Here is a 114600-nt window from a genome sequence, read left to right as displayed (position 1 = left end):
ATATATTGGTGACCTAAGCGTCGATTGGCAGTCCATGAGCATGTTTCACTTGACCAAGGGCAAAACTCGACTCGATTGATGCCACGCCATCGAGTCTAGTGAGCTTCTGCTTCAGGAATGCTTCATAAGCCTCCAAGTCTTTGACGACGACGCGCAGCAGGAAGTCCATCTTGCCAGTCATCAGATAGCACTCCACGACTTCCGGCCAGCGCAGGACAGCATTTGAAAATCGATCCAGCTCTTCTTCCCGTTGTCGTTCCAGCTTGACGGACGCAAACGCGCTGACGGGTAATCCAACCTTCACCTGGTCGACGATTGCTACATACGCTTTGATCACGCCAGATTTCTCCAGCATCCGCACCCGACGCGCGCAAGGGGATGGAGACAGACCGGCGATCTCGCCGAGGTCTTCTGTTGTCGCGTGAGCATCCGACTGAAGCGCCGCCAACAACTTGCGATCGATACCGTCAATGACGCTTTTTGGCATGACCTTCTGTTCCTTGCATCGAAATTGGCTTGAACTCACCGATATGGCCTTACCTGATAGCAATTTTAGCTGCAATCGCCCTGCCGATTTTCCTATCCTCATCATATCAAATGATGGAGCACGACATGGACGATCCTAAACTTGCGTGCCTTGAGGCTCTCGAGCGGAAGGTGCTGTGGTTGTCCACATGGATGATCCACAATGCCAACAATCTTCGACCCAATGACGACGGGCTCAAAGTTGGAGGCCACCAAGCATCGTCGGCATCGCTCGCCACCATAATGACGGCGCTCTACTTCGCGGTCTTGCGTCCTGAAGACAGGGTCGCGGTGAAGCCGCACGCAAGTCCGGTCTTCCATGCCATTCAGTATCTCTTCGGCAAGCAGACACGCTCGAAATTGGAATCGTTCCGCGGCTACGGAGGGGCGCAATCTTATCCATCACGCACGAAGGATACCGACGACGTGGACTTCTCGACGGGCTCCGTCGGCCTGGGGGTCGCACAGACGCTGTTTTCCTCATTGGTGCAGGATTATCTTCGAGCCAAAGGCATGGCCTGCACTCTCGCCGAGGGCCGCATGGTCGCGCTCATCGGCGATGCCGAGATGGATGAGGGTAACATCTTTGAAGCTCTGCTTGAGGGCTGGAAACACGGACTCCGCAACACCTGGTGGATCGTCGACTACAATCGACAAAGCTTGGACGCGGTGGTGCGGGAAGGGTTATGGGAGCGCTTCGTCTCGCTGTTTCGCGATTTCGGTTGGGAGGTGGTGATCCTCAAATACGGTTCCCTCCTCGAGGAAGCCTTCCAGGAACCCGGGGGCGAGGCTTTGCGAAGCTGGATCGACAACTGTCCCAACCAGCTCTACTCGGCTTTGGCCTACCAAGGCGGGGCGGCATGGCGAAAGCGCTTGATCGATGATCTTGGCGACCAAGGCCAGGCTTCCAAGCTGATTGAAAGCCGCTCGGATCAAGACCTAGCGCGTTTGATGACCAACCTCGGTGGGCACGACTTGCGCTCATTGTTGCAGGCCTTCCAGGACGCGCGCGAGCACGATCGCCCGGTTTGCTTTGTCGCCTACACGATCAAGGGATTCGGCCTGCCGCTGGCGGGCCACAAGGATAACCATGCGGGGCTGATGACCTCAAAGCAGGTCGAGGACCTGCGCGCTAGCCTTGGCGTTCGGCCCGGTTACGAATGGGATCCATATGAAGGTCTCCTGCTGCCCGCCGAAGAACTGGCCGTTTTTGTACAGGCGGCCCCATTCAACGCCCGGCGCCGAGCGCCCCATCAGGCCGGGAAAATCGCTGTTCCTGCTGCCTTCACCATTGAAGTGCAATCGCCAGTTTCGACGCAGCATGGCTTTGGAACTCTCATGCACGAGATCGCCAAGGCCGACACTGATCTCGCGAGAAGGATCGTCACGGTGTCGCCGGACGTGACCATCTCTACCAACCTTGGCGCATGGGTAAATCGCCGAGGTCTGTTTGCCCGGGAAGAGAAGGCCGACCTGTTCAGAAAAGAGCGGATTCCTTCGACCTTCAACTGGGAATTCTCGCCAAAGGGCCAACACATCGAACTCGGCATTGCCGAGATGAACCTGTTTCTAACTCTCTCCGCTCTCGGGCTCTCCCATTCGATATTTGGCGAACGGCTGTTACCGGTAGGAACCCTCTATGATCCGTTTATCGAGCGCGGCCTCGATGCTCTGAACTATGCCTGCTACCAAGATGCCCGCTTCATTGTCGTGGCCACTCCCTCTGGGATCAGTTTGGCGCCTGAAGGCGGCGCACACCAATCGATAGCAACACCACTGATCGGCATGGCGCAGGACGGGCTTGCCAGCTTCGAGCCAGCCTTCGTTGACGAGCTCGCAACAATCCTGCGGTTTTCATTCGACTACATGCAGCGCGATGGAGATGGTCATGCCGATGCCGTGAGCTGGCTCAGGGACGCAACGGGTGGCTCCGTGTATCTCAGACTTTCGACGCGGCCGATTGAGCAGCCCAAACGCGTTGTTGATCAGGCGTTGGCTGAAGACATCCTCAGTGGAGGCTATTGGATGCGCAAGCCAGGACCAAATGCCCAGATCGTGGTCGCCTATACGGGAGCGATTGCACCCGAAGCGATAAATGCGATCGGGTTGATCGGGGAGGACCGCCGCGACGTAGGCCTCTTGGCCGTAACGTCTGCAGACCGCCTGAATGCCGGATGGACTGCTGCGCAGCGCGCAAGGGAGCACGGCCTGGCACACGCACGAAGCCACATCGAACGATTGCTCGCCGGCGTCCCCTCCAATTGCGGGCTCATCACCGTGATCGATGGCCACCCTGCGACCCTTGCCTGGCTCGGGTCCGTCCAGGGCCATAAGACCCGGTCCCTCGGCGTAGAAGATTTCGGCCAGACGGGCACCATCGCAGATCTGTATCGGCATTATGGAATTGACGCGCAAAGCATTGCACAAGCCGCGCAGTCGCTGTCGCCCGGAAGGCCAATCCGGCATTTGCGAGCCGCACTCTAAAATCTCGGCTCAACGAGGCACATGGCCAGCGGACGCTTGTGCGGTTCCTCCCTACTGCTCGCGCTCGTCGCGATCACGCATGTGGCGCTGTTCCAATTCCTGCTCCAATTCGCGCAGGTGCTCTGGCGATCGTTGCGATGCATCAGTTTGCGAGGCACACCGCTCCGGGATTCCACTCGGTCTTTCAGCCGCCGGCTGCCCGGCTTCATTCATCCTTTCGGCGGCAATCCAACCGGGAGGGTCACGGGCCTGACGAGCGCTCCCCAACCGTTCGTCTCGCGGAAGCTCATGGCTTCGGTCCAATGCCGCGTTGCCAGAAACCGGCTCGTGCGTCGACTTCGGTGGCGTTCGAGCATCCTGCGGATCGGCCTCGGCCGACGTCGAAACCTCGCGGGAGGCGCTTGGCTTGCCGCGACCCACCTCGCCTGCGACAGGCTGTTGTTCGGAGAACCGGAGATTTTCCCGGCGGATGCTCATCACCTCGCGCGCGGCTTCTGTGATCTCGTGGAATCGGGCCCGCTCGCCCGGCCCGACGGAACGCTCAATGTCGGCCAGAATGGCCTCGACCCGTTTCTCGTATGCCTGCAATTCAGCACGTGTCATCGCATGCATGGCAGCCTCGTCGCCTCCAAAAAGTTCTCGTGACAGATGTCCCTTAGCCTCATTCGTGTCCGGCCTTCGCCGATAGACCGCAGTCGCGTGGATTTGGCTAACCCGCAATGCGGCCCGGATTCGTTCGAGATGATCTTCGGCGAACTCGGCGACCTTCCTGACCGAGCTATCACGCGCAATTTCGCGCCATACCTGGGCAGCCGCTGCCGCGTATTGGGCACTCCGGCTCGACAGTGCTGCGTCAGGGATATTGGAACGCTTGGCTAGATAGCGTTCCCGTGCCGACTGGCTGGTGCCCTCATGCTCGGTTCTCCCCGCATAGCTGACAGGCCGCACCTGGGTTCGAGTATAGGCGGGCGCACTTGCAAATTCGCGACGGTCGGTCAGCTCCATATTGATTCCGCGCTGTCGGGCTTTCTCGGCCATCAATGAGCGCCACGCCCGGAAGACCTGGGGGCTGGTCTCGATACGTTCTCCTGACTCCGAACGCATGGTGACGATCGCGTGAGCGTGGATATGCGGCCGCTTGCCACCCTGCGCCATTCCCTTTGGATCCTCAGCCGGATCGTGCATGGCGTAAGCGTAGCGATGCCCTGCGAATTGATCGCCCAGGAAGTCCCGCACCGCATCTCGAAAGGCGGTTGGATCGGTGCCAGCGCGCGCGGACAAGATTAGATGCATGACGTCACGTCCCTTGCGGCTTTGCATTTGCCTGCGCCAATGCCTCTGGACGAGACCGCCGGCCCGCTCGAAAGTAGCGATGCAGGTGCCCCTATTATCGCGCACCTGCCCATCAAAGCGTTCGACCATTTCACGAACCCGGCTCAGCGCGAAGGCAACGCCATTGCCGTGACCGCGAAATAGAATTCGCGCCTGCACGACGCTGCCGATCTTGCTCCTGTCGAACCGCTCCTGTGCGATTGCAGCAGCCTTTGCGTCGCCGCTCAGGCGCTCGCCGTCAGGCCCGCGCAATAGCAGGACCCCGTGCACTCGAAGATGAGCGCCGTCCACGTCTTCGATTGCATAGACAAAGCGGCGCTCTCCGAATGCGGCGCGCAGGACATGGCGAAAGATCTGGTCGCGATCGTTTTCCTGTGTCTTTTTGTTTACCGCTACCTGGAACAGACCAATGTCCCGGCTCGAGGCACGATTGTCGAAAAGATGCTCCCATTGCGTGCGCAGCTGCGAGAGGGCCGCCTTTCCGGTGATCTGCTCGCCCTTCTCGGTTTCGACCGCCAGTTCGCCATTCCGGGAAGTATAGCCGAGCATCGCGGCGACGCGCACGCCTCCACCATAGGAAGCGAGCTTGACCACCGCCGGCTGGCTTCCATGCGCCACGGCTATGATCCGTTGTCGAATCGACCGATGGAGCTCGACGTCCCTGCGACGAAACGAAAGCCTGCCGCCGCCTTGTGTGTCGTCTGGGCTGAACGCCGCCCCGCCCTTTCGACACCACTCCCATTCATGGCGCTCGCCTCGTCCCAGCTGCAGTTCGTGAAGCAGCGCTGCGCGACGGCGTTCCCAGTCCCGTTCGAAAGCACCCAGGAAGAATTCCATTAGCGCGCACCAAGGCGGCGAGCCGAGCTGGCGCGCTTCGTCATCTGAGAGAGCTCGGCCGCGACCGTCAATGCAATGGCGCGGGCATCGTCCGCGGCTGCGGCTACATCCGAAGCCGCAGCCATGCGCCCAGTGTTGAGTTCGCGTATGGCCTGATTGAGAGCGTTGCCAACAGCACGCAAATCCTTGGCGAGGAGTTGCAGGATCGCCTGATCCTCCTCATTCAAAAACGGCCGGAGGCCCGCCCCCTCGCAAGCAAGCGAGCGGACGAAGGCCGAAACCGACAGGCCGGCGGTCTCCGCAGCCGACGCGAGCGCGGCAAGTTCCTCTGGCGCGAACCGAATATGCGCGACCTTCTCCCTCCTCGCCGGCCGACCTGAAACCGTTGCGTTGGCTGGAGTCATGGACCGTCTGCCTCGCTCGCGGCCAAGCCGCGGATCGGGGGCTTGTCCCCCGATCGTCAGGAAAAATGTATCACATTTTTCCGTATCCTGCCAACCAATATGACATCGGAAAGCAGGAATTTTCCCAAAAAAAACACTTTATCATTGTCATTCAGACATCGTTTTTCTACATTCATAGAAATTCATGTGCCCACGGACCCATACTTGAGCAATCCTGGATTCGTGTGCGAGTAGAAACACACGCTCAGAGGAGAATTCGCGCATGCCTATCGTGATCTCCGCCATCAATGGCAAAGGCGGCGCCGGCAAGACCACCACTTTGATGAACATTGCCGGCGAGTATGCATTGCGCGGTACGACGGTCGCGATGGTTGACATGGATGGTAGAAGCAATCTGACCAAATGGTGGAGCGACTGCCACGACAAGGCCGCGCAACCAGAAGGCATCAGCGTCTTCGGCCATAAGACGGCCAAGTCGCTGGATGCGTTCATTGAGCGCCATGCCCATCGTTTTGACTACCTCCTCATCGACACGCCTGGAGAGGATATTTCCACCATTGACCCTGTGATTGGACGGTCCGATCTGGTGATCTCTCCAATTCAGCCGTCCAAGCGCGAGGTCTTGGGCGCGATTGACTGCTTCCAGTCCGTCGTGAGGGTCAACGAGCTCCGCGGCGGGTCATATCGCCACGGCGTCTTGCGCACCCGGATTTCGATGACTGTTCGGCAGACGGAACTTTATCGCAAGATTCGTCCCATCATCGAGGACAAGGTCGGGACCTATCTCTTTAGGGCCGAGGTAATGGAACGCAACATCTATAAGGATATCCAGAACGGCACTGGCACTCTCCAGATGCAGGCGTTGTCCGAGGCTGTAGGCAAAGCGCGTCGCGAGACGCAAGAAGTGGTGGGCGAGATCGATGCCCTGTTGAGTCCCCTTCCAAAAGCCGAGCACGCCTGATGGGCCGCAAGGAAAGCCTGTCCCTGGACGAGTTCGCACTCGCTGCGCGAAAGCAATCGTCGGGAGGTGACGAAGATCGCCCGTCCAATGACATCAGCACAGACCGCGAGCCCGACGGCACATCGCAGACGGGCAGCGACTTGAGGCAGGAGGCCAGGAAGGCCTTGCGCAGGATGAAGCGAGAGCGGGTGAAGGGGGAAAGTTGCTTTGTGAACGTGAACCTCGACCGAGCGACCAAGCGGCGGCTGAAACTGGCCTCCTTCACCGCCGAAACATCGATGCAGGCGATCATGGAACAGGCGATCGCAAAGTATCTGGACGACCTTGGCCTTTGATTACAGCCGATCGACAGATCTCCCTTCATGGTCCTGGATATGGAATTTGATCGCAGGCCCACTCACCTGCTAGGCTTGAGGTCACGTTGGCTCTGTTTTTTCATGTATCGGGCAATTTGGGGCGAAGAGTCGCGTCTTGTGGGCGCGCTTCGCGGCACACACAGGAGCGGGTAAACCCGTCGCAATGGCAATCAAGGACGTCCAGAAATACATAGACGAGCATGGACTCATCGAAACGGCAGACGCTGAGTCCGAGAAGCCGGTCTACAGGAAACCAGGTTTCGAAGGCATCCGGAGCTTCGGCGACATGGAGCAGGCTTTCAGTCGGTTCGTACGGGAGCGTCGCGACGCCAGGCGGCTCAATCGGGCGCAGATGGGGATCATGGTCGGCTTGCACGAGACGATCTTTGCACGTTACGAGCGCGCCTTTTCAAAGCTGCATGCGACCAGACTACTTCACATCTGCGAGATTCTGGACTGCTCACCGATCGAAATGATCCATTTCGCAGCCCCGCATTTTTTCGGTGAGAGTCGTCAGGAAGCCGACGACAAGCTGAAGCTGATCTTGCGTGTGCTTGATATGCCTGCTTCCACCGCCTCAAGCCTGTTGAACCTTGTCGAGGGCCTCGTCGGTGAACAGGCCGGCGACCATCCGCGCGACCGGTGATTAGCCCGGGAGGATTAGCCCTCCGGGAAAGCTGTCCCCGTTTGCAGACGTGTCGTCATGCTGCCCCCTCGCCTTTGTCCGATAAGGCGACATTCGATCAAGTTTTTGAATCGATGCCGAGCCACGGATTCGAAAGATGCATTGGACGGATCCCATGGCGAGGATCGATAGTCGGATGCATGAACAACGCGCCCGACCCGTATTCCTGCGCCGTATTGATGGCGCTCGTAACATGGCACGATTTTATGTCCTGTCATTGCAACCCACCCTGTTCGGCGAAATGTCGCTGGTCCGGCTATGGGGACGGATTGGCACCCGAGGCCGCCAGAAAGTCCACTTTTTCGAAGATTGCAGGCAGGCAGCCTCGGAGCAGTCGCGGTTGGCGGGACGAAAGATCAAGCGGGGTTACATGAGCTAGGATCGATGAAACCACGATCGTTTCTAGCGCGCAGAACCTGCTTTCGACTAACGCCTTTCTGCGGACCGCTTCGCTCTTGCTCAAGGTTGCTCTCACGACCTGAGAGGCCAGATGCCCCGGCCGAACAGGCCGGGGCACTTGCGGACCTCAGTCGCCACGCCGGCTATTAGGACGGGACCAGATCAGCGAGAAGCCTTGGCCTTCCTCGTCTTCGAAAAGGTTGGCGTAGATCGGGGCGTTGAAGCTTGGATCATCGAGCTTGAGGCCCATATAGTCGCGGCCATCGCTGGAGCGCTTGGACCAGGCAGCGCCGATCTCAGCGCGGCCGACCAGCACGCGGTGTGTGGGGGCGTTTTCGTTCGTGGGGCGCTGGTCGGGGACGATGCGCACAGCCTTGACTTGGACGCTGAGCGTAACGATTTCGCCGGTGAACTCGTTGGAGCCGGTCTTCTTGAAAATACCGATGGTCGCCATTGTAGGTCTCCTTGTCCGTTTTCCGAGCCCGCACCATTGCGGCCTCACATGAGGGACCGCTCGTCAAGCTGTGGCTCTGAGCTGCTGAGTGGCCGGTTTCTGGAGGACGCCCCGCTGGGTGCGAGGCGTCCTGGCAGGGTGCTCAGTCGCCGTTGCGGCGGTTCGGACGTGACCAGATGAGGCTGTAGCCCTGGCCGTCCTCACCCTCGACGAGGTTGGCGTAGATCGGAGCGGTGAAGCTCGGGTCGTCGAGCTTGAGACCCAGGTAGCTGCGACCCTCGTTGGACTGCTTGGACCAGGCGGCCCCGATTTCGATCCGACCGACGAAGACCCGGTGGCTGGGAGCGTTTTCGCCGCTGGAGCGCGTATCGGGAACGATACGGACCTTCTTGGCCTGGAGGGAGAGGGTGACGATCTCGCCGCTGAACTCGTTGTTGTCCGATTGCTGGAAGTTGCCGATGGTAGCCATTGTCGTTCTCCTGACTGGTTGCCGAAGCCGCCCTGTGCGGCCTCGATAGCGGTCGTGAGGCGACGATCGGGCCGACTGCATCCTGTGGACCGCAGCGTCAGCGGAGGACGGCGGCAGCCGAGCTTGTTGTCCCGCGAGGAATGCGGCAAAGCCGCAGGGGAAGAAGGTCGGCGAAGCCGTTGCAGGCAGAGGCCCGACCGGCGCCAGACCAGCCAGTAGAGAGGCCGCACAGGGAGGATTCCAGCATCAGTCCCACGAGAACGATGCTGGCCATTGTCCCTTCAGCCATGCATCGGCACAAGCAGCGCGATCCCTACCGCCACATGAACCTGAGGTCTGAGCCCGTTTCCTGATCCGCGCGTTTGCACGTATCAACCTCACATCCGGTCGCCGCTCGAGCGGCTGCACCATAATCCCGCCTGCGGCGGCAAGGGCTCAGGAGGACGAGACCAGTCTCGATGACGGCGTCAAAGCCATGCCGCAATGCGGTCGTCCACCCGGTTCCGGCGGGCTGATCAGGCCCAGGCCGAACTGGAATGCGATCAGATCGTCATGGTCTGACAAACGCTCCTTCGATCACCACGCCGGCGCTGACGTATTTCCATAGAGCCACGACCAGCTTGCGGGCCAATGCGGTGATCATCACCTTCTTGAAGCGTCCGCCATTCTGGGCGACTCGTTCGTTGAACCAGCGGCTGAGCGCTGAGGCGGGCTGGTGCCGCAACCAGAGCCACGCCATTTCCAGCAGCGTCGATCGCAGGCGCGGATTTCCGGATTTTCCGATCCCCTGTTCCCGGTCGATCGACCCGCTTTGCCATGGCGTCGGCGCAAGGCCGGCATAGGCCGCCACCTGCCGGCGATTGTCGAAGCACCGGAACAAGCCCTCTCCCCACAGCACGGCCGCAAACTCCGGTCCGATACCGACGACTTTCGACAGCACAACCACTTCACGCGCCGATCGGCGTTCTTCGGCGAGCATGGCGTCCCGTTCCGCCTCGACTGCCTTGATCTGATCGAGCAGCATTTCCATTCGGTCGACCTCACGCAGAACCTGGCGCTTCATATGTTCGGGCAGATCCCGTCCATCGCCTGTGCGAAGTGTCTCCAGCTGATCGCGACGATCACGTCGCAGAGGATCGTAGCCGGTGATGCCCTGTGACAAGAGAAGACCCTTGATCCGGTTGCCGGATACGTTCTTCCATCAACACCTTGCGCTCCCGGACGATGCGGCGGCGATCCTCCTCATCGGGGGTCGGCACGCGTAGCATGGAGCAGACCCGCGGTTCGCCACGCTTGAACGCCAGCAGCGCCCGGATAAGGGTCTCGCCATCAAGCCGATCCGTCTTGACCCGCCGCTTGCGCCGAGACGTTGCTATGGATGCTGCGTCAACGACATGAGTGTCGTGGCCTTCTGCTTTCAGAACCCGGTGGACCCAGAAGCCGTCGAGCCCAGCTTCTTGGATGATGACGAACGGATAGTCTCGGCCGGTTCGGTCACGAGCCTTTTGCTTTAAAAGAGCGAGGCGACCAAGAAGCCCAGCAATATCCCCGCCGGGGATGGAATGGCGCGATAGCTTCTCGCCAGCTCCCGGTGAGATGGAGGTGATCAACCAGGTCTTCTTGCTCAACTCCACCGACACGAAGATCGCATCAAGCTCCCTGTGCGCCGCATTTTCTTGAATACCGTCCTGCGTCATCTCCTGCTCCTTTCCGCAACGGCCAACAATGCCTGCTGCATCAGAGCAGGTCGTAGCCATTACTCATAGGATCTCGATGGCGATCAGCAGGCCGCAGGCGATCGACGACGCACCCCGCAGGGGCCTGACAGCCAAGAAGGTCTTTCTTGTCTCGCGAGGAATGGCGGAGACCCGGGGGCTCCCGCGCGGCCTGTGGCGTGGGTGAGTCCCGCAAGGGGAAGAAAGTCCGACGCCGCTGTTGCGTCAAAAGCGATTGAGGCGTCAGCCGGTCTTCGGCCAGATCAGGCCATCGAAGAGGCCGCGTGGAGCGGTAGAAGGTACGGCCAAACCGACCAATGGCGACCGTCGGGCAAGCAAGGTGACATCGCATCCAGAGGCACCGGCTTCGTCCCCTCGGTTCAGGCCATTTTGCTGTGTTCCACCCGGTTCTGCCAACGGGGAGGTCTCCCAAGTCCATGCGCATCAGCGGTTCGGTCAAACTTAACGATGCCGCATCTTGCGCTCCGAGTAAGGCACCAGCTGGATCAAATGGTGGTCCCGCGGCGATGCCGACCTGAGCCGCGCGACGTGGCGGCTGATGGCCGCCGCCATGTCAGCGACCGGCAGGAATGTCGATACGCGGCAAGAGCTGTGCCCACGATCGAAAGATCTTCCATCGTTCGAGGGCATGATCTGCTTCACGGCGCCGTGCGTCGGCGCGACGCGGCGATCGCGGTCGAGCGGCGAGCGGCGAGCGGCGAGCGGCGAGCGGCGAGCGGCGAGCGGCGAGCGGCGAGCGGCGAGCGGCGAGCGGCGAGGCCGTTGGCATCAAGCGGTCAGCCGGGTCAAGGATCAGCGCACATGAGAGGCGGCGGCGCGTCATGCGACCGTCTGGGAACAGATGCGTGCGCGCGTCATTATCCTCCGAATCTGAGGCGTAGGGATGTGGGGCCCGCCGCGCCTCGAAAGCGATTTGCAGACGGTATTATCGAAGAGCTGATGTTCGCGGGCTTCAAGCTGGAAACAATCGCACTGCCAGAAGCAATCCTCCGGGTGCGCGTGGGCGGGGACGGGCCGCCGATTTTGCTGCTGCACGGACATCCGCGCACGCATGCGACCTGGCACCGTGTGGCTCCGCTCCTGGCGGCGCATCATACTGTGATCTGCCCCGACCTTCGCGGCTTTGGCCAATCATCCAAGCCCAAGGACACGCCCGACCATGAAGGCTCTTCCAAGCGCGCCAAGGCTCGAGACTGTATTGCGCTCATGAAGCATCTCGGATTTGCTCATTTCGGGCTTGTTGGTCACGATAGGGGCGCTTACACGGCGTTTCGGACCGCCATGGACCATCCGGAGTCGGTGAGCCGCTTGGCGATCCTGGAGGGCATTCCCATCGCGGAAGCACTTTCCCGTTGTGACGCGCGGTTTGCAACAGCCTGGTGGCACTGGTTCTTCTTCGCACAGGCCGAAATACCCGAACGTGCGATTTTGGCCGACCCCGACGCTTGGTACGGAGGGAGTCCCGAGGATATGGGTCGGGAAGCCTACGCAGACTTCCGTACCGCCATCCACGACCCGGCAACGGTTCACGGCATGATCGAGGACTACCGGGCAGGGCTGGGGATCGATCGTCAGCACGATGAGGAGGATCGGGCCGCGCGCCGCATGCTCGAATGTCCGCTTCTCGTTCTTTGGTCCGCTCGTGACGATCTAGAGGATCTATACGGCGACATTCCAGCGATCTGGCGTTCCTGGGCCCCTGACGTGAGGGGTCATAGCCTGGACTGCGGTCACCACATGGCGGAAGAGGCGCCTGAGATACTGGCGCGTGAACTGCGTAGGTTCTTCCGGTCCGCCAGGCAGTGATGCCTTTCGACCAGTCGTGTCCCCAGACCGGCCCCTTCCCACCTCCGATCTAGTCGATCAGGCGGCTTAAGCGCCGCCGAACCTCCACACCGGGATGCCGAGCCTCTTGGCCTTGTCGGCGAGATTGTCGTTGATGCCCGTTCCGGGGAAGTGCATCACGCCCTTCGGCACGATCTCCAGCATTGTGTCATTGCGCTTGAAGGGCGCGGCGCGGCCGTGCTTCGTCCAGTCCGGCGCAAAGCCGATCTGTGGCACGTTGCGGTTCTTCGCCCAAAGCGAGGCAATCTTCTCGGCGCCCTTCGGCGACTTGCCATGAACCAGCACCATGTCGGGGTGCTTCTCGTGAACTTGGTCGAGCTTGGCCCAGATCAGCCGGTGGTTGTCGAAGTCGAGCCCACCGGTGACGACGATCTTCGGACCCGGCGGCAGGAGCACCTCCTGATCGGCGCGCTTCTTCGCCATCAGAAAATCGCGGCTGTCGATCATCGCCGAGGTCAGATCGCGATGGTTGACCCTCGATCCGCTGCGCGGGAGCCAAGTCTTGCCAACGTGGCGTTCGTAGTGTTCGGCGGCCTGGTCGCGCATCAGCTCGAAAGCGTTCTGGCGTTCGATGAGCGTCATGCCCTCAGCGATCAGGCGCTCCAGTTCGACCGACTTCACCTCGCTGCCGTCCTGTTCTCGCTGCGACCGCTTCTGCGCCTGCTCGTTGTCGTCTAGCTCGCGCGCGATCCGCTCGGCGGCGCGGTGGAATACGTTGGTGGTCGACCAGAGGAGATCGTCGAGGTCGGGTTCGAGTCGCGTGTCCTCCAGGGTGCCGATCAGGGCGTCGAAGATGTTGGCGACAGCGCCCGCGACCTGGTTGCCGTCGGGCAAAAGCCGCTGGTCAGGCTCATCGGCAAAGGGGCGATAGCCATGGAGCTGGAGTTCGTTGAGGGCATGGTCGGTGGGTGAGGATTCGTGGTGCGGTTCGTAGTCGTCGTGCTCGCGCATGGGGATGCTCCGTCGGTTGGACCGCGACCGTCGCGGCCTTTATGGCGACGAAGCCCACGGGCCCGACGGCCGGGCACGCGGAGCGCAAGCGCAGGGCTCGATGGCTAAGGCCGGCTATTTTGCCTCGCGATGGAAAGCGGCCTTGAGGCCGCGCCGGAAAATAGTCGGCCTTAGCCATTGCCCGGCTGGCCGGCTTGTGGGCCGATCGCTCTCTCGAAGGCCGAGGCACGGTCCTCTGCGAAGGATTGACGTCCGCCGAGCACGGCGGCGATCCCCACGCCTGTCCTCCAGCCGGCTATGTCGTCAACGCCATGAAGCGGGCCATGTCCTGCGGCGCGACCTGCAACCGGGCTTCCATGCGCAGTGCGTCCAGGCCGAGGGTGCACAGATCCTCGTTGAAGTCGCCGAGCTGGGGCGAGATCACGATCGACTCGATCCCGGCCGCGTTCGCCCGTTCGACCAGCCTGTCCCGCGCGCGATCGCCGGCGGAATCATCGTCGCGCAGAATATAGAGCCGCCGCAGCGTGTCGGGGAAATGGATCGCCGCGAGATGGGCTGCCGAGAGTGCCGCGAGCATCGGCATGTCGGGCAGGACCTGCCGGATCGACAGAACGGTCTCGATGCCTTCGCCTGCCGCTAACACCTCGCCACCAATGCCGAAACGGACCGCATTGCCAAGAAGGTCGCCCAGCGCCCGTCTCGGCGTGTCGATAGGCGCCTTGTCGCGGCGTGTCGGGTCGAGCCAGGTGCGATGCACCCCGCTGATCCGGCCGTCGAGGTCGGTTACGGCCGCGATCATGGCCGGCCATGTCTCGATCGGCGAATGCTCGTCCGGACGATAATAGCAGCGCGGGTGGAAGCGCAGGTTTCCGGTTCCGCGTAGATCGGTAATGCCGCGTTCGCGCAAATACAACTGTACGAGCGTGCCCGCGATCGGCCGCGACATACCGAACAGGCGGCGGGCGGCTACGGGTGAACGATGCGGCGGTGCGGGCTGACGGATTGCGGCCGGCGTCGGCCCGGGCAATGGCATGCTGAGGAAGGCCCGCGCCTCGTCGGCAATTTCCTTGAACCTGAGCAGACCGCAGCTTTCCCGGATCACGTCGAGGAGATCGCCGTGCTCGCCGGTGGCGGCATCTACCCATTTGCCGGCCGGGCCCTTCGGCGAGTCCTCGAGCCGAACAAACATGGAGCGGCCGGGCGTGTTGCGCACATCGCCTACGACCCAGTAGTGCCCCTCGCGGTGACCGACGGACAGATAATGACGGCACACTGCCTCGGCCTGCCGGCCAAGACGGTGTGCGAGGTTGGAAGCGTCGTGAAGGGTAATCATGCTACCCCCGCCTGCCCGCCTCTACGCCGCCGATGTTGAACTGCGCGAGCACGAGCTGGGTGAAGGGAATATTGCGCGAGGAGGGCAGCGTGATCTTCTGGACAAAAGTAGGCATCGAGATTGCTCCGCGACGGGCGGCCGAGAGCCTCTCTCTCGACCTCCGACCCGTCACAAAATCCCGTTCCTCCTCTCGCTGTCTGGCGCCGCTTAGGTGCGCGGGCAGGATCATGTATGGGTCGCGGTCAGCGGTGAAAGCGCATCACGTGGCCGCCTGGCTCCCTCGGGGATGCTGCCGCTCCCATAGCCGGCTCGCCGCCACACACAGACGAGAAGCAGGATCCTCGAACAGGACGTCAGGTTCCATGCCGAGACCGGCAGGGAGGCGGACGGCCGTTATGTCGACGATGACGACCGAGCCGAGTTCGGGCTTGCCGAGATTAGCCAAGGCCGAACAGGGGTCGCGATCTTCATCGGGCTCGGCGGCGAGCCTGTCGATGGATGAAGATGTCCATTGACGTGGAGAGGCCGTCGCCATCGCGGTGGCTGGCGAGCAGGCGCTCGCATCAGGCGTAGGAGGATCAGGCCATTGTCTGGCCGGTCGAAAGCTGGGCCTCGTCTGCATCACCGGCGGGGACAAAGCCAAGTAGCCAGCAAGCTGCCTTGCCGGCATAGGACGCGGCGCGCACGATGGCGCGATTGTCCTCCCGCAGCACCTCGAGCCAGGCCCCGATGTAATCCGCGTGCCGGACGGTCGGCACGATGCCAAGCGATGCGCAGCAGAAGGCTGCGGTCATCTCGGCGACCAACTCCTCGAAGGCGTAATCCTTCGTGCCGAAGCGACCGGTCATATCGCGGCCCAGACGAGATGGATGCCCGGTGGCGTGTCCCAACTCGCGCAACGCCGTTCGGTGCCAGTTGATAGGCTCGAAATACGCCTGGGGCGGCGGGATCTGCACATAGTCGAGCGCCGGAACGTAGAAGGCGCGGTTGCCGCCGATGCGGAAGTCGATTGCCGTCGCGCGGATCAACGCCTCGACTGTTGGCTCGATCAGGGCCGGCGGCGGAGACGGCGCGACCATCCCCACACTCTCCGGCAGATTCTCGCACTGTGCGACATTGAAGACAGTGAAGCGCTTCAGGAACGGGATCGCCTGGGCTTCCTCGCCCGCCTCGCGTGCGCGCCGCTTCTCATCTTCGGGCACAAAGCGATCGGCATAGACTACGGTCGTGCCTCGTTCGCCCGTGCGCACATTGCCGCCAAGCGCGAGCGCCTGGCGAAAGGTGAGCCAGCTTTGGCCGGAAAATCCGTGCTCGATCACCGCGCCCCAGAGGATCAGAACGTTGATCCCGGAATAATGCCGGCCGGTGGCGGCGTTCCTCGGCAGTGCGAGGCTCGCCTTCGCCGCCGCCGTCCCCCAGGGCTGGACCCAGGGCACGCGCCCCGCCTCCAGTTCGGCGATGATCTTGCCGGTAATTTCGTCAAAAAGGCTCGTCCGGTCCTGGCCGGCACGAGCGGATGCGTTCTTTCTGGACATCGCGGGTCTCCGCGACGGGCGCCGGGAGCCTCTCTCCCAGCCCTCAACCCGTCGCGGCCCACCCGTTTGCACTCTCACTCTGACCGCCCTCACTCAACGCCATGGGTTGACGCCGACACGAGAGGCGCGCCGTGGGGAAAGTGTTCGACCGCCATCCATGGAGCGGTTGGCTGTGTCGTACCGCTCTCACAGACGCGCGCACAGGCAAGGTACTCGCAGCCGTCCCAGCGATGTCTACGCTTGTCCCAGCTGGCCGCGAGAGACTTTCGAGGTACGACTGGTGAGCTGCGGAGGAGCAACAATGTCGTGGAATGCTGGCGGGTTTTGTGACCAGCCGCCCGTTTCGGCTCTGGAGCGGTGGGCACACGAACGACCACGCCGCCAAGGACCGCACAAGCTGTTGCGAGATGTCGGGTTTTCGGTACCTAGGCAGAAACGCGCCGGGATCTTCCCTCTAGGAGATTCTGGAGCTCCTCTTTCGGCACCGGCTTGGATAACAAATAGCCCTGCAACTGGTCGCAGCCGAGCTTGCGCAGAAAATCGCATTGGCTCTGCGTCTCAACGCCTTCCGCCGTGGTGTTGAGTCCACTGACGCGCGCCATGTCGATGATCGCCTGAACGATGGCCTCGTCACCATTGGAGCGGCCAAAGCCCTGCACAAAGCTTCGATCGATCTTGATCCTGTCCACGTCCAGGGTCTGGAGGCGTCCCAGTGAGGAAAATCCCGTGCCGAAATCATCAAGAGCAAAGCGCACCCCGATGCTGCGCAGCGCCTCGATGTTGCGCTGGCATTCGGTCGGGCGCTCCGACAGCGTGCTTTCCGTAACCTCCAGTTCGAGGCGCCGGGGATCCATCTGCGCCTCCAATAAGATGCTCGTCACCTTCAGGGCGAAGCTCGGATTATTCAGCTGCAAGGCTGATACATTGACCGCCAAGGTGTCGATGGGCAAGGACACGGCATCAAGGCATGCCTGCCGCAGAACCAGTTCGCCCAGTTGGTCGATCAGCCCCGTTTTCTCGGCCAGTGGTACAAACAAATCCGGGGCTACCCAACCACGCTCCGCGTGAGACCAGCGGGCCAGGGCTTCTACGCCCGCCATTCTGTTGGTGTCGGCGGTGTAGAGCGGCTGATAATGGACCTGGATCTGGCCAGGCACTTGCAGCGCCTTGCGTAGCTCCTGTTCGAGGTCCTTGCGCATGGCCAGCGTCTGGTCCATCTCGGCTTTGAAGAAGACATAGCCGCTGCGGCCCGCCGCTTTGGCGTGATAGAGCGCAACGTCGGCTTTGCGCACCAATTCGTCCCGGTCACATCCGTCCCTCGGAGCAAGCGCTGCGCCGACACTCACGCCGACGAAGACCTGAACCCCGGCCACTTCGAAGGGTCGGCGAGCGGTTTCAATCAACCGCTCACACAGGGTTTTGACCTCATGCTCTCCTGCGACCTGGCGGTGGATGATGATGAACTCGTCGCCGCCCAGGCGCGCGACCGTATCTGCTTCCGTGGTGAGCCGTCTTAGCCTGTCCGAGAATTCCCTAAGCAGCTCATCGCCGGCGGGATGACCGAAGCTGTCGTTGACCTGCTTGAAGCGGTCGAGGTCGAGGTAGAGAATTGCGAGCTGGTCGCCTGTCGAGGGCAGCCGTGTCAGCGCATCGGCCAAGCGGTCATTGAACTGGCTGCGATTGGGCAGGGCGGTCAGTAGATCATTGTGGGCGAGGTGATAGATTCGGTCTTCGGATTCGATCAGCTTCAAGGTCCGCCTGCGAAGGCTCATCAGGACGACGATGACGCCGCCCAGTAGCAGCCCGAACGTAGCGACGAGCATTGGCCCCAGTTGAGAAAATACCGACGCCCCAGGCCGATATGGTTGCCAGACAAAGAAGCCGATAGTCGAACCGGATCGGTCAATCAGCGGATAAGACGCCTCTCCCCGAGCAAGCATGTTGACCCAGGAGAAGCGCGCGCCGTCGAGCAGGTAGTCCTGCCGCAAGGAGGTGATGAGACTGCCATCGAGATATCGAACCGCGATATGTAGAAATTCCTGACCGGGTTCTTGTGCGATGTGGCCAGTGTCGGAGACGACAGGCTTGATGCTCACGATGGCAGGATGGCCGGAGATGACCGCCATATCGGAAGCGCCTATCGTGAGGACCTGCTTCGTAACGCCTTCGGTGTCCCCTCGCTTCAGTCTTGCCCTGAGGTCGTCGACAAGACGCGCGGTATTCGAATGTATGGATCGGTAGCTGCCGGGCTCGACAGTTGAGCCGCCCAGCGATGCGTAGACTGGCTCATTATCGGGATCGAGAATGTAGAGTTCGTCATGGCCGAAATACGTGTGCATCCAGCTGCCGAGATTGACATCGAGCCATTTCGTATCATGGCTTCGCAGTGCGGTGACCGCGTCGTCCCAAACCGTGACGCTCTCCTGGTCGTGTGCAACTCCGCTCTCGAGCTTGGATATGATCAGTGCAACCAGACTTTGCTGCCGTGACACGGCAACGCCGTCGGTCTGAACCGTGGACCACAGCAAAAGGCCTGTGGTGGCCATCGCAACAAACAGTGACAGCCCAATGATGGGCAAAGCCGTTCTCAACAGAAAGAGACGACGGGTTGGCTCGCCGAAATGTCGTAGCAGCTTCATGGGTTTGCCATACGTCATGAAAACTTCTGGACCGTTAAAAGGAATTACTCGGCCAATGAGGGCATGCGACGCTGGTGAGCGAGCGAGGGGCCTGCCGGCTTCGATCGCTTCGGAGGAAAACGGGAACTCGCGAAGCGGTCCCCGGCAGCAGACCGGCAGATGGGGGACGCGGTGTCCGCGAAGGAGGCCCCGCGGATGCTGCCGACACCGTGATGGTGGGGCCTTCGATAGTGCGTGAGCGAACGTTCGCATTTGCCAATCTTGCTAAGGTCGAGACACCGACCGCAATCCCTTCAGATTTTGACCAAAATTGGCGCGCCTGTTTGAGACAGCAGGCAATGGGGACATTGGCTCCCTGCGGAGATGAGCAAGCGGTGGGCAAGCTGTGAAGCGCGTTTTTCGGTTGATTGCCGCGGTGATCGTGGCGTCCGGGGTGACCGGTTGCACCAGTATTTCCTATTACGCGCAGTCATTGGAGGGTCATGCACAGATCATGGCGGCTCGCGAAAATGTCGCAAAACTGATCCAGGATCATTCGACGCCCGCGGCATTGCGCACCAAGTTGACGTCGGCCAGCGCCATACGACGGTTCGCGACAGATGAACTGGCACTGCCTGAAAACAACAGCTACCACAGCTACGTTGATATTGGTCGGGACGCTGTGACCTGGGCCGTTTTTGCTGCGCCCCGGTTCTCGCTGACGCCACGAATATGGTGCTTTCCGGTTTTCGGCTGCGTTCCGTACCGGGGTTATTTTGCTCGGAAAGCTGCGACTGAAAGCGCTGGCGAACTTCATAGACAGGGGCTGGACGTCTACGTCACAGGCGTCACGGCCTATTCCACGCTGGGATGGTCCAGTGACCCACTGCTCAGCACCATGCTGCGCCAGGACGACACGTATCTTGCAAGCGTCATCTTTCACGAACTGGCGCATCAGCGCATCTATGTAGATGATGACTCCGCATTCAATGAAGCCTTCGCGGCTGCCGTCGAAACCACCGGCGTAAGGAAATGGCTCCGCACAATCGGCGATTACGCCCGATTGCGCCGCTACGAAGCCGATCGCAAGCGCAGCGCCGATTTTGTCGGGCTGGTGTCGAAAACTCGGGACGAGTTGAGGCACATCTTTGAAAGTTCCCGTACTTCGCAGCAGATGGCGGCTGCCAAAGCAGCCGCCATCGACAAGCTGCGGATGGGCTACCGGCAAATGCGCCAAAAGCGCTGGGCCGGATACCGGGGATACGACGCCTGGTTCGATGCGCCGATCAACAACGCAAAGCTGGGCGCGACTGCCCTCTACAGCGAACAGGTTCCGGCGTTTCTTCGTTTGTTCGACCGGTGCTCAGGCGATTATCCAAGGTTCTACGCTTCTGTTCGACGGATCGCGCATTTGCCCAAACCTTCCCGTACCCAAGCGTTGAAGGCTGCAGAGACTTGTGATTGACGTGAACAAGCACGGGAGCGGGGCAGTGCTACAATGTGAGATGAGGACCGTTGGCGAATCGGCGGATTCGGACCTCAAACAGCTGAGAAGTGTTCGTCTCGCACGCCATCCAGCACTTCGTCGACTTCGTTGCGGTGGAAGACGTGCGGCCTAAGATGCTGACGAACTACGGAACCGCGCCCGTGTTGCATTTCGCTCGACGGGAGGCAGGAGCAAACATCAGAGGCTCAAAGCGATTGATCTTCTTGCGGCAAGTGGCCAAGCGTCGTCGGCCTCCGCCATTTGCGGCAGATTGCCCGACGTCGGCGACACGTTTCAAGCATTCGGCGCGCCGATCAGAAAGGCATGGCCGTCCAGATCGCGGGTCGACCGCGTTGTTACGGCGTCGTCCGCCTCGCCAGGAACTGGCAAACGCTCGTAAACAAGACGCGTGTCGAATTTGAACTGCCGCAAAGGGCCGGAGGGTCTCGGTGGCGGTGAGCGCCCGCCCTCAGCGTAACTCGACTTCCCGTTTCGTGCTTTTCCACGAATGAGTACCCGCCTTGCCACGTGGGGCATGGCGGGTACTCAACCCACCCGAATGAAGGGACCGATGAATTCGGGATGCCCTTCCAATGAGCAAGAGGGTGAGTTTGTTTCACACTAGGACCTATGGCTTGCGGCATAGGACTTCAGTCGTAGTTGCGACTTAGGTTTGATGGCTAAGGTGGCGCCCTACCCTTGCGTTCCTCGAGCATGCCTTGAAGCGTGGCCGTGAGCACGGCAACGGCGTTTGACAGACCCACGATGCTGTCCTGCACCCTGTCGAACCGGGTCAACGTCGCGCTCTGGAACTTCTCGCTCGAGGCGGCATCCTGGACCTGCTTGGTTTCGACGGCGATCAGCCGGTCGGAAACCTTCGTCGCCTTCGAGGATGCTTCCGAGGCTGATTGCTGGGCCTCTATGATCTGCCCCTGCATGGTGTCGAGACGGGTGTCCTGCCATTGCGAATAGAGCCAGAACAGCATCGCGATGGTCGGCAGCGCCAGCGCCATCGAAACCCTTGCAAACGCCAGCAGCACGACGTTCTCGGCGATTTTCTGCGATGCATTTGGCATGGCGCTATCCTCGTTCACAGCCCCCGCCCTCATTGTCTTGCTGTTATCTCAGTTCGGCGCTGCGTTCCACGCTCGCCTTGGTGTGCCTGTCGCATTCAGCCGCGGTGTAGAGCTTGACGGCGCAGCCTGGCGCCATGGTGCCGTCGATCTTGTTCTGATCCTCGACCGTAGGACAGCGGCGAGAGCTGGTTCTGAAGATCCGTCAGGGTGCCGGCGACTCCACCGCCACCGATGCCGGCGCCGATCGCCGCGTCTGCCGGCGCGGTCGACGGTGCAGGCTTGGCGTCCTCGACCACTGCTTTTGCCTGTCCGCCGTCAACGAAGTTCGCGGCCTGCGGTGTTTCGCCGGACGCCCAAGCCTTTCCAATCGCGCGAACCTCGGCAACTGTAGATGCCCAGCCTTTGCCGAAGGTCCGGAAAGTGCCGAGATGGCGAAGGAAGTTCATGCGCGCATCGCAGATGCGATCGATAAGTGCGTCGTTGTTGGTGGTCGCCTTCAGCGCCGCCAACGTGCCCACTCCGATGACGCCGTCGATCGGGCCGGTGTAGAGCGGGCGAAGTGCCTGCTGAAGCCACATGATCGAGCGGGCCGGCCCGGAGTTCACGCCGCCATCGAACACGGCGTAGTCGACCCCGTCGGGTAGTAGATCGCCCTTCACGGCGTCCCAGTACTGGCGGTCATAGATCTCGTTCAGTTCGGCGGTCGTGATGCTTTTAACCGAGCGGGTGGAAAGCCCCTTGCCTCGGCGATAGCCATCATAAACCCGCTGGGTGACGCCCTTCATCGTCGGGCCGCCGGGGTCCGCTTTGTTGTTCGAATAGCCGCCTTCGTGCGCGAGCAATTTGGCAAGCGATTCCTTTTCACGGGAGACAGCCATGACAGTTCCTTTCGATGTCGGATGGGACTAGAGATCGGCATGGGGAGATCGGGCCGATGGCAAGTTTCAAAGTTGAGGCGATGAATGGCACGAAGGTGATCAGCACCACTTCAGTGGAAGCCCACAGCCACGTTCATGCCGTCGTGAAAGCGATCCAGCGACCACTCAAGCCGGGGCGAACATCCGGTAAACCGTGGGTGCGCGTCACCGATATTGGCACGCGTAAGATCAGCGAATTCGAATTTGCGAGTTACCGGAACCTCAAGTCGCCAGGATAATTTCCAGCTCTAGAGGACGAGCATTCGGATCCAGCAGCCGCGGGGTACGGCTGATGCGCTGGGCGGGCTTTCAGGAGGCATAGATGGCCGAGTATGTCGTGGAGGAGTTGAACGGTAACGCCGTCTTCAGGCGCAACAAAGTTGAGGCGCCAAGCGCCATTCAGGCGGCTTCCTCATTAACGGGACGGACTGTGACAACCGGACGCGAGCCCGGAATGATGTGGATACGGGTCAAAGACGAACAGGGCCACGTCAGCGAGTTCCACTAATGACCGAGTACGACAAACAGCACGGCAACCGGGGCGGCCAATGGCTGTTCTGGATTATCTTTGTGTTGCTGTTGATCGCTGGCGCGATCTGGTGGTTGGAATAGCCGGTAGGATCGAATGTCGTCAGCAACGGATGCTTTGATGCTGGCGCTGCGGGACAGCGGCAACCGGCACAAGCCCGAGTGTCGTGAGCAACCGCGCCGCCCTCGCGGCAGGTTGTGGCTTTACGGATTTGGGTTATGGTCGGCGCCCCGAAGGTGTTCACAGTCGAGTTGATGCGGGACGGCAAGGCCGTGCAGCGTGCCGAGGTCCAGGCCGACAACGCTGTCGAGGCCGCGAAGACTTGGGGGGCGGTAACGATCCCGTTCGCCGAAGAGCCCCAATTCGGTGAATGGATCAGGGTAACGCATCCTGACGGAATCACGACGACTTGGTTTGAGGTGGACCGTTAACAGTCGAGGGGGCTAGGCCGGCCACAGCTCGTTCGCCGTCACTCTACCGGCCGCGGGTCCGTGGCTCTCTCGCCCAACTGCGCGGCGACAGCATCCGCCACCATCTTCTCGAAGCGCTCCTGTTCCGCTTTCGCCGCGGCGATGTCGGCTTGTTCCTGTTCGGCCGCAGCGGCTTGCCGGGCGGCTTCCTCGCGTTGCCAAGCGGCGAAGCTAGAGCGCCAATTTTAATATAGCGCCCGGAGCGTGTGGGGGCCACCATGCCGACGTTGGTCCCGCCGAACGCAGGGGTGGGTGTATATGTGCCTTTTTCATAATCGTCCAAGGTGTTCGCGTCGGCCGAAGGTATCTGCACAGACGGGAATTTGATGCCGCCGCCAGTTAAGGACGGGTTTGCGGAAAATGTTTGCACGGCGCTGAAAGTGTTTGCCGCGTTGAGGACGGGAACGTTTGCGCCGGAAGTGCCGATGTTTGAAAGCGCCGCCGTGCCGAGCCCTAACAATGTTCTTGCTTGTGCTCCGGTCAGGTCTTCTGGGGCTCCTGCTCCGGCAGTGAGGCGCCCTTTGATCGTCGCGGTAGCCATGTCCGAGAGCCCGACCACTAGGTTCTCCGGATCCGTATCGTCAACCGAAATGCCAGACCCGGCGGCGACGGTGGCAACAAACCCGTCACCCAGACCCTCGATCAGCTTGGTCGCCGCTGCCGTGTAGCGCGAACCGTCCGGCTGGAAGCGGATACGCATGGGCTGGGCCGCGCCGGCCGCGCCTGCTGGGCAATTCTCTACCAGCGTGCCGGCGTTCTCTCCAGTGATCGAGGCGATGACCAGCAGCATGCCCTTGGCGGGCAGCAGGGCAGCAGGATCTCGTCACCAGCGCGGATCGCCGCTGACTGAAGGGCCGCACCTGTCGATGTGAAGGTATTCAATTCCGACGTCAGCGTGATCGTGCCGGTGACGTAGTCCTGTACGATCGCCATGCCAGTTCGCCTTTTGCTTCCCGGTCGGCGCGTCACGCGATCGGAAGTGGGCGACAGCACGAGCGCGGCTACGCGGGCGAACAGCGCCGCTTCGGTCGAACTTTCGATTGTCGGCATCTACAGCCCCAGCCGCGATTTCACTTCCGCAGCCTTCTCGGCCACGATCATTTCCCAGCGCTGGGCAATCATTGTCACCCATGGCCGCGGCGCCCTGCCCTGCGCGCCATAATGGACGAAGGCGGGCATAGTTGGCGGTGTAGCCTAGGTAGAGCGTTTCGCCGAGGTCGGGCCCGGCGATGGCCAGAACGATGTCACCGACGTCGGAATGCACCGGCACGCCCGGGTTGGCGCGGGTCAGTTGAGGCATGGCCGAGGTGGACGCCATAAGCGAGGCGCGAAGAAATCCGGTGTCGACTGGCACGAGCTCGTTAAGCTGGCTGACCAGTTCTTGAGCCGCTTCCTTGAAAACCGCCTCCAGCGCGTTCGGCACCTTGGCCGCCCACGCGCCGACCGTTGCTGCGAAGGATTGGGCCGTCACCGCACCAACTGAGCAACCAAGTCGATTTTGTACTCAGCGAAGCACTTGCAACCGAGCGTGTGTCTCGCCGGCACGCCGGGAGCATGCGGGTACGGGATTGCGGTTCCGTCCGGCGCCATGAACGGCTGATCAAACCGCACCGACTGCGGTAAGATGCCGGCACATGGCCAGCAGCGCCCACCCGAACTTCAGCTCGCGCTTCGGCTCGAGGGTGGACCAGAACTCTTCAATGAAGCCGTCGAGGGTCTGGCACCTTGCCTTGATCCTCTCGGCATCGTTCGCGATGCGCTGGCGTTCGAGTTCAGCCTCCCGCCTCGCCTTCTCCGCCCTGATCAGGCGCATCATCGTCGCCGGGTCCGGCAAGCGGACCGAAGATGTCTTCGAGACGTGCAAGGTCATCGCCACTCAGCTTTGAGAGATCAACGGTTTGGATCGGCCCGCCGTCGCGACCGGTGTGCTGCATGGAGGCAAGCTTCGGATGAACATAAGGAGCCGCAGCTTTCGCCATATCATCCCGTCGTGAAGCATCAGCCTTGGGGTTCCGCATGACCTTCAGCATGTATTCCAGAGGCGTGTCGCCCCCCTTAGGATGCCGAGCTCAAAAGCTTTTCTGGCGACAAAGTCGGCTGTCGAAAGAATGGCGGGCTGGTCAGAGGTGAGCAGCACTGGCAGCCGTTCAGGTCTCCAGGGTGGCAACACGTATACTCCATCTCTTTGCCCCGAGGGTTATTACGTGACCGGCCTGGCAACTTGGGGCTCGCCCGACACGGTGAAATTCAGCGTTGGATGCCTGCTTGCTGCGCAAGTCATATGCCGCCCACTGCCGATAAAGTGATCTACACCGCCACGACCATGGTGCTGAGCCGACCAGCCGCTCCATGAATACTCATCGACGAAGCGGCGCTGCTTGTCGCTGAACGCCATGTGTGCTTCCTTCAACCGAGGGGAGACCAATGCTGATAAAAACCGCACTGCTCAAACTTGACCCTGAAGCGAGAGCCTTCACTCTCGTTGGCGTCTTCATGTGCTATTTCGCGCTTCTCGAGCAAGGCATCGAAACCGCTCTCGGAGATGTTTGTCGGTGTCAACGCAGTGCGTAGAGCTATCATTGGCCGAAACATGGGTTTTGACGACAAGATCAAAACCTTGCGCACGTTGGTAGACCTGTTTGTCACTGACAAGAAGGACGCAAAGCGCTTTGACGATTTGACCAAGCGAGCCAGAAAGTGCGGCGAACTCCGTAACATTGTAGCACATACACCATTTCGTCAGAGTGCAACTTCGGACGGTGTAGAATTCTTCCCGATATCCGCGAGCAGCAAACTCGAATTCATAGACATGGATTGGTCAATCGATGACTTCCTACGCGAGATCAAGATCATCAATCAAATTGATAATGACCTGAGGTCAATTGAGAAGCGGATGTCAATCCAGCGCATGGCGCAAGCCTTGATGGATGTGCCGGAAAACAAAGGGACGGCCACTCCCCTAGGCGGTCTTTTTGGGCTAGGGGCTGCCGCAATGGATGAACAAACTCCTTGAGCCGGATCACCCATCCCGCCCTGCGGTCTTTCGCTCGGGGTTATGCTGGTTGCGCAGCCGCTGACAATCTTCGCATCCCGCCTGCCCCGATCAGCGCGGCTATCTGGTCCATTGTCCCCAAGTCGTTCAGCGGCGTCTAACAGTCACTATGCTGTTCCAAGGAGGCGGGCCATGGTGCAGGGCGAACCGAATGGCGTTTGTGTCAAGTTTGTCGGTGGGCGATGGGCAGTGCGCGTAACCGAAGACGGGAACGTGAGGCAGGAGTTCTTCAAGGACAAATCCACCGCCGAGCGATACGCTGAATACCAACGCGATCGGCTGAAACTGCCGGGGAAGCCTCCGGTTGCCGACACTCAGTTCTAACGCTGCCATCTCCTAAGCCGCCTTCCTTATGGCGCTTTCGCCTCATCCCCTTCGCGTGATTGGAACTCGATCTGCATCCGAGAGTTTACGTGCGTTCAACTCACTGAGGAAACCATGAAAAAGCTATTTCTCGCGTCCATGATCGCCGTTGCATCAATCTCGTTCGCCGGCATCCCTGCCGAGGCGAAGACCGTGATCAAGACCGACCACGGACGCGTTGTCATCAAGGATCACCATCGACGCCATTGCCGTACCAAGGTGGTCAAGCATTGGAAGCATCACCGCATGATTGTTGAAAAGATTCGCGTCTGCGGATGATCTCATTGGAACCCGCCTGATTACTGGGGCGGGTTCCCCTCCAAGCAGCTTTTGCTTCTGTGCTCGCTGAGGGCTGTCAACCAGGAGACGCCGCCATGAACTTGTTCCGCACTGCGCCGACCATCATTCTTGCCTGCGCGATCGCTCTTTCGGCCTGCGCCAATACCGTCCGCGGCGTCGGCAGGGATGTCAAATCGACAGCCAACGCAGTTGACGACACTGTTAACAAGCCCTGATCGATGCAGCGGACCGTCACAGTCATCGAGAAGACTACGGGCAGGGTGATCGGCGCGTTACCGATCGACCTTTCCAACCAGGATCACCAGGTCTCGGATGATCAGTATTTTGATAAGGCGTTCGAGGCCGCAGTCGACAGCGGCCTCATTACCAAGGCTGAAGCGCACGGGGTTGAATTCCGTCTCGAGTAACGCTCACGCCTGAGCATCGGTGTATCTATCCCATCTGTTCCCTCGTTTCGTTGAGGGTAGAGCACCAAAATGTGAATTTTGGGGGACGGGTTGTGATGAGCCAAATGGCAGAATTTTTGTAAGGTGTTCGCGGTCCACAACCCCCCGTGGAAACAAGAGGATATGGTCCCACCCCTGTTCCTCCTCCAAGGCCCGCTCCGGTTATCCGTGGCGGGCTTTTGCATTGGAAGCACCTCGCCGAACCGGCCCGCTCGGATGCTCGGCGGATGAGTGTTGTGCAGCCGACGCATTGCGGCACGGCTGGCGCCATGATTTGCTTAGGGCCAATTGCTTGTCCGGAGGCACCTATGACTGAGGTCAGGTACTACGTGTCGAAAGACGCGGATCGATGGAAGGTCCGCTAAGACGACAAGGACTATCCCTTTGACTCGCAGGGTTCCGCCGTCCTGGCCGCCGTCAAGGCAGCAAACAGCGCAGCTTCTCTGGGACATGAGGTAGAGGTACTGGTCCAAGGAGTAGATGGGAAATGGCGCACCGAATGGCCTTCAGAGTGAAGTCCTACTTGTTTCGCTCATAGGGGAACGTGGCGTCGCCGTCCTCCTCGCCGGATATCACGCGAGGATTGGCGCTAGACACGCCGTCGCTCTTTCCACCTTTGTGGTTTTTCTCTGATTGGCCCTTGGCGTCCGCTTCGGGTCCGGGCTTGGCGGACGACTTTTTAAGGTCGTGATCGACTACCGAACGGCTGCCTTCGGCCTGGTCTTCGTCAAGGCGGGTTCTTTTGGACATGGCTCACTCTCCATCGAGAAATCGCCAACTCCGCATGACGGGCAAAGTTCCCTCGATTATGCGGCTTTCCGCCTCTGCGCTTCTCTCTGTTGACGCAATTCTGAATTCGGCAGTGGTGCAGAAAAAAAGCCGGAACCTTGATGCAGTAGCGAAGTTCGAGGAGCTGAAAGCTTCGAAACAGGCGCGCAGATGAACGGGGTCGTAAACGATATTCTAGCCGAGGTGGCAGAGATGCTGCCTACTCATCGATCGTACGAAAAGGATTCGTTGCCGAGATTACCGGTCGACGACCCGAACTTCCCGAATGATTTAGAGCCGGTCATCCGCGCCAACCCATATGACATTGCTGCGTCGACGAGGACGCGCAAGAGGAAGCACGCTCCGTCGCGCAAATCCTGGAAGGAATTTCGATGAAAGAGGTCCTCTCTCGTAAACAAGAACAACAAGGTACTGGCAGGATCCTTATGTGGGGCGCCGCAGTAATCGCGGTCATCTTCCTATGCCTGCTAGCCTTATTTGTATTTACACCCTTAAAGAATGGTTCGTGGCAAACGGCGCCATTCAAGCGCGCTCCTGAGCAGAACTAAGGTGGAAATGCACCAGCGGAGACGTCACCTTCTCCCGGCGTGAATAAAAACCCCAAGGAAAATACCGAAATGCCTGGGTAGCAATAGGCGGTGCTTCCAAATTGCGCAATTACTGATCCGAGCCACACGAGGAGGAACAAAGTCCGCTGGCGGGAAGTTAACATTAGCGGAGTCTCATATTCTTGCATCGGTCTCCGCAGCGTCGAGCACATGCGGGTGCTTTGCTGGTCTCGTCAATTTGGGAGGGCACTATGTGGCTCGCACTCACAGAGAAAGATCTGAACACACCTATCGCGATCAACTTTGATCAAGCCATTTCGATGAACCCGCACCATAGCGGACGCGGCACTGAAATCTTTTGCGGGCCAGGAGTTGGATATCTTGTGGCCGAGCGAATGACGGACATCGTTAGTCGCCTTGGTCAACTTCGAGACCCATCAAAGGAGCGCCAGGAATCGGATTACGGTGCAGGGCTTACCGCCGGGATGAACATGCCGAACGCAGAATACGAATAAACTTCGTCCGCGGGCGGGGCGGCCATTGTCCCCTCATCGCCCCGGCTGGTGACTGTGGAGCCCCGCGCAGACAGGCGAAGCCGCCTTCCGGCTCTGCGCTTCCCGCCGCCGACGGCGATGTTCGGCGCCAGATGGACCGGGATCGGCCTGTCATTTCAGGGCGCGCAAATCCATGTCGGTGACGTCGTCGCGACCACGCGCTCGTTGCGGAAGGGCAACAGGGCCTTCTGGGTATCGAGTAGAGCGGACGCTGCGGCGATCGGAAAGCGCGATTACAGGCTTTGAAGCTCTCGACGGTAAAGCGCGAGGTTCGGCTCCTTCTCCTTGATGAGGGCCATGAGAGTGCAGGCTCGTTCCTTTGTTGAAGAAAGCCGTGACCTCCCCAAGATTGCGCCGGCCGCGGTAAAACACGCCTTCGTTGATGTAGCTGATTGCGCCGGCCATCACCTGCTGGTCGGTCGGCTGCAGATCGAATTTTCCGGGTCGACGCTTTCCGGAACCAGAATGGTGGCGATATTCTGGATATCGGTCGTGCGGTCACCGCGGTCGGGGCGGATGTAATCCAGCGGATTGTAGCGGTGGGTTGGGTCCGACCCCGGCCACTTTGATTTACACCGCCAGCGAGCCACCTGATGGACTTCTTCCGGGCGCAGCCTGCGCGACCGCATAGCCCGCGTGCTGCCGAAATGGTCGGAGGACATCCCTGGTCATTCGATCCTGCTCGGCATGCATGCGTTCGGCCTTGAGGAGACTGGCGACTACGGCCGCGCTGAGGAAGTTGGCCGCCTCGCCGTCGCCCTTCAGCCGCTCGATTGCTGGGCTCACCACGCCGTCGCCCACGTCATGGAGATGCAAGGACGCGCTGAGGACGGAATCGGCTGGATGATCGCCCGCGAGCCGCACTGGTCCGCCGACGACAATTTCTTCAGGGTCCACAACTGGTGGCACCGTTCGCTCTGCCATCTCGATCTCGGCCAGGCCGACGAGGCCTTGCACCAGAGGCAGGGCGGTCCTCCGGCCCCATTCGGCGGCCTCGAAGACCTCGGCGCTGCTGCGGTAGGCGTCGATGATGTGGTCGACTTCTTTGTGCCTGCCGGCACCCCGACAGGCCATCACCGCATGCCAGTCGTTGCCAGCTTCTTGTGTGCCTCCGGCATGGCTTTTGCGGGCAGCGACCACTACGGCTCGGACTTCAACCATGGCTCCGGCTATCAGAACAGAGGTTACCATGCGATGGTGTCCGACCACGGCTACGCGGTCGACCTGATCGGCACAGCGAGTGTCAACACTGCCGACAGCGCCCCGACCTTAAAAGGAAATTCGATCTTCGATATTCCCGGGCCCGGTTATGGACAGCATTCGGCCGGCAACGGTCGAGAATAGACATCCAAGCGGTGGGCTCGCCCGCCGCTTGGAATCACCTCACGGCCACCGGCGGAAGTCCTTGCCGATCTCTAACTTGTGGCTGGAGCGATCTGGGGGCCCGTAAACGTCTTTCGCTGCCAAGCCCATCTGACGATCATGGGATCGTCCCCAGCGTTTCTGGCGCAAATGCGACTTCCAGGGTGGCCGGCGCCTAATCCGCTTCAGGCGGTGGCAAAGCTGACCGTAACGACCGAAACGAAGGCGCATTTCGGACAGTCGATATTTCGTTCGGCATGTAATCGTGACGTGTCGATGACAACGCCATTAGTGGCAATGTCTCGATTGAAGCAGGGTTGATCGACATGACGTTTCGGCCAGACATTCCCTTCAACGACCTGCCGCCGTCGTCCGAGCATGGCCACCTCCGACGCGCCCAAAATACCGGCGTCCCTTGCCTATTGTTGAATTGGCATGATGTTTCTCTCGGGGCCGAACAGTGGAACATGCAGTAAGATTCCCGGTTGCGCCAGGCTTCACCGGGTCGTGACCGCTGCCGCCATCAAAACGGGCGACGCTGTTTTTTCAGGAATCGGGCTTCGCGCAGTAAAGAACTCCAGTTGGTGCCGATGAGCTTGATCAGGCCGCGCGCCTCTGCTTCGGGGATGCCGACCTCTTTAGCCAGCCGCCGGGCAAGGAACTGAATGCCCGGATCATCTTCGCGTCCGTCGCCGGTAGTCATCGGAGCCTCCTTTGGGCTCTGAACTTGCCTGAGATGGTTTCGTTTCGTGGGCAAATAAAAAAAGCCCCGCTGGCCGAGCCAGCGGGGCAGATGACGGGAGCAGGAAGGCGCATCAGGAAATGCGGCCCGGCGTCAGAACATTGACGCTGTACGCAAGTTTAACGGCCAGGGAACAAGGCTAGAAGGCGCAAGTTCGGGCTGGCGTTATGCCACGCTTTTTCTTTGACACGATCGAGGATGGTCAGATCACCCCGGATGATCAGGGCCTCGAAATGTCCGTGTCCGACATGCGCGAGGCAGCGAAGCACCTTCTCCCAGAACTCGCGATAAACCATCCCCTTCCTGCAAACCGTCACGAATTCGTCGTGCGGGTTCGGGACGAGAATGGGCAGCATATCTACGAGGTGAAACTGACGCTGGCCGCGAGGTCGCGGTTGGTATCGATTTAACCGGGCAGGATCACAGAGGCAGTCTCGTAGCTGCCCCAACGCGCACCACTGGACCGCTGGCCCGCCGCTCCATTCACGGCAGCGGCGGGCGGTCCCCCAGGGTTAGAGGGGACACAAATCGGGAGAGTTGGGTCGACCCGAGTTGCGCGGCGAAACCTGTGAGATCGATGGAAGTTCCGCCACGCGCAAAAAAACCCTGGTCGGCCGGAGCCGAGACCCGCCTTGACCCGACGTCGCTTAGCCTCTTAGCCGTCGCCTCGTTCAAGATGTTCCTTGACAGCCAGATCAAGGAGGATCGCGAGAAGCAGTATACGAGCCGTGACAGGTGGTGGGCGGTCAGGCATCGCCGGTATAACAAATGTTAAGCCGGAATGTTCCGTCACTGGCGTCAGGCTGATTGAATTACGAGCTCGGCCGTGAGCAAAAGCCGGCCGCCATAAACACCAAGATCACCGTCACGAAGATAGATATGCGCATGTCCGCCCCCAGTTAACGGTCCGGCCTTAGCACATAACAAAAAGCCCGCCACCGTGAGGAAGCGGGCGAGTTCTGGAGTAGCTGGTAGAACCAGCACAGGTCAACGACGGGCGGCGCGGTAGGTTCCCGAAGCGCGGTCGGGCGCCGCCTCATCGACTTTGGGGCGGCGCCCGGTTCGTTTGTCACTGCGGCTGCACCTGCTTGCGCCGCAACTCGTCTATCTCCCGCTTCATGTCCTGGATGGCGTCGCGGGTACCATAGACCGCACCGAAGTTGTTGACTCCAGCTCTATGGAAAGCGTACGTCGCGGCTTGCTCCCCGCGTCCAGGGCGCGCTTTCCACCCGATAGAGGTCAAAAATGGACGACAAATACACCAATGCTCGTGAGCACTTCTTCGCCGCGATCCGAGCGCTAGCGGCTTCCGAACATAGCATTCAGGCGAGGCTGATCGAGGCGAATGGAAACATTCTGAATGTGACGATCGACGAATTCAACGGCGACCGCGAACTCAAAATCAAATTTGCAAAATTGCTGGACCTTCTGGCCATCGATCAGGATGATTTGGAAACCGTTGCTGTAGAGAACGCGGCGCACATGACTGACTTCGAGGCAGTGAAAGTCGCCGATCTGATCTGCGATTTCTATTACGAGATAACCTAGCTTGGGTGCATGCCTAGCCACCCCGCAGCACGCGCCAGATGTCCGAGCAGTAGGCGACCTCGTCATCAAGTAACTGTGACATGTAACGCAGGGTAACATTTCTAGTACGCTTGCACCTGCTATGCAGAGAGTAGGACGCGGTGTGGTTCGGACGGGAGATGGGGGCATCACTCGGACGACCCGGGCTCAGGCGGCTACCGCGTCCGGCTCCTTTCTTCCGCCGAGGTTCGGCGGCAACAAATGCGGCGGACCTGCCTTTCCTCCCAAGGAAACGGCCCGCAACAAACGACGTCCGGTCCCCCGCCGGGCGTCGTTTTTTGCATTCGGAAAGGCTCTCGACATTCATGCCGGCCGGCGATCACCCTCCCCGCAACACGCGCCAGATATCGGCCCAGTAGGCGGTGACCAGCGACGCCAGCGCCGCGGCGGCCATGCCTGTCACGCCCGAGGCACCAAGCCCCATCAGCTTCCAGCGCGTCACCTGAGCTGTGACTTCCGTGACGCTGGTCATGTCGGCATTGAGCTTGCTGACCGCGGTCTCGGTGGCGGTGACGCGCTCCACCAGCTCGTCGGTCTTCTGATACATTTTCGCCCGGCTGGACGCGGCGCGCTGTTCCGACTGCTCGTAGCTCAGGGCTGCTCGAGCATCGCTGTCCTTGATGTCGCGTCTGATCTCGGTGAGGACGCGCTGCATGTCCAGAGTGGCTTGCAGCAGGCCGCCGATCATCATTTCCAAGCTTTTCGTTTCCGATGTCGGCATGCCCCTGCCCACGATGCGCTATTTCAGTTCGGCGCGGCGTTCCACGCTCGCCTTGGTGTGCCTGTCGCATTCAGCCGCGGTGTAGAGCTTGACGGCGCAGCCTGGCGCCATGGTGCCGTCGATCTTGTACTGATCCTCGACTGTCTTGCCCTTGGCGCCGGCGAGGCTGCTACCGATCGCCGCCCGCAGGGCTGGAACACTGTTGACGCCGGAAGTCCCACAGCCCGCCAGCAGCAGTGCAGTCGTCAAAAGACGGCTGGCCTCAATGCCCTTGCGTATCGCATCCGCGTTCTCCTTCTCGATCTGGTCGCGCACTTCCTGCGCACCCCAATGCTTGATGATCTCGTAGCCGCCCCAGACGGCTCCCGAGACGGCCACGGCGATGGTCGCCCATGCGATGATGCCCGGCAGCGGGCGCGGCACGCCCACCAGGCCGGCAACGATGGTGATGAGCCCGGTCACGCCGGCACCGTGCCGAGCGCTTCAGCCAGACGCTTCGCCTTGCGGTTCGTGTACCAGCGATAGGCGGCGGCGCCGAAGACCAGGACCGCGCTTCCGATGGCGAGAACGACAACGACCTTCGTGATCCACTCGCTTGCGTAGGACAGCGGCGAGAGCTGGTTCTGAAGGTCTGTCAGCGTGCCGGCGATGCCACCGCCGCCAATGCCCGCGCCGATCGCCGCGTCTGCCGGCGCGGTCGACGGTGCTGTCTTTGCATCCTCGACCATCGCCTTTGCCCCTGGCAGGCTGAACTGATCGGCTGGTTCGCCTGGCCTGCCTGGGCACTCATCCATGTCTACCTGCTCGTCGGTTTTCAGCACCGCGTTCAGGTCTCGATCCAGTGGCTCTGGCGCTACCTAACCTATGAGCGCGGCGCCCTGATCGCCGAGCAACGGATCGAGCCTGGTTCACCGTCGTTTCCTCCAGCGGAACTCTCAGCCCCAAGCGAAGCATCGCCGCCGCAGACGTGGTCCTCCCCTGCATAGCCCGCGCGCGCTGAGTAGATTGCGGGGTGCTCATTCGGTGACAATGGCGATCCGGGCGCTAAGCTTTGGATTCCGCGACGGCAGGGGGGTCTCGTCGTCCTCGACTGCGGCCATGAGCGAACTGCGTTTCATCATTCACATTCGGCGAGACGCCAAGCGACACCTTGCCTGTCGTCCTACGTTAGCCCGCCCGAACCTTGATGGACGCGGGTGGTTCCCAGGTTTGTCCGGTGCCGACCTGATGGATCCAGATGGCACCAGCGACGTTGGGTCCCTATATGGAGGGAGGCTCTTCGAACGGGAGCCGTCCAGCCCTCCGCTTCAGAGCCAGCTTGTCATGACGTCACCTGCAACCGCTGAACAATCCCGATCCATTCAGATGCAGCTCCCCGCCCTGCGCAACAGCTATGCGCAATTGCCGGAGCGCTTCTTTGCGCCAACAGATCCGAAGCCGGTGTCCGAACCCCGGCTGATCCGGTTCAACCAGCCACTCGCCGAGGAACTCAGGCTTGACGCCGATCAGCTTACCAGCCGGGAGGGAGTGGAGATGCTTGCCGGCAACAGATTTCCGGAAGGCTTGCAAGCAATCGCCTTGGCCTATGCGGGCCACCAGTTCGGAAATTTCGTGCCTCAGCTCGGCGACGGACGCGCGCTGCTGCTTGGCGAAGTGGTGGACGTCAACGGCACTCGCCGCGACATCCAGCTGAAGGGATCGGGACCGACGCGGTTCTCGCGCAACGGCGACGGCCGCGCTGCCCTCGGTCCTGTACTGCGCGAATATGTCGTCAGCGAAGCGATGGCCGCCCTGGGCATTCCGACGACGCGAAGCCTGGCGGCGGTGCTCACCGGCGACCCGGTCTATCGCGAGGTCCGGCTGCCCGGCGCCGTCCTGACCCGAGTTGCGGCAAGCCATATCCGGATCGGCACCTTCCAATATTTCGCCGCGCGCCACGACGTCGACGGGCTCAAGATCCTCGCCGACTATGCCATCGACCGTCACTTCCCGCAGTTGGCGGGGCAAGCACGCCCGTACCGCGCCTTACTGGAGGCCGTTGTCACCGCACAGGCCGGTCTGGTGGCGCGCTGGATGCTGGTCGGCTTCATCCATGGCGTCATGAACACCGACAACACGGCGATCTCGGGCGAGACCATCGACTATGGCCCATGCGCCTTCATGGACGCCTATGACCCCAGCGCGGTGTTCAGTTCGATCGACCGCGCCGGACGCTATGCCTATGCCAACCAGCCTCGTGTCGCCACATGGAACCTTACGCGCTTTGCCGAGACGCTCCTGCCGCTCATGAGCACGGATGAGAATGATGCCGTGGCCGAAGCCGAGGATGTGCTGAGGTCGTTTCAGTCTTCCTATGAGGCTGTGTTGCAGCGCGGTTTTCGCAGGAAACTCGGATTGCTGACCGAGGCGGAAGGCGACCTGCAGCTCGCGGCTGATTTTCTGGATGTGCTGGCTCGCGGCGAAGCCGACTTCACGCTCGGCTTCCGGCGGCTGGGCGACGACCTCGACGCAGCGGAAGGTCAAGGCACGGCGCGGCCGTTGTTTCAGGATCCCGACGCATTCGATGCCTGGTCGGCGCGGTGGCGCGAGCGCGTCGCAAGCGAGGCAGCCGACACAGCCACGCGGCGGGCCGCTATGCATGCCGTCAATCCCAAATTCATTCCCCGCAACCATCGCATTGAGGAGATGATCCAGGTGGTATTGGGCGGGGACTTCACACCTTTCGAGGAGATACTGGGGGTCGTCAGCCGTCCCTTCGATGAGCAGCCGGAAATGGAACATTATGCTGACCCGCCACGATCGGACGAGCGCGTCCTGCAGACATTCTGCGGTACATGAGACGTTCATGACGGTCGCTTAACATGTGCGAATGCGGACGACCCATTTGCAAGCTATCGTCGCGAGTACTCTCGTAAGGGGCTGAGCTATGACGATTATAGAATTAGCATTCGAATTGCTGGCACGGAAGCTGGTAGACCATACCGGAATATCCGACGAGGATGCTCGAGACCTTGTCGCAGCCATGGGCGCTGACTGGTCATCGCTCGTGCGAGCAGCGAGGGTGATCAAAGAGAATTAGTAGGTCTTTCGACATTCAGCTGCAGGCTGCTGCCGCGAGCGGCCTTTATCGCAGGTTCGACTGCGCGTCCTGTCGCAAACCTGCACGTCCTGCGCGGTGAAATGAACTGCGTCGCTCGGAACGACTTCGATGGCGTAAAGTACGGTATATCGGTGATTGCCTCCACGCGCTGATCGCCGAGGGCGACGGGCGCAACACGGATGAGCGTGGCACGGTGCGTTCTGCGGTATTGGCGGCGGCTGCAATCCGGTCATCGTTCGATCTGTGCCGAACGATCCTGCCCAATATCAGCGAACTAGGCATTACCATCGGTATTGAACTCGGCCCGACTCCAATTTCCCGGTCGGGGCTGGTGGGTGATGCCAGTGTCGGCTGCGCCTCAAGCCGCGCCACATGCAGGCGTGCCGATGGATCGCCATTCTGTCCCCGGGTGGCCTCGAAAGCTTTTCCCCGCGGTTGCCGAACTGGGATTGGAGATTCCACGCGACCTCACGCAAATCAAAGCGATTGCCGCCCGGTTCGATAAGGAGGTCACCGGGCCACCCTTAGCCGTCGCTGGACGATAGGCGCCGCGCTAAAGCGGCGGTCGCCGTCCTGGCCTTACCGGCCTTTCGGCTTGTCCTGTTTTAGCGGGAAGGTAGCGTCGCCGTCCTTTTTCTCCGAAATGACCCTGGGATCTGCGCTTGAGATGCCGTCGTTCGACCCACCTTTGTGCTTCTTTTCCGTTTGGCCCTTGGCATCGGCTTCGGGGCCTACCGAGGCGCGTTCTGTTTCCTTGGGCATGGTGTTCTCCTTCGAGAACAATTCAACACGCGACGCTTGCCGAAGTTCCTGATGGTGCAAGGGTCGCAACTGTCCTTCACGGCTACGTTCTCGAACTGGAGAGCCCGCAAGTGCGGTGACACCATCCACCTTACAACCCGGCTAGCACCGGTTCCCTGGCAAGAGCAGGTTCCATCGCAGCCCAATCCATGCGCATGCCAACGCTCATCGTCGCTCCATTTTCCAGCGGCGCCAGCCCCTCGCCCGCGCCATTGTGCGCGTCGACGCTGTGCGAGACCGGCTCGAAGCAAAAGAAGCCCGATCCAGGCGACGGCGAATAGAGCAGGAAGACGTCCAAACCCGGCGTGGCGGTGAGCGAGATGGAAATCCCCTCCTGAGGCTGGACGATCATGGCGCGCCGGTCCCACCCGTCGAAGCCGTTGTTCACCCAGCCTGTTGGCAGCGGCGCGCCCATCGAGAAATCCCATGCAGGGCGATCGCTTACTGGTACCGCGCCAACGGGAAGATGGCGTTCATCCTCCAGCCAAACGCGCTCGGCCTTTGCCTGAAGCGTGGTCGCCGCATCGCGCGGGAACCACGGGTGAAAGCCGAGGCCGTAAGGCAAGCGCATACCGGCACGGTTCTCCACTGTCAGACGGGCCTCGAGGGCGCCGTCGCGCAGCGAATAGGAGACAGAGGCCAAATAGCGGTAAGGCCCGATCGCGCCATCGTCGAGCACCAGCTCCACCTCGCCGGCGGTACGGGCGCCAAGCCGCCACGGCCTCTGGAAGCCGTCGCCATGGATCGGAAAAGCCTCGCCTGGCACGTTAGGCTCAACGGCATGAAAGCGGCCGTCGAACGCGAAGCCGCCACCCGAGATGCGGTTCGACCATGGCACCAGCAACTGACAGCCGGAGGTGCCGCCTCCATCGCCAGGTCGAAGCAACGGAACCGAGGCGCCATTGGCGACAAGCGCGTCGAAGCGGGCGATCGCAGCCCCTTTTCCTGGTGCCAGGATGAGCCTCGACCGACCGTCGTTCAGTTCCACGAAGTCGGCCATGGCCTCACCAGCCGCCGTCGACGGCGATGTTCTGGCCGGTGATCATGTCGGATGCCGGCGACACCAGGAACAGCACGAGTTCGGCGACCTGATGCGGCTCGATGCGCGCCTTGATGCTCTGGTTCTCGAGGATCCAGTCATTGTATTGCTTGAGCCGGTCGCCGAAGACGCGCTCCTCCGCTTCCGAGACGACCGCGCCGGGAGAGACCGCATTGACCCTGATGCCATGCGGGCCGAGTTCGCGCGCCAGCGATTTGGTGAGGCCCAGCATCGCGCCCTTCGACGCGACATAGGGGACATAGCCGTCCCAGCGGCCGTTGAGCGTGATCGAGCAGAAATTGACGATCTTGCCATAGGCCTTGGCCTTCATGCCCGGCGCGCAGGCCCGCGCCAGCGCAAAGGCGGCCGACGAGTTGACGCGGATCTGATCTTCGTACTCGGTCAGCGAGAATTCCTCGAACGGCCGGTTGATGATCAGCGCGGCATTGTTGATCAGGATGTCGATGCAGCCTTCGCTCGCCGCCAGCGCGGTCACGGCTGCTTCCGCCGCGGCGAGACTGTTGAGATCGCAGCCGACGAAGGCGATGTCGCCGCCCGCCTCCGCGGCGAGCGCCGCAACGGTCGCCGGTGCGCTCTCGATGTCGGGACGGTCGAGCACCAGCACGCGCGCGCCGGCCCGCGCCAGCGTCACCGCCTGGGCCCGGCCGAGCGAGCCGAGCCCACCCGTCAACAGCGCGATACGACCTGCAAGCACCGTCATTGCCGCCCTTTCCTAGATCCTTCGTTTGTACGCAATTCCAGACGGAAGACCGCTACGCGCTGTTCCTGGAACTGCTTTAGAGCACGCCATGCACTTCATCGATCGAGGTGTCCTCGATGCGCTTGTCCAGCACCACCTCGCCGCGCGCCATCGCTACGATGCGGTCACAGCATTCGAAGACGTGGTGCATGTTGTGGCTGATGAAGACGCCGGTGACACCCTGCTCCTTCAGGCCGCGCACGAAGCCGATCACCTTCTTGGTCTCCTTGACCGAGAGATGGTTGGTCGGCTCGTCGAGGATCATAACCTTCGACCTGAAATGCATGGCGCGCGCGATTGCCACGCCCTGCCGCTGACCGCCGGAGAGCTCACCGACAAGCGCCTCGGGCGAGCGCAGATGCAGGTCGACATTGGCGATGGCGCGAACGCTCTCCTCAGCCATCTTCTTCTGGTCGAGGATGCCGACGCCGAAGGCCGCGAAGCGGGTCGGCTCGCGGCCGATGAACAGATTCCTGGCGATCGACATGGTCGGAACCATGGAGTTGTACTGATAGATGGTCTCGATCCCCAGATTCATCGCATCGCGCGGCCGCGCAATCCTCACTGGCTTTCCCTCGACCCGGATCTCGCCGCGATCCGCCGTATGAACACCGGAGAGGATATTGATGAGGGTGGATTTTCCCGCGCCGTTGTCGCCGACCAGTCCGAGCGCCTCACCGCGCTTGAAGTCCAGCGTGATGCCCTTCAGCGCATGGACGCCGGAATACCATTTGTGAAGATCGCGCACTGAGATGATGGCGTCGGTCACCGCTTTAGCCCTCCATCTTGATGGCCTTGGCGCGCTTACGCATCCAGGCATTGGCCACGACGGCGAAGATGGTCAGGAAGCCGATGGCGAACTTGAACCAGTTGGCATCGACATGGCTGAGCACGAGGCCATTGTCGATGACGCGGATGAGCGTCGTGCCGATGAGGCCGCCCATGACGGTGCCGATGCCGCCGGCGAGCGACGCCCCGCCGATGACGGCTGCCGCCACCGCCTGAAGCTCCATCCCCTCGCCGATCGACGGCAAGGGCGATCCCAGCCGCAGCACCTGCAGCATGCCGGCGAAGCCGGCGAGCATCGAACACAGGATGAAGCAGGCGAGCTTGACCCTGGCGGTCGGGATGCCCATCGAGGCGGCGGCAGGCAGGAAGCCGCCGGTGGCCTTGATCCAGTTGCCGAAATTGGTGCGCGAGAGCATCAGCGAGGTCAGCACGGCGATGGCGACGAACCATAGGAACGACATGCGGAACATGTTGCCCGGCCCGACGAAGGAGGTGAACAGCCAGTTCGGCAGGTCGGCGGGCAGCAGCGGCGGGAAGCCGCCCGAGACGACGACGGTAAGCGAACGCGCCATGAACAGCATGCCAAGCGTGGTGATGAAGCTCGGTATGGCGAAGCGGATGGTGACGTAGCCGTTGATGAAGCCGATCGCCGCGCAGACCAACAACCCGGCAAGCAGCGCAAGCGGGAACGGCCAGCCGTGCACCATCAGCACCGCCATCGTCATCGGCATCAGCGCGAAGACCGAGCCGACCGACAGGTCGAACTCACCACTGATCATCAGGATGGTGACGCCGATCGCGACAAGGCCGGCCTCCGGCAGGATGCCGAGAATGCCGCGCAGATTGTCGGCATTCAGGAACACGCCGTGCGAGCGGACCTGGAACAGGATGATGAGCAGCACCAACAGGATCAGCCCGGCCAGCTCCGGTTTTTCGAGATAGGTCTTGAACAGGCGCTTCAACGAAAGGCTCCGGCGTTCGAGATCGTCCATCACATCGGCGGCACCGGCCGCCGCCGATGCAAGGGTTCAGTGGCTGATGCTCAGCGCAGCCCTTGAGCGGAGAGCGCCATGATGCTGTCGGCCTCCTTCGGCCGCACAATGCCCTGGCCGGTGTCGATGTCCGATGGAGCAAGACCGATCTTCTTGTTGAGATAGGCCTCCATCACCGGCATGAAGCCCTGCATGTAGGGCTGCTGGTCGACCAAGGCCTGGACATAGCCCTTCTGCATCTGCTGCAGCACCTCGGGCACCAGGTCGAAACCGCCGAGCAGGACCTTGCCTGGCGCTACGCCGCGATCGGCCAGGACGCGCGCCACGCCGGCGCACCAGAAGCCGGTATCGAAATAGGCTGTCGTGTCCGGATGGGCGTTGAGATAGGCGCCGACGCGGTCGGAGGTGATGGCGAGGTCGGTGCCGCTGTCGATGCGCTCCCACGACACGTCGCGGTCGGCATGAGCGGCCTTGTATTCCTGGAGGAACTGCATGATGCCGGCGCCCCGGCTTTCCGACCAGTTCTGGCCGGGAGCGGAAATGCCGACCAGCACCTTGATCGGGCCGTCCTTCGGGAAGTTTTCGGAAATCGCCTTGGCCAGCGAATAGCCGGCCGGCTTAAAGCCCTGGCCGACAAAGGCCTGCCGGGCATTGCCCTTGGCGCCCTCGGTGTCGTCGACATTGACGGCGATCACCAGCACGCCGGCGTCGCGGGCCTCCTTGATGACGTCGTCGAAAGCATGGTCGTCGACGATGGAGGTCAGCAGCGCGTCGGGTTTGGCGGCAAGGGCGGCGCGCATGTTGGCGACCTGCTGCTCGACCGAGCCCTCGGTCTGGGTGAAGACCATGTTGCAGTTCGCCTCGACCTTGGCGCAGGCATCGTCAAAGCCCTTCTTCACAGCTTGCCAGAAAGTGTTCGAGGCCGACGAATGATGCGTGAAGACGATGTTGAGACCGTCGGCGCGGGCGGTCGCCTGCCCGCCAAGAAGAGCCGCGCTAAGCAGAAGCATTGCAGTGAGTTTTCTCATGTCTATTCCTCCCTTTGGATCTTTCAGATATCCGCCTTGTCGCTGACGCGGCGCTGGACGGTGTAGGCGCGATCAAGCTCCGGATGGAGCGCCAGACCAAGACCCGGCCCCGGCGGCACGGTGATCATGCCGTTTGTCACTTCCGGCAGCGCCGTCACCAGGTCGCGGTACCAGGTGCGGTAGAAGGCGCGCACACTTTCCTGGACGAGCGCATTGGGCGCATTGAGCGACAGATGCGTGGAAGCGGCGAGCACGACCGGCCCCGTGCAGTCATGCGGCGCCACCGGCAGCCGCCAGGCTTCCGCCATCGAGGCGATCTTGCGCGCCTCCGACAGGCCGCCGCACCAGGAGATGTCGAGCATGACGACGCCGGCCGCTCCGGTCTCCAGCAGGTCGCGGAAGGCCCAGCGGCTGCCCAGCGTCTCCGATGCCGAGATCGGTGCGGGGCTAGCGGCTGCGTAGCGCTTCAAGTCGCCGAGGCTGTCCATGCGGATCGGGTCTTCGTGCCAATAGGTGGCGAAGGGTTCCAGCGCGGCTGCGATCTTCATGGCCGGCAGGAGCTGCCACATCGAGTGGAACTCGACCATGATGTCGATCCTGTCGCCGACGGCTTCGCGTATCTTTGCAAAAGGCTCAAGCGCGGCCTTCAGGTCGGCCGGCGAGATGTCATTGCCGCGCGTCTTTTCGGCCGCGTGATCGAACGGCCAGATCTTCATGGCGGTGATGCCGTCCTCGAGCAGTTCCTGAGCCAATTCACCGGCGCGGGTGAGGAAGCCGTTGAGGTCGTCATAGTCCCGCCTGGAGCCGATGCCGTAATTGGCCGTCGTCTGGCCCTTGGCGTCCTTGATGTATTCGGTGCCGGCGCAGGTGTTGTAGGTGCGGATTGAGCTGCGGCTGAAGCCGCCGAGCAATTGGGCGATCGGCTGGCCGGTGGCCTTGCCGAAGATATCCCACAGCGCGATGTCGAAGGCGGAATTGCCGCGCACCTCGGCGCCGCTGGAGCGGAAGCCAAGATAGCCGATGAGATCGGCGGCCAATAGATCGATCTGCAGCGGATCGCGGCCGATCACGCGCGGCGCGACATATTCATGAAGGTATTCCTCGACGGTGCGCGACAGAAAGAAGGTCTCGCCGAGCCCGGTGAGGCCCTCGTCCGTATGGACCTCCACCCATAGCAGGTTGGGCCGTTCCTCGATGCGGATGGTCTCGATGGCGCGGATCTTCATGTCAGGCAATCCCCATCTCAGGCGATACCGGCGTCGAGGAGCGCCTTGACGCTCTTGTCGAAGTGCTGCGCCATATGCTCGGCCGCAAGCCGCGGATCACCCTTGAGGATCGCGTCGGCTATGTCCTCGTGCCCCTTGATCATCTTGAGCTGGTCCTCGGGGGTCGAGCGGGTTCGCCAGCCGATCACCCAAGTGCGGCGCGTGACGCCGCTGAAGGCAGTGACGATCAGCGAGAAGACCGGGTTGTGCGATGCGGAGGCGATCGCCTCGTGAAAGGCGATGTCGTGCTCCATGACGATCTCGGGGTTCTTGAAGCTCTCGCGCATCAGCTTGGCCGCGTTGGCAATGGCGGCCGCTTCCGCATCGGTGCGGCGCAGGGCGGCGAGCGCCACGGTGCGCATCTCGATCGTGCGCCGCACGTCATAGACCTGATGCACGCTGATCTGCTGCGTGGTGATGCCGTGTTCGATGACCATCGACATCGCGCCCGTGTCGAGCTTGGCGACCGTGGCGCGACGCCCGGCGCTCATGTCGATCAGGCGCATAGCAGAAAGCGAACGGAAGGCCTCGCGTACCACCGTGCGGGAGACATTGAGTTGGCGGGTCATGGCCGCCTCGCTGGGCAGCGGATCGCCTGGCGCCAGCCCCTCGGAGCGGATGTGCTGGGTGATCGCCCGGATCGCCGTGTTCACCAAGCCAGGGCTCGGCTCATCCGCTGCCTCTGTCGGATTCTGCATGTCGCTTCGCCAACCTGTATGACAGGTTATAATCTAATTGCTCATATTATGACTAGAAGATATATGCAAGCGGATTTCTGGACGCCGAACTGGAGGAGCCCCGTGCAAGAAACGCATGCAGCCCTGATCTTTGACGCGCGCGATGTGGTCGGCGAGAGCCTGGTCTGGGACGACCGCCGTGGCAGGCTGGTCTGGGTCGACATCATCGGCCGCCGGATCCATCGGCTGGATACGATCACCGGAGCTCATGAAAGCTGGGCTACGCCTGACCTCGTCACCTCAATTGGCCTGCGCAGGGACGGTGGCGCCATCGTCGGCCTTAGAAAGGAAGTCGCCTTGTGGGAATTCGGCGGGCCGTTCAAAACGATCGCCGAGATCGAGCCGGACAGGCCCGAGATGCGGCTGAATGAGGGCGTCGTGGCGCCAGACGGTTCGTTCTGGGTCGGCACGATGGCCAATAATATCGCCCCAGACGATACGCCTCTCGCCATCACCCAGGATGCCGGACAGCTGTTCCGGATCGGGACCGGCCGGCGACGTGACGAAACTAAGCGAAGACCGCTTCGGCATTACCAATACGATGGCGTGGACCCAGGATGGGCGTTTCATCACCGCCGATACGATGAAGAATGAACTCTACAGCTATACTTGGAACCAGAGCTCTTCGAGGATCGCCGAGCGGCGGCGGTTCTTCGGCGGTTTCGAGCGAGGACTGCCCGACGGCTCCTGCATGGACGCCCACGGCCATGTCTGGAACTGTCGGGTCGCCGGCGGAAGCTGCCTCGCGCGCATCTCGCCCGACGGCCGGCTGGATCGAACCATCGAACTGGCTTGCACCTGGCCGACGAGTTGCGCCTTCGGGGGCGTCAACCTCGATACGCTCTTCGTCACTTCCGCGCGCTTCACGATGACGGCGGATCACTTGCTGGCAAACCCGAATGAAGGCGGCGTTTTCGCGTTGCGGCCGGGGATGCGAGGTTTGCGGGGCAACCGCTTCGGGTAGGCTGTCCAATTCCCTCGCGGTGCGAAATTGTCGGTGGGCTCAAATGACAACGGTCGCAAGCAACGGCCGCTGGCAGCTGACCTCCGACAGGTCGAGCGTTCGAAACCCGCCGTAGACAAGACATCACCAGTCGGCACCGAGATCCGGACGATTGCGGCGCTCAGGAGCCGGAGCGATTCGGATTGCTTCCGGCATGCGTCATGCAATTAATGCAGATCGCCGGCTGACACGGGGAGGTTCTGCCTGACCGGGCGGTCGCGGTGCGCGCCGTCGGCGATGGTCAAGAGGTCGATCGATGCTATCCCAATCAGCGCCTTCATCTGCCGGTAGGCATCATCGGCCCGTCGCATGCGGATGGCTTCCAGGACGTCGCCATGCGCGCTGAGCGTGGCCTGGAAATTGGCCGTGGCCGAGGTCGTCAGCCGAAAGGAGAAATTGAGGGCCGCAGCCAGCATATTGCCGAGGTTTGCGAACACCGGGTTGCGGCTGGCACGCAAGATTCCAGTGTGAAATCGCACATCGGCGTCGAGGCAGGCAGACAGGTCGTCTTCAGGCGCGTCGCACATCGCCTCATAGGCGGCCTCGATTATCGCCAGATCGCCGGAGCTCGCCATCTTGGCCGCCAATTGGGCGGCTGCCGGTTCAATCACCAGGCGCGCTTCGATAAGCCCTCGCACGAAGCCGAGGTCGGGCTCGATCCCGCTCATCCAGTCGAGCACTTGGGCATCGAGCCTGTTCCAATCGCTTGGCAGGCGGACATGCGTCCCCGCGCGCTTTCGCGCTTCGATCAGTCCTTTGGCCGCGAGCGTCAGAAGCGCATCGCGCAGTGCGGTGCGGCTTGCGTCATAGGCGGCGCAAAGTTCGGCTTCGCTGGGCAGGATGGAAAGAGGGGGATAGCGGCCGGAGAGGATGCGCTGGCCGATATCCCTCGCGATCCTGTCCTTCAGCGACGCCGGGCCGATAGTGGTCGCGTCCGGCACGTCTTCGGTCTTCGGAAGGGGCTTAACTGCCATTGCTAGGTCCTGTTGAGGTGATACTCGGCGACAACCACAGCAAGGATCAGGAGCGATCCCTTTGCAAGCAGTTGATAGAAAGTCGGCACCGAAGTCAGGATCATGCCGTTGTTTAGGATGCCGATGATCGCAACCCCCAGCAGCGCCCCGACAATCGTTCCTTTGCCGCCCTGCAGGGCGCATCCGCCGAGAACGGCGGCGGTGATGGCCTCGAGTTCCAGCCCTTGCGATCCCGAAACCGGCTGCCCCGAACCCGTGCGCGCGGCAAGCAGGATGCCGGCAAGCCCCGCCGCCACGCCGCTCATGATATAGATGCCGACGCGGTAGCGCTTGACGTTGATGCCGGAAAAGCGCGCCACGACCGGATTGCCGCCGAGCGCATAGATGTTGCGGCCGACTATCGACCGGGAAAGAAAGACCTGGAACAGGATCGCCGTCGCGATCAGGATCCACAAAAGCAGCGGCAGGCCGAGGATTTTGCCGATACCGATGAACCGAAACGTGTCGCTGAAGATGGCGATCGACTGGCCATCCGACATGATGAAGGCGATGCCGCGGAAAATGGCCATCGTGCCGAGCGTGGCGATGACGGCATTGACGCGCCCGTAGGTGATGATGATGCCGTTGACCAGGCCGGCCAGCCCGCCGACGACCAGACCGGCGACGATGCCGAGCCCCGGCGAGCCCGTCGCCTGGATGGCCATGGCGGTCGATACCGTGGTGAGGCCGACGACGGCGCCGACCGCGATGTCGAGCCCACCGGCCACGATGACGATGGTCTGACTCATCGCCAGCACGCCAAGGATGGTGATGCCTAGGCCGATATTGAGCATGTTGCGCGCCGAAAAGAACACGTCGCCACGCAGCGTGCCGAAGATCACAATGAGGATCGCGAGCGCGAGGAGCAGGCTGATGTTGTGGACACCCAGGCGTTCGGCCAAGGCGGCCATGGAGCGCCTTTCCATGGCGTCGCGGGGATTCGTGAGCTGATCGGCGGTGTTCACGGGGCAAGTCCTTCGCGCTGGAGGGCGGACCTCGGCATGGCGTGCCTGAGGATCGATGTCTCATCGATATCCGGGCGGTTCAGTTCGGCGGTGATGCGGCCTTCGGCCATGACGAGCACGCGGTCGGCCAGACCGATCAGTTCGGGCATTTCGGATGAAATCAGGATGAGCCCGATCCCACCCGCCGCGAGTTCCTCGATCAGGCGATAGATTTCAGCCTTGGCACCGATGTCGATGCCGCGCGTCGGCTCGTCAAGGATCAAAAGCATGGGCTGTCGCGCCAGCCATCGCGCCAACACCACCTTCTGCTGGTTGCCACCTGAAAGTTTTGCCACCGGCACGTCCAGATCCGGTGCCTTGATCGCCATCTTGGCGGCAAGTGGCGACACCACGTCGAGCGCCTTGCGCCTGCTGAATAGACCGAAGGACGATGTCCGGTCCGCAACGCAAAGGGCGGCATTGTCGAGAATGCTGCGAAACATCAGCAAGGCCTCGTGCTTGCGGTCCTCGGGCGCAAATCCGATACCGGCGACGATGGCCGCATGCGGGCTGTCGGGGGTGACGGGGATGCCGTTCATCGACACGGTGCCGCCGAGACGGCGGTCATAGCCGACGATCGCTTTTGCCAATTCGGAGCGTCCCGCGCCCATCAGGCCGGCGATACCGAGGACTTCGCCCTTGCGCACCGAGAGATCGATTGCGGTGATGCGCTCCGTCGTCAGCCCCTTGATCTCGAGCAGGTTCTCGCCCGAAGGCCGGCTCTCGCGTTTGAACAGGTCCGCGATGTCGCGACCCACCATGAGCCGGGCAATGCCCTGCTCGGTGGCGCCGGCCGCAGCCGATTCATCGACGAGACGGCCGTCACGCAGGACGACGATACGGTCGGCGAGCTCGATGATTTCGTTCAGCCTGTGGGAGATGTAGACGATCGACGTTCCCTCGGCGCGCAACCTGCGGATGACCGCGAAAAGCCGCCGCGCTTCGTCATCGGTCAGCGACGATGTCGGTTCGTCGAAGGCGATGAGGCGGCCGCCGGCGCGCACCGCACGCATGATTTCGATCATCTGCCGTTGCGCGGGGCCGAGCGTCTCGCAAGGCTGGCGCGGCCGCATGTCGGCTTGCACGCCGAAGGCAGCAAGCACGCGAGCGGCTTGCGCCTCCAGTGTCTTCCAGTCGAGGAACACGCCGGCTGTTCTTGGCATTTCGCCCACGAAGATGTTTTCCGCGATGGTCAGGCTCGGAACGATCTCCGGCTCCTGGTGGATGACCCGGATGCCGGCGTTGTGGCTGTCTCTCGGTTCGGAAAAGACCACAGGTTCATTGGCGAACCGGACCGAGCCGCTATCCGGTTTGAAGACCCCTTCCAGAATACGCATCATCGTCGATTTGCCGGCGCCGTTTTCGCCGACCAGCGCCAAAAGTTCGCCAGGCCGGAATTTCAGCGACACGTCGTCGAGTGCCTGGACGACGCCGAAACGCTTCGAGACATGCTCGAGCGCGAAGAAACCGTTTTCCGTCACATCAGGCTCCCGATCATTGCTGGGACATGCGACGGGACCCATGGGGGTCCCGTTGCATCGGACTGGTCAGTGGCAGAGTTTGGCCTTGTAGTCGGACGCGAAATTGGCAGGCGTGATGTATTCGGGGTCGGTGAAGGATTGCACCGGAAGCGGTGTCTTGTCCTTGATCGCGGCCAGCAGCAGCTTGACGGCCAGCGCGCCATGATTGGCCGAGTTCAGCCACATCGTGCCCCTGAACGCCGAGGGCTCGGCCGAGCCGAACGCATCGCAGGCCCGGCTGCCGTCAATGCCGATGCCCATGCCCTGATCGGCCTTGTAGCCGGCGTTTTGCAGGGCGCGCGCGGCGCCCAGAACGCCATCGTCATTGCAGGAGTAGAAGATCCAGTTGGTCACGTTCGGATTGGCCGTCAGCGTCGTGGTCATCACGTCGATGGCGTTGACCATGGTGTTGTCATAGGCAACGCGGATGATGTTGTTCGGCTTGAAATCAGGGACCGCCTTGAGGAAGGCCTCCTCGGCGCCCTTGTTGCGCTGCATGCAGGTGTCCGCCTTGCGGTCCTCGATGGACGCGATGCGCACTTCCTTGCCGGCCCATCCATCGGCTTTGTAGAGCTTCGCCAGTTCTTCACCGACGCGCGCACCGATGTTGTGGGCGTTCATGCCGACATATGGAACCTGCGACCCGTCCTGATAGTAGATGTCGTCGTCCACGGCGACGAGCGGAATACCGGCGGTCTTCGCCTTCTGGGCGATCACCGGGCCGAGCGCCTTGTCGGGAACGACGATGGCGATGCCCTTGACGCCATCTCCAACCATGGTGTCGAAGGTGGTGACTGCCAGATTGGCATCGAACTGGACGTCCTGCGAAACGAAGGCGGCGCCGGCAGCTTCGGCAGCCTTCTTGGCGCCGCCGACTTCAGCGACGAACCATGGGTGTTCGCCCATCTTGTTGATGTAGCCGATCTTGATATCGTCGGCACGTGTGGCACCGGTCAAGGCAAGTCCGGTGGCGAGTGCGGCGCAGGCCACGATTGCTGTCAGTCTCGAATTCATGTCTTCCTCCCTTGTGCAGTCCTGGTTGAACGTCAGTCGTGGTAGAGAACCGAGCGTCCGCCATCGATGGTGATCGTCTCGGCATTGATGAACGGCGCTTCGTCCGAAGCCAGAAAAACCGCCGTCATTGCGACCTCCTCCGGTCGGCCGATCCTTTTGGGCGGATGCAGGTCGTAGGCGCGCCTCTTTTCCGCTGCCGGATCGGCAAATGTGTTCCAGTAGGCCTCCGCTATCGGCGTCTCGATGTAGCCCGGCGCGATGGCGTTCACGCGGATGCCGCGCGCCGCGTATTCGATGCCGAGCGCTCTCGTCAGCCCCAGCAGCGCGTGCTTGGCGACGGGATAGGGGAAAGTGTGTGGAATGATGCGGAAGGCGTGGCAGCTGGCGATGTTGACGATCGAACCATATTCTCGCTCCAGCATCGAGGGCAGCACCGCCCTGGCGCAGATCCAGGCTGCCTCGAGATCGAGCTTGAGACAGCGCTCCCACTCGCTGTCGGGCATCTCCAACGGCTCATGGAAGACGTTGGCCCCGGCATTGTTGACCAGTATATCGACGCTCCCAAAGGAGCCAAGCGTGCGCGCCACCAGGTCGGTGACGGACTGTTTGTCGGTCACATCGGTTTCGCAGAACACCGCCTCGCCGCCGGCCTGCGCGATTGCCCGCGCGACCGCGGCGCCGGTCATCGTGTTCTTCTCGGCAATGACGACGCGGGCTCCCTGGGCCGCAAACGCGGTGGCGGTGGCGGCGCCAATGCCTTGGCCGGCCCCGGTGACGATCGCGATCCTGCCCTGCAGACGACCCGTCATGGCGATCACCAATCCACGATGGTGCCGTCCGGCATGACCGCATTGCGGGCATGCAGCACCTCCTGCTTGAACGGGTGGCGGGCGATCACGTCTTCGTTCACGGTAACACCGAGGCCGGGCAGTTCGGGGGCGTCCCAACGTCCCGGCTGGCGCCTGATCGGCCAGCTCACCACATCGTCGTACCATGGAACTGCGCCCGACATTTCCTCCTGGATGATGACGTTGGGCGTCGAAATGCCGAAGTGCAGCGCGGCGACCCCGGCCAGCGGTCCGAGTGGATTGTGCGGCGCCAGTCCGATGCCGGCGGTTTCGGCGAAGGCGGCAATCTTCTTGGTCTCGAGCAGACCGCCGGTGTGGCAGATGTCGGGCTGCGCGATGTGGAAGGCGCGGCCAGCGATGGCGTGCGAAAACTCGCGACGGCCGATGAGACGCTCGCCGGACGCGATCGGTACCGGCGAGCGGGCCGTGATATGGGCGAGGCCAGCCATGTCTTCCGGCGGCAGCGGCTCTTCCGCGAACATGATACGGGCGGGCTCTATGACTTTCAGATAGTCCATCGCTGCATTGACGGAGGCCGGCCGGCCGTGGAAATCGATCATGATGTCGACCGCGGGGCCTACGGCTTCGCGCAGCGCGCCGACCATCTCCGCGACGGCATCGACGTCGCGCGCCGGCGACACATAGTGCGTATAGGGGATGCAGACGATCTTGACCGCGTCATAGCCCGCCTGCGTGACGATCCGGCCCCGTTCGACGATGCTGTCCGCCGAATTGCTTTCGTAGACGGCCTTCATGTCCCCGAGACCGAGATGGGTATAGGTGCGCAGATGCGTGCGCACCTGGCCGCCGAGCAGGCGCCAGACCGGGACGCCGAGCGATTTTCCCAGAATGTCCCACAGAGCAATCTCGATGCCGCTGACGGCCGACATGCCCTCGACGCCGAGACGCCAAAAGCCGTGGCGCGTCATGATCTGGTGGCACTGTTCGATGTTGCGAGGGTCCTGCCCCAGCAGCAGAGCCTCGAGATCCTCCAGGGCGCCCACGACGGCGCGCGTTTTCCATTCCAGTGTCGCCTCGCCCCAGCCGAAGAGACCGGGTTCGTCGGTCTCGACCCGGACAAACACCCAATTGCGCATCTCTGCGTTGCACACGCGCGCGCTGATCGACGTGATCCTCATTCCAGCCCTCAGCTTGTCGTTTATATCGACATTAAATATGATTTATTTATCAATACATGTGCGGAGTCAAGAGCAGACACCGCACGTCTCGATTACCGCCACGCTCCAGAACTTGACCGCTGGAATATCCTGGCTCGTCATACAGTTAGGGCGAACGAAACATAAACTGTGCTGGAGCTCGGATGGTCAGCCTCCGATCTCTTTGGATTGGCAGCGTGCATCGAGGGCACATTTCAGCGTTTGCATGCGCGGGAGCACCATTCGACGGCGACGTAGAACGGTTGGCCATCGTGCAACTTTGCACGGCGACAGGAACGTGCTGGTCGATACGGGCCTCATTCAGCATGACGACAGTTTTTCACAGAAATGCGGCATTCCTTATTGGATCTCCCTGGTCCGAATGCTGCCGGAGGCAGGCGTCTCCGCCGATTCAGTGACCGACATCGTCCGATGTGGATCATGTCGCCCGACTCGTCATGCTCATAGCGGCGCACCGGCTCTGCTGGCTCAACGTCCTTCAGCCGCGACGGTCCGGCCCGCGCCAGCACCCGGCTCACCTTCGCGGCGAGACAGCGACCCCACTTGCAATGTGCTTGCCCGTGAGGCGCTGGCGCCGCAGCGTAACGATCCGATCGGCCACAGCCCGTTCGCTCGCATTCGGACTGCGCCTGGGCCGCGACGAGCGGTCGGCCATGCCGGCACGGCCTTCGGCCTTGTAGCGCTCGACCCATCGGTTCACGACCTTCGCCGGCGCCGCGAATTTCAACGCTGCTTGGGATTGGGAAAGGCCGCCTTCCATGACCGCAAGCGCCATCTCCTCTCGATTCATTCGGGTCCTCCGACGAATCTGAAGCGTGGTAACTCCAGTCTCGTCGGTCGGGCCCGAATGGACAACCTGCCAAAACCTCACATCTGGCCGAATGCCGGAAGGCACAAGTCCTCCATGATCGGCTGAAGTTTGTTTGCGGTGCGCCGTGGCTACCAGCTCCAAGCCGCCAATATCCGCCTTCGAGTAGCGGTGCACTGGCCGCGATTGAACAGCTATTGGGCGCGAACCGCGGCGGCTGGAACCGTCCTGACACCGCAAGGCCGTTAAGATCATCCGGTCCAAGAGAACCGATATCGAGCCAACCAACCTGGCTAATTTCGCAAGATCTTCGTCATCGTCCGCCCCATGGCGAGCTCGTCGATCAGTTTGTCGAGGTAACGAATTTCCTGCATGAGGGGTTCTTGGATGTCTTCCACGCGGATACCGCAAATTACTCCCGTAATGAGCGACCGCGATGGATTCATCCGAGGCGCCTGCACAAAGAAAGTCTCAAAAGATGCGTTCTTCGCCAACTGATCCTCGAGCATTTCCTGGCTGTACCCCGTCAGCCAACCGATGATTTCATCGACCTCCGCTTTCGTGCGTCCCTTTTTCTCAGCTTTCGCGACATAGTGGGAATAGACGCTCGCGACGCTGACTGAATAGATTCGATGCTTCGTCATCTGTCCCCCTGTGTCCAAGGCATTTCGCCTGGGAATATCGTACAGCAGCCTCTAGGGGCGACAGCAAGCCGGTGAATACTCCATCCGTGTCTGTGTTGGCCCACGAAGGCATGCTGGTTGAGATCCACGCGATCGCTGGGTTCCACAGCAAGCCCCGTGACCAGCATAGGAAGACGCCTTCGGATCCGCTCGTCATCGCGTTCGCAAACGATCTCATTCATGGCGGCATTATAGCAATTTTCCCCAAGCCCGGAGCACCGCGACGCTGCAAGTTGTGGCGGCAATGCTCCGGTACCGCCACGAGCTTCCGTCGCAAAATTCCACATGGCGGCGCTTGCAGCAGGCGGGCGCAACAATGGCGGGTGGGCCTGCGCTGGCAGTTTAGTTCGTCTCCTTGGAAACGAGAGGCAGTGTGGCAATGACGATTTCTCCCTTTCTGACCGCTCTCGGATCCGAAGAGCCCCCAGCCGGCCGAGCGAAAGACATGGACCTCTACGGGTGGCTAATCGGAAGTTGGGAGATGGACACGGTCCACTATCTCGACGGCGGCACGATGCAGAAATGGAATGGAGAATGCCATTTTGGCTGGGTGCTCGGAGGCCGCGCGATTCAGGACGTTTGGATCAGGCCCAAGCGCCCTGCCCCGTCCACGATGTATGGTACGACTTTGCGCATCTACGATCCCGGGATCGATGGCTGGCACATCATCTGGAACGACCCGCTCAACCAAGATTACTCGCGCCAGATCGGGCGGGCCGAGGGTAAGGACATTGTCCAGCTCGGCGAGGACTCGCGCGGTTTGAAAACCCGATGGCGTTTCACTGAGATCACCGCCAACGGCTTCCATTGGATCGGCGAGGAACGATCGTCCGAGAGCGACCCTTGGCAGACCACGTATGAACATTTAGCTCGCCGAACAAACCCTGAAGCCAGATCAAGAGCCAAATAATTTTTCGTCTTTTTGCCAGGTGAACCAGGTGTTCATCGCGTCTTGAAGACCGGGTGCAGTTCAATCGCAGCCCCTTCACGGCAGGCAAAAGCCAATGGGGGGCAATGAACATTCTGAATACGCTTGCCTCAGTCATCAGGTCCGTTGCGCCGTGAATTGATAAGGCTTGCCGGGTTTGATCACCAGCGGTAATGCACATAGGGCTTGAGGTCCTGGTCGTAGATATCGCGGATCTTGCCCATGATGTCGGCCGACAGCGGCGGAAGCTCCGCGGCCTCGGCATTGGAACGGGCCTGCGCCGGATTGCGCGCACCGGGAATGACCACGGTGACCGCATCGAACATCAGGATCCAGCGTAGCGCGAATTTGGCCATTGTCATGTCGTCTGAGACAAGCGGCCGGACGCGTTCGACCGCCGCCAGTCCGACTTCATAGGGCACGCCCGAGAAAGTCTCGCCGACGTCGAAGGCTTCACCGTTGCGGTTGAACAGGCGATGGTCCGTCGCCTCGAATTCGGTGTCGGGTTTGAACTTGCCCGACAGCAAACCGCTTGCCAGCGGGACGCGGGCGATGATCGCCACATTGTTCTTTCTCGCCAGGTCGAAGAACAATTCCGCTGGCCGTTGGCGGAAGGCGTTGAAGATGATCTGCACGCTGACGACGCCAGGGTACTGCATCGCCTTCAGCGCCTCTTCGACGCGCTCAACGCTGACGCCGTAGTTACGGATTTTGCCTTGCTCGACGAGCCGGTCAAGCCGCTCGAACACTTCCGGATGATAATAGAGATCGGTCAGCGGGCAATGCAGCTGCACGAGATCCAGCGTGTCGGCCTCCAGATATCTGAGGCTACGATCAATCCAGTCGGCAAGGTTTTGCTGGCTGAAACCCTCGACCGTCTGCGTCGGCAGTCGCTTTCCGGCCTTGGTGGCAATGAATGGCCGCTCACCGCCGCGCTCCTTCATCACCCTGGCGATGAGCTTTTCGGAACGGCCGTCGCCATAGACATCGGCGGTGTCGATGAAGGTGACGCCGGCGTCGAGGGCGGCATGGAGGGCGGCAAGAGCATCGTCGTCATTGACCTCGCCCCAGGCGGCCCCGATCGCCCATGAACCGAAACCGATCTCGCTGACGTCGATGCCGGTGCGGCCGAATTTCCGTGACTGCATACCCTGTTTCCTAACTGCGGCTCGGTGGTGAGTCCTGATTGACGGGCCGCCTTATCGCATGGCAGCGCGATTGACATTCCCGCTCGTAGGATTTACCAGATAACAGGGTTGTATGACAACCCGGTAAGACTGCAATTATTTGGAATCGGGAGGATCTCAAATTGAAAACCGTTCTGAAAATGGGCGCGTCGGCCGCCTTGTGCCTTGGCGCGCTTGCTCATCCAGCATTCGCCGAAGACAATATCGTCAAGATCGGAGTCGTCGCGGCGGAGTCAGGCTCGTTCGTTTCCGCCGGCCATACGTTGCCGGCGGGCGTCGGCCTTGCCGTCAAGCAGATCAACGACGCCGGCGGCATCAAGGTCGACGGCAAGACCTACAAGCTGGAAATGGTCAAGCGTGACGACCGCACCGACATCGCGACCGCCATCGCTGCCACCCAGGAGCTGGTGCGCGATGTGAAGGTGCAGGCAATCTTCGGGTCGGAAACCCATGACTTCACGCTGGCCATGGCCAAGATCACGCAGCCGGCCAAGATCATCCATTTCGCCGGCAATTCGACGCTGGCGAAAATACTGACGCCGGACTCGGTCAAGCCGGGCGGCGAGGACCACTACCTCTTCCAGTCCGAGCCGCAGGAATTCCAGCGGTCCGGATCGACCGCGCGAGGCGTCCTCACGCTTCTCGAGCCCTTGCTTGGCTATCGTCCGAAGAAGTCCGTCATGATCGTCGGCAACGACGCGACCGGTCAGTTCCTGTCGTCCTACTACTACAAGGCGCTCAAGGCCGAGGGGCAGGATGTTCCCGACATCATCTTCTACCCGCCTGACACAACTGACTTCTCGCCGTTCCTGACCCGTGCCAAGAGCCTCAACCCGGATATCATCCACTTCTGGTACAATGGCGATTCAACGCTGACGGCACTGCCGCAAGCGCTTGAACTGGGTGCCGCCAAGAGCTACTTCCTGTTCGGCGTCGACCCCGGCATCTGGAAGGAAAAGGCACTGACAGCCGACGTGCCGGTGGCGATGAGCTGCGTTCCGGTCTGCTGGGGTGAGTCATCCAACCCGAAAGCCAAGGCCTATTTCGATGCCTATTTCGCGGCCGGCGCTCCTCATGGCGTGACCTCGTCGGTGTCGCTGCTCTACCACGACTATGTCCATTTCCTCGCCGAAGCCTGGGAGAAGGCCGACAGCTTCGACCCGGACAAGACGGTCGAGGCGCTGCTGGCGCTCCACCACCAGGGGGTCGTCTCGGACGACCTGACGTTCAATCCGACTCACCAGGTCACCCATGCCACCGAGGTCTGCGCGGCGGCACCTGGTGGCGCCATCTCCTGTTCCATGCAGCAGCCGCCGGCTGAAGCGCCCAAGAGCTGACTTCCCAACCGTTGGCGGCGCGCAAGCGCCGTCGACCGCCCAGTTCGTTGAACGCCAGCTTCTAGTCAAGGCAGGACCTGATCACCGGCCTCACATCGACAGTGGACGCCAGCCGTGGACATTTTCATACAGCAGATCCTCAACGGTCTCTCGATCGCCAGCGTGATCACGCTCATCGCCATCGGCGTGACGCTGATCTTCGGCCTGACCGGCATCATCAACTTCGCCCATGGCGAATTCCTGATGATCGGCGGCATCGTCACCTGGCTCGCCGTCAGCGCTGGCCTCGGCTTTCCGGTGGCGGTCGTGCTGGCGATCCTGGCGGTTGGAGCGATGGGCTACATCCTCGAGCGTGGCCTGTTCCGCTTCACTCTGGAGCGGCCGACCAACGGCTTCATCGTCTCGCTTGGCCTCATCGTCGTGCTGCAGCATGTCGTCGTGCTGCTGTGGAACCCCAATCAGAAGAGCATTCCGCGCCCGCTGACCACTGTGTGGGATGTTGGCGGCGTGCGCATTGCCTCCGTTCGCGTCATGGTGATCCTGATCGCTATTGCCGTGGTGGCCCTGAGCTTCAGGATGGTTACGGCAAGCCGTTACGGCCGGGCGCTGCGTGCCAGCGTCGAGGACCGCGATACCGCGGCCTTGATGGGCATTCCGGTGCGTCGCTACATTACCGGCGTGTTCGTGCTGGGCAGCGCGCTTGCCGGACTTGGCGGCGCGCTGCTGATCGCGCTGTTTCCGATCACGCCTTTCACCGGCGGCACGATGGTCATGAAGGGCTTCGCCGTCGCGTTGATCGGCGGTCTCGGCAACATTTATGGCGCCGTAGCCGCTGGTCTCATCCTCGGCGTCGTCGAAGGCTTCAGTGCCGGCTACGGCTTCTCGCAATGGACCGATGCCTATTCCTTTGCCCTGATGATCCTGGTCCTGATCGTTCGCCCACATGGTCTGTTCGGCGGCACCAGCGGACCCAGGATCGCATCATGACCGCAGAGCAGGAGCTTCACGCTGATCGCACGAATTCCACCTTCAAGTCCTTGCGCTCGCTGCTACCGGTTGTGGTTGTCCTCGCGCTGATCGCGCTCGTGCCCTTGTTCTCGCCCAGCAACCGCTTCCTGTCGCTGGCAATCTCTGCCGGGATCAACGTGATCGCGCTCTACGGGCTGTCCGTGCTGTTCGGTCAGACCGGCATCCTGTCGATGGGGCACGCAGCACTGGTCGGCGTTGGCGCCTATGCGGCGGCGATCCTGGCGCGCGATTTCGGCATCGGCTTCTGGCTGGCGCTGCCGGTGGCAGCGCTTGCCAGCGCAGTGTTTGCAGCGATCGTCGGCATTCCCTCGCTTCGGGTTGGCGGCCACCACTTCGTCATCATGACCTTCGCCTTCGGCCAGTTGCTTACAATCGTGCTCACCAATGGCGGCGACTACACAGGCGCTGCCACCGGGCTTGATCTGGTCGGGCATGTCACCCTGTTCGGGGCCGACATGGGTGACCTGACGCGCTACTATCTGATGGTGGTGGCGTTCGTCGCTGCCGCGGCAGTGGCGAGCTGGGCGATTATCAACTCGTCCTATGGCCGTACGTTGCGCGCGATCAGAGAGAACGAGAAACTTGCCGCCTCGCTCGGCATCAATGTCGGCCGGCACAAGATCGGCGCCTTCGTGGTCAGCGGCATCTTTGCCGGCATCTCCGGCGTGCTGCTCGCCTATTTTCTCGGCCACATCTCGCCTACGCAGTTCTCTTCCTTTCCGAGCATCTATCTGGCGCTCATGGTCATGATCGGCGGCGCCCGCCTGATCGAGGGACCGCTTGCCGGCGGCGTGCTGGTCGCCTTCCTGCCGGAAGTGCTCAATCTCGACCCGGTCCAATCGCGCATCGTCTATGGCGTCTGCCTGATTGCAGTCATCATGCTGCTGCCCGATGGCCTGATCGGCGGCATCGTGCGTGCGCTTCGCGGGGTCTTCGCGGCCAAGCCGGGACAGGAAACCCAAGAGCGCCATGCACGGCCATCGGAGGCGCGCCGATGAGCCCTGTGCTGGCGATCAGCGGCCTCAGCAAGCAGTTCGGCGGCGTCACCGCGCTGGCGGGCGTCGATCTGACCATTGAAGAAAGCGAAATCCTCGGCGTCGTCGGTCCGAACGGCTCCGGCAAGACGACACTGTTCAACGTGGTGACCGGCGTCCACAGGCCGAGCGGCGGCAAGGTGCTGTTCCACGGACAGGACATCACCGGCCTGGCGCCGCACGCCGTGTCGCGGGCCGGCATTGGCTATACCTTCCAGCAGGCAATGGCGTTTGCCGGCCTTGGCGTGCTGGAGAACGTCCAGATCGCCGGCGAGCATGCGAGGGCGGCTGGCACAACCAGTCCGTGGCCGGCACCGCAGGCACTGCTCGACTTCGTCGGATTGAGCGCGCTAGCAGATGAAAAGGCCGGCGTGTTGCCGTTCGGGAGCTTGCGCCTTCTTGGCCTCGCGCTCGCACTCGCCACGCGGCCATCGCTGCTGCTGCTCGACGAGCCGGCTGCCGGCCTGAACGATCGCGAAACCACGGCGCTGGTGGGGCTTGTCCGCCAGCTGCCCGGCCATGGCATCACTGTCTGCGTCATCGACCATGACATGAAGCTGATGAAGATGTTGTGCCGACGGCTTGCCGTGCTCGATTTCGGCTCCAAGATCGCCGACGGACCGACCGAGGCGGTGCTTGCCGATCCCAAGGTGCTGGAAGTTTACCTGGGGGGCGATCTGTGAGCCTGCTCGCTGTTTCCGAAGTCGTCACCGGCTACGGGCCGACGGTCGTCAACCGCAGCGTCTCACTGACGTTGACCGAGGGCGAGATCGTCACCATCCTCGGGCCCAACGGTGCAGGCAAGTCGACGCTGCTCAAGGCGATCGCCGGGCTGGTCCGGCCGCGCGCCGGCACCATCTCCTTCGATGGCGCGGAGGTGACCGGGCTAGCCGCAGATGTCATGGCCCGACGCGGTGTCGTCCTGGTGCCGGAAGGGCGAAAGATCTTCGTCGACATGACGGTCGAGGAGAACCTTCGGCTCGGCGCCTATTCGCGCCGTGACGGTGCCGCCGTCGAAGCCGATTTCGAAACCATGCTGGGCTTCTTCCCGATCCTCGCTACCAAGCGGCGCGACAAGGGCGGTTCGCTCAGTGGTGGCCAGCAACAGATGCTGGCGATTGCGCGCGGGCTGATGACGAGGCCGCGCGTGCTGTTGCTCGATGAGCCGTCGCTTGGCCTGTCACCGTTGCTGGTCAAGGAGATCAAGGCGATTATTCTCAGCATCGGCGAGCGATTCGGGGCTTCGGTGCTGCTGGTCGAGCAGAATGCCGGCCTCGCCCTCGCCGTCGCCTCGCGCGGCTATCTCATGCAGAACGGCCGCATCGTCGTCTCGGGGCCTATCTCGGAATTGCGTGACATGTCGCTGATGCGGGAACTCTATCTCGGTGGCATGGCGGAAGCGGTGGTATGAGCGAGCACTCAGTCATGGCTCGCGCCGTCACGCAGCTTTTCAAAGCGGGCGTAGCTCTTGGTCAGGTGGCTGCGCATGGCGCGGCGGGCGGCGTTGACGTCCTTGGCCTCGATGGCGGCGAGGATGGCGCGATGCTCATGCTGCATCCTGGCCAGATACGTCTCCCGTTCGGAAATGGTCATCTGGTCGAGGCGGGTCCACTGGCGCGGAATCATGGCGCTGCCGAAGGCGTCGAACAGCCGGGTGAAATTGGCGTTCTGCGTCGCCGCGAGAATGGCGCGGTGAAACGCGAAATCCTCTTCCGACCCAGACCCTCCGGCACGCACCGCCACCTCCAGCGCGTCAAGCCCCGAGCTCATTTGCTCGAGCGCACTGTCGCTTCGCCGTTTCGCCGCGAGGCCGGTCGCCTCGACTTCGATACCCATGCGCAATTCCAGCACGCGCAGCACCTCGTCGATCGATTCGAGATCGTCAGGCAGAATGGAAAAGGTCCGCGGCGGCGGGTCCTTGGCAACGAAAGCGCCGAGGCCCTGACGCGTGGTGATAAGGCCCCGGGCGCGCAACGCGGCAAGCGCTTCGCGTACCACGGTGCGGCTCACACCCGTGGCGGCGACGATCTCCTGTTCGGTTGGCAGTTGCTGGCCCGGCGCAAGATCACCGGATTCAATCTGCGCGATCAGCGTGTTTACCAGTCCGGTCCGCAGGTTCGGCGCCTGCGGTATGGCGTCGAAAAGCATGCTCTCATTATCGGCCATCGCGGCAAACAGCCCCTGTTCGATTCTTCGGTGAAGGATTGCATCGACGGGTGTTCGCCGCAAGGTGAGGAAATACGGCCCACAGGCGCGGGCCGTGGTTGGAGGATTGCATGAAAGAACGCATTGGTTTCATCGGACTGGGGAGCATGGGCTCGGGCATGGCCGCGAATTTGTTGCAAAAGGGCTGGCCCCTGACGGTCTGCGTCCATCGCAGCCGCGATGCCGCCGACCGGTTGATTGCTTCGGGTGCCGTCGAAGCGGCAAGTCCGCGCGATCTCGCCGCCGCCTGCGACATCGTCATTCTGTGCGTCACCGGCTCGCGAGAGGTCGAAATGCTGGTGAAAAAGCCGGATGGCTTGGCCGCTGCCGGCAAGCCGCTGCTGGTCATCGACTGCTCGACGTCCAACCCGTCGTCGACGACAGCACTTGCCGGCGAACTCGCCGCGCAAGGTGTGATGCTGATCGACGCGCCATTGGCGCGCACACCCAAGGAGGCGGCCGAAGGCAAGCTCGACGTCATGGTCGGAGGGTCGGCCGAGGCCGTTGCCCGGGCTCGGCCGGTGCTCGAGGCCTTTGCCGCGCGCATCGTGCACACCGGCCCGATCGGCAGCGGCCACACAATGAAGCTGCTCAACAATTTCGTCTCGATGGGTTACTCCGCCATCTATTCGGAAGCGCTGACGCTTGGCGTCAAGGCCGGACTGACGCCGCAGGTCTTCAACAGCGTCATCTCGGGCAGCCGCATGGATTGCGGCTTCTACCAGGCCTTCTTCGATTTCGTGCTGAACCGCAACGAGAACGCGCAGCGTTTTGCCATCGTCAATGCGCTCAAGGACATGACCTATCTGGCCTCTTTCGCCCAGGCGGCGGGCGTTGCCAACCCGATCGGCGCCTCAGTGCGCAATGGCTTCGCCACCGCTGTTGCAACCGGCCATGGCGAGAAATTCGTGCCGGCTTTGTCCGATATCATCGCCGGCCTGAACGGCGTCTCGCTGGTCGAACCGCCGGAGGCGTGAACCGGCCAGAGCGGTTCAGCGTTTGACGGAATCGCCGACCCGCTCTAACTGTTTGTGCTACGCACTCCGGACGGAAAACTGCACTTTCCTGGAATTGCTCAAGGCGCGGGCGGTGCGCAGCGTTATCCGGCGGCTTGCTTGCGGATAGCCTTCCTCAGTCTCTTGTGCCGCAAGGAAGGTGCTGGCTCTGCAACTGCTTCATCATGCAGTCCAACACGCAGGGCCGCACCTGCAAGATGATCGCGCATCGCCGTTTCTGCCGCCTGAACATCCCCGGCGCGGATAGCGGCCAGGATTCGCTCGTGCTCGCCGAGTGTGATGCGTGCCATGTCGTCGGATTTCTGCCGGTTGCCGGCGGCAAGAATGCTTTCGCGGACACGCTCGGAAACGAAAACCAGGAACTGGCCCATATAGGCGTTGCGCGTCGCCTCCGCGACGGTGCGGTGGAACTCGAGATCGCTGCGCAGCCAGGCGACACTGCCATAGGGCGCCGCGCGCATACCGGCGAGCGCATCGCCCATGGCGGTGAGATCGGCTTCGCTGCGGCGCTTCGCGGCAAGGGCGGCCGCCTGCACCTCGAGTATGCCGCGCAGTTCGAACAGGTTGCGGAACGAGTCGGCCCGCTGCAGGGCTTCGTAGTCGATGGTCAGCACCGTCGGGTTGTTGCTTTCCACCACGAAGGCGCCGCGCCCCTGTTGCGACCAGATGCGGCCTTCCGAGCGCAGCCGCGCGATCGCCTCACGCACGACGTTGCGGCTGACACCGAACGTGGTCGCCAGCGCCTGCTCGGTCGGCAGTTGATCGCCGGGCTTGAGGCGCCCCTGCGCGATCTCGCGCGAGATCGAACTCGCAACCAGGGTGGAGAGATGCGGACCGCGATTGACCTTGTCGAGTTTCAGCGTCATCGCTCACCTATAGACCATGATCGGCGTTGGCTGCCAGGATGCGGCCGTTGCTGAGAATGTGACGCGGATCAAACGCCTCCTTGATGCCCGCCGCCAGGTCGAGGGTCACCGGATCGATCCGCTCGAGGAACGCCTTTTGCTTGACCCTGCCGATGCCATGCTCGGCGCTGATCGAGCCGCCATAGCGGTCGACAACGGCAAAGATCACCGCCTCCGCCTCTTCGAACAAATGCTCCACCGCTTCGGGGGCCATGCCTTCCGGCGGCACGACATTGAGATGGATGTTGCCGTCGCCGACATGGCCGTAGGTCACGGCAAGCGCGTCCGGGCGCACTTCCTCCAGGGCTGCCAGTGCATCGGTGACGAAATCGGCGAGTTCCGAGATCGGCACCGAAACGTCGGTGCGCAGATAGCGGCCGCCGCGGCCCTGGCGCTCGACCATGATCTCGCGATAAAGCCACAACCGCTCTGCCTGCGCCCGCGTCGATGCCACGATGCCGTCTTCGACAATATCGGCAACGCCACCGAGAAAGCCCGTAAGCATGTCGGACAGGTCGATCAGCCCGCCGGAAGAAACCTCGATCAGCACATAGGCCGGGTACGCCTTGCTCAGCGGATCGGGAAAGTCCACGCCCTCGCGCATCGTGATTTCGATACCGCCGCGCAGGATCAGTTCGAAGGCAGTCAGAAGGTCGCTGCAGTCGCGCCGCGCCCGCGCATAGAGTGCCATCGCATCCTCGACCGATCGCAGTCCGACCAGCGCGGTTTCGATCTGCGTCGGCTTGGGGAAGAGTTTCAGCGCGGCTGCGGTGACGATGCCGAGCGTGCCTTCCGAGCCAATGAAGATCTGCTTGAGATCGTAACCGCGATTATCCTTGCGCAGCACCTTCAGCCCGTTCCAGATCCGGCCGTCGGCCAGAACCACTTCCAGGCCAAGCACCAGGTCGCGCGTCATGCCGTAGCGCAGCACGTTGAAGCCGCCGGCATTGGTGGCGACATTGCCGCCGATGCGGCAGCTTCCTTGTGCCCCGAAGGTGATCGGCAGCAAGCAATCGCTCTGCTCGGCGGCGCGCTTGGCGACCTCGAGAATGCAGCCGGCTTCGACCACCATGGCGAAGTCGATCGGGCTGATCGAGCGGATCCTGTTCATGCGCTCCAGTGAGATGACGATTTCACCGCCATCCGCTGCCACTGCCGCGCCGACAAGACCGGTCAAGCCGCCTTGCGGCACGACTGGAATGCGCTGCGCGTGGCAATGGCGCATGAGAGCCGACATCTCCTCGACCGAGGCCGGTCGTGCGACCGCCAGCGGGCGGCCGAAATGGTCACCCGACCAGTCGCGGCTGTAGCGCGCCAGATCCTGGCTTGCGGTCACCAGCCCGCCATTCGGCAGCACGCCGGCAAGTGCCGCGATCAGCGATTTGGAGATGGGTGGCACGACATTCATGAATTGACTCTGACCCTTCCGGGAAAACGACTGGACAATCACCATTCTTGTCGTGTTATCATACAACCCTGATTTAGAACATCAAGCGAGGCCGTGGTCCCGCCGACCGTTCGATGTGGATGATCAGGCCAGCGAACCACTGAATTCGGAGGACTTTTCCAATGAGCGACGCCCCGGGCTTTCGCTATATGCACACCATGATCAGGGTTCTCGACCTCGACAAGTCGATTGCCTTCTACACCGAGGTTCTCGGCATGACCTTGCTGCGCCGGGACGACTATCCCGGCGGCAAGTTCACCAACGCCTTTGTTGGCTATGGGCCGGAAGAGACCGAGGCCGTCGTCGAGCTGACGCTGAACTGGGGTCGCGAGGAGCCTTACGAAATCGGCACTGGCTTCGGCCATTTGGCGCTTGGCGTCAATGACATCTATGCCGTCTGCGCCGAGATCGAGAAGCGCGGTGCCAAGATCGCGCGCAAGCCCGGGCCGATGCAGCATGGCACCACCCATATCGCTTTCGTCGAGGACCCGGATGGCTACAAGATCGAACTGATCGGCCTCGATACCATGTAGTGACCTGATCGGGCGGGGTCGCATCGGGCTTGTGATGCGACCCCGTCCGGTCCGCGCTTGCTTGGGAGGCGGTGCGGATCGAGCTGTCACTTGATGACCGCGATCTTGCTGCGGTCGATGGTGATGGCGACGGCGGCGATGAGCACCGATCCGAACACCATGTTTTCCAGAAAGATGTTGACACCGATGAAAGTCATGCCGATGCGCACGATCGAGATGATCAGCGCGCCGACCGCCGTGCGGGCAACGCCGCCCAGCCCGCCGGTGATGGCGCTGCCGCCGACGATGACGGCGGCAATGGCCGGCAGCAGCAACTGGTTGGCCAGAACCGGCGAGCCGCTCGACAGTCTCGCTGCCAGCACCACGCCGGCGACCGCGGCCAGCATACCGGAGGCGGCGAAGGCGATGATCTTGGTGCGGTCGACATTGATGCCCGCCGCCCAGGCGGCCGGCTCGCCAGCACCGACGGCAATCGCCTGGCGGCCAAAGCGCGTGTAGCGCAGCGCGAGAAAGCTGGCGATGCCGATGACCGCCGAAATCAGAACGACCACCGGCAGTCCCCCGACCGTGGCGTTGATCCAGGCGGTGTTTTCGCGACCGCCTTCCTCGATGGTGATGGCACGGCCGTCGGAAACCCATAGCGCGATGCCGGTGACCACGCCACCGGTGGCCAGCGTCGCCACGAAAGACGGCACGCGCAGCTTGACATGGACGATGCCGCTCAGCGCTCCGAAGGCGAGACCGGACAGGATTGCCAACGGAAAGGCGGCGAGGCCGAGCGAGGGCAGCAACTGCGCCAGGATCACACTCGCCAGCGAAGCGACCGCCTGGATCGACAGGTCGATGCCACCGAGCAGGATGGCGAAGGTGACGCCCGTCGCCAGGATGAACAGCACGGCGGTGTTGGCGAACAGCAGGGACACGGTCTCGCCGGTGAGAAAGCCGGGCGCTGCGACCTCTATGATCAGCAGCAGGCCGACAAGCAGGACCAGCGGAATAGCACCTTGCGTCCACTTGCCGTCCAACAGCCTCTTGGGGGAAAAAGCTCTATTCATCGGCCTGCCTCACACCATCGCCCGCAAAAGTTCGACCTGGTTCGGCTTGTGTCCCGGGCTGGCGTCGAAACGTGCGGTGATCTCACCGTCGCGCATCACCAGCACCTGGTGCGACAGGCCGATGGTTTCCTCCAGCGTGTCGGAAATCAGCAGGATCGCCACGCCCTGCGCGGAGAGATCGCGGACCAGTTCGTAGACCTCCTCCTTGGCGCCGACGTCGAGGCCACGCGTTGGGTGGTCGAGCACGAGGATGCGCGAGCCCGCCGTCATCCAGCGCGCCAGCACCACTTTCTGCTGGTTGCCGCCGCTGAGCTTGCGGCAGGCGGCATCGGGACTAGGCGCCTTGATGCGCAGTCGCCTGATCCAGTCGGCGGCAAGCCGGCGCTCCTTGGCATAGTCGATGGCGCCATGGCGCATGACACTTGAGAGATCGGCGAGTGAAATATTTTCGGCGATCGACAGGAACATCACCAGCCCCTCAAGCCGCCGCTCGCGCGGCACATAGCCGATGCCCTTTCGCACGGCCGGTTCCGGCGAGCCGAAGCGCACGGAATCGCCGGCGATTTTCATTTCGCCGGCATCATGCTGGAGGAAACCCCCGATGGTGCGCGTGACTTCCTCGCGGCCGGAGCCGAAGACGCCGGCAATGCCGACGATCTCGCCGGCCCTGATCTTGAGATCGACGCCATGATAGGCGCCGCCCGCCCCCAACCCTTTTGCCTCGACCATGACCGTCTCGCGCGGCGCCTGCTGGCGGGCCTCGCGGTAATATTCGGCCTGCAGCCCGCGCCCGACCATGATCTCGTGCAGCTCCGGCACGGTGACGTCAGCCGCGCGATGCTCGGCGACGACCGCACCGTCCTTCATGGTGTACACGCGGTCGGAGATCGCCAGCACCTCGTCGAGGCGATGCGAGACGAAGACGAAGCTGGCGCGGGACTTGAGCGAACGCACGCGTGCGAACAGCACCTCGATGTCGGCGGCGTTGAGCACGGAGGTCGGCTCGTCGAGCAGGATGAGCAACGGTCGTTCGACCATCTCTTCCAGGGTCAACGCCTTGGCGAGTTCCACCATCTGGCGCGCGGCAAAGGTGAGCTCGGAGATGCGTTGGGTAACATCGATATCGATGCCGATCTTGCCGAGCTGGCGGCGCGCCGCCGCGTTCATGGCGCGCCATTTGACGATGCCAAGACGGGTGAAGCGGTCTTCCTCGCCGAGATAGATGTTTTCGGCTACCGTCAAATTGAGCACCAGCGATTGTTCCTGGAACACCATGCCGATGCCATGCCGTGCCGCCTCGCGCGGATTGCGCATGCGAAGCTGCTCGCCGTCGAGGGTGAGACTGCCGCCATCCGGCCGATAGCTGCCGGCGAGCACCCGCATCAGCGTCGACTTGCCGGCGCCGTTCTCGCCGATCAGCCCGACCACTTCGTTCGGCCGGACCTCGATGCTGACGTCACGCAACGCCTGGACGCCGGGAAAGTTCTTGATGATGCCCGATGCGCTCAGCATGGCGTTCACTTGACGATCTTGAGGCGGACGCGGTCGAGCGACAGCGCAACCGCGGCGATGATCATCAGGCCCTGCACAGTCTGCTGAATGTAGGGCGAAATGCCGAGCAGGATCATGCCATTGGCAAGCACGGTGACGATCAGAACGCCAATCAGCGTGTTGACGACGCCACCCTCGCCGCCGGTTAACGCCGTGCCGCCGACAACCACGGCGGTGACCGCGGCAAACAGCCTTCCATCGCCAATGACCGCATGCGACTGGCCGAGCTGGGCCGCGGCAAGGACGCCGGCGATGCCGAAGAAAAAACCGGCCAGCGCGAAGGCGGTGATGCGCACCCGTACCACGTTGACACCGGAGAGCTTGACGACGTCCTCGTCGCCGCCGATGGCCAGGATGTGGCGCCCGAGCTTGGTGTGATACTGGATGACAGCGGCAAGCAGGAACGCTCCGGTCGCGACCCACACCGCCAGCGGCAGGCCGAGGAAGCGGGTGAGTGCCAGGTCGCGGATCGAGGCGTCGTTGAGCCGGATCGCCGAGCCGCCGAGCATGTAAACCGACAGGCCAAGGCCGATGAACCACATGCCCAGTGTCGCCATGAACGAGGGGATGCGCAACATGGTCTGGACGAGACCGCTGATGAAACCCATGGCGGTACCGGCGGCGACCGCGGCCAGCACCGCCCACCAGCCATAGTCGTTGCCATTGCTGTCATTGGCGGCAAGCAGCACGACCACCATCGCCGCCACCGACAGCGTGCCTTCGACCGAAAGGTCGATGCTGCCCATGAGGATGATGAAGGTAAGCCCCATCGCCAGCGTCAGCGGCACGGCGGCCGAGTTGGCGAGACGCACCAGATTGCGCAATTCGATGAAATTGGGATTGGCAATGGCGATCAGCACGCACAGCACAATCAGCACCGCCAGCGGCGCCAGGCTGCGCCAGCGCCTGCCACCGAACACAGTGGCGATGCGGCCGGAGAGGAATGTCATAAGCGTCGTCCGCTCGATGTCCGAAACGGACTTCAGGGGTTCTGTATGGATTGTCAAGAAACCGCTTACCCTCTGCTTGTAACAGTCGCCGACCCACATAGGACGCACGACGCCTGTAAAAGGAAGCGGGCCGCCAGGGAGCAGCGGCCCGCAATCGCGGTCAGGTCCGGATGGCTCCAGTCACCCGACCCCACAGATCGTTCCAATCGATGTCCGGCTTGGCGTCGATATTGGTCTTGTAGTATTCCTCGACATTGTCGTGCGAGATCAGCACCGCCTTGCCGTAGAATTCGCGATGCTCCGGCGGTTCCTTGACCGGGTCGAACTTGCCGATCTTGGCATTGTAGCCGATGGCGAGTCCCATGCCGCCCTGCCAGAACGGATCCGAGGTGACGGTGCAGGCGAACTCGCCGGTGCGCACCGCGTCAACCGCCGTCTTGATGCCGTCCACGCCGACGATCGGCACCTTGCCGGCGAGGTTCTCGGCGCGCAACGCCTCGAGTGCGCCGGAGCCCATGTCGTCATTGGCGGCCCAGATGCCCTTGATGTCGTCGCCGAAGCGGGTGAGCAGATTTCCCATCAGGTCGAAGGCCTCGGTCGATTTCCAGTTGGCGACCTGGAAGTCGAGCAGCTTGATGTCCGGATTGGCGGCGAGTGCGGCGTCGAGTCCCTTCTTGCGCTCGATCGCCGCCGTAGTCGAGATCAGGCCGCCAAGTGCGACGATGCCGCCCTTGCCGCCGATGGTCTTGAATAGGATCTCGGCGATGGTCTTGCCGCTTTCGATGCCGTCAAACTCGATGTGGGAAACATAGTTCGGGTTGAAGTCCTTGGGATGCAGGTCCGCCGGCTTATTCCATTGCGTCACGACATAGGCGCCGGCCTTGGCGCAGGCTTCGACGATCGGGCGCGCATCGGGCGTATCGTTGGGGTCGGAATTGAGCACCATGTTGCCGCCGGTCTTGGCCAGCATCGCCTTGATGTCGGCTATCCCTTTCTCGCTGTTGCCTTCCGAAACCAGCGTGACGTGTTCAAGCCCGGCCCATTTGGCGTAAGCCTCGGCGCCGGTCTTCCATACGGCATGGTAAGGATTGGACAACGAACGGATCGACGTTACCAGCGTCGGCTTTGCCTCGGCCCGCAAGACCCTCGGCATGGCCAGCGCGGCCACTCCAGTTGCGGCGCCCATCATCAGCATCCGGCGGCTGACCGGGCCGGAAAGCGTAAAACTCTTCCTCATTATCGAACCTCCCGATTGAAATCTGCTTCCCGCCCGGCGGCTTGCGCGGGGAGCGCGACCTCCGATCGGGGGATTGCCAAGTTCCTCCACTTGTACGACAACCCTTCAACACGATAACCATACCCTTTCTCTTGACGCGGCACAAGCGACTTGCGATCGTGGTCCGCAGGAGAGCAGGGCAATGACGTCGCCCATGCAAGGGAGCGGGAATGCCGGATTACATCATTGTCGGCGGCGGCTCGGCCGGTTGCATTCTCGCCGCCAGGCTGAGCGAGGATCAGGACCTGTCCGTTGTCCTGCTGGAGGCCGGCCCGCCCGACACCGACCGCTACATCCATCTGCCCGTCGGCTTCTTCAAGATGACGGCAGGGCCGCTGATCTGGGGTTATGACACTGCCCCCGGCCAAGCGATCGATGGCCGCGTCATGATCTATCCGCAGGCGCGCGTTCTCGGTGGCGGCTCCTCGATCAACGCCCAGGTGTTCACCCGGGGTTGCCCGCAGGACTATGATGGATGGTCCACCGACGAAGGTTGCGTGGGCTGGAGCTACGCCGACGTGCTGCCGTATTTCCGCCGCTCCGAGGGCAACGACACCTTCGCCGATCCGCAACACGGCACCGAAGGTCCGCTCGGCGTCTCCAGCGGCACGCCGCATCCGCTGTCCCGCGTCTTCGTCAAGGCGGCGCAGCAGGCGGGTCTTCCCTTCAGGGCCGACTTCAATGCAGGCCAGCAGGAAGGCGTCGGCTTTTATCAGACGACGACGCGCAACGGGAAGCGCAGCAGCACGGCGGTCGCCTATCTTAAGCCCGCGCTGAGCCGCAAGAACCTGACGCTGCGCACCGACGCAACCGCCAGCCGCATCGTTGTCGAGAATGGCTGCGCCATCGGCGTCGAGATCATCACCAACGGCCGCACCGAATTGCTGCGCGCCGAGCGTGAGGTTATCGTCACCGCCGGTGCCATCGGCTCACCCAAGCTTTTGATGCTGTCCGGCATCGGCCCGGCGGCGCATCTCGGCAGGCATGGCATCAAGGTGATCCAAGACCTAGGCGGCGTCGGCCAGAACCTCCATGATCACATGGATGTCGATGTCGTCGCCGAACTCAACGGACCGTATGGCATCGACCGCTACAAGAAGAAGCGTTGGCAGGCGGTCGCGGGCCTCGAATACGCTCTGTTCGGCAAGGGCCCGGTGGCGTCCAACATTGTTGAAGCCGGCGGCTTCTGGTGGGGTGACCGGATGGAAAAAACGCCTGATATCCAGTTTCATTTCCTGCCCGGCGCTGGCGTCGAGGAGGGCATTGGCTCAGTTCCCAGCGGCAATGGCTGCACGCTGAATTCCTACCACGTGCGCCCCCGCTCGCGTGGCAGCGTCGCGCTGAGATCGGCGGATCCGCGCGATCCGCCTGTCATCGATCCCAATCCTTTCGCCGAACGCTACGATCTCGACCGCGCCATCGATGGCATCGAGATCAGCCGCGAGATCCTGTCTCAGCCCGCCTTTGCGAACTATATCAGCCGCGAGCACCTACCCGGCGCGGGAACGAGGGGACGCGCGGCGATCGAAGCCTTTGCCCGCGAGCATGGGCGCAGCGCCTATCATCCGGTCGGCTCTTGCAGAATGGGCGGCGATGCTGAGAGCGTCGTCGATCCCGAGCTTCGCGTGCGAGGGCTGCAGGGCCTGCGCATTTGCGACAGCTCGGTGATGCCGCGCATTGTGTCCTCAAACACCAACGCCGCCGTTATCATGATCGCCGAAAAGGCGGCCGATATGATCGCCGGGCGGGCCAACTGCCGGCCCAATGATCTTAACCGTCGGGGCACACCGGACGCTGCGCAAGATCGACGTGGGTAGGGTCGACGATGAATTTGCCGCCTGACGGCGCTGCCTCCTTCGCACCAGTTCCGGACATTCACTTTTGTCGATGTTGGCTGAGCTCGGCGACAAGATGCTTGGACAGTCGCCGCAGAGGCAGGTGTTTTGTCAGAAACGCCAGCTTTGCCGTTTCCTCCAGTTCCTCGGCGGCAAAAACGGCATCACGAAAGCTGCGCCCCGATCCGGAAACAGCCGGATCGCCGGAACGTATCAAAGGTCAGCCAAAGGTCTCAAAAAGCTTCGCTTCCATAGCTGCGTTGTGGCCTCTGCTGCCAAGCCGCGGAAATTCGGCCAGGACGAGGTCCATTCAAAGTTGGTTGGACCGACCAGGTTGCCATGAGAGCTTCGAGTGGCGACGCATAGGACGCGCGCTAGCTAAGCTCCGCGAAGCTGAGCACTGGCCTCGGCGACCGAGGCGGTCCCGTTCACTAGTCCAGTTCGTGGATCGCTACAGTGGGGATGACCGACTTTGCAATCTCGCATAGGTGCTGATGATGGGTGAGGTAGATCACCTGGCCTACGCTGGCCATCTCGCCGAACAACCGGAAAACTTCTTCCGACCGGAGATGGTCAAAGGTCTCCATGATGTCGTCGGCGATGAAGGGAACAGCAGGCCTGAGCTTGGCAAACTCGTAATATCCGGCGAGCCGTAGAGCCAGGTAGAGCTGGAAACGCGCGCCTTTCGACAGAGCGTCTGCGACCTTCGATTGGCCATCCCGCTGCATTGCGATGAGGACCTCGCCGCCCTTCACCGGCTGGGTCGTCAAGCCTGTGTACTGACCGCGCGTGATCAGTGCGAAGGCGTCGGAGGCCTCGCGCATCATTCCAGAGCGATGGCGTTCGCGATAGACCCGAAGCGCGCTCGCCGCCGACATCACCCCAAGCTTCAATTCGATATGGCGGACGGCCTTGTCCTCGATTTCGAGAAGCACGGTGCGACGCTCGGCATCGATACGGGCAACTGCGCTGTCGCCGCCGATCGCATCGAGCTTGTCGGTCGCCCGCATGCGCCGGACGAGTTGCTGTTGCAGTGAGTCATGGAGGTCGGCGAGGCGCCGCTCGACCTCGGCCTTTTCAGCCGCAAGTCCATCGAGATCGAGGCCTTCCAGCAACGATTGCGCTTGGATGAGGCCGTCGACAGCGAGTTCACTCGTGAGGCGTTCTTCAAGCTCGGCAACGGCACTCTGCAGACCGTCTCGCTCGCGAAGCTGTTCATCGCGTTCCCCGACCTCTGGCAGAGTTCTCACACCAAAGGCATCGAGTACTTCCTGCTTTGTCGTCTCGTGTGCCGCGAACTCAACGCCCAGTGCCTCTCGAATGTCCTGCAATTTCTGAACGTCAAGGAGGAGACTTGCCCTCGCCTCACGGGCACGCTCGGCTTGCTCCAGACGCTCTGTCAACCTGACGCTCACTTGTTCTGGCACCTCGTCGCCCGCACGCTCGCCGGCCTGCGCACCAAGCCCGGCCACCTCTTCAGCAAATGCACTTCTGTCCGCCTCCATCTTGCGGATGCGGATACGCATGGCCTCACGATCCTGCAGCGCCTTTGACAGATCTGACAATTGATCGAGGACGCTGCCAAGCCCAGTCCCGGCAACGCCTTCTTCGAGCCAAGTGCCCTTCAGCGTTGCCTCAACCTCGGCCTGCCATGCACCCTCTCTCCTCTCGGCAATTTCAACAGCGAGCCGCCTGGCGGCCAGCTCCTCTTCCTTCGCCGCGACGTTCCTAAGCGCTTCCGCTCGTTCCGCGTCGACCTTCCCTTGCCTGTCGAGAAAGCGGTCGGCGGCGACCACCATGGCCTCCAGGGCCTCACCGGCTTCCGGCTGAATTCCAACGCTTTGAAGAGCCGAGGCCAATCCGAGATGAAGCCGCTCTCCTTCGGCGGTTGCGCGCTCAATCCGGGCACGCGCGAGCAGGATGTCGTCCCAAGCGACAAGCGCGTCGGCCCGCGCTGAAAGGCGCTCCTCGAGAAGTCCGATCAGCAGGTCGAGCGATTGCGCCTGGCTATCCTCAAGCAGGGGGCTGGCCGTTCGTTTGATTTCAGCGGACGCCATTTCTGCGCGCTGGGCTACCCCGGCGAGTTGGCAGCTTACGCGCTCCATTGCCGCTTCGGTCTCGGCCGCCCTTTGCTTGATTGCGCGCAGATCGGCGAACTCGCCCGCATGGGCCAGTCGAGCCGTACCGACATGATCGTCCTTAGCCAACGCTGCGGCAAACACGTCTGCGGTTTCGGTCGTGAGGTCCGCCCGGTGATTTCTCCAGGCCTCGTCTCTCTCACGTCTTATGGCTGCGGCTGTGTCATCGTCGGCGAGATCGGCCGAGGCGCCGACAGCAGCCAGCCGTGACGAAGTTGTTATCCGACTTTGTTCATACTCAGCCAGACGCTCGGAGAAGACCGCTTTGTCCCTTTGAAGGTCCGCGGCCAATGTCTTCCAGGCAGCAATCTGTGTCGGGGGCGGAACCGATATTTTCGAAAGTGCTTCCGCATCTCCCGACCACGGCTGGAGCCGCCGCATCGCATCCGCTAGTCTCGTTTGCCCCTCGTCAGCCGACGCGCGCGCCTCTCTTATTTCCCTTGGGTGACTGCTGGCCTTCGCCTCCGACACGGCGGCCATCAGCCTGGCTCTTGCGGGTTCGGGCACCGCCCTCTCCTCGCCAACGCGACTTCGCGCAGCGTTGAGCCTGTCAAACGTGGCAGCGGCTTCATCGCGGGCCATCCGCAAGCTCGTCGTGATGCCCGAGCGTTGCTCGACCATGTTGCGAAGCGTGCCGATCACAAAGGCAGGCAGGATGAGCCGGGACGGATCCTGTTCGGCCGATCTTCCGAGCGCGGCGAGACAATTCGCCACCACATGGTCAAGCATCTGGACTTCCATTTTGCGGGTCGGCAGATCCATGCCCGCGGACGCATGGCGCGCCTTGCGATCGACAAGTCCTCGCACCTGTTCGGAGATCGCTAGCACAGCGTCGTCGACAGCGATTGCTTCGATCTTTGCCTTCGCCCGATCGATCTCATCGCCATTGGCCTGGAGGCGAGTTCTCAGCCGAGCGTCATGATCGATCAATTCCGCGACGCTGCCGCTCCAAGTCCTGGGTGGAGACTCGATGTCAGGCAGCTCGGTCAGTCTGCTCGCCTTGCGTTTGATCTCTCCAAGCAGCGGCGCAGCGCGGGCATGGCGCTCGATTGTGGCGAGCCGCGCCGACAAAACCGAGCGTTCAGCGAGGCTGCGATCATACTTGTCCTGGGCTTCCACCCGTTCCGCCTCGAGCGCCTCGAATGTCGAGGCCAGAGTGTCGATCGTCTCCTTACGTAACTTGAGTTCGGCGAACCGCTTCTTCAGCAGCGCGATTTCGGTGGTCTGTGCCTGTTTTCGGTGGAGCCCATCTGCTTCCGTCTCCAGCGCGGCCAAGACATCGCTGGCATGACCAAGCCCGGCGCTGGCGGTGAAAAGGAGCTTGCCGAGATCACCACGCGATTCCAGGATGGCCTTGCCCCCTGCTTCCAGCGTTTCGTCATCCAGTGAGAACATGCTGCTGTAGGCTTCGCGGGACAAGCTGGCGAGGTGAGCCGAAATGGCAATTTCGCTCAGTGGGCGGCCTTCGGCGTTGTGCAGTGAGTTGCTGCGACTTTTGGTGCGTGAAACGGCCAGCGTCTCCCCCTCGAATTCGAGCAGCCCGCCAATGCGCATGGAGCTATAGTCGTGCAGGAAACTGTAGCGGCTGCGCTCTTCGATACCGAAGAGCAGATCAAGATACGCGGAAAGTGCCGTCGATTTGCCAGCCTCGTTCAAACCGAACACGATATGCAGATCGGGACCTGAAACCGGTCTCTCTCCGAAATCGATTGCCCTATCGGTAAACTTGCCGTAGCGGGTCAGATCAAGCCGCCGCAATCTCATCGCGTTGCGCCTGCCTTGAGCCGCGCAGTGACCAAGTCGACGCCGCGTGCAAGCACATCGTCGAGAAACTTCTCGAGCCCCAATTCATCTTTGCCGGCGAAGCTTCGCGCATCGGGCGGCAGGTCCGCGATCGTCTTCAACATGAATTCTCGCGCTTCGGATCGAAATGCTTCTGAACCCGCATTGGCGCGCATGGACTGTGCGAGTTCCAGAGTGGGATCGGCAACACTTGCCAAATCTCCGACACCGGGAGCCGAAAGAGCAAACTCTAGCTTCTCCACCCAGGTGTCGCCCACCTGTTCCGCTGCCTGTTCGGCTTCAGCGACCGCCAGGTCCCGGTCGCGCATCAGCGACCATGAAAGGACAGAAGTGCCGATCAAGCCGAGGCGGGCAACAAGGTAGCGCGATCTGGCAACCTGCCGGGATTGCTCCAGCCCTGATCGGATGCGGACGATGGCCTCGCTCCATTCCGACGCCCCAGTCAGATCGACGCTCACCCGCTCGAACTGCGCCACGCTGGTTAGCCTCTCCTCAATCTCGACGCAGCGATCGTCGCGAATGGTGACCAGCGTGACCGATTTCTCGCCCGCCTCATTGATGTCCCTCCCCTGAGGGATCCCTGGCATCACGAGCGTGCTCGCACCGGAATACACCTGGCGAACGTGAATGTGACCAAGCGCCCAATAATTGAAGCCGTGGCCCTGCAGATCGGCGACGCTGCAAGGTGCATAGACGTCATGGCCTGGCGAGCCCGCCAAGCTCGTGTGCATAATGCCGACGTTCGCCGCTCCCTCCCGCGGGGCGACATATTTGGATAGTAGGCCTTCGGGCGCCTTGGGGCTGACGAAACTAAGCCCATGGAACGCGACGTCTACCCCAGCGCCAGACTGGATTACGGATTGGCAGCGGCCGCCAAAAGTGGTCACCGTGTCCGGCAGTTCGAGTTGCTTCGTAATCCGCGACATGGCGTCATGATTGCCGCGGATCATGTAGACCCTGACGCCAGCTTGATGGAGACGCGCCATCTGGGTGGCCAGAAAGCGTGCCGTCTTCATCGAAGTCTGGTCGCCATCGTAAAGATCGCCGGCAATGACAAGGGCGTCGACACGCTCAGCCAGGCAAAGGTCCACTATTGCAGCGAACGACTGCCGGCTGGCATCGCCGACGAGCTCGGCAAGTTCAGAATTTCTGAGTGCTAGCGAGCGCAGTGGCGAATCGAGATGGACGTCGGCCGTATGAATAAATCGAAATGTCATCCGGGGCGCTCTCCAGGCCCGAATCGAAGCTCAGGCCAATTCTGTCGAAGTCCAAGTCGCCCAAACCGCATGCCAGCGACCAGATCAAAGCCTCGTTAGCAAAGTCCGACAGCGTTGGGCAACGGGAAGAGCCAGATACGATGGCCCACGATTCTCGGTCAGTCGTGCGCCTACCTGCCGATGCTCTCCTGGAATTTCTCAATCCTGGAAAGAATGCCGTCGAATGGAGGCGGGGTGTCGTCGAACATCATCGGCGCCATTGCCCGATAATCCGCTCTGAGATCCTTGATCCGAATCTCGCTGGGCATCAGCCGCAAAGTGCCTGGGCGTGCCGTATCGTAATTGGCCCCGCCCGAGCGAAAGAATGTCGCCTTGTGATTTGCCGCCGTCGCCAGCAGCTCGACATCAGCGGCAGCGGCTTTGCCCTTCGGTATCGCGCATCATGGCGAGGCTTTTGAAGCGACAATGCAGAAAAGCTGCCATTGTAAGCTCGTTAGGCAACATTGCGCAACGCGACGTGGTTCCGCAGCGCCTGCATGACACGGGCCTCGAACCCGCCAGCCTCACCGGTTGAAGCGACTAGCGCCTCCGCGCCCCAGCTTTTGGCTATGGCTCCATCAGCAAGAAAAACCGCTCGGCTACAGAGGCTCGGCACGGTCTCCATGACATGCGTGGAAACAATGATGGCGTGACGCTTGCTAGCGGCAAGCTCGATCAACAACGTCTTGACCTCCCATGCCGCCACCGGGTCCAGTCCGTTGAGAGATTCGTCGAAGATGAGCAGCGGCGGAGAGCCGAGCAAGGCGGCGGCGACCGCGATCTTCGAGCGTGTGCCAAGCGAATATTCTTCGATGGGCCGTTCGAGCCATTGTGTAAGGCCAAGCCGCGCCGTGAGGTCGCCGCCGGGCCAGTCACGGGATGCGCACGAACGCAGGGACGCGACCAGATCGAGATATTGCCATCCCGAGAGTGAAGCCGGTAGATCCCAAACATCGATGGCGAGCCCAAAACGAGCCTTGGCGCGTTCCGGCTCGCGAGCGAGATTGATGCCGTCGATGGCGACGGTTCCCATCTGCGGCCGAAGCTGTCCGGTTATGGCCTTGACCAAAGTGGACTTGCCCGAACCGTTCGCGCCCAGAAGGCCCAATATCTCTCCATGCGCCACCGCCAGATCGATACCGGCTATCACCGTTCGCCCGCCATAGCCCGCGCTCAGGCCGGACACAACAAGAAGGTCCTTGTCGGCAACAGCGCTGGTAGCCGTTTCATCCATGATAGTACCTCAAGCGTGCCCGATGCCACAGCCACAGCACGAGAGTGGCAAGGCCCAGCAGAACGGTACGGCCATATTCCAGGGATTCGTAGCTTGTGTAGGTGATCGCGGCCAAGAAGCTGAAGGCAGCAAGCAGCGGGGCGGTCATGAAATAGGCGGCGAAGACAGCATAGGTGCCGTTCAGGATTAGCAGCCAAAGGCCGCTTGCAAGGGGCATCGGCCACGAAGACGGGTCGGCCGCTAGGGCGGCACCGGCCGGCAGGAGGAAGAAGGTAATCGACAGCCGAAGCGGCAGCCACAACAGCCGCAGCCAAACGCAGCCGAAGCTGACCGGCGCGGTGCGCAGGACGGGCGAACCTAGCGGGCGATAGCGCAGCGTTAGCATGAACACGGCCACGCCGCCGACCAGACCGGCAACCGCTCCCGCAACTGCGTTGTGATGGACGAGGCTGAAGGCAGCCGGGATCAAGGCCGCGAGGCTCATCGCGGCACCTGCGCAGGCCAGGCGCCAAGACGACAAGACCGCACCGGCGGGCAGGTTCCATGCCCAGGCTCCAAGCCACGCCGGCTTGGCACGATCGAAACGGTCCAGCTTGAAAAGCTTTCGCCCACGGCGAATCCGGCGTGTCGCAACTATCACCGCATCCGCAAGGTGCAGGGAAGGCGCAGGCAGCAGCGTGTATGTGCCGATCACGAAGCCGACGGCAAACAGCGCACCGCCACCGAGCGCCCACGCCAAGGCGTTCGGCTTTGCGATCATGACGCAGGCTAGTCCCAGGAGGATGACGACAATCACCGTCAAGGGTGCGCCGATGCACGAGGTCGCAAATACCATCATGCGGCGACGGTCGGAGGTCGACACGGGCAGGGCTTTCATGAAGGGTGCATAGGCACGGGCCAGGCTGAGGCGGACGACGCCCGCTCCCACGGAAAGCCCCAGCAGGGTGGCCGAAACCGGCAGCCCGGCAAGCCACAGCCATGGCGATTGCCTCAGGGTGGCTGTGGCAGCGCGCAAGGCAACGGCGATGTCGGCGGTTGCGTAAGCGATGACCAGCGCCCCGCCAAAGCCGATCCACGCAAGATCATAGCGGCGCATGGAGCGCAGAGAGGCCAACACCTCCCGCCATAGCAAGATCAGGACAAGCCTGTCGTATTTCATGACCATCGTTCTCCAAGCCAGCCTTTTCACCCGACTGACTGACGGTCGGTTGAATAAGATCCGATCCCAGTAAAGCATTGTGGTCCCATGAAGGTAGAACCACAACTCAGGACGCCGGCCTTTCCCTGGTCCGCTTTAAAGCAGTCAGCAGATAATCCTGCATCACCCCCTGCAGGTTACCCGTGGCGTCACGGACTTTTTCCATCGCGGCTTGCACAGCCGGCTCGTCGAGCGGTGACGCCTTGACTGCCGCGGCCAAAGCAGCGCGGGCGGTGCGCAGATCGCGCAGCGCCGCAAAAGTGCGTGGGCGGTTCTCCCGCATTACGGCGCGAAATTCCCGCCTGACTTCCGGCGGATAGATGCTGGCGACGTTCTCGATAAGCATACCGGCGGCGGCACTGTTCCGAAGCCCGCGCGCGGCATAGCCGACCATGAAGACGTTGAGGGCGATGGAGAGGCCGAGCAGGACGAGAACCGCCGCCCAGAGCGACGATCGACGTGTCATAGCGCGCCCTCCGATCCGTCATCGGCGGAAAGGCCGATAAGGTCGTTCCCCAGCGGCGCTCCCGCTGCCAGCGCCAGAAGTTGCACATCGAACGGATCGCCCTGCGATGCCGCCATCTGATACCCTCCGGTCGCCAGAGCGACGAGAAGCAGGGCTCCGCACGCCGCCATAGCGGCGGGCTTCAGCAGGATGCCGGAAAGAAACAAGCCGAGGTGCGATCCGCGATCCGCGTTGATGCGTGCGAGGACCTGGCGGGCCACCTTGCCTTCGTCTGTCTCCAGAAGGGCCGCTTCCAGGACCAGCCAGTCCAGCTCGTCATCCTGACCGGGGTTCTTGATCGACATGTTCAGGGCCTGCTGCCGAAAGGGCGCCGGCCAGGCCGCAATGTCGTTTCCAAAACGACGCTTCAGCTCCTCGAAATCATCGCTGGTCATTGCATTTTCCCTTCGCGGCCTCATGGCCCGCCATGTGGTCTTTCATATGATCCCTCAGGCCGCGCCGGGCACGCACGAGCAATTGCTCGACCGAACCGGCGCTCGATCCCATGACCTCGGCAATGGCCGGCACGTCGAGGTCGCCCACGACACGCAAAAGCAAAGCCATGCGCTGCCGTTCCGGCAGGCGCGTCAGGCCGTCCCTTGCGATCGACAATTCCTGGCGGCCCGTAATCGCTGCGTCGACATCGGGCGTTTCCGACGCTGGATCGTTTTCGAGATCGTCGAGCCCAATGAAACTGCGAAAGGCGCGACGGCGACGCCGGTCGATGCAGCGATTTGCCGTGATCCTGTAAAGCCATGTCGAGGCGCTCGCCTTTTGCGAGTCGAAGCGGCCGGCATTCTTCCACACGCTCACGAACACGTCCTGCACCACATCCTCAGCATCACTAGCGTTTCCGAGGTAGCGGGCGGCAAAGACGCGCAGCCCACGACCGTGACGGGCAATGAGCTGCGCAAGCGCGCCCTGATCGCCCGCCGCGATCCGCGCCACAAGCTTGTCGTCCCCACGCCGCTCTCCATCCTGCACGACAATATTTATCCCGTTCGTCCCGGCTCAGCGGCGAAAGCGACGGAAACCGTACCACTTGCTGCCGCCCGGACCGGTAAAGGTTCCGACCGAACGCGTGCGGAACGGACCATGAGCGGACAGACTTTGGCCCGAAAATGTCTTGCCGTTGGCCGTCACGCCGGAATAGCTCCTGGAGCAGCGCGCGACAACGCCGTTCGCGCACGTCGAGGTGGATGTGTAGGTGCCGCCATTGACACCGGTGCGGGTGGTGGAGCCGGAAAAGATCCCGCCGCCTTCGTCGGTCAGGCCGCGGTTGATCTCGCCGCCATTGACGGTTTTTCGCGTCCATTCCTGGGCGCCCGCTGGGCCGGCGGCCGAAACGGCGAGGACCACGCCGAGCAAGAGCATAGAGAATTTGACAGAAGTCATCATATCCGGAATTCCTTCGTTCAGGGTGACGGCGGTCAGCCGTGGTGTCGGGCGAAGAGGTCGCGGATGAAGACGATCTCGTCGGGCGAAAGCTTTCCATCGCCATTCCTGTCGGCCAAATCGAAAAGCGGTGTGCTGGAGCGGAACTCATCAGCCGAAACCTTGCCGTCGCCATTGGTGTCTACACGTCGCATGGCATTGCCCAGTCTCGCCGCGGCTGCCTCCGCCCGGTCCATGATGGCGTCGCGGGCCACCTCGATCTCGTCCTTGTCGATGACGCCGTCGCCATTGCGGTCAAGCCTCGAGAACAGGCGCTGCCGGCCGGCAAGAATCTCGTCCTTCGAGATCACGCCGTCGCCATTGGTGTCGATACGCTGGAAGAGACGGCCGCTGGATAGGTCCTGGGCGTGGGCGGCGGAAAGCGGTGCAAGCCCTAGGCACAGCGATGTAAGGAAAACAGAAGTCCTCACGATGGTGATCCTTTTCGTTCGATGAGGAAGCCCCTTTTGGCGACCTTGCCTGCCGATACGCAGCGCCGGCCCTCCCTCCTACGCGGCGGGGAAAAATTTCCGTCGCGGCTCAAAGTCTCTGCGTCGCGCGTAGGAGCCGGGCGGCCGCTGCGTAGAGGCCCATGAAGGACGGCCCGCGGCGGGCCGCCTTCTTCGAAACGGAGAGCGGAGATGAAAAGGATTTCGATGGCCCTCGGCGCCTTGCTGATCACAATAGGCAGCGCGGCAGCGACGGATAGGGAGCGTGCACGCGAGCTCTTCCGCCAGATCGATACAAACGGCGACAGAAAGCTCGAATTCAACGAGATCGCGGCCGCACGGGCGAGACTGTTCGACCGCACGGACACTAATCACAACGGCGTTCTCGATCCCGGTGAGATCCAAGCGGCGATGGAACGGGCAAAGTCGACGCAGGACGGCGCGCAGCACGCACAACTGGCCGACATGCAGCAACGCAAGGGGGAAATGGACAGCAACGGCGACGGTAGGATCTCGCGCGGCGAGTTCGCCAGCTTCGTTCCCGATCGGCTGTTGAAGGCCGATGCCAATGGCGACCGGGCTCTGTCGCTGGGCGAACTGCGTTCGCTGCGCCGGCAATAGACACCGCCTCATTTTTTGAAAGGATCAGGATCATGATAAAAGTTTCGACAGCGATCGGCGCAGCGCTGCTTGCCATTTCGGCCACCATTAAGCAGGCCGGCGCGATGCCGCTTCAGCCTTTGCCGGAGGCCACCGTTCAGGCGAGTGGCACGACGGAAGTCTATTTTCGCAGGGGCTTCTATGCCGCCGGCGGTTTCTACTATTTCAACGGATACAGAGGATATGTCCGCTTCCGGCCGGGCTATCGCTATTATAACGGTTACTGGTTTCCAGTTGGCGCCTTCGCGGCGGGCATGCTGGCCGGCGCGAGCATTGCAAATCCGTTTCCGCCTGCGCCCCGACCAGACGCACGTCTAGCCGCCGCCCATGTCAGGTGGTGCTACGCCCACTACGTCTCCTACCGCGCCTGGGACAACACCTACCAGCCCTATGGCGGACCGCGCCGGCAGTGCTGGTCGCCCTACAGCTGATCTTGGCGTCAAAACGCCGGACAGCTACCTTTGTCGATATCATCCCTGTTCGGCACCTTTTTTGGTGACGGACGAGGCCATGCGTCATCGTGCGGCCTCGTCGTTCAAGGAGCGCAGATTTGTTACGCAATCGCCCGATGCCCGTCAGTGCGTTCATACCGGTATTGTCTTATCCTGATGTCGAAAAGGCCAGCCTTCGGCTTTGCGATGCATTCGGTTTCGAACGCCGGCTGCTGGTCGGCAGCCGGCGTTGCGACTTTCACATATTCGACGCCATGTATCTCAAAGGCAACTTCAAGGTTTCATTGTTCGTCGTAGAGATCACGGGGAAGTTGGGACGGGCCCCTGCCGACGAGGCCGGCGAGCCGTGGTAAATTCCAGCGGTCCTGGTCATTTAGGTTCTCGCAGCTTCCGAGCTTCCTTGACGAGCACGGCAAGATTGCCTCCGTGGGTTTGGATCAGTTCTTGTGCCTGTTGCTCTGTGAGCCCATTTACCGCAGCGAAATAGCCGAGCTGATCTGCATCGCTTGGCGAAATGCGATTTGGATGGCGCACATCGCTTTGGGCGCTGTCACGTTCGAAATTGAAAATATTCATACGGCGGCGCACGACGTCCTCGCATCAGTTTGTGGGTCCAGCCAGCCTGGCGACAGGGTTGCGCAAGGAATGAAGACGGGCCCGGTCCGCCGTCGGGGCTTGGGCCGCATCCCGGTTGTTTGCTGTAGACACATGGCTGGCCGCTCTCCGCACGAACGCGACCGAACTATGCCCAAGGGACATTGTTCCCGACGGCAATGTTACCGCGAGCGGTGGGAGGCCAAGCGGAACGAAACTCTCGCAATAGGTCCGCATGCTGGTGGAAAGGCAGTCAGGCAACTGCCGACAGGAGAGACACATCGAAGCTCGCCAAACCATAGCGCCAGCGATGGTTCGTCGCGGCAACGCGACTTTGGTAAAAAAGGGTCAGCCGCTCGCCGTCAATCATCACCGTCGAGTGGCCGTTTTCCCCAGGCCCGCCCGGATCGAGCACTGGACCAAGCGAGACGAAAGGTCCGGTAACGGCGCCCGCAATGGCGAAAAATACCCGCTGACGGCTACCCCGCGGTCCGTGCGGAAGGAAGCAAGTGGCGTTGAGGAGCACACGACCATCCGGAAGCTCCACCAGTTGAGCGCCTTCAATTCCCCATTCGTAGTCGGGATCTTCCCGCGTGTTGTGGTGGGGGATTTCGTTGTGATCCAGGATTTTGCCCAACCGCTTCCAGGGCCCGAACCATGAATCGGACTGGCTTCGAGCCAAATAGATATCCGGCTGCGGGACGCGGGTGAATTCCGGCATGCCGGAATAAACGATGTAGCGCTTACCGCCGATGAGAGCCGGATGCGGATCATAGATGCCGTCTTCATCCGTCCCCGGCAGGGACAGGATTGCCGGGTTGAGCACCACCCAGTTGAAACCGTCGTTGGACACTGCGTGTTCGCAACGGCCGCCAGATTTCATGAACTCGGTTTGGATGAACATGTGGAAGACGCCGTCTTCGTGCACGACACCCGGGGCCGCAACGCCCGAACCCTTGACCGGAAGCCCGATGGGCGCGTGCTCCGTCCACGGTCCATGCAGTTCAGGCGCGGTTGCGTGAAGGATCTTCCAGGTCTCGCTCGTTACCGTGCCGCTCGACCCGAACACATGCCAGAGCCGGCCGTCGTAAACCGGGCATGGATCCTTGAGATCGTCTACCGCCTGCGGGTGAAACAACGGGAACACATTCGTCTCAAAATCGATCTTCATCGTCTGTCCCAGCGATTGTCGGCCGTGAGAGCTCTCACGCTTCAGCCCGACGAAACAGTTCAAGCCGTCAGCTATTTTAGCTGCTCATTCAACCAAAATGCGGCGTCCGCGCGGCCGTCCCCAGAAAGCTGCCTGCAGCCATGGCCGCCCTCTTAGGCGCAGCCCACGCCCGTCTGGATATCGCTCGCTGCAGCTGGAACAAGTTATTCAGCGGAGTGTTAGACATGTCGCAGGAACAGCTTCCTGCAACTGGCGATTAACAAATGTTATACGCAGTCTAAACGGCGATGTCATCAAGGGAACTCTTTATATGGACGCAGCGATAAGAATACCGGCCCTCGTCGAAACCAGAAAAGAACAAGATTTACTGGTGTGTTTTTCCCATTTGCGGTGGAATTTCGTCCATCAGCGCCCACAGCACATTCTCACCCTTGCCTCGGGAGAGCACCAGATCGTCTACTTCGAGGAACCTATCTTCGAAGAATGCTCTCACTCATCCATTCGGTTTTGCGAAGCGGCGCCGGGCATCCGGATCGCGACCCCCTTGCTACCGATCGGCACCAGCCCCGCGAGGGCGGATGCGATCCAGCGCAGATATCTTGACCGGATCATCGCGTCGACACCGCACGCTCAGTTGACCGCCTGGTATTATACCCCGATGGCGTTGCGCTTCAGCGCGCATATTAATTTCGACGTGTGCGTGTATGACTGCATGGACGAGCTTTCGGCATTCAAGAATGCGCCGGCCCAACTCGCGCTAAGGGAACGGGCGCTCTTCGAGCGCGCCGATCTGGTCTTCACCGGCGGCCTAAGCCTGTTCGAAGCGAAGCGCTGCCAGCATCGGGCAATCTACCCTTTCCCCAGCAGCATCGACGTCAGCCATTTTCAAAAGGCGAGGAAGCCCGGCGAGGAGCCAGCGGATCAACTGGCCATCCCACACCCTCGGGTAGGCTTCTTCGGCGTCATCGACGAGCGCCTCGATATCGATCTCGTGGCGCAGGCTTCAAGGACGATGCCAGACGTGCATTTCGTAATGCTTGGTCCGGTCGTGAAAATCGATCCTGACCTCCTGCCGAGAGCCGAAAACCTGCATTGGCTCGGCAACAAAGCCTATATGGACCTGCCCGATTACCTCCGGCATTGGGACGTGGGCTGGATGCCCTTCGCGCTCAATGAAGCCACGCGTTTCATCAGTCCGACGAAAACTCCCGAGTTCCTCGCCGCGGGTCTGCCCGTGATCTCGACTGCAATCGTCGACGTCGTGCGGAGCTACGGCGCCGCAGGACTCGTGGATATTGCGGATGCCGACGATATCGAGCCCAAGCTACGCTCACTGCTGGCGCAGCCGCGCGACACGCGGCTGCCAGCGGTCGATGCCTATCTCGCCAACATGTCCTGGCAGCGAACCTGGGAAGCCATGGCCGCCCACATCAAGCAAGCCAGTGCAAGCAAGAAGGTCGTGCCCTTCCGCAGGAGCGCATGACATGTTCGACTGGCTGATCGTCGGAGCCGGCTTTGCCGGCAGTGTTCTCGCGGAAAGGATCGCCTCGCAAAGAGGCGAAAGCGTTCTCCTCATCGACCGTCGCAGCCACATCGGCGGCAACGCGTATGACTGCTACAACGAAGCGGGCATTCTCATCCATCGTTATGGACCACATATATTCCACACGAACGCGCAATCGATCGTTGACTATCTGTCGCAATTCACCGCCTGGCGGCCTTACGAGCACCGTGTGCTCGCTTTCGTGGACGGCAAGCTTCTGCCGATCCCGATCAACCTCGACACGATCAACCGCCTCTACGGTCTGGAGCTGAGTTCGGCAGAGCTGGAACAGTTCTTCGCCTCGCGTCGGGAAACCGTCGAGGAAGTCCACACCGCCGAGGATGTGGTTGTCAGCACGGTTGGCAGAGAACTCTATGAGAAATTCTTCCGCGGATACACCAGAAAGCAGTGGGGGGTCGACCCCAGCCAGTTGAACAAGTCTGTCACGGCCCGCGTTCCGACCAGAACGAACCGCGACGATCGTTATTTCGGCGACAGCGTCCAGCAGATGCCGGCCGGCGGCTATACGCGCATGTTCGAACGAATGTTGGACAATCCCAACATCAAGATCATGCTGCAGACCGATTATCGCGATGTGCGAGAGCGGATTCCTTTCCGGCGGATGATCTACACCGGACCGATTGACGAGTTCTTTGACTGGAAGCTTGGCCGTCTGCCCTATCGCTCATTGCGCTTCGAGCATGTCACCCTCGACTGCGAGCAGTTTCAACCGGTCGCGGTGGTCAACTATCCGCAAACGGAAGCCTATACGCGCATCACCGAGTACAAGCATTTGACTGGCCAGAAGAATGTCCGGACCAGCCTCACCTACGAATACCCGACAGATATTGGTGACCCATACTACCCTGTGCCGCGTTCGGAAAATGAGGCCCTCTACAAACAATATGAGGCGCTTTCTGCAAATTGCCCGAACGTCTGGTTCGTTGGCCGTCTAGCCACGTATCGCTACTACAATATGGATCAGGTCGTAGGACAGGCTTTGGCCACTTTCGCGCGTATCCAAAAGGAGCTTCCGGCTACGCCCGATTTGCAGACGGCTATGGCGGCGCCCGCTTAGACGCCCCTCCCTCTATCCGAGACAGCAAGGTCGCGCGCGTCAAGAATGGAATAGCTTCTGCTGCCTCGCGAGTTCATCGGCTAGCGGACGGCGGATGCGGCGCGAGCCGTCCGCGTGGACAACGGAAAACAGGCCGACTTCGGCGTGGCGGGAATTGTCCCATCCGGGATAGGCGGTGATTGGGTAGAGGCAGATAGCCTCGATCGGGACTCCTTGGCTGATCGCGGTCCGAACTTCATCGCATACGTAGTGAAGCCATGCGGGGCCGGCGGAACCCTCGGCGCCGGTTTCTGCAATGTACATGGGCCTGGTGTAGCGTCGGGCGACCTCGACTAGCATCTCTGATAGAGCCCGGTATTCATGATGGCCCATCGGGATTGTCGGCCCATGCAGATACCATTGGTTGTGTGGATAAAAGTTAAGGCCAATCACATCGATCAGATCCTCGGCTCCTCCTAACTCAGGCGCGATACGGCCCAACAGCATGTCATACGCTTCGAATTGCCCTTGGCGGACCTTCTCCGCACGACTGACCTCCGTGCGGGTGCGGTCGCGCGGGGCGATGTGGATAAGCGGTTCAGCCCAGACGAATACGCACTCGGGGTCAGCCTCACGCATTGCACGGATACCCTGTACAGCTGCCTTGATTAGATGGCGCTTGAACCAGCCACTCTTTTTAGGTCCGGCTGGCGGAAAATAGCCGACTTCGACTGCCCATGCGAAGAACGATATTTCGTTGATGGGACAGACTACCGCAGCTTTCCCGGTCACTGCCCGGTGTAGTCGGATCGCTTCGGCTGCGAAAGACGCATAGCTCTGGATCATCTGTTCGCTGCCCTGGTCGAGGTGGTCGGGAGACCCATAGTGAAAGACATCCCAGATGACCTGAACGCCGGCGGCACTCGCGGCGTCCAGCATGGATTTCCAATTCGACCAATCGTAGACACCCGGCGCCGTTTCGATCAGATGCCACCGCAGTCCATCACGAATGGTTCTCAATCCCAAGTCTGAGCATCTACGGTAGTCGTCCTCAGCGTGAATGTCGTGGCTGGTTGCGCGGATAAGGTCCAGACGCCGGCCATCTTTGCGACGATGCGAAGAACATTCGAATCCCGCCATGAAGAAGCTGTCGAAATGGATTGGGAGAAAGTGATCACGCATCAAACTTTTCTTTACCCCTCTTGGCGTTTTTCTGTCCACGTCACCCGGGCACAATGCCCAGGAGGGCCGCGACGTCCGCAAGCAGATGGCCGCGGCAGCGCAGGTCCATCGCCTGCAGGTGCGCGAAGCTCGGCTCCCCGCAGCACGCAGCGGTAAGGCTTGTTGGTGCCGTCCGCGGCCAAGCCGCATTGGCTCAGCTTTTTGGGCGAAGCAGGCCTATGTGAGCGAGCTCGAGCGCAACGCGAAAGACGCCGTGCGCCGCCGGATGCTGCGGCCCAAAATTGATATTGAAATCCCTTCCGGCGCTCTCGGCCACGAACGTTAGCTTCCCCCACGACGGTGACGAACTCAGAACGGAGCAGGATGTTCCAAGCTTGCTTTTTGCGGGCCTGCGGGCGGTGCTGCGCGCCGCCGCGACGTGATGCGGCTTGCGGATTGGCCAGATCGGTCTTCGATTTTGTTCAAGCCTACTGTCGAGCAGCACGCGGCCTGCAACGCCGACAGCGCCCTTGGCAGCGGCTTCGCTACCGGGTCACCTTTGCCGCGCTCCTTTCAACAAATGAGATTTCCGCCTTCTTCTTGTTACCATAGCTTCTGGTGACAACAACGTCAGACGGAGTTGAAATGAAGCCGATCGATAAGTGGGCTGATGCCTACGAACCATCTGAATTCGCCGCCAAGCATGGTCTCACGCTCGATCAGGCAAAGGCAGTCATTAGCTCCAATGGGCCCTCCAGGCACAGCTGTGATATGGGGGCCAAGGCGTTTGTAAGAGCTCTCGAAACCAAGCGTGATAGACAGTCCGGTGCAGGAAAATAGAGGCGATCCGCAATCCTTGGCGCGCGAACTGCGCCTTCCAATATCATGGGCACGATACGCCCGAGGGGCCCCCCACGATGTTGGATCGGGCACCCCACCCTGCGAGCCGGTGTCGCGCCTTCGCAAACGCAATCCACAGCCGTTACGGATGATTCAGGCTTCGGTGAGCTTCTTGTTCAGGTCGCAAAGAGTTCCCATGGGCATCGCTCCTTGCCGTCCAACAGCCGTGGGCGCCCCACAGCGCTTGCCTCGGCCGACTATTGGCAATTCGATTGCGCGGGCATAATACCGCCCAAAGGAACAATCGGTTCAGCCGGATGTTCGCCGAACCACTCAGGAGGATCGGATGGGAAACGGGAAAGTGGCGGTCGTCACCGGCGCCTCGAGCCGCATCGGCAAGAAGCTCGCGAAACTTTGTGCCGAGAACGGCTATGGCCTCGTCGTCGCCGCCGACGAGCCTGCAATAGAACTGGCGGCCGAGGCGCTCCGGTCGCATGACGTCTCGGTTGACGCAGTGGAGGCCAATCTTGCAAGCGAGGAGGGCGCCGACAAATTGATCGCCGAAATCGGAGACCGTGACATCGATCTTCTGCTCCTCAATGCAGGGCGCGGCCTGGGCCGGGGCTTTGTCGACCAGGGCTGGGGCGAGGCACGCCGCGTCATCGAATACCAACGTCACCGGCACGGCGCATCTCGCTCAACGACTCGGTTGCAAAATGATCCGGCGCGGTCACGGCAGGATCCTGTTTACCGGCTCTGTTGCCGGCTTCATGCCGGGCACCTTCCAGCCGGTCTACAACGGAACCAAGGCATTCATCGATTCTTTCGCCATCGCGCTGCGTCATGAGCTGAAGGACAGCGGCGTGAGTGTGACTGTGCTGATGCCGGGCGCCGCGCAGACGCGTTTTTTCGAACGCGCCGACATGATGGATACCGAGATCGGGGTGCAAGGGAAGGACAGTCCCGTCGATGTAGCCAGAGACGGCTACGACGCCACGATGGCGGCGAGGAACAGGTCGTCAGCGGTTGGACGAACAAGATGCAGGTCGCCGCCGCACATGTCACCCCGGCCGGCACGCTGGCCGAACAGCACCGCAAACTAGCCGAGCCGGGCTCGGCGAAAGATCGCTGAGGGCGCGGACGCGATCCGGGAACATTCAAGCCCAGCGCCAGTTCGGCCATATCCGCGAGTATCGAAACTCATAGAGAACCGCCCGATGAAAGCTCTGACTTGGCACGGTAAAGGCGACATTCGTTGCGAACAGGTCGCCGATCCCAGGATCGAGGACGACCGCGACATCGTCATTAAGGTGACCTGCTGCGCCATATGCGGCTCGGACCTGCATCTGATGGACGGCTACATGCCGACGATGAAATCGGGCGACGTGCTGGGTCACGAGACCATGGGCGAAGTGGTGGAGGTTGGTCGCAACCACACAAAGTTCAACAAAGGCGATCGCGTCGTCGTTCCCTTCAACATCTCGTGCGGAGAATGCTGGTTCTGCCAGAACGGCCTGTTTTCGCTCTGCGACAGGTCCAACCCTAATGCCGAGCAGGCCGCCAAAATCATGGGCCAGTCGCCCGCGGGCCTGTTTGGCTATTCGCATCTGCTCGGCGGTTACTGGGGCGGACAGGCCGAGTATCTGCGCGTGCCCTTTGCCGATGTCGGCCCGATCAAGGTGCCTGACGGCATCGATGACGAGCAGGTGCTGTTCCTCTCCGACATCTTACCCACCGGCTACATGGCGGCCGAAAACGCCGGAATCCAGGAAGGCGACACCGTCGCCGTCTGGGGCTGCGGTCCAGTCGGTCAGTTCGCAATCCAGAGCGCTTGGATGCTCGGCGCTGGTCGCGTCATCGCCATCGACAAGGTGCCGGAGCGGCTCGCCATGGCACGCGACTACGGCAAGGCAGAGACGCTCGATTTCAGCAACTCCGATATCTTTGATGCGCTGATGGCCATGACGGACGGACGCGGTCCGGACAGTTGCATCGACTGTGTCGGGACCGAGGCAGATGCCACGGCCACGGCCGATTCCATGCTCGATAAGGCTAAGACGACCGTCTATCTCGGCACCGACCGGCCACATGTGCTGCGCGAGGCGATCTATTGCTGCCGCAAGGGCGGCACCATCTCGGTGCCTGGCGTCTATATAGGCCTGGTCGACCACATCCCGTTCGGCGCGGCGATGAATAAGGGGCTGACGTTCCGCATGGGCCAAACCCACACGCAGCGCTACCTCGATCCGCTCCTTCAGAAAGTGCTGAATGGCGATATCGATCCGGCCTTCGTCATCACTCACCGCGCCGGTCTCGACGAAGGACCCGGCCTCTACAAGACATTCCGCGACAAGCAAGACGGCTGCATCAAGGTGGTGATGCGCCCGCATGGCTGATCGCGCGGACACTCAGGGGTCGGGCCTTGCAGAGGGTCCGGGGTTTCTAGCCGATCAGCAGAACAATGCGGCAATGATGCGCCAGGCATGTTCCTCATCGGTGTGCCGTATTCATCGATGTCCGGCGGCGATCACGAAACCAAAATTGCCGCGCTGAAAGGGCGCTGCGGACCACCGAAAGCCTAGCAAAAATAAGCTACATTCCTTGATAACCCGGCGCTTCTGCATTGGCTTGTTCTGGATTGGAATCCGTATAAAAGTTGTTGCGGGATGCAAATGCGAGTGGCCCGCGCTGGCTCGTCGGATCGGGTCGGCGCGCATCTCGACGCATCTCGCCCTTACAGACGAGCTTAGCGCCGCCGCCTCAACAAGAGGCATTCTTGTGCTAGCTAAATTGTCCTTGGACCGGAACAAACGGCTCTGGCGCTTGTTGAATGACACCCATTCAACAAGGAACCTATTGATGAAACACCGCCTTCTAATGACAGCGCTGTCTACCTGCGCGGTCCTGACATTTGCCGCGTCCTCCTACGCCGCCGATAAAGCTCAGGAGTTCGTCGACAAGGCCGCCGCCGGCGGCATGTTCGAGGTCGAGTCGAGCAAGATCGCACAAGGCAAGGCTCAGGATCAGGCAGTCAAAGACTTCGCCCAGAAGATGATCAACGATCATGGCGCGGCGAACGCCAAGCTCGAGACAATCGCCGGCGAGCAGAAGCTGAAGGTACCCGCCGAGACGGACGCCGCGCACAAGAGCGACCTTCACGCCCTGAACACCGGCAAGGACTCGTTCGACAAGTCTTACGTGCAGATGCAGCGCGACGCACATGTCGACGCTGTGAAGCTGTTCGAAGGCTACGCCAAGGACGGCGATAATACTCAGCTCAAGACATTCGCGCAGGAGACATTGCCGACGCTCAAGATGCATCAGGAAATGATCGAAAAGATCGCATCCGGCACCAACGACAAGTCTTCCGGCACGAGTTCGACGACGCCCGCGGTGTCGACGAGCGACACCAATAACCCGGCGGCGCCCGTACCTGGCGCCAACAGCTTCACCGAAGCGCAGGCGAAATCGCGCATTCAGGATGCCGGCTTCTCCAATGTCAGCGCGCTGACGAAGGACGACAAAGGCATCTGGCGTGGCACTGCCGAGAAAGACGGAAAGCAAGTGACCGTAGCGCTTGATTTCCAAGGCAACGTGGTTGCCGGAGCTCAATAACCGAACTCAGAAATGGAGTGAAACAATGACCACAGTCACCGGACTTTTCGATGACTATCAGGACGCCTCCGACGCCGTGAGCGAATTGGAAGCGATTGGCGTGCCGCGAGACGACATCAGCATCGTGGCCAATAATTCCGACAATTGGTATCGGCAGGACGAGACTTCAGAAGCCGGTGAAGATGCCGCCACAGGTGCGGGCCTGGGAGCGGTCGTCGGCGGCGCGGGCGGGCTCCTCACCGGGCTCGGGATCATGGCCATACCTGGCGTCGGACCCGTGGTGGCGGCCGGGTGGCTCGCTGCGACAGCGGCCGGCGCGGTGGGTGGCGCCGTGGTCGGCGGAGCAGCCGGCGGGATCATCGGGGCACTTACAGAATCCGGCGTCTCGGAACGGGATGCACATGTTTATGCCGAGAGCGTTCGCCGCGGCGGCAGTCTGGTGACTGCCAAAGTCGACGATCGGCTGGCGGGCGAGGCTGAGCGCATTCTGCGCGGCGGGCGTTCGGTCAATCTCGATGAACGGCGTAGCAGTTACGAGGCTGCCGGATGGACTGGATTCGACGCCAGCGCAGAGCCTTTTGACGACATCGAGGCGGAACGCGATCGCGTTCGCCGAACCACACCGCTTTGAGAAATGCGGCCCCGCCGAAGTCTCGACGGGGCCTTTTCTTCTCCGGCGACAGGAGCGAGGCACCTAAGCACCCTGTTTGGCTTCACTCTGGGACGATTTCGGCGACGCATCGACGGGTCGATGTGCGTTGGAAAATCGAGGATCGTTTGAGGTTCTGCAAGGCGCTGCGGAAACTGCTCGAGATTCCAAGTGCCGCTCCGTTCCGCCGCCCGCTGAGACCTGCTGCTGAGATCGGCCATTCGGCTTCCATGGTCGCCAATTGCACGGCATCGATGCCGGGGAATTGTTGCCGCGGCCTTGAAGGATCGGCACGCAGGGATTGCGGCGTGAGAATTATGAAGTCCCGCGCGGTGTTGAGCTTCACCCTCCCAGCGCAATCATCCGCTTCGCGATCTCAACAGGAACGACCTGTCGAAGCAGACCGAAGATTTTGAGCAGGACGACGCAATCGCTTAGAAGGTCGAGGGCTGCCGGGCAGATTCCTCCGGGAAGCCGCCGGTTCATCAGGTCGAAGTCGTCCGGCTTTGCAGGCGCTGTCCTGTATTCGAATACTTACCCTCGACCCGATCCAACAGGGGCTCTGGCGCAACGGCCTTCAGCCGTCAGCAAGTCTCAAACCTCTATGGCCAGCAACTGCCGGAACGTCTCCACGACGACGTCCAAGCCGCTCGCGTGCTGCGGCAGCTTGGCGAATGAAAAAATCGGAGATCTTCATTTCGCTTTTTCAAGCTCTCTCGCCAGGCTCATGCAGTTGACGGTCGACGGCCGCTTCGCTTCGGTTGGGCCACAAAGCCTGCGCCCGGCGCTTACTGGCGGCCCAGTGCGGCCGTGTTAAGTGTTGCGCGATCTTTCCAAGACGGGGAGTCCCCACCGATGGTCTGGGCCACAGAAAAGCGAACTCTAATTAATCCCGGCCTCCGAGCAGGATTTTCGAACGGCCGATCCGGGCCGAAATGGGGACAGCGGCTTTTTGTGTCCAATAAGAAAGAGGTCGGCCGAGGCGACAGCTGCAGAACGTTCGGCTTGTTCCGTCAACTCGCTGCCAGAAAGACGTTTTCGACCTGCCAATCGGCGGAACCGACGGGGGAGATTGCCGTTCTCTCATGCCAATCAGGGGCGCTCAATGTTCAACCCATGGGTCGATCTCTCTCTTTCGATACTGGAAGCGCAGCAAGTGATGTGGCTTCGAGGTATGCGAATTGCTAGTGGCGGCAAAGCGGCTGAACGGGAAGCCAAGTTGATGATCAGTGAAAAAATCGAGGCTGCCGGCCGCGCAACCATGATGCTCGCCATGGGTGCGCCAGCAGACAAGCTAGCAAGTTACTATGGCGGCAAGATCAGGGCCAATAGAAAGCGGCTGTTGCGGTCACCTGCTTGACCTAGCAGCTTGCGATCCGCCACAATGCAGTCGACCAGTTTGCTATCTGACCAGTGGCTTGCTCAGGCACCGCGACGTAGGTTCTCGCGCCACCAGACCTCCAGGGTTCGTTTTCAATATGAACGACGGGACCGAGGAGAACGGGGCGTTCGGTGAGACGGCGTTACCGAGCAACGCCGCTGGGCTGCGAGGCCCTGAACGAGGCCGGACTGAGGGTGCGTGAGCTTTTCAGGGAAATACTCCCGTTATCACATTCGGGAAAGTCGGCTGGGAATACGCACCGTTGAGTCAGAATGAAGCAGCTGAAGTCAGCGAGGCCGCATCTGAGGCGAAACCCACAACCGGCTCGCCCAGCGAGGTCTTCGGGGTCTTCCTCAAGCTCGGCCTGACTTCCTTCGGCGGCCCCATTGCGCATCTCGGCTATTTCCGCGACGAACTGGTGGTGCGGCGCAAGTGGATCGACGAGGCCGGCTACGCCGATGTCGTGGCGCTCTGTCAGTTTCTGCCTGGCCCGGCTTCGAGCCAGGTTGGCTTCTCGCTGGGCCTCCTGCGCGGCAACGGTATTCTCGGCGGGCTTGCCGCTTGGTTCGCATTCACCATGCCGTCCGCGGTCATCCTGTTTGCCTTCGCGCTAGGCACGTCTGGCTTCGTGGAGCCGATTGCGGAGGGGTTCTTACATGGGCTCAAACTGGTAGCCGTTGCGGTCGTAGCGCAGGCGATTTGGGGCATGGCGAAAAATCTCACGCCGGACAAGGAACGCGCCGGCATCGCGATTGCGGCCACATTCGTCGTTGTCTTCATCGGCGGGTCATTCGGTCAGATTGGCGCGATCGTGCTCGGCGCCGTCGCCGGGCTCGGGCTCTGCCGTGGGGAAGTGCGCGCGCTAAGCGGTCATCTGAGCTTTCCGGTATCGCGCCGGGGTGGTGCGATTGCACTTATTATATTCGCGGCTCTCTTCGTGCTTCCGCCCCTTCTGGCGAACGCAACCGGTCATCAGGCCGTCGCTCTGTTCAATGCCTTGTACCGCTCGGGGGCTCTGGTGTTCGGCGGCGGGCACGTCGTTCTGCCGCTGCTGCAGACGCAGGTCGTGACGCCCGGTTGGGTGGCGGACGAAACCTTCCTCGCGGGCTATGGCCTGGCGCAGGCTGTTCCCGGACCACTCTTCACCTTTGCCGCCTATCTCGGTGCGGTCATGGCGCCGGCGCCCAATGGGCTTGTTGGTGCGGGCATAGCGCTCTCCGCCCTCTTCCTTCCGGGTCTATTGCTCGTCTACGGCATGCTGCCTTTCTGGGGCGCGTTGCGGCAGCGGTCGACGGCGCAGGCCGCCATGCGCGGCACGAATGCCGCCGTTGTCGGCATTCTCGGCGCCGCATTGTATAGTCCGGTCTGGACGAGCGCCGTTCTGTCGCCGGGGGATTTCGCGCTCGCGCTTACCGGATTTCTGCTGCTCATCGTCTGGAAGGCACCGCCGTGGATCATTGTGCTGTTGCTGGCCGCGGGAGGGGCGCTGCTGCAATCCGTCCCAAGCTGACCCCCGAATGCGGCTTTAGCTATCTTTGAGACGTTGCGCTTTTGAGATAGCGCCAGCGGTCGCGTTTGCTTGCATTCTGGCGTTCATGAAGCAACCGGGAATGTTCGGCCTCATGCCGGTGACCAAAGGCCCGGCAAACTCGGGTCGGATGCGTCGACGTTGAAAAGCGGAACGCCCTTGCAATCCAGCACGTTCAGTTTCCCAACCATCTGGTCTAGGCCCGGGCTGTAACCGGTCGCGGCGATAACGATGTCCGGATAGACGGAAGCCCCGCTATCTAGGATGACAGCCTCTCCAGCAAACTTCCTGATCTCTGGCAAAACAATGATATTGCCGTTTTTGATAGCCCGTACTGCCCCGCCGTCGGTGGCAATCGGAGGCCAGACGGGTGGCGCCGCCAGACGGGGTGGCACGCTATCCGGAGTTGCCTGCGCTCGCAACCAGCACTTTTTTCCCGTCGTAGTCCCCAGCCTTGCCAAAGTCGGCTGAGTGAACAATGCGTGCTGACGGTGCCGTCTACAGCCGACATGCGGAACTCGGATACATAGTCCGATTCAATACCGTGCCTGGGATTCGGTTCCATGCGCAGCATCCCGCGCCGGCGACCGCCGGCGCGCTAAGGAAGAACGGCGTATAAGCCGCAGTCCTGCGCGCGGCCGCAACAGCGGACCGTTGTCGCGCGCAGGACGGAGGAAATTCGCCCCCGCCGCGGGGCGGTGAACGGGACAGCCGTAGGAGCGTCAGCATAGCGCCGGCCGAGGACGGGACGCGGGACCGACTGTCCCCGTCCGCGGTGGTCCGCATATTTTTGCGTCGAAGCCGACCAGCGGAGATCGCGCACTTCCGGCTCTCGACAGTTCGGCCGCTGATCGCGATCGGAGTGTCCAAGCCAGAGCCGAGTTGGCCTGCACGAAATCGATGAGGTCTTGCATCCCTTCACCCCTCAATTGCGTGGCAGCTTATGAATTCCAGCCTGACAGGCCCTCCCCTGTCACAACTTGTGCAAAAGAGCGCTCGCTCGACCGAACTGAATAGAGCGCCTTTTCCATAGCGTTCAATGAGGCCGGCAGGCTTTACCGTTGCATAGTGGGAACAGGATCTGCACCAGGCCCGCAGCACATGCCACTCGCGAAGATCGCCGAGCGCCACATCCAGGGCAGCGTGAATGCTGCCATCGATGATGGTCTGCGGTGGGATTTTGACCTCGCCTGGTGTCAGGATTTTCTCCATCACATGCCGACTGTTGTAGTGGATCAGCAACATGCCCGGCCGGCGTCGGATGGCGGCCTGCCAGGCTGCCTGGCTGACCGTTGAATCGGGGGAACGCGAAATGGTTTCTGACAAAGCCTGCTCCTCGCGATCCCAGACCTCGATCCGAAAATTGTCTTCCGCCGTTTTCGCCATAGCTTCGCCGGCCAGCGCGATTGACGCCGAGCCATGGTCCTTTGCTGCTCCAGATTACGCTGAAATAAGGAACATATTCCTCTCTCGTCAAGGGCACGCTTGACTCTTTGTTCTCATTTTGTTCACATTTGCAGGAACTAGAGCCATAGGAGGCGAACCATGGAACTTCGCTTGAACATCGAGGACGCAACACCTCAGGAGCTCGCACGTGGCATCGCGGCAGCCGAAGCCGTGTTTGCACGCGCCGGCATTACGGCTTTGCAAGGTGCGGAAGGACTATTTGCGTTGGAAGGCTGGGATATCAAAGGCTTTCCAGAAGACGACAAGCCTACCGAGGACGAGGACCGAGCCGCCACAGTTTGGTTGGAAGCCGACGCGGCTGCGGCTGCTGCATGTTGTGCGGGCTGGCCGGAGCACAAAGTTCCGCACCATCAGGTCATGGAGCTGATCAACGTCCCCCGCACGAAGCTGCAAGCCGAGGCGATTCCAGACACCTGGCCGGAGCGGAAGCAACTCTATCCTGACGTCGTCAAGCGGCTGGAGATCACGACCGGCCCGGATCGCCAGATCGATTTCGATATTGCCTTCGTTCTCGGTTGGGTTCCCGAGCGGCCGACGCTGGATAGGGTTGAGCCGCTTTCGGAAGATGGTGACCGTATCCCCTTCTTCACCAGCGACCTTGCCCAGGTCGAAGAGATGGCTCGCAAGGCGCTCAAGGACTGGACGATCGAGATCGACCGAGATCCCTGTGATGCCCACGTTTTCGACCCGTCGGCCAGCGATGACGATGATGAATTGCGCATGGCGGCATGGCGTGACTTCGATGGCTCCTTGCATATGAAGAAGCCGCCGGCAAATCCTGCAATCGCGCTGACGCTCGCAATGATGCGCGGCCAGTCCATGCATTTCGACTAGTGGTCAAACGCGGTCGGGGCTCACCAACGCCATCGGTCTTCGACCGCGACTGGCCACACCAGGTTGCGTTGCCGGATGACCTCTGCACCGAGCGAAACTTCACCATGGTCGCGGAGTTCTGCCAGGAACGAGGGCTTCGACATCAGACGCGGCATGTGCAGGCAATATGGCCGAATGGCAAATATGAAACCTATCGGCTTCATTGCTTCAGCGATGCCGCATCTGCAGAGGCGTTTCTGATCACTTCCAAGGGCTGACGTTCGATCCGAGGCGAGATCGAGAGCATGGAAAGGTGCGGGGCGTCTGGCGCCGCACGGGCGAATACACGCCAGTTCTCGATCTCGGTCCGCTCAGCGTGCCGGAGTTATTGCGCAGTTAAGTCACGAGCTTTCGGGGCGAACTGTCTCCACCGAGAGCGATCCGGCTGGAAGCGGCCGCAGCAGTTCAGCCTCAGGCTTTGTCAGATTGATCCAGGCCGCCCAATTCTCCGGCTGAAGGACCACAACCTGCCGATTGTGATAGGGCGCGACATCCGGTCCGGGATCGATCGTCAGCATGGTGAAGGTGGGTGGCTTGTTGCCGACTGCCTCACGCCAAGCCCCGCGACAGCCATGAACGGCGAGCGGTTGAGCGTGAAGCGATGTTTCGCTTTCGGATATTTCGTGCCTGTGAACTCCAAGAACGCGGACGCCGGAATGAGGCAGCGTTTGCTGTTTCCGAATTGCCGGCCTTCGGAGCGGAAGTTGAACACAGGCCCGCCCTTTGGTCCGGTGGGTGGAAATCCGAACGTCATCGATGCCAGTTCGATCGTGTCACCAGCGGCACGCATTATTGGCGCCGGGTCATTTATGTGGACGTCATCCGCCTGGGGCAAATCAAGTTCGGTTTGGTGGCTCGGGATTCTGAGCGCCAGTGACGCCATCATCCGGCAATATTCAGCCCAGAGTACATGCTGTTCGTAATCGTTACACATGGAGACTCCGGGCCTGGGCGCCTGTTTACAGTAGGGCTATCGGCGCACGATCAAAACCGGATCGACGCTCACTGAACGTATCCCGCTCAGCGAATGTCCGCCTCCTTTGCGGCCTCAACGAAGGCTCTGCGGGCGTCGCGGATTTCTTTCAGGGCCCTAAAGCACGCCAAGGCAGGCTTTGCGGGCAGCGACATGCTTCTTCCCGGTTGTCGCCGGCCATCGGTTCAGCAAGATGTCCGCTGCCTGGGCTACTCGGTCCATGGTGTAGACGGTGTTCCTCGACCTGCCGAGCGCAACATGCACAGGCTTTTCAAATCGCTGGTCTTGCACGCAACTCTCCCGAACTCGAACGCGACTCAATTCGAGATGAAGCAATAGGTTCCCGGTTTAGTGCGAGCCGAAGAAGCTGTGACCTCTGCCTTCGGAGGGTCCGCCACGTCGGGAGTAACCGAGTGCCGATGAACACACGATTCTCACATCGTTTGTAAGCTGCGCCGGGAGGCGCCCGCTACAGCCGTGCGCCGCTGCAGTCGGTCGATGCTGGCGATGCTGGCGATGCTGGCGACATAATGCGTGGCTTGCTCGACCCACAAGGCTATGCGGGCGTTGAGAGTTTCTAGACAAGCAGAAAAGCGACAGTCGCCTTGCCCCCCACCACGCTCAACATGGATTTAAGGGTCTTACATTTAGTTAAACATATGAATGGCTATCCACGCATGTCGAGCCATGCTGCTCTCAGGCAGGGTGTGTGCCACGACCGCGCGTTAAGCATGTAACGAGGCGTGAGGACGGAGGCGCAAACGTTAGTCGACCTTGGGTGATGATCCCTTTACCTAGCCCGGATGCATCGCATCCCGATATCAGTTGCCATCGCGGCGTCGCTGCTATGCGGCCTCGCGGTAGCTTGGGCCGTCGCCTCTTCAGCTGGCGGGCGAGTCTCCCCTACGGGAAGTGCAGCTCAGATTCGCCCTGACCCACTGCTTGCGCAGCAATCTCTCCCGTGAGAAGTCCTAAGCCGCTAGCGCTACCACCGACCTGAAGTGGCAAATTTCCGTCTCTCGATCAGTCCATGCCACTTAGCTCCCGGCCAAGACCTGCAGCCTGTCGAGCGCCGCTGCCAGACCTTTTAGCGAAACAGGCAGGGTCAGCTCTTTTTGGTCAGCACTTTTGACCTTGATCTTCAGCGCCGTGCCCGCACGCAGGCTGGCGACGGCCTGAGCCTCGAAGCTGAGCGGCACCACGCAACCCGCGGGCACACACGTGGAGAATCGCAATGGTTCTCCTGCTTGTCCATCGTCAATCTGCAGCGACGCGCCTGAATCGAGCTGAAGTCCAAAAGGCAGGACCAAATTGCCAGAGACGACATCGCCCTCCCCCTTGCGCAATTCGACCGCCAATACGCGCTGTCCATTCTGCTGTGATTGCTGCTGCGAGACCACGCAGACGATTTTGGGGCTACCTTGACAGTTGAGATTCCAGTCCTGATACGCCTCCTGCAGTGATGAAGCACCGCCCGGCAGGGTGCTTTCCTGAGCGGATGCCGATGCGGTTAGTGATATCAACGCTGCCGCTGCATAGATTAGTTTGGGAATACGCAAGCCAGTGCCTTTCTTTAGAACGACAGCCCCGAAGGAGCTGTCACATGACGGCATGCCGAACCTCGGCTACCACTTCAGGCTGAAGCCGAGCTTGGCGCCGATTGAGTTGCTGTCGCTGAAGTCTTTCAGACTCGACTTCGCGAAGGCCTCGCCGGAGACGGCGTAGCGATCGTCGTCCCAGGAGAGCGATCCGCCGAGACCGAGGCCGCCCCACAGCGGCTGGTCGTGCTCGTGCAGCGCCGTGCCCGAGACATCGACATCGTTGCCGTCGAGGAAATCGTAGTAAAGATTGGCGATGCCGTAGAGATGCGAGCGGCTTGCCTTGCCCTGGGCGCCGGTCCAGGCGTCCTCAAAGTCGAGCGACAGTCCGGCGCGGCCGATCAAGGCCTCGCTGCGGCTCAGCGACACCGACGCGTCGAATGGATCGGTGAAACCGTCGAAGCGCACCGACGAATAGGAAAGCTGCGCCTGCGGCGTCAGCGTCCATCTGCCTTGCAGGGCGATCTTCTGGCCGGCCTCTACGCTCAGCGCATAGCCAAAGCCGTTGTTGCCCTTGGCAAGCTCGCTGCCCAGCGTGGCCGACTTGAGATCGCTGTCATACCAGGTCACCTGAGCCTGGCCGTCGGTGTAGAAGCCATTGTCGCCATACCAGGTCAGCGTGCCGCCGAAGCCATAGCCGGTGGCCTGGATGGAGCCGACGCCGTAGATCGACGAGATGTCGGAAGAGGCTGTCCCGTAATGGAAGGTGAGGCCGCCGAGCAAAATGCCGGTGGCGTCCTCGTAGATCAGCCCGTCGACTCCCGTCTCCAGCTTCCATGTCGTCACGTCATAGTCCGATACGGTCGTGGCGCTCTGAGGGCTCTGCTTTGCATGCGCCCCCTCGATGCGGGCCCAGATCGCGCTTTGCGTCGGCACGCTGCCGATCTCGTCGGCGCCCTGGGCGGCACCTGTCCAGGAGCGGTTGCCGACGCGCTGCTGCAGCGTGCCAACTTCGTTCAGGCTTTGCAGCACGCCGGGATAGGCTTCATAGATCGGCACGGCCGGCGAATAGAGCGGTCCCTGTGGACCGGTCGGGGTGGTCAACGCCGAGCGCAGATACCAGTCTCCGTCGACGGGCGTGCTGACGCCGTTCTGGTAAAGCCGGTAGGCATAGGCGCCACCGACCACCGCCTGATCGCCCTGGAAGACATAGTCGCCGGCAAGCGTGAAGGTGCCGGCCGACGTGCCGCCGACATCGACGATCTTGATGCCCTCGGCGGTCTGGGCCCCTGTCCCTCCGACATTGGCGACGGCAAGAATCCCGGTGCCCGATGTGTTGCCATTCACCACAAGCTTGTCCGTCGTCGAAGCATCGCCGTCGAGTGCGGCATTGAGGAAGATGGTTCCGCCATTGCCGGTGTAGTCGCCATTGACAGTTAGCGTCGTTCCCGGCGCCGTGCCCAACCGCACCGAGCCGGCATTGCCGAGCGAAGCGACGGCCTGGTTGAAGCCGCCGAGATCAAGCGTCGCGCCGGAAGCGACCGTGAAGGCCGAGGCCGAACTCAGCACACTCGCCGCGCCCGCTGCCAGCGTGCCCTGCTGAACCGAGGTCGGGCCTGCATAGGCGCTGGCGCCGTTCAGAAGAAGCGTTCCCGCCCCAGCCTTGGTCAAGGAACCAGCGCCGGTGAGGCCGCCATCGAAGGTCAGGCTTGTGGCGGCGTCCGTCGCGACGGTCCCCGAACCGGTCAAACTCACCGCTCGCGAGGTGGCGAAGCTTGCAGTTGTGTGCAGTGTGCCGCCGTTGAAGTCGAGCGCGCTCGCCGCGTCCCCCAGATTGGCGTCGGCCGAGACCTGCAGCGTGCCGCCATTGATTGCGGTGCCGCCCGTGTAGCTGTTGGTGCCGGTCAGCACCAAAGTGCCCAGGTCCGACTTTACCAGTTGCGCGTCACCGGAAAGAGCGGAGGCGATCGTCGCGGTCATCCCCGCGCCCGCCGCCGTGCCGTCACCGACGACGATGCTGCTGGACGGGCCGATGAGCTCGATCCCGTCGCCCTGGATGACATAGCCGTTGGTCATGAACTGCATGCCGGAGGCAGTCACCTGGCCCAGGCTGCCGTCCGCCGTCACCGTGCCCGCCTGGCCGGCAAAGATCGCGAAGGAGGAGTCGGCGAACGGTGCGTTGATCGTGCCGGTCTCGTTGGTCCAGTTGTCGTTGCCGGCCGAGGCCTGCCAGACGCCGTCGCCGCCATTGACCGCGCCATTGTTCTTCGGGCCGGCACTGCCGTCCCAATAGTTGAAGGTGAGCCCTTGCGTGTTGACCAGGTTCACCTGGTGATCGATCGAGGTCTGGATCGAATAGCCCGATGACGGGATCGCCCCGACCACGAGGCCGTTGTTGGTCAGCGTGCCATCATAGCTGAAGACGCGGTAGACGCCCGGCCCGAACGTGCCGCCGGCGCTGACGCTGACATTAAGCGTGCCGTCGAGCGCGAGATTGCCGCCGACCGTGGTCAGGTCGTTGAGTGCCCCGCCGGCGACACCCGCCTCGCCGAAGGCATAGTTGAGGGTCGAGCCGCTGGAGAGGTTGAGGTTGCCGCCGATCGCCAGCGTGCCTGGAGCGCCATCGGCCGAGCCGGGCGAGAGCGTCGCGCCGTCGGCGACGGTGACGTCGCCGCCGATGCTGCCCTTGCCGCCGATTGTCGCGCCGCTTGCGGCCGAAACCGCACCGGTGGCCGCGCCGTTGTCGCCATCGACATAGAGCCCGCCGGCTGTCACCGTGGTCGGCCCGGCATAGCTGTTGGTGCCGGTGAGCGAGAGCGCTCCGGCCCCAGTCTTGGTAAGGCCGCCGGCACCCGTGATCGGGCCCGACAGAGTGAGGTTCGCATCGGTCTGGAATGTGCCCGTACCCGAGGCCAGGGTGGCACTCCGCGCGGAGGTGAAGGCCGCGGTGGTCCTCAAGGTCGTGCCGTCGGCCAGGCTCAAGCCGCCGGCCGCGTCGCCCAGATTGGCGTCGGCCGCAACCTGCAGCGTGCCGCCATTGATGGCCGTGCCACCGCTGTAGCTGTTGGCTCCGTCAAGCACCAGCGTGCCAAGGTCGGTCTTCACCAATTGAGCCGCGCCGGTGAGGTTCGCGTAGAGGCCTGTTATGTAAGCAGCGCCGGCAAGGGTTCCATCGCCGACGCGGATGGTCGACTGCGGACCGACCAACTGGATCGCCTGCCCCTGGACCACATAGCCGCTGGTGGCGAACTGCATGCCTGCCGCCTGGACCTGGCCATTGGTGTTGTCGACGGTGACCAGGCCTGAGGTCCCGGCAAAGATGGCAAAGCTGCCATTGGAGAACGCGGCATTCAGGTTGCCGTCGGAACCGGTCCAGTTGTCGTCTCCGGCGGCCCGCCAGGTGCCGTCTCCGCCGTTCACGACATCATTGCTCTTCGGCCCGGCGTTGCCGTCCCAGAAATTGAGCGTCTGCCCGCTGATATCGACGAGGTTGACCTGGCCCGCGACCGAGGTCTGCACCACGTGGCTCGGCGATGTCGTGTCCAGCACGTTGTCGGTCAGCGTGCCGTCATAGCTGATGACCCGGTAGATGCCCGGCCCGAAATTGCCACCCGGCGCCTCCGTCACATTGATCGTGCCGTCGAGCGTCAGATCGCCGTGCACGACGGTAAGGTCGTTATAGGCGCCGCCGACCACGCCCGCCTGGCCGAACGAGTAGTCGAGGTTCGAACCATCCGCCAGGTCGAGGCCGCCCATGATGGTGAGCGTGCCGGGGGTAGCGCCGATGCCGCCGGGAGCCAGCCTGCCCCCGGCGTCGACGAAGACATCGCCGCCGCTAGTGCCATTGCCGCCAAGCGTGCCGAAATTGACGTTGGTCAATCCGGTAGCAGCGCTCTGGTCGCCATTGATGTAGAGCCCGCCGCCGCCGACAATCAGCGTGGTGCCGGCATAGCTGTTGTTGGCCGTGAGCACGGTGTTGCCGGTGCCGTCCTGGGTCACGCCGCCGTTGCCGGAGATCGTGCCGTTGAACGTATAGAGGTCGGAGCGGTTGAAGCTGAGCGTGCCGTTGTCGACAACGTCACCCAGGATGGAACCCGTCGTGCCGCCCGTGCCCAGCAACAGGATGCCGCCCGCAATAGTCGTCCCACCAGCATAGCTGTTGTCGGCGCCGAGGAACAGGGCGCCTGTGCCGGCCTTGGTGAGCGCGCCTGCGCCATCAACAGTTCCTTCCCACTGCAGGGCGCTGTCGGCCTGGAACGTTCCGCCGCCCGCCTGAAGCGTCGCGTTGCGGCCCGTCACGATGCTGGCCGCGCCCTGCTGGTAGAGCGCGCCGCCATCGAAGGTGATCTTGCCGGTCGCGTTGCCCAGATTGGCATCGGCCGTGATCTGGACCGTCCCGTCATTGATGAAAGTACCGCCCTGGTAGCTGTTGGTGCCGGCCAGGATGAGCGTGCCGGCGCCTTCCTTGGTCAGCGCGCCGGCGCCGCCGACCGTGCCGGTCAGCGTCAGATTCGTCAGATTGTCCGTGTCGAAAGCGCCGCCGCCGGCGCCGATCGTGACGCCGCGTGCCGAAGCGAAGCTAGCTGTGGTGTTGAGCGTGCCGCTGTCGAGCGAGAGGCCACCGGCCGCGGCGCCGAGATTGGCATCGGCGGAGACTTGGAGCGTCCCGCCATTGATCGCCGTGCCGCCGCTGTAGCTGTTGGTCCCCGCCAGCACCAGCGTGCCGAGATCGGTCTTCACCAATTGGCTGCTGCCCGTCAGATCGGAAGCGATGGTGGCGACATAGGCCGCGCCTGCCGCCGTGCCGTCGCCGACGCGGATGATCGACTGGAGACCTGCCTGCGCGGGATCGTCGACCAGCACGATGGAATTGCCTTGCACCGCATAGCTGTCAGTGGCGAACTGCATGCCCGTGGCCTGGACCTGGCCGCCAGTGTTGTCGACCGTCACCATGCCGGCAGCGCCCTGGAAAATCGCGAAGCTGGCATTGGCGAACGGCGCCGCGAAGAGGCCGGTCGCGTCCGTCCAGTTCTGGTCGCCCGTGGCGCGCCAGGTGCCGTCGCCGCCGTTGACAGCACCGTTCGAATGCGGACCCAGTTCGCCGTCCCAATAGCTCAAGGTCAACCCAGTCGAGTTGACGAGATTGACTTGCTTGTCCACCGCCGTCTGCACGAAATAGTTCGGGTCCGAGACGTTGAGCCCGTTGTCGGCGAGCGAACCTCCATAGTTGAAGATGCGGTAAACGCCGGGGCCGAACGTGCCGCCGGGGCTCTGCGTCACGTTGAGCGTGCCGTCGAGCGTCAGGTTGCCGCCGATATCGATCAGGTCGTTGAACGCGCCGCCGGGGATGTTCGCTTGGCCGAAATCGACGTTGAGGTTGGAATTGCCAAGCGCGAGATTGCCGTTGATCGTCAGCGCGCCGGGCACGCTGCCAGCGTCACCGGGGCTGAGCGTGCCGCCATCGGCGACCGTGACGCTGCCGCCGATCGTGCCGGTGCCGCCCAGCGTCGCGCCGCTGGCGACACTGGTCTGCCCGGTGGCACCAGCCTGATTGCCGTTGACGAGGAGCGTGCCGGCATTGACGTTGGTCGCCCCGGTGTAGCTGTTGGTACCGGTCAAAGTGGTGGTGCCGGTGCCGAGCTTGTTCACAGCGCCGGTGCCGGAGATTGCGCCGGCAAAGCTGTAGGCGCTGTTCAGATTGAAGGCGAGCGTGCCGTTGTTGACCACTGTTGGCGTGGTGAGAGAACCTGCCGTCGCGCCATTGCCGATCTGGAGCGTTCCCTGCGTTACTGTCGTGCCTGCGCTGTAGCTGTGATTGCCCGTCAGTGTGAGGGTGGCGGTGCCTTGCTTGTCCAGGCTCTCGAAACCGGCAATCTGGGCGCCGTCGAGCGTACGGTTAAGTGTGGTGCTCACCTGAAGTGAATCGGTGCCGGCACCGCCGTCCACCCCGACTCCTGCGATCGTCGCGAAACCGCTCAACAGCAAAGTGTCGCTGCCGCTGCCGAGGTTCAATGCGGCTGCGCCGGTGTTGAGCGAACCGGCGGTGAGATTGACAGTGTTCCCGCCTGCGCCCAGCGTACCGTTGCCGAGCAGCGTGCCGCCAGTGATGTTGATCGTGGCTCCGCCGGTTCCGCCGGCGAACAACGTCTGGGTGCCACCGGCTGCCTGGATAGTTCCACCGCCGACAATGAGCTTCGAGCCGGCGTTCATCGCGATCGTCGGCGTGGTTATGGCAGCGCCCCCTCCGTTGCTCTGCAGTGTGCCAGCGTTAACCGTGATACCTCCGGTGCTCGTCAGCCCACCGTTCACCTGCAGCGTGCCGGCGTTAACGTTGGTGGTGCCGCCGATGGTGTTGCCGGCCGAGGTCAGCACCGTGGTGCCGGTGCCGATCTGCGCGATATTGCCAAGGCCGCTCAGCGTTCCCGTGAAATTGAAGGGGTCGCTTCGATTGAAGGAGAGCGTGGAAGTTGCATTGGCGACGATGACGTTGCCGGCGCCGGCGTTACCGGTGGTGCCGCCATTGCCGATCATCAGGTTTCCGTTGTTGACAACGGTGTTGCCGGTGAAGGTGTTGTTGCCCGTCAACGCCCAGGTGCCGCTGTCGTTCTTGGCCAGCGTCGTGGTACCACCGGGCCCGTCGACAATGGTGCCGCCCATGGTGTTGAGGCCGGTATTGGTGCCGCCAAGCGCCAGTGTGCGATTGCCAGAGCCGGTATAAGCGGCCGAGCCCGTATTGCTGAAGACGATTGCACCCGAACCCGAGGATTCGATGAAGCTGGTGCCGGTCGAGAGCGTGAACAGGCGGTCGGTGGTGTCGCCGGTGCCTGTGTAGCGCAGCGTCGAGCCGCTGCCGATCACAAGGTTGGACGCATCCTTGGCCGACATGCCGATAGAGCTTGCCTGGCCGCCATCGGCGAGCTTGTCGACGGCGAGCACCCCACCGCTGATTGTGGTAACGCCGGTATAGGTGCTGCTGGCATTGGTCAGAACCCAGGTACCGGTGCCGGTCTTGGTGAGCGCCGTCTTGCCAGTGCCGTTGTCCGTGATTTGCGCCGCGAGGCTGTTGTTGCCGGTGTTGGTGCCACCCAAGGTCAGGGTGCGAGCGGTGTCCGTACCCAGAAGGGTGATCGCCGCCGTGCTGGTGAAGTTGATCGCGCCAGTGCCCGAGGCGTCGAGGCCACCGCCAGCGGTATCGAGGGTGAACTGACGGTTCGTGCTGCCACCGGTACCGACATAGCCCAATGTGCCGCCATTGAACACGAGATTGCTGGCGGCTGCGCTCGACGCGCCGATCGAGCTGTTGACGCCACCATTGACGAGGCAATCCACCACCAGCGAGCCGCCACTGATGGTCGTAGTGCCCCCATAGCTGTTGTTGCAGCCGGCAAGCCCCTGCCCACCGGCGGCAGTCTTGACAAAGTTGCCGGTGCCGCTGATTGCGCCGCTGAAAGAGAGTCCACCACCGCCATTGATCGTCAGTGTGGCCGTTCCCAAGGTAACGTTGCCGGCTCCGGTCAGGCCAGCCATCGTGTTGCTCAGATCGTTCAGGTCCAGCGTCGCGCCTGCATTTACTGTCGTGCCGCCGGTACCAAAGGCGGTTGTCGAGCCGGCCCGCAACGTGCCGGTGCTTACGATAGTGCCGCCAGTGTAGGTATTGTTGCCGGAGAGCACGAGCGTGCCGGGACCATCTTTCCGCAAGATGCCCCCACCAGTTGCCTGGCCTGTGAATGTCAACGTCGTCGCTGCATTCGCCACGCCGATGGCGCCGATATTGGCCAGCAGCTGGAAGCCGCGGTCGGTTGTTACGTTGCCGCCGGTATAGTTCAGGGCGCCCTGGTTGAAAACAAGATTGGTCGAAGCGCTGCTGGAGGCACCGATGTCGCTCAGCTGGCCCCCATTGGCCAGGCAGCCGACATTCAGGGTGCTGTTGCCCTGCAGGATCGTGGAACCAGCGTAGGTGTTGCCGCAACCACTGAATGTCTGCGCGCCGGAGCCAAGGGTAACTCCGCCGGCAGCAGCACCACTGATCACGCCACTGAACGTGCCGCTGCCGTTGATCGTGAGCCTTGCTGTACCGAGGGTCACGTTGCCTGAGCCGCCGAGCGCCCCGACAGAGTTGCTGTTGTTGGCAAGATCGAGAGTCGCTCCGCCAGCAACGGTCATCGCCCCTGTGCCGAAGGCGCTGGTAGAGCCCGCCCGCAAGATGCCCGTGCTTACCGTCGTGCCGCCGGAATAATCGTTGGTGCCCGACAGCACCAGCGTGCCAGGACCTGTCTTGGTCAGACTGCCTGGCCCGGTCGCGACGCCGCCCAGCGTCAGGGTCGTGGCGGCATTGCTCACGCCGATGCCGCCTGCCGAAGCGAGCGTGAAGCCGCGGTTGCTTGTCGCGATGGCGCCGAGGTAGTCCAGCTTACCGCCGTTCTGCAGGACGAGGCTCGAGGACGCATTGCTGGAGGCACCAATGGAGCTGTTGACGCCGCCATTGGCGAGCGTGGTGACGGCGAGCGTACCGCCATTGACCATGGTGTTGCCGGTATAGCTGTTGTTGCTGCCGGAAAGCGTCAGCGTGCCCGCCCCATCCTTGATGAAGTTGGCGCCGTCCGGGCTGACCACCTGCCCCGAAAAGGTCAGGCTGGCGGCGGCATTGGTGACGGAGATCGTGTCCGAGGTGATGGCCCCGGAGCGGGCGATGGTGAAGCCGCGATCGGTGGACGCAGTTCCGCCGGTATATTCCAGGATTGCGCCCTGGATCGCCAGGTTGGACGCATTGGTCGATGCTGCGCCGATAGCGCTGGCCTGCCCCGCATCGGCGACCGAATTGATGGAGAGCGTGCCTTGCGCCACTGTGGTGGCGCCGGTGTAGGTGTTGCCGCCGGACAGCACCACCTTGCCCGTGCCGGCCTTGGTGAAGCCGATGGCGCCCGTGTTGTCGACGATCGTCGAGGCGATGGTGAAAGTGCCGGTACCGTTCTGCTGGACGCCGAGCACACCGCCACCCAGCGTGCCGGTCATCGAACCGCCGGTGATGGTCTGGTTGGCTGCTCCCACGGAGGGAGCGACGATGATGGTGCCGTCGACACCGAGCGTCTGACCAATGGCGACGTTGACTGTGGAGTTCCCCGCTGCGGTGAATTGCAGGCCGCCGATCTGTACGGTGCTGCCCACCGTGCCAAAATAGGGCGTGTTGGCGGCGCCACCGGCATCGCTGATGATCTCGTTGGCGAGCCAGGTCGAGGCATTGTCCTTGTTGACGTAATCGGCCGTGGTGAAGGCAACGATGTTGCCGCCCTGAACCTTGGCGTAGTCGGTGCCGTTGACGGTGGCCCAGCCGCCCAAAGCGCCGTTCGAATTGCTGGTCGTGATCGCGCCTGTCGTCGGCAACACGAAGTTGGCAAGGCCCCCGGTGCGGCTGATCGTGCCGAGATTGATCGTGGTGGTGCCGCCAGAGCCGGAAGTGGCGCTGACGGTGTTGTTGCCCGTCGTGATGGTCAGGCCACCAAAGCTTTGGACGTTGGTCTCGCCAACTGCACCTTTCACGGTCAGCGTACCGCCGTTCATGACCAGGGCGGATGAAGCGGAGATGATGCCGCTGGTCGGCCCGCCGGCGGGCGAGAAGTCGAGCGCCAGAGTGCCGCCCCCAAGGGTCGTCGTGCCAGTGTAGGTACTGGTGCCGGTGAGCGTCAGAGTGCCAGCGCCGAGCTTGGTCAGGCTTCCACCGGCGCCTGTAATGCTCCCGCCATAAGTATTGCTGACGCCTGTACCGAGATTGAGCGCAAGATTCGCGCTACCGAGCGCCAACGTGCCGCCCGTGCCGGCAATCGACGTCGTCGACATGTTGAACCCGTTGAGATCCAGCGTGCCCCCTGTGGTTGTGATGCCAGTCGTCGTGCCGAACGCCGATGCGCTGCCGGCGCGCAAAGTGCCTCCATTGACGGTGACGGTGCCAGTGCGGGTATTCGCCCCGGTCAGCGCCCAGGTGGCATTGCCGCTGCTGATCAAATTGCCGCTGCCGGAAATAACGCCGGACATCGCATTGTCGGCGCCAGTGAAGGTGCCCCCAAGGGTCAGGTTGCCCGTCAGCGACGTGGCGCCGCTCAGAGTCAGCGCTCCCGTGCCGTCGTTACGGATGGCGCTCGTGCCGCCCAGGGTCAATGTGCGATTACTGCTCGCGCCGGCGCCCGTGTAGCTAACAGTCCCGCCACTGATCGTGATGGCCGTGCCTGCGCCGAGCGAACTGGTCGCGCCGCTATTTGCGAGCACGCCAGCCCTGACGACACCGCCTTCGATGGACGCAGCTCCAGTAAACGTATTGGCATTGCCGAGCGTGATCGCTCCTGAACCGCTGGCAATGAACCTGAATGTGTTGGCGGCCGCGCTGCTGATGACGCCGAGCGCCTGCAAATCGGCGGTGGTGGCACCCAATGCGACAGTGGTTCCGCCCGTGACCGAAATATTGCCGGTCAGCGTCAGCGTGCCGGTACCGGCATTCTGGAGGAAGGCGGTCGGCGCTCCGCCTCCGGTGGTGATCTGCCAGTTGCGGTTCGACGTGTTCCCAGTCCCGGTGTAGTTGAGGGCGGACACTCCTGTGTTGGCCTGAAGGCTGATAGTGTCCCCGGCCCCCAACGCGCTAGCCTGACCGATATTGCGCACCGATGTGAAAGACGCCGCTGCGGCGTTGTTGACGACAAAACTCACCGGCCCAGCAAAGTCATTCGTATCGTCACTCATGCTGATCGAACCGGTGCTACCCACGGCCGCGATCGTAAGTCCACCGACACCAGTGTAATGAGCAGAGCCTGCCCCGGCTCCCTGCACATTCGCCTGACCGGAAAGACTCACTGTCCGTCCGAGAAGCGATCCGCTGGCGCTCAAAGTCGTTCCGGCAGCCATATTTACGACGTTGGTTGCGTTGCCAAGCGCCGCGTTCGAGCCGACGAAGAGTATCCCGCCATTGACGTTCACTGCACCGGTGAAACTGTTTGTGCCGGTCAGGCCCAAGGTGCCGGCGTTGACGGTTACACTGCCCGAGAAAGTGTTGACGCCAGACAGGGTCAACGTGCCCGCACCCGCCTTCGTCAGGCCCGCCGAGCCGGCGATGACCGAATTGATGGTAGCGCTGCCGGCTGCGGTGATTGTCGGCGTGGCGCCACCGAGCGTCAATGTGCTGCCGGTAATGTTGTAACCGTTGACGTTGAAAGTAAGGCTGCCCGCGGTTATTGGTGCGCCGAGCGTGACCGTGCCAGCTGTGCCCTGGAAAATAGCGTTATCCGGGGTGGCACTGTTCCAGGTCGTGAATGGGCCGGCTACATCGTTGCCGGTCGTGTTCCAGGAGGACGTGCTCGTGTCCCATGTTCCTGTTCCACCAATTCCGATGCCGCTGTTGTTCGCGTCCCAGTATAGGTCGGCGGCCCCTGCCCCTCCTGTACCCAGCCCGAACATCAGTGCAACAGGCAGAAGCGCCGCCCGCAAGGCTCGGACCGACGACCGGGCCAACTCGCCAACATGCGAGGCATAGCTCGCCGCCTCGCCCTTCCACTTCGTCATGCGGCCGCCGCGCAGCAAGCGAGATCGCCCATCGCTCGCCTCGGACTTTGATCCGAGCCTCAGTCGCAGCGGCGTCGAATTGCCAAGCGTCTCGTTCATTTAGTCCCCCCGGCGCCAAACTGGCGGGCTCGCGCCTGACGGCACGATTATGGCGCCTGCATTCGAGTTCCATGTGACAGTCTGGAACGGAACCAGCCACCCGACCGGCGATCCAGGTTGATGCCGCAGGCAGCCTTGCGATGAAGCTTGCTCTTGCGGGAAACGGCGACGCGCAGATGGCCGGCCAACTGCCAGCCGGTTTGCGTCCTCAAATCGGAACACGAGTGATCTACAACAGGCTCTTGCATTATTCGGCATACCGAAAGCAATAAGCCGCAGCGCGCTCAACCGAGCCGCGCCGGAGTTGATCCAAATCGTCACTCCCCGTTGCTGGCCTGGTGTGCCCCAGCATCGCCCTCTCCCGAACCGCCCGCTCCTCCGCCACAATGCAGCCCTCTCATCCAAAGGCTGGCGCGGCACTTCAAGGCAGCCGAATCTGCGCTTGAATCAATTCAACAAAGAACATCACACATCAGTCAACTTATAAAGTAATTAATTTCATCGGTTTGGATTTAAAGAACTTAATATAAGCAACCTCGAATATAAGGACTTTATTAAGCAAGCGCGATTGGACCTAGGCTCATTTGAATGACGCGACGTCCATGACCAGCCACTGCAACAAGCAACGCTCGCTCAAGGATTGCCTGCGCCCACGTGGCGGAATAACTTTGTTGGGTTGGTCCGATGAACCGCGCCTAGCGTGCGGGCTGCCACAACAATCCAACGACGAGAAGTGCATGACCGCCACCACCAAACCAGCATCCCTGTCGGACGCTGGGCAGGGGACAGCAAGAACATCTGGTGGACTGCGGGGTCGGGGGTGGATTCGGAAACAGCGGATCGACGACGCTCGAAAGCTCAGGGAACAGATTGCCGAACTTGAACGGGCGTTGATCGCCACCGCAGATGTGGCGAAGCCGCGAAGGCCTTCCGAGATCGGTTTTCAAATTCAGGCGCACAGGTCGCGGCTTCAGCGGCTGGAGCACTGCATCTCTGCCCTGGAGAGAGGTTTTTTGCTGGGGCCGCCGGGGACACCGGGGTTGTTACCCGCGCCAGCGCTGTCCCTCGACGCTAGCAATGTGGAGACCGATCTCCACCAGACAATGCTCGACTACGCTGCTTTGCGAACCCGGCGTCGACACGCAAGTTCCCCTGCTCAGGCCAGCCACCAGCGGGCCCGCCTTTTTACATTGACTTTTCCACCCATCTGCCTTGCTCCCGAAACTCCAGCGAATTGGAGAATCTTAAATTCGATTCCTTGCCCTCAAGACGATCCACCCGGACCAGCAATTCGACCGCATCTCGGCTGCGAGTTCGTGAGGGCCATGGGCATCATCGTTCACCAGGTGATGCCGAGCTTCAGCTTGCCGGAATAGCTCTTCACGTTGCCGGAGAACTCGCCCTGGAAGGCGGCCGCGGCAAAGACGCCGGAGGGAGAGGTGTACTGGGCGCCGGCGTCGACGAGCAGGGCGTTGCGGTCGGGTTTGGCGCCGTTGATGGTGAAGCTGCTGGCGGGAAGAGCCTGGAAGCCGGCGCCGAAATTACGGTCGGTGCCGCCATTGATCGCCCACGCGGCGCGGCCGCTCAGCGTCAGTCTGGCGCCGTCCTCGAGCGCGATCGCATGGTCGAGCCGGGTACCGAGTTCGACCCGGGTCGCGGTGCTGGTGTCGCTGTCAAAGTGAAGCGCGAAGGGTCCGGCGCC

104 protein-coding genes and 8 pseudogenes are annotated in these 114600 nt (G+C 61.9%); 42 read left to right on the top strand and 70 right to left on the bottom strand.

Translation table 11 applies throughout. From position 1 onward, the window contains the following. Window positions 1-13: 13 nt before the first annotated feature. Complete coding sequence (locus LB551_RS23165) at window positions 14-487, bottom strand: Lrp/AsnC family transcriptional regulator (protein ID WP_140554053.1); 474 nt, start codon at window positions 485-487, stop codon at window positions 14-16. 125 nt (window positions 488-612) lie between these two features. Between LB551_RS23165 and LB551_RS23160 the strand changes: the two genes are divergently transcribed. After that, entirely contained in the window at window positions 613-3009 is a 2397-nt protein-coding gene (locus LB551_RS23160; protein WP_140554055.1) for a transketolase, read from the top strand. Window positions 3010-3060: 51 nt separating this feature from the next. Here LB551_RS23160 and LB551_RS23155 read toward each other — a convergent pair whose 3' ends face one another. Further along, the gene (locus tag LB551_RS23155) at window positions 3061-5178 is read right to left on the bottom strand and encodes a relaxase/mobilization nuclease domain-containing protein (RefSeq protein WP_140554056.1); all 2118 of its coding nucleotides are present in this window, start codon (window positions 5176-5178) and stop codon (window positions 3061-3063) included. Beyond that, window positions 5178-5582: a plasmid mobilization protein gene (locus LB551_RS23150; RefSeq protein ID WP_140554058.1), complete on the bottom strand. Its 405-nt coding sequence runs from the start codon at window positions 5580-5582 to the stop codon at window positions 5178-5180. The genes LB551_RS23155 and LB551_RS23150 overlap by 1 nt, the downstream gene beginning before the upstream one ends. Window positions 5583-5844: 262 nt before the next feature. On the opposite strand from LB551_RS23150, the gene LB551_RS23145 reads away from it, so the two are divergent. The 4 genes from LB551_RS23145 to LB551_RS23130 all read left to right on the top strand — a co-directional run bounded on the left by LB551_RS23145 (window position 5845) and on the right by LB551_RS23130 (window position 7963). Next, the gene (locus LB551_RS23145; RefSeq protein WP_224660546.1) at window positions 5845-6543 is read left to right on the top strand and encodes a ParA family protein; all 699 of its coding nucleotides are present in this window, start codon (window positions 5845-5847) and stop codon (window positions 6541-6543) included. Continuing rightward, window positions 6543-6878, top strand: a complete 336-nt coding sequence (locus tag LB551_RS23140) for a hypothetical protein (RefSeq protein WP_140554061.1) — start codon at window positions 6543-6545, stop codon at window positions 6876-6878. The genes LB551_RS23145 and LB551_RS23140 overlap by 1 nt, the downstream gene beginning before the upstream one ends. Window positions 6879-7062: 184 nt before the next feature. Continuing rightward, window positions 7063-7545 (top strand): helix-turn-helix domain-containing protein, encoded by a 483-nt coding sequence (locus tag LB551_RS23135; protein WP_140554115.1) that lies wholly within the window; start codon window positions 7063-7065, stop codon window positions 7543-7545. A gap of 136 nt (window positions 7546-7681) precedes the next feature. After that, window positions 7682-7963 carry a WGR domain-containing protein gene (locus LB551_RS23130; protein WP_318012751.1) on the top strand — a complete coding sequence of 94 codons (282 nt, stop codon included), beginning with the start codon at window positions 7682-7684 and terminating at the stop codon, window positions 7961-7963. 147 nt (window positions 7964-8110) lie between these two features. Here the strand turns inward: LB551_RS23130 and LB551_RS23125 are convergent, their stop codons facing one another. The 3 genes and pseudogenes from LB551_RS23125 to LB551_RS23115 form a co-directional block, all read right to left on the bottom strand. Beyond that, entirely contained in the window at window positions 8111-8437 is a 327-nt protein-coding gene (locus LB551_RS23125; RefSeq protein WP_140554063.1) for a DUF736 domain-containing protein, read from the bottom strand. 142 nt (window positions 8438-8579) lie between these two features. Next, entirely contained in the window at window positions 8580-8906 is a 327-nt protein-coding gene (locus LB551_RS23120; RefSeq protein ID WP_140554064.1) for a DUF736 domain-containing protein, read from the bottom strand. A gap of 550 nt (window positions 8907-9456) precedes the next feature. Further along, window positions 9457-10603: pseudogene (locus tag LB551_RS23115) on the bottom strand (IS110 family transposase). 978 nt (window positions 10604-11581) lie between these two features. On the opposite strand from LB551_RS23115, the gene LB551_RS23110 reads away from it, so the two are divergent. Then, window positions 11582-12448 carry an alpha/beta fold hydrolase gene (locus LB551_RS23110; protein WP_140554067.1) on the top strand — a complete coding sequence of 289 codons (867 nt, stop codon included), beginning with the start codon at window positions 11582-11584 and terminating at the stop codon, window positions 12446-12448. 66 nt (window positions 12449-12514) lie between these two features. Here LB551_RS23110 and LB551_RS23105 read toward each other — a convergent pair whose 3' ends face one another. The 6 genes and pseudogenes from LB551_RS23105 to LB551_RS23085 form a co-directional block, all read right to left on the bottom strand. Continuing rightward, a complete protein-coding gene (locus LB551_RS23105) occupies window positions 12515-13438 on the bottom strand; it encodes a DUF2493 domain-containing protein (RefSeq protein WP_140554069.1) in 924 nt (307 codons plus the stop codon). Window positions 13439-13733: 295 nt separating this feature from the next. After that, window positions 13734-14768 (bottom strand): toprim domain-containing protein, encoded by a 1035-nt coding sequence (locus tag LB551_RS23100; protein ID WP_140554118.1) that lies wholly within the window; start codon window positions 14766-14768, stop codon window positions 13734-13736. Window positions 14769-14784: 16 nt separating this feature from the next. Continuing rightward, window positions 14785-15000, bottom strand: a pseudogene (locus LB551_RS30160) (hypothetical protein); the annotation flags it as partial. Window positions 15001-15030: 30 nt separating this feature from the next. Then, complete coding sequence (locus LB551_RS23095) at window positions 15031-15306, bottom strand: DUF2958 domain-containing protein (protein WP_140554071.1); 276 nt, start codon at window positions 15304-15306, stop codon at window positions 15031-15033. 43 nt (window positions 15307-15349) lie between these two features. Continuing rightward, window positions 15350-16306 (bottom strand): ArdC family protein, encoded by a 957-nt coding sequence (locus LB551_RS23090; protein ID WP_224660545.1) that lies wholly within the window; start codon window positions 16304-16306, stop codon window positions 15350-15352. Between the two features lie 425 nt (window positions 16307-16731). After that, window positions 16732-18945, bottom strand: coding sequence for a putative bifunctional diguanylate cyclase/phosphodiesterase (locus LB551_RS23085; protein ID WP_140554120.1), 2214 nt, complete (start codon window positions 18943-18945; stop codon window positions 16732-16734). A gap of 385 nt (window positions 18946-19330) precedes the next feature. Between LB551_RS23085 and LB551_RS23080 the strand changes: the two genes are divergently transcribed. After that, on the top strand, window positions 19331-20389 hold the full coding sequence (locus LB551_RS23080; RefSeq protein WP_140554074.1) for an aminopeptidase: 1059 nt from the start codon (window positions 19331-19333) through the stop codon (window positions 20387-20389). 701 nt (window positions 20390-21090) lie between these two features. Here LB551_RS23080 and LB551_RS23075 read toward each other — a convergent pair. After that, window positions 21091-21486 (bottom strand): hypothetical protein, encoded by a 396-nt coding sequence (locus LB551_RS23075; protein ID WP_140554075.1) that lies wholly within the window; start codon window positions 21484-21486, stop codon window positions 21091-21093. A 95-nt stretch (window positions 21487-21581) separates the two neighbouring features. Next, on the bottom strand, window positions 21582-22364 hold the full coding sequence (locus LB551_RS23070; RefSeq protein WP_224628998.1) for a glycoside hydrolase family 108 protein: 783 nt from the start codon (window positions 22362-22364) through the stop codon (window positions 21582-21584). A 56-nt stretch (window positions 22365-22420) separates the two neighbouring features. Between LB551_RS23070 and LB551_RS23065 the strand changes: the two genes are divergently transcribed. The 3 genes from LB551_RS23065 to LB551_RS23055 all read left to right on the top strand — a co-directional run bounded on the left by LB551_RS23065 (window position 22421) and on the right by LB551_RS23055 (window position 23363). Then, window positions 22421-22642, top strand: coding sequence for a hypothetical protein (locus LB551_RS23065; RefSeq protein ID WP_140554077.1), 222 nt, complete (start codon window positions 22421-22423; stop codon window positions 22640-22642). A gap of 83 nt (window positions 22643-22725) precedes the next feature. Next, the gene (locus LB551_RS23060; protein ID WP_140554079.1) at window positions 22726-22911 is read left to right on the top strand and encodes a hypothetical protein; all 186 of its coding nucleotides are present in this window, start codon (window positions 22726-22728) and stop codon (window positions 22909-22911) included. Between the two features lie 239 nt (window positions 22912-23150). Further along, window positions 23151-23363, top strand: a complete 213-nt coding sequence (locus tag LB551_RS23055) for a hypothetical protein (protein WP_140554080.1) — start codon at window positions 23151-23153, stop codon at window positions 23361-23363. Between the two features lie 43 nt (window positions 23364-23406). Here the strand turns inward: LB551_RS23055 and LB551_RS23050 are convergent, their stop codons facing one another. From LB551_RS23050 to LB551_RS23035, 4 genes are all read right to left on the bottom strand, one after another. Continuing rightward, window positions 23407-24192, bottom strand: coding sequence for a hypothetical protein (locus tag LB551_RS23050; RefSeq protein WP_140554082.1), 786 nt, complete (start codon window positions 24190-24192; stop codon window positions 23407-23409). Between the two features lie 33 nt (window positions 24193-24225). Further along, on the bottom strand, window positions 24226-24873 hold the full coding sequence (locus tag LB551_RS23045; RefSeq protein ID WP_224628996.1) for a hypothetical protein: 648 nt from the start codon (window positions 24871-24873) through the stop codon (window positions 24226-24228). A 129-nt stretch (window positions 24874-25002) separates the two neighbouring features. Further along, on the bottom strand, window positions 25003-25218 hold the full coding sequence (locus LB551_RS23040) for a hypothetical protein (RefSeq protein WP_181172655.1): 216 nt from the start codon (window positions 25216-25218) through the stop codon (window positions 25003-25005). A 384-nt stretch (window positions 25219-25602) separates the two neighbouring features. Beyond that, window positions 25603-25797 (bottom strand): hypothetical protein, encoded by a 195-nt coding sequence (locus LB551_RS23035; RefSeq protein ID WP_140554086.1) that lies wholly within the window; start codon window positions 25795-25797, stop codon window positions 25603-25605. A 195-nt stretch (window positions 25798-25992) separates the two neighbouring features. Between LB551_RS23035 and LB551_RS23030 the strand changes: the two genes are divergently transcribed. The 5 genes from LB551_RS23030 to LB551_RS23010 all read left to right on the top strand — a co-directional run bounded on the left by LB551_RS23030 (window position 25993) and on the right by LB551_RS23010 (window position 27524). Continuing rightward, window positions 25993-26415: a hypothetical protein gene (locus LB551_RS23030; protein WP_140554087.1), complete on the top strand. Its 423-nt coding sequence runs from the start codon at window positions 25993-25995 to the stop codon at window positions 26413-26415. Window positions 26416-26586: 171 nt separating this feature from the next. Further along, entirely contained in the window at window positions 26587-26778 is a 192-nt protein-coding gene (locus LB551_RS23025; RefSeq protein WP_140554089.1) for a hypothetical protein, read from the top strand. Between the two features lie 114 nt (window positions 26779-26892). Further along, the gene (locus LB551_RS23020; protein ID WP_140554091.1) at window positions 26893-27096 is read left to right on the top strand and encodes a hypothetical protein; all 204 of its coding nucleotides are present in this window, start codon (window positions 26893-26895) and stop codon (window positions 27094-27096) included. 95 nt (window positions 27097-27191) lie between these two features. Further along, on the top strand, window positions 27192-27332 hold the full coding sequence (locus LB551_RS23015; RefSeq protein WP_140554092.1) for an entericidin A/B family lipoprotein: 141 nt from the start codon (window positions 27192-27194) through the stop codon (window positions 27330-27332). A gap of 3 nt (window positions 27333-27335) precedes the next feature. Then, window positions 27336-27524, top strand: coding sequence for a hypothetical protein (locus LB551_RS23010; protein WP_140554094.1), 189 nt, complete (start codon window positions 27336-27338; stop codon window positions 27522-27524). A 558-nt stretch (window positions 27525-28082) separates the two neighbouring features. Here LB551_RS23010 and LB551_RS23005 read toward each other — a convergent pair. Next, window positions 28083-28313 carry a hypothetical protein gene (locus LB551_RS23005; protein ID WP_224660544.1) on the bottom strand — a complete coding sequence of 77 codons (231 nt, stop codon included), beginning with the start codon at window positions 28311-28313 and terminating at the stop codon, window positions 28083-28085. 838 nt (window positions 28314-29151) lie between these two features. On the opposite strand from LB551_RS23005, the gene LB551_RS23000 reads away from it, so the two are divergent. After that, window positions 29152-29415, top strand: a complete 264-nt coding sequence (locus tag LB551_RS23000; protein ID WP_140554099.1) for a hypothetical protein — start codon at window positions 29152-29154, stop codon at window positions 29413-29415. A gap of 116 nt (window positions 29416-29531) precedes the next feature. Here the strand turns inward: LB551_RS23000 and LB551_RS30155 are convergent. Then, window positions 29532-30014, bottom strand: a pseudogene (locus LB551_RS30155) (type IV secretory system conjugative DNA transfer family protein); the annotation flags it as partial. Window positions 30015-30141: 127 nt separating this feature from the next. Here LB551_RS30155 and LB551_RS22995 point away from each other — a divergent pair. Further along, window positions 30142-30798 carry a hypothetical protein gene (locus LB551_RS22995; protein WP_181172656.1) on the top strand — a complete coding sequence of 219 codons (657 nt, stop codon included), beginning with the start codon at window positions 30142-30144 and terminating at the stop codon, window positions 30796-30798. 203 nt (window positions 30799-31001) lie between these two features. Here the strand turns inward: LB551_RS22995 and LB551_RS22990 are convergent, their stop codons facing one another. After that, window positions 31002-31196: a hypothetical protein gene (locus LB551_RS22990; RefSeq protein ID WP_140554100.1), complete on the bottom strand. Its 195-nt coding sequence runs from the start codon at window positions 31194-31196 to the stop codon at window positions 31002-31004. A gap of 143 nt (window positions 31197-31339) precedes the next feature. Beyond that, complete coding sequence (locus tag LB551_RS22985) at window positions 31340-31519, bottom strand: hypothetical protein (protein ID WP_140554102.1); 180 nt, start codon at window positions 31517-31519, stop codon at window positions 31340-31342. Between the two features lie 206 nt (window positions 31520-31725). On the opposite strand from LB551_RS22985, the gene LB551_RS22980 reads away from it, so the two are divergent. Together LB551_RS22980 and LB551_RS22975 are read left to right on the top strand one after the other, a co-directional pair. Beyond that, window positions 31726-31968: a DUF6894 family protein gene (locus tag LB551_RS22980; RefSeq protein ID WP_140554104.1), complete on the top strand. Its 243-nt coding sequence runs from the start codon at window positions 31726-31728 to the stop codon at window positions 31966-31968. Between the two features lie 835 nt (window positions 31969-32803). Next, window positions 32804-33106, top strand: coding sequence for a hypothetical protein (locus LB551_RS22975; RefSeq protein ID WP_140552571.1), 303 nt, complete (start codon window positions 32804-32806; stop codon window positions 33104-33106). Between the two features lie 358 nt (window positions 33107-33464). On the opposite strand, the gene LB551_RS22970 is transcribed toward LB551_RS22975, so the two are convergent. The 3 genes from LB551_RS22970 to LB551_RS22960 are packed head-to-tail and all read right to left on the bottom strand — an operon-like array spanning window position 33465 to window position 34660. Next, on the bottom strand, window positions 33465-33836 hold the full coding sequence (locus LB551_RS22970; RefSeq protein WP_224629018.1) for a DUF1515 family protein: 372 nt from the start codon (window positions 33834-33836) through the stop codon (window positions 33465-33467). 48 nt (window positions 33837-33884) lie between these two features. After that, window positions 33885-34328 carry a hypothetical protein gene (locus LB551_RS22965; protein ID WP_224660543.1) on the bottom strand — a complete coding sequence of 148 codons (444 nt, stop codon included), beginning with the start codon at window positions 34326-34328 and terminating at the stop codon, window positions 33885-33887. Beyond that, complete coding sequence (locus LB551_RS22960) at window positions 34325-34660, bottom strand: hypothetical protein (protein WP_224660542.1); 336 nt, start codon at window positions 34658-34660, stop codon at window positions 34325-34327. Before LB551_RS22960 ends, LB551_RS22965 begins: the two co-directional genes overlap by 4 nt. Window positions 34661-35231: 571 nt before the next feature. Here LB551_RS22960 and LB551_RS22955 point away from each other — a divergent pair. Further along, a complete protein-coding gene (locus LB551_RS22955; protein WP_224660549.1) occupies window positions 35232-36704 on the top strand; it encodes a protein adenylyltransferase SelO in 1473 nt (490 codons plus the stop codon). 841 nt (window positions 36705-37545) lie between these two features. Here the strand turns inward: LB551_RS22955 and LB551_RS22950 are convergent. The 8 genes from LB551_RS22950 to LB551_RS22915 all read right to left on the bottom strand — a co-directional run bounded on the left by LB551_RS22950 (window position 37546) and on the right by LB551_RS22915 (window position 44338). Next, window positions 37546-37788, bottom strand: a complete 243-nt coding sequence (locus tag LB551_RS22950; protein WP_210243383.1) for a hypothetical protein — start codon at window positions 37786-37788, stop codon at window positions 37546-37548. Between the two features lie 70 nt (window positions 37789-37858). Then, window positions 37859-38767, bottom strand: coding sequence for an aldose 1-epimerase (locus LB551_RS22945; protein WP_140552574.1), 909 nt, complete (start codon window positions 38765-38767; stop codon window positions 37859-37861). A 4-nt stretch (window positions 38768-38771) separates the two neighbouring features. Next, window positions 38772-39527 (bottom strand): SDR family oxidoreductase, encoded by a 756-nt coding sequence (locus LB551_RS22940; RefSeq protein WP_140552575.1) that lies wholly within the window; start codon window positions 39525-39527, stop codon window positions 38772-38774. A gap of 76 nt (window positions 39528-39603) precedes the next feature. Next, a complete protein-coding gene (locus LB551_RS22935; RefSeq protein ID WP_140552576.1) occupies window positions 39604-40335 on the bottom strand; it encodes an ATP-binding cassette domain-containing protein in 732 nt (243 codons plus the stop codon). Between the two features lie 4 nt (window positions 40336-40339). Beyond that, window positions 40340-41317 (bottom strand): ABC transporter permease, encoded by a 978-nt coding sequence (locus tag LB551_RS22930; RefSeq protein WP_140552577.1) that lies wholly within the window; start codon window positions 41315-41317, stop codon window positions 40340-40342. A gap of 80 nt (window positions 41318-41397) precedes the next feature. After that, complete coding sequence (locus LB551_RS22925) at window positions 41398-42375, bottom strand: sugar ABC transporter substrate-binding protein (RefSeq protein ID WP_140552578.1); 978 nt, start codon at window positions 42373-42375, stop codon at window positions 41398-41400. A gap of 23 nt (window positions 42376-42398) precedes the next feature. Beyond that, entirely contained in the window at window positions 42399-43601 is a 1203-nt protein-coding gene (locus LB551_RS22920; protein WP_140552579.1) for a mandelate racemase/muconate lactonizing enzyme family protein, read from the bottom strand. 17 nt (window positions 43602-43618) lie between these two features. Continuing rightward, entirely contained in the window at window positions 43619-44338 is a 720-nt protein-coding gene (locus LB551_RS22915) for a FadR/GntR family transcriptional regulator (RefSeq protein ID WP_140552580.1), read from the bottom strand. Window positions 44339-44401: 63 nt separating this feature from the next. On the opposite strand from LB551_RS22915, the pseudogene LB551_RS30150 reads away from it, so the two are divergent. Beyond that, window positions 44402-45341 (top strand): annotated as a pseudogene (locus LB551_RS30150) (SMP-30/gluconolactonase/LRE family protein). A 206-nt stretch (window positions 45342-45547) separates the two neighbouring features. Here the strand turns inward: LB551_RS30150 and LB551_RS22905 are convergent. From LB551_RS22905 to LB551_RS22870, 8 genes and pseudogenes are all read right to left on the bottom strand, one after another. Next, a complete protein-coding gene (locus LB551_RS22905) occupies window positions 45548-46354 on the bottom strand; it encodes a FadR/GntR family transcriptional regulator (RefSeq protein WP_140552582.1) in 807 nt (268 codons plus the stop codon). Window positions 46355-46356: 2 nt separating this feature from the next. Continuing rightward, window positions 46357-47358, bottom strand: a complete 1002-nt coding sequence (locus LB551_RS22900) for an ABC transporter permease (RefSeq protein ID WP_224628961.1) — start codon at window positions 47356-47358, stop codon at window positions 46357-46359. Further along, entirely contained in the window at window positions 47355-48878 is a 1524-nt protein-coding gene (locus LB551_RS22895) for a sugar ABC transporter ATP-binding protein (RefSeq protein ID WP_140552583.1), read from the bottom strand. Before LB551_RS22895 ends, LB551_RS22900 begins: the two co-directional genes overlap by 4 nt. Before the next feature lie 66 nt (window positions 48879-48944). Further along, entirely contained in the window at window positions 48945-49931 is a 987-nt protein-coding gene (locus tag LB551_RS22890; RefSeq protein ID WP_224628957.1) for a substrate-binding domain-containing protein, read from the bottom strand. A 32-nt stretch (window positions 49932-49963) separates the two neighbouring features. Further along, on the bottom strand, window positions 49964-50740 hold the full coding sequence (locus LB551_RS22885; RefSeq protein WP_140552584.1) for an SDR family oxidoreductase: 777 nt from the start codon (window positions 50738-50740) through the stop codon (window positions 49964-49966). Window positions 50741-50745: 5 nt separating this feature from the next. Continuing rightward, complete coding sequence (locus tag LB551_RS22880; protein WP_140552585.1) at window positions 50746-51918, bottom strand: enolase C-terminal domain-like protein; 1173 nt, start codon at window positions 51916-51918, stop codon at window positions 50746-50748. 449 nt (window positions 51919-52367) lie between these two features. Further along, window positions 52368-52747, bottom strand: a pseudogene (locus LB551_RS22875) (helix-turn-helix domain-containing protein); the annotation flags it as partial. A 311-nt stretch (window positions 52748-53058) separates the two neighbouring features. Continuing rightward, window positions 53059-53409, bottom strand: a complete 351-nt coding sequence (locus LB551_RS22870; RefSeq protein ID WP_140552587.1) for a DUF2200 domain-containing protein — start codon at window positions 53407-53409, stop codon at window positions 53059-53061. 520 nt (window positions 53410-53929) lie between these two features. Between LB551_RS22870 and LB551_RS22865 the strand changes: the two genes are divergently transcribed. Beyond that, window positions 53930-54358, top strand: a complete 429-nt coding sequence (locus LB551_RS22865; RefSeq protein ID WP_224628953.1) for a hypothetical protein — start codon at window positions 53930-53932, stop codon at window positions 54356-54358. 179 nt (window positions 54359-54537) lie between these two features. Here the strand turns inward: LB551_RS22865 and LB551_RS22860 are convergent, their stop codons facing one another. Beyond that, window positions 54538-55524: an aldo/keto reductase gene (locus LB551_RS22860; RefSeq protein ID WP_140552589.1), complete on the bottom strand. Its 987-nt coding sequence runs from the start codon at window positions 55522-55524 to the stop codon at window positions 54538-54540. A gap of 161 nt (window positions 55525-55685) precedes the next feature. Here LB551_RS22860 and LB551_RS22855 point away from each other — a divergent pair, with 161 nt between their 5' ends. The 5 genes from LB551_RS22855 to LB551_RS22835 all read left to right on the top strand — a co-directional run bounded on the left by LB551_RS22855 (window position 55686) and on the right by LB551_RS22835 (window position 60374). Beyond that, window positions 55686-56900: an ABC transporter substrate-binding protein gene (locus LB551_RS22855; protein ID WP_140552590.1), complete on the top strand. Its 1215-nt coding sequence runs from the start codon at window positions 55686-55688 to the stop codon at window positions 56898-56900. A 114-nt stretch (window positions 56901-57014) separates the two neighbouring features. Further along, a complete protein-coding gene (locus LB551_RS22850; RefSeq protein ID WP_140552591.1) occupies window positions 57015-57887 on the top strand; it encodes a branched-chain amino acid ABC transporter permease in 873 nt (290 codons plus the stop codon). Beyond that, window positions 57884-58927: a branched-chain amino acid ABC transporter permease gene (locus LB551_RS22845; RefSeq protein ID WP_140552592.1), complete on the top strand. Its 1044-nt coding sequence runs from the start codon at window positions 57884-57886 to the stop codon at window positions 58925-58927. The genes LB551_RS22850 and LB551_RS22845 overlap by 4 nt, the downstream gene beginning before the upstream one ends. After that, on the top strand, window positions 58924-59646 hold the full coding sequence (locus LB551_RS22840) for an ABC transporter ATP-binding protein (protein ID WP_140552593.1): 723 nt from the start codon (window positions 58924-58926) through the stop codon (window positions 59644-59646). The genes LB551_RS22845 and LB551_RS22840 overlap by 4 nt, the downstream gene beginning before the upstream one ends. Next, window positions 59643-60374, top strand: a complete 732-nt coding sequence (locus tag LB551_RS22835) for an ABC transporter ATP-binding protein (protein ID WP_140552594.1) — start codon at window positions 59643-59645, stop codon at window positions 60372-60374. The genes LB551_RS22840 and LB551_RS22835 overlap by 4 nt, the downstream gene beginning before the upstream one ends. 8 nt (window positions 60375-60382) lie before the next feature. On the opposite strand, the gene LB551_RS22830 is transcribed toward LB551_RS22835, so the two are convergent. Then, window positions 60383-61129 (bottom strand): FadR/GntR family transcriptional regulator, encoded by a 747-nt coding sequence (locus LB551_RS22830; RefSeq protein WP_140552595.1) that lies wholly within the window; start codon window positions 61127-61129, stop codon window positions 60383-60385. Between the two features lie 110 nt (window positions 61130-61239). On the opposite strand from LB551_RS22830, the gene LB551_RS22825 reads away from it, so the two are divergent. After that, window positions 61240-62145, top strand: coding sequence for an NAD(P)-dependent oxidoreductase (locus LB551_RS22825; protein ID WP_140552596.1), 906 nt, complete (start codon window positions 61240-61242; stop codon window positions 62143-62145). A gap of 122 nt (window positions 62146-62267) precedes the next feature. Here the strand turns inward: LB551_RS22825 and LB551_RS22820 are convergent, their stop codons facing one another. Together LB551_RS22820 and LB551_RS22815 are read right to left on the bottom strand one after the other, a co-directional pair. Continuing rightward, window positions 62268-63050, bottom strand: a complete 783-nt coding sequence (locus tag LB551_RS22820; RefSeq protein ID WP_140552597.1) for a FadR/GntR family transcriptional regulator — start codon at window positions 63048-63050, stop codon at window positions 62268-62270. A 7-nt stretch (window positions 63051-63057) separates the two neighbouring features. Further along, window positions 63058-64497, bottom strand: a complete 1440-nt coding sequence (locus tag LB551_RS22815) for an FAD-binding oxidoreductase (protein WP_140552598.1) — start codon at window positions 64495-64497, stop codon at window positions 63058-63060. Window positions 64498-64658: 161 nt separating this feature from the next. On the opposite strand from LB551_RS22815, the gene gloA reads away from it, so the two are divergent. Further along, the gene (gene gloA, locus LB551_RS22810; protein WP_140552599.1) at window positions 64659-65069 is read left to right on the top strand and encodes a lactoylglutathione lyase; all 411 of its coding nucleotides are present in this window, start codon (window positions 64659-64661) and stop codon (window positions 65067-65069) included. 86 nt (window positions 65070-65155) lie between these two features. Here gloA and LB551_RS22805 read toward each other — a convergent pair whose 3' ends face one another. The 4 genes from LB551_RS22805 to LB551_RS22790 all read right to left on the bottom strand — a co-directional run bounded on the left by LB551_RS22805 (window position 65156) and on the right by LB551_RS22790 (window position 69862). Further along, entirely contained in the window at window positions 65156-66124 is a 969-nt protein-coding gene (locus LB551_RS22805; RefSeq protein ID WP_140552600.1) for an ABC transporter permease, read from the bottom strand. Window positions 66125-66133: 9 nt separating this feature from the next. Beyond that, the gene (locus LB551_RS22800; RefSeq protein WP_140552639.1) at window positions 66134-67636 is read right to left on the bottom strand and encodes a sugar ABC transporter ATP-binding protein; all 1503 of its coding nucleotides are present in this window, start codon (window positions 67634-67636) and stop codon (window positions 66134-66136) included. 5 nt (window positions 67637-67641) lie between these two features. Next, window positions 67642-68625: an ABC transporter permease gene (locus LB551_RS22795; RefSeq protein WP_140552601.1), complete on the bottom strand. Its 984-nt coding sequence runs from the start codon at window positions 68623-68625 to the stop codon at window positions 67642-67644. Between the two features lie 160 nt (window positions 68626-68785). Continuing rightward, on the bottom strand, window positions 68786-69862 hold the full coding sequence (locus tag LB551_RS22790) for a sugar ABC transporter substrate-binding protein (RefSeq protein ID WP_140552602.1): 1077 nt from the start codon (window positions 69860-69862) through the stop codon (window positions 68786-68788). Between the two features lie 209 nt (window positions 69863-70071). Here LB551_RS22790 and LB551_RS22785 point away from each other — a divergent pair, with 209 nt between their 5' ends. Next, a complete protein-coding gene (locus LB551_RS22785; protein ID WP_224660541.1) occupies window positions 70072-71718 on the top strand; it encodes a GMC family oxidoreductase in 1647 nt (548 codons plus the stop codon). A 449-nt stretch (window positions 71719-72167) separates the two neighbouring features. Here the strand turns inward: LB551_RS22785 and LB551_RS22780 are convergent, their stop codons facing one another. The 10 genes from LB551_RS22780 to LB551_RS22735 form a co-directional block, all read right to left on the bottom strand. Continuing rightward, a complete protein-coding gene (locus tag LB551_RS22780; RefSeq protein ID WP_140552604.1) occupies window positions 72168-75638 on the bottom strand; it encodes an ATP-binding protein in 3471 nt (1156 codons plus the stop codon). Beyond that, the gene (locus tag LB551_RS22775; protein WP_140552605.1) at window positions 75635-76894 is read right to left on the bottom strand and encodes an exonuclease SbcCD subunit D; all 1260 of its coding nucleotides are present in this window, start codon (window positions 76892-76894) and stop codon (window positions 75635-75637) included. Before LB551_RS22775 ends, LB551_RS22780 begins: the two co-directional genes overlap by 4 nt. 170 nt (window positions 76895-77064) lie before the next feature. Then, window positions 77065-77202, bottom strand: a complete 138-nt coding sequence (locus LB551_RS30145; protein ID WP_348642866.1) for a hypothetical protein — start codon at window positions 77200-77202, stop codon at window positions 77065-77067. Window positions 77203-77387: 185 nt separating this feature from the next. Further along, window positions 77388-78167 carry an ABC transporter ATP-binding protein gene (locus LB551_RS22765; protein ID WP_140552606.1) on the bottom strand — a complete coding sequence of 260 codons (780 nt, stop codon included), beginning with the start codon at window positions 78165-78167 and terminating at the stop codon, window positions 77388-77390. After that, the gene (locus tag LB551_RS22760) at window positions 78160-79326 is read right to left on the bottom strand and encodes a hypothetical protein (RefSeq protein WP_224628932.1); all 1167 of its coding nucleotides are present in this window, start codon (window positions 79324-79326) and stop codon (window positions 78160-78162) included. The genes LB551_RS22765 and LB551_RS22760 overlap by 8 nt, the downstream gene beginning before the upstream one ends. A 106-nt stretch (window positions 79327-79432) precedes the next feature. After that, window positions 79433-79831, bottom strand: coding sequence for a periplasmic heavy metal sensor (locus LB551_RS22755; protein WP_140552607.1), 399 nt, complete (start codon window positions 79829-79831; stop codon window positions 79433-79435). Next, window positions 79828-80265 (bottom strand): hypothetical protein, encoded by a 438-nt coding sequence (locus tag LB551_RS22750; RefSeq protein ID WP_140552608.1) that lies wholly within the window; start codon window positions 80263-80265, stop codon window positions 79828-79830. Before LB551_RS22750 ends, LB551_RS22755 begins: the two co-directional genes overlap by 4 nt. Then, complete coding sequence (locus tag LB551_RS22745; protein ID WP_224628929.1) at window positions 80252-80854, bottom strand: RNA polymerase sigma factor; 603 nt, start codon at window positions 80852-80854, stop codon at window positions 80252-80254. Before LB551_RS22745 ends, LB551_RS22750 begins: the two co-directional genes overlap by 14 nt. 27 nt (window positions 80855-80881) lie before the next feature. Next, the gene (locus LB551_RS22740) at window positions 80882-81268 is read right to left on the bottom strand and encodes a hypothetical protein (protein ID WP_224628928.1); all 387 of its coding nucleotides are present in this window, start codon (window positions 81266-81268) and stop codon (window positions 80882-80884) included. A gap of 32 nt (window positions 81269-81300) precedes the next feature. Then, window positions 81301-81735: an EF-hand domain-containing protein gene (locus LB551_RS22735; RefSeq protein WP_224628926.1), complete on the bottom strand. Its 435-nt coding sequence runs from the start codon at window positions 81733-81735 to the stop codon at window positions 81301-81303. A 210-nt stretch (window positions 81736-81945) separates the two neighbouring features. Between LB551_RS22735 and LB551_RS22730 the strand changes: the two genes are divergently transcribed. From LB551_RS22730 to LB551_RS22720, 3 genes are all read left to right on the top strand, one after another. After that, a complete protein-coding gene (locus LB551_RS22730) occupies window positions 81946-82374 on the top strand; it encodes an EF-hand domain-containing protein (protein ID WP_140552611.1) in 429 nt (142 codons plus the stop codon). Window positions 82375-82406: 32 nt separating this feature from the next. After that, window positions 82407-82844, top strand: a complete 438-nt coding sequence (locus tag LB551_RS22725; RefSeq protein ID WP_140552612.1) for a BA14K family protein — start codon at window positions 82407-82409, stop codon at window positions 82842-82844. A gap of 119 nt (window positions 82845-82963) precedes the next feature. Continuing rightward, window positions 82964-83218 (top strand): hypothetical protein, encoded by a 255-nt coding sequence (locus LB551_RS22720; RefSeq protein ID WP_224628923.1) that lies wholly within the window; start codon window positions 82964-82966, stop codon window positions 83216-83218. A 16-nt stretch (window positions 83219-83234) separates the two neighbouring features. Here the strand turns inward: LB551_RS22720 and LB551_RS22715 are convergent, their stop codons facing one another. Continuing rightward, window positions 83235-83441: a DUF3606 domain-containing protein gene (locus LB551_RS22715; protein ID WP_140552613.1), complete on the bottom strand. Its 207-nt coding sequence runs from the start codon at window positions 83439-83441 to the stop codon at window positions 83235-83237. 271 nt (window positions 83442-83712) lie between these two features. Further along, complete coding sequence (locus LB551_RS22710; RefSeq protein ID WP_140552614.1) at window positions 83713-84630, bottom strand: hypothetical protein; 918 nt, start codon at window positions 84628-84630, stop codon at window positions 83713-83715. Window positions 84631-84940: 310 nt separating this feature from the next. Between LB551_RS22710 and LB551_RS22705 the strand changes: the two genes are divergently transcribed. Together LB551_RS22705 and glf are read left to right on the top strand one after the other, a co-directional pair. Then, complete coding sequence (locus LB551_RS22705) at window positions 84941-86113, top strand: glycosyltransferase (RefSeq protein ID WP_140552615.1); 1173 nt, start codon at window positions 84941-84943, stop codon at window positions 86111-86113. 1 nt (window position 86114) lies between these two features. Then, entirely contained in the window at window positions 86115-87251 is a 1137-nt protein-coding gene (gene glf, locus LB551_RS22700; protein WP_140552616.1) for a UDP-galactopyranose mutase, read from the top strand. Between the two features lie 39 nt (window positions 87252-87290). Here the strand turns inward: glf and LB551_RS22695 are convergent, their stop codons facing one another. Together LB551_RS22695 and LB551_RS22690 are read right to left on the bottom strand one after the other, a co-directional pair. Beyond that, window positions 87291-88412: a beta-glucosidase gene (locus tag LB551_RS22695; RefSeq protein ID WP_140552617.1), complete on the bottom strand. Its 1122-nt coding sequence runs from the start codon at window positions 88410-88412 to the stop codon at window positions 87291-87293. A 40-nt stretch (window positions 88413-88452) separates the two neighbouring features. Then, a pseudogene (locus tag LB551_RS22690) lies at window positions 88453-88594 on the bottom strand (NADH-quinone oxidoreductase subunit D); the annotation flags it as partial. Between the two features lie 983 nt (window positions 88595-89577). On the opposite strand from LB551_RS22690, the pseudogene LB551_RS22685 reads away from it, so the two are divergent. The 4 genes and pseudogenes from LB551_RS22685 (at window position 89578) to LB551_RS22670 (ending at window position 93477) form a co-directional block, all read left to right on the top strand. Next, window positions 89578-90363 (top strand): annotated as a pseudogene (locus LB551_RS22685) (SDR family NAD(P)-dependent oxidoreductase). A gap of 85 nt (window positions 90364-90448) precedes the next feature. Continuing rightward, window positions 90449-91627 carry a zinc-dependent alcohol dehydrogenase gene (locus tag LB551_RS22680; protein WP_224660540.1) on the top strand — a complete coding sequence of 393 codons (1179 nt, stop codon included), beginning with the start codon at window positions 90449-90451 and terminating at the stop codon, window positions 91625-91627. Between the two features lie 463 nt (window positions 91628-92090). Next, on the top strand, window positions 92091-92846 hold the full coding sequence (locus tag LB551_RS22675; protein WP_140552641.1) for a DUF4142 domain-containing protein: 756 nt from the start codon (window positions 92091-92093) through the stop codon (window positions 92844-92846). Between the two features lie 25 nt (window positions 92847-92871). After that, on the top strand, window positions 92872-93477 hold the full coding sequence (locus tag LB551_RS22670) for a general stress protein (protein WP_140552621.1): 606 nt from the start codon (window positions 92872-92874) through the stop codon (window positions 93475-93477). 82 nt (window positions 93478-93559) lie between these two features. Here the strand turns inward: LB551_RS22670 and LB551_RS22665 are convergent, their stop codons facing one another. After that, window positions 93560-93841 (bottom strand): hypothetical protein, encoded by a 282-nt coding sequence (locus LB551_RS22665; RefSeq protein ID WP_140552622.1) that lies wholly within the window; start codon window positions 93839-93841, stop codon window positions 93560-93562. A 759-nt stretch (window positions 93842-94600) separates the two neighbouring features. On the opposite strand from LB551_RS22665, the gene LB551_RS22660 reads away from it, so the two are divergent. Continuing rightward, window positions 94601-94855, top strand: a complete 255-nt coding sequence (locus LB551_RS22660; RefSeq protein ID WP_140552623.1) for a hypothetical protein — start codon at window positions 94601-94603, stop codon at window positions 94853-94855. Between the two features lie 283 nt (window positions 94856-95138). After that, complete coding sequence (gene chrA / locus LB551_RS22655) at window positions 95139-96386, top strand: chromate efflux transporter (protein ID WP_140552624.1); 1248 nt, start codon at window positions 95139-95141, stop codon at window positions 96384-96386. A 936-nt stretch (window positions 96387-97322) separates the two neighbouring features. Here chrA and LB551_RS22645 read toward each other — a convergent pair. Beyond that, window positions 97323-97790, bottom strand: coding sequence for a hypothetical protein (locus tag LB551_RS22645; protein WP_224660539.1), 468 nt, complete (start codon window positions 97788-97790; stop codon window positions 97323-97325). A 159-nt stretch (window positions 97791-97949) separates the two neighbouring features. Between LB551_RS22645 and LB551_RS22640 the strand changes: the two genes are divergently transcribed. Further along, the gene (locus tag LB551_RS22640) at window positions 97950-98705 is read left to right on the top strand and encodes a hypothetical protein (RefSeq protein ID WP_140552625.1); all 756 of its coding nucleotides are present in this window, start codon (window positions 97950-97952) and stop codon (window positions 98703-98705) included. 455 nt (window positions 98706-99160) lie between these two features. On the opposite strand, the pseudogene LB551_RS22635 reads toward LB551_RS22640, so the two are convergent. The 5 genes and pseudogenes from LB551_RS22635 to LB551_RS22615 form a co-directional block, all read right to left on the bottom strand. Next, window positions 99161-99627: pseudogene (locus LB551_RS22635) on the bottom strand (SOS response-associated peptidase family protein); the annotation flags it as partial. A gap of 207 nt (window positions 99628-99834) precedes the next feature. Beyond that, the gene (locus LB551_RS22630) at window positions 99835-99939 is read right to left on the bottom strand and encodes a DUF982 domain-containing protein (protein ID WP_246676217.1); all 105 of its coding nucleotides are present in this window, start codon (window positions 99937-99939) and stop codon (window positions 99835-99837) included. A gap of 815 nt (window positions 99940-100754) precedes the next feature. Then, window positions 100755-101276: an invasion associated locus B family protein gene (locus LB551_RS22625; protein WP_224628915.1), complete on the bottom strand. Its 522-nt coding sequence runs from the start codon at window positions 101274-101276 to the stop codon at window positions 100755-100757. 66 nt (window positions 101277-101342) lie between these two features. Next, a complete protein-coding gene (locus tag LB551_RS22620; RefSeq protein WP_224660538.1) occupies window positions 101343-112898 on the bottom strand; it encodes an autotransporter-associated beta strand repeat-containing protein in 11556 nt (3851 codons plus the stop codon). A gap of 1339 nt (window positions 112899-114237) precedes the next feature. Further along, the coding region (locus tag LB551_RS22615; RefSeq protein ID WP_224660537.1) for an autotransporter outer membrane beta-barrel domain-containing protein at window positions 114238-114600 on the bottom strand (363 nt) is incomplete at its 5' end.

Origin of the sequence: Mesorhizobium sp. BR1-1-2 (genome assembly GCF_020165435.1) — a bacterium.
Lineage (GTDB): Bacteria > Pseudomonadota > Alphaproteobacteria > Rhizobiales > Rhizobiaceae > Mesorhizobium.
The sequence above is the reverse complement of the archived record's forward strand: the minus strand, read 5'-3'. Positions and strand labels throughout refer to the sequence as shown.

Bases quoted from the DNA above. Each gene is read 5' to 3' on its own strand.
- LB551_RS22630 (WP_246676217.1), bottom strand. From the start codon at position 99,939: ATGGACCGAGTAGCCCAGGCAGCGGACATCTTGCTGAACCGATGGCCG.
- LB551_RS22970 (WP_224629018.1), bottom strand. From the start codon at position 33,836: ATGATGATCGGCGGCCTGCTGCAAGCCACTCTGGACATGCAGCGCGTC.
- LB551_RS22705 (WP_140552615.1), top strand. From the start codon at position 84,941: ATGGACGCAGCGATAAGAATACCGGCCCTCGTCGAAACCAGAAAAGAA.
- LB551_RS22980 (WP_140554104.1), top strand. From the start codon at position 31,726: ATGCCACGCTTTTTCTTTGACACGATCGAGGATGGTCAGATCACCCCG.
- LB551_RS23160 (WP_140554055.1), top strand. From the start codon at position 613: ATGGACGATCCTAAACTTGCGTGCCTTGAGGCTCTCGAGCGGAAGGTG.
- LB551_RS22790 (WP_140552602.1), bottom strand. From the start codon at position 69,862: ATGAGGAAGAGTTTTACGCTTTCCGGCCCGGTCAGCCGCCGGATGCTG.
- LB551_RS22905 (WP_140552582.1), bottom strand. From the start codon at position 46,354: ATGGCAGTTAAGCCCCTTCCGAAGACCGAAGACGTGCCGGACGCGACC.
- LB551_RS22985 (WP_140554102.1), bottom strand. From the start codon at position 31,519: ATGACTACCGGCGACGGACGCGAAGATGATCCGGGCATTCAGTTCCTT.
- LB551_RS22820 (WP_140552597.1), bottom strand. From the start codon at position 63,050: ATGACGCTGAAACTCGACAAGGTCAATCGCGGTCCGCATCTCTCCACC.
- LB551_RS22785 (WP_224660541.1), top strand. From the start codon at position 70,072: ATGCCGGATTACATCATTGTCGGCGGCGGCTCGGCCGGTTGCATTCTC.
- LB551_RS22760 (WP_224628932.1), bottom strand. From the start codon at position 79,326: ATGAAATACGACAGGCTTGTCCTGATCTTGCTATGGCGGGAGGTGTTG.
- LB551_RS22645 (WP_224660539.1), bottom strand. From the start codon at position 97,790: ATGGCGAAAACGGCGGAAGACAATTTTCGGATCGAGGTCTGGGATCGC.
- LB551_RS23165 (WP_140554053.1), bottom strand. From the start codon at position 487: ATGCCAAAAAGCGTCATTGACGGTATCGATCGCAAGTTGTTGGCGGCG.
- LB551_RS23055 (WP_140554080.1), top strand. From the start codon at position 23,151: ATGGTCGGCGCCCCGAAGGTGTTCACAGTCGAGTTGATGCGGGACGGC.
- LB551_RS23095 (WP_140554071.1), bottom strand. From the start codon at position 15,306: ATGGCGACGGCCTCTCCACGTCAATGGACATCTTCATCCATCGACAGG.
- LB551_RS22780 (WP_140552604.1), bottom strand. From the start codon at position 75,638: ATGAGATTGCGGCGGCTTGATCTGACCCGCTACGGCAAGTTTACCGAT.
- LB551_RS22880 (WP_140552585.1), bottom strand. From the start codon at position 51,918: ATGAGGATCACGTCGATCAGCGCGCGCGTGTGCAACGCAGAGATGCGC.
- LB551_RS22840 (WP_140552593.1), top strand. From the start codon at position 58,924: ATGAGCCCTGTGCTGGCGATCAGCGGCCTCAGCAAGCAGTTCGGCGGC.
- LB551_RS23070 (WP_224628998.1), bottom strand. From the start codon at position 22,364: ATGGCTGTCTCCCGTGAAAAGGAATCGCTTGCCAAATTGCTCGCGCAC.
- LB551_RS23120 (WP_140554064.1), bottom strand. From the start codon at position 8,906: ATGGCTACCATCGGCAACTTCCAGCAATCGGACAACAACGAGTTCAGC.
- LB551_RS22730 (WP_140552611.1), top strand. From the start codon at position 81,946: ATGAAAAGGATTTCGATGGCCCTCGGCGCCTTGCTGATCACAATAGGC.
- LB551_RS23035 (WP_140554086.1), bottom strand. From the start codon at position 25,797: ATGGCGTTCAGCGACAAGCAGCGCCGCTTCGTCGATGAGTATTCATGG.
- LB551_RS22825 (WP_140552596.1), top strand. From the start codon at position 61,240: ATGAAAGAACGCATTGGTTTCATCGGACTGGGGAGCATGGGCTCGGGC.
- LB551_RS22920 (WP_140552579.1), bottom strand. From the start codon at position 43,601: ATGAAGATCCGCGCCATCGAGACCATCCGCATCGAGGAACGGCCCAAC.
- LB551_RS22975 (WP_140552571.1), top strand. From the start codon at position 32,804: ATGGACGACAAATACACCAATGCTCGTGAGCACTTCTTCGCCGCGATC.
- LB551_RS22885 (WP_140552584.1), bottom strand. From the start codon at position 50,740: ATGACGGGTCGTCTGCAGGGCAGGATCGCGATCGTCACCGGGGCCGGC.
- LB551_RS23065 (WP_140554077.1), top strand. From the start codon at position 22,421: ATGGCAAGTTTCAAAGTTGAGGCGATGAATGGCACGAAGGTGATCAGC.
- LB551_RS22845 (WP_140552592.1), top strand. From the start codon at position 57,884: ATGACCGCAGAGCAGGAGCTTCACGCTGATCGCACGAATTCCACCTTC.
- LB551_RS23010 (WP_140554094.1), top strand. From the start codon at position 27,336: ATGCAGCGGACCGTCACAGTCATCGAGAAGACTACGGGCAGGGTGATC.
- LB551_RS23150 (WP_140554058.1), bottom strand. From the start codon at position 5,582: ATGACTCCAGCCAACGCAACGGTTTCAGGTCGGCCGGCGAGGAGGGAG.
- LB551_RS22710 (WP_140552614.1), bottom strand. From the start codon at position 84,630: ATGAAGATCGATTTTGAGACGAATGTGTTCCCGTTGTTTCACCCGCAG.
- LB551_RS22620 (WP_224660538.1), bottom strand. From the start codon at position 112,898: ATGAACGAGACGCTTGGCAATTCGACGCCGCTGCGACTGAGGCTCGGA.
- LB551_RS22915 (WP_140552580.1), bottom strand. From the start codon at position 44,338: ATGCAGAATCCGACAGAGGCAGCGGATGAGCCGAGCCCTGGCTTGGTG.
- LB551_RS22860 (WP_140552589.1), bottom strand. From the start codon at position 55,524: ATGCAGTCACGGAAATTCGGCCGCACCGGCATCGACGTCAGCGAGATC.
- LB551_RS23040 (WP_181172655.1), bottom strand. From the start codon at position 25,218: ATGATGCGCCTGATCAGGGCGGAGAAGGCGAGGCGGGAGGCTGAACTC.
- LB551_RS23050 (WP_140554082.1), bottom strand. From the start codon at position 24,192: ATGCTGCTGGTCATCGCCTCGATCACTGGAGAGAACGCCGGCACGCTG.
- LB551_RS22765 (WP_140552606.1), bottom strand. From the start codon at position 78,167: ATGGATGAAACGGCTACCAGCGCTGTTGCCGACAAGGACCTTCTTGTT.
- LB551_RS23000 (WP_140554099.1), top strand. From the start codon at position 29,152: ATGTGGCTCGCACTCACAGAGAAAGATCTGAACACACCTATCGCGATC.
- LB551_RS23090 (WP_224660545.1), bottom strand. From the start codon at position 16,306: ATGTCCAGAAAGAACGCATCCGCTCGTGCCGGCCAGGACCGGACGAGC.
- LB551_RS22870 (WP_140552587.1), bottom strand. From the start codon at position 53,409: ATGACGAAGCATCGAATCTATTCAGTCAGCGTCGCGAGCGTCTATTCC.
- LB551_RS30145 (WP_348642866.1), bottom strand. From the start codon at position 77,202: ATGCCCAGCGAGATTCGGATCAAGGATCTCAGAGCGGATTATCGGGCA.
- LB551_RS23025 (WP_140554089.1), top strand. From the start codon at position 26,587: ATGGTGCAGGGCGAACCGAATGGCGTTTGTGTCAAGTTTGTCGGTGGG.
- LB551_RS22990 (WP_140554100.1), bottom strand. From the start codon at position 31,196: ATGCTCGGACGACGGCGGCAGGTCGTTGAAGGGAATGTCTGGCCGAAA.
- LB551_RS23060 (WP_140554079.1), top strand. From the start codon at position 22,726: ATGGCCGAGTATGTCGTGGAGGAGTTGAACGGTAACGCCGTCTTCAGG.
- LB551_RS22755 (WP_140552607.1), bottom strand. From the start codon at position 79,831: ATGACACGTCGATCGTCGCTCTGGGCGGCGGTTCTCGTCCTGCTCGGC.
- LB551_RS22660 (WP_140552623.1), top strand. From the start codon at position 94,601: ATGTTCAACCCATGGGTCGATCTCTCTCTTTCGATACTGGAAGCGCAG.
- LB551_RS23135 (WP_140554115.1), top strand. From the start codon at position 7,063: ATGGCAATCAAGGACGTCCAGAAATACATAGACGAGCATGGACTCATC.
- LB551_RS22680 (WP_224660540.1), top strand. From the start codon at position 90,449: ATGAAAGCTCTGACTTGGCACGGTAAAGGCGACATTCGTTGCGAACAG.
- LB551_RS22940 (WP_140552575.1), bottom strand. From the start codon at position 39,527: ATGACGGTGCTTGCAGGTCGTATCGCGCTGTTGACGGGTGGGCTCGGC.
- LB551_RS22670 (WP_140552621.1), top strand. From the start codon at position 92,872: ATGACCACAGTCACCGGACTTTTCGATGACTATCAGGACGCCTCCGAC.
- LB551_RS22775 (WP_140552605.1), bottom strand. From the start codon at position 76,894: ATGACATTTCGATTTATTCATACGGCCGACGTCCATCTCGATTCGCCA.
- LB551_RS23155 (WP_140554056.1), bottom strand. From the start codon at position 5,178: ATGGAATTCTTCCTGGGTGCTTTCGAACGGGACTGGGAACGCCGTCGC.
- LB551_RS23020 (WP_140554091.1), top strand. From the start codon at position 26,893: ATGAAAAAGCTATTTCTCGCGTCCATGATCGCCGTTGCATCAATCTCG.
- LB551_RS22995 (WP_181172656.1), top strand. From the start codon at position 30,142: ATGCATGCGTTCGGCCTTGAGGAGACTGGCGACTACGGCCGCGCTGAG.
- glf (WP_140552616.1), top strand. From the start codon at position 86,115: ATGTTCGACTGGCTGATCGTCGGAGCCGGCTTTGCCGGCAGTGTTCTC.
- LB551_RS23125 (WP_140554063.1), bottom strand. From the start codon at position 8,437: ATGGCGACCATCGGTATTTTCAAGAAGACCGGCTCCAACGAGTTCACC.
- LB551_RS22925 (WP_140552578.1), bottom strand. From the start codon at position 42,375: ATGAGAAAACTCACTGCAATGCTTCTGCTTAGCGCGGCTCTTCTTGGC.
- LB551_RS22815 (WP_140552598.1), bottom strand. From the start codon at position 64,497: ATGAATGTCGTGCCACCCATCTCCAAATCGCTGATCGCGGCACTTGCC.
- LB551_RS22640 (WP_140552625.1), top strand. From the start codon at position 97,950: ATGGAACTTCGCTTGAACATCGAGGACGCAACACCTCAGGAGCTCGCA.
- LB551_RS22800 (WP_140552639.1), bottom strand. From the start codon at position 67,636: ATGCTGAGCGCATCGGGCATCATCAAGAACTTTCCCGGCGTCCAGGCG.
- LB551_RS23130 (WP_318012751.1), top strand. From the start codon at position 7,682: ATGCATTGGACGGATCCCATGGCGAGGATCGATAGTCGGATGCATGAA.
- LB551_RS23110 (WP_140554067.1), top strand. From the start codon at position 11,582: ATGTTCGCGGGCTTCAAGCTGGAAACAATCGCACTGCCAGAAGCAATC.
- LB551_RS23145 (WP_224660546.1), top strand. From the start codon at position 5,845: ATGCCTATCGTGATCTCCGCCATCAATGGCAAAGGCGGCGCCGGCAAG.
- LB551_RS23005 (WP_224660544.1), bottom strand. From the start codon at position 28,313: ATGTCCAAAAGAACCCGCCTTGACGAAGACCAGGCCGAAGGCAGCCGT.
- LB551_RS22945 (WP_140552574.1), bottom strand. From the start codon at position 38,767: ATGGCCGACTTCGTGGAACTGAACGACGGTCGGTCGAGGCTCATCCTG.
- LB551_RS22890 (WP_224628957.1), bottom strand. From the start codon at position 49,931: ATGAATTCGAGACTGACAGCAATCGTGGCCTGCGCCGCACTCGCCACC.
- LB551_RS22805 (WP_140552600.1), bottom strand. From the start codon at position 66,124: ATGAATAGAGCTTTTTCCCCCAAGAGGCTGTTGGACGGCAAGTGGACG.
- LB551_RS22750 (WP_140552608.1), bottom strand. From the start codon at position 80,265: ATGACCAGCGATGATTTCGAGGAGCTGAAGCGTCGTTTTGGAAACGAC.
- LB551_RS22715 (WP_140552613.1), bottom strand. From the start codon at position 83,441: ATGAATATTTTCAATTTCGAACGTGACAGCGCCCAAAGCGATGTGCGC.
- LB551_RS22675 (WP_140552641.1), top strand. From the start codon at position 92,091: ATGAAACACCGCCTTCTAATGACAGCGCTGTCTACCTGCGCGGTCCTG.
- LB551_RS22830 (WP_140552595.1), bottom strand. From the start codon at position 61,129: ATGGCCGATAATGAGAGCATGCTTTTCGACGCCATACCGCAGGCGCCG.
- LB551_RS23015 (WP_140554092.1), top strand. From the start codon at position 27,192: ATGAACTTGTTCCGCACTGCGCCGACCATCATTCTTGCCTGCGCGATC.
- LB551_RS23030 (WP_140554087.1), top strand. From the start codon at position 25,993: ATGGGTTTTGACGACAAGATCAAAACCTTGCGCACGTTGGTAGACCTG.
- LB551_RS22740 (WP_224628928.1), bottom strand. From the start codon at position 81,268: ATGATGACTTCTGTCAAATTCTCTATGCTCTTGCTCGGCGTGGTCCTC.
- LB551_RS23075 (WP_140554075.1), bottom strand. From the start codon at position 21,486: ATGCCAAATGCATCGCAGAAAATCGCCGAGAACGTCGTGCTGCTGGCG.
- LB551_RS22955 (WP_224660549.1), top strand. From the start codon at position 35,232: ATGCAGCTCCCCGCCCTGCGCAACAGCTATGCGCAATTGCCGGAGCGC.
- LB551_RS23105 (WP_140554069.1), bottom strand. From the start codon at position 13,438: ATGCGCGAGCACGACGACTACGAACCGCACCACGAATCCTCACCCACC.
- LB551_RS22795 (WP_140552601.1), bottom strand. From the start codon at position 68,625: ATGACATTCCTCTCCGGCCGCATCGCCACTGTGTTCGGTGGCAGGCGC.
- LB551_RS22725 (WP_140552612.1), top strand. From the start codon at position 82,407: ATGATAAAAGTTTCGACAGCGATCGGCGCAGCGCTGCTTGCCATTTCG.
- LB551_RS23085 (WP_140554120.1), bottom strand. From the start codon at position 18,945: ATGAAGCTGCTACGACATTTCGGCGAGCCAACCCGTCGTCTCTTTCTG.
- LB551_RS23140 (WP_140554061.1), top strand. From the start codon at position 6,543: ATGGGCCGCAAGGAAAGCCTGTCCCTGGACGAGTTCGCACTCGCTGCG.
- LB551_RS22865 (WP_224628953.1), top strand. From the start codon at position 53,930: ATGGACACGGTCCACTATCTCGACGGCGGCACGATGCAGAAATGGAAT.
- gloA (WP_140552599.1), top strand. From the start codon at position 64,659: ATGAGCGACGCCCCGGGCTTTCGCTATATGCACACCATGATCAGGGTT.
- LB551_RS22960 (WP_224660542.1), bottom strand. From the start codon at position 34,660: ATGGATGAGTGCCCAGGCAGGCCAGGCGAACCAGCCGATCAGTTCAGC.
- LB551_RS22695 (WP_140552617.1), bottom strand. From the start codon at position 88,412: ATGCGTGATCACTTTCTCCCAATCCATTTCGACAGCTTCTTCATGGCG.